The following is a 112,715-nucleotide window of genomic DNA, read 5'->3' on the forward strand; positions in this document are numbered from 1 at the left end:
CCGTATTCCCATGCCATCTGGCATGTTTTTGTCGTGGCCGGCAGTGTCAGTCATTTTGTGGCAATATATGGATATGTCCTTTGATGGACATATATCCCGCCAGCCGTGCGTGAGTTGGAGCTGAGGCTGGGCCTCGTCTGTTTCGGCGGCGTTTCGCTTGCCGTTTACATGAGCGGCGTTTCAAACGAAATCCTCAAGCTGATCAAAGCCTCCCGGCGTTTCCATGCGCCGGGAGGCGCTGCAGAGACTCCTTTGCGTGACGGCTGCAACGGCACGGAAGAGCTGTACGTGTCCCTTTTGCAGGCCCTGGCACCGCGTGTGCGGCTGCGTGTTATTCTCGATGCCATATCGGGTGCGTCCGCCGGGGGGATCAACGGTATTTTCCTGGCCCGCGCCGTGGCGCATGACCTCAGCCTTGAGCCGCTGCGCCGGATGTGGTTCGAACTGGGCGATATCGAACAGTTGATGAACGAGGAAACGCACGCCCGGCGTTTCAGCAAGGCGTATCTCTATCCCCTTTTTTGGGCATTCCGCAAAAGCCTGTATCCCGAAATACCGGAAGGGTCGGAAACACGGCGCAAATTGAACCGCTTCCTGCGGTCCCGCTGGTTCAATCCGCCCTTCTCGGGGGACCGCATGCTGTCGTGGATGTTCGATGCGGGTGCCGCCATGGGAAAGGCACCCGACCATATGTCCGACTGGAAGCAAAGTCTTCTCCCCCCTGGGCACAGGCTGGACCTGTTCGTCAGCCTGACCAATTTCCACGGTCAGCACAGGCGCCTCAGCCTGCATGACCCGGCGGAGATTATCGAAACCCAGCATCAGGTCACTCTTGGGTTTTCCCATATGCAGCCGGTCTCTGCGGTCGGCATGAGTGATTTTACCGATGCTAATCTGGCGGGTCTTGCTTTTGCGGCGCGGGCGACATCGTCCTTTCCCGGAGCCTTTCCCGCTGTGACGTTGAACGATGTTGAAAGGCTGCTGCGTGAACGGGGGGCCGGATGGTCGCATAAGAATGCTTTTCTGAAGCGTAATTTCTCCATCTTTCTGGAGGACCGAACGCGCCTGGAAGCGTTGCATGCCATGTCCTTTATCGACGGCAGTGTTACAAACAACAAACCGTTTCAGGCGGTGATGCAGGCAATCCACGACCGTCCCGCCCACCGTGAGGTCGATCGCAGAATCATATATGTCGACCCCAATCCCGCTGAGCCCGCGCATTTTCTGAAGGGCAGTGTCCCTCCGCCACCCGGTTTTTTCCGCAACATCCTGTCGTCAATCGCGGAAATTCCCAGAATGGAGCCGATTTACGAAAACCTTCGTGGTATCGCCAGGATGAACAGGGACAATCGTCGGCTGGAGACAGTGTTACATGCCGTAGAGGCGGACGTCGCAGCCCATGTGGATGAAATGGTGGCGCCACTATCCCTGTCCACCATGCAGCCGGACCGTCTCGCCGATTGGCGTATGCGGGCATACAGGTTGGCGCGTATGCAGGCTGGTTACAGCTATGGCACATATCGCGAGGCCAAGCGTGTCCGGCTTGTGGAACGGTTGTCCAAACTGCTGGATGCACTGGCCCGTGAATATGGGCATGACAAGCGTGCAGGGGACTGGCATGGACCGCTGTATCGCTGGACTTCGGTGCCCTTATCGGAAAAGCCGGCTTCCGCATCATCGCTGGAAGAGACGGCTGATGACGGGTTTGCGGACATGATGCGGGCCTTCGATGTGGATTTTCGTATCCGGCGTATCCGGTTCGTGATCCGACGGTTGAATGCATTTCTGCCCCGTTATCGCCACCAGGATGGCGCACAGGCGATCCTGTCGGTGAAGCAACGGCTTTATGAGCATTTAGAGGCCTACAAGACCCTGTGGCAGCCTGATGTCTACAGGGATGATCCCGGCATGGCCGGTGCGTTTGAAAAAGCCTGTACGTACGATGGCCCCGAGGACCTTCTGGCAATGCTGGGTCGCTGCATGGGGTTAGCGGAAAGAGATGCCGGTGTGGACGGGATCATGGCGGAGTGCATGCGCACTCTACCCGGCGATTCCCTTGGGCTCGGTTTGTTCAGGGCGTATGTGGGATTCGGTTTTTTCGATGTGGCCATATTGCCCCTTAAGGCTCAGCCAGACCTTCTGGAGCTGGACGAAGTGCGTGTGGACCGTATCAGCCCGCAGGACTGTAGCGGCTTCGATCTGCCGGTCCTGACTGCCGATAGCGATCATCCGCTTATGGGAACGCGGCTCCAGAATTTCGGCGCCTTTTTCAGCCGCAGAGCGCGTGAAAATGATTATCTTTGGGGACGCCTGCATGCGGCGTCGCGGCTTCTGGACTTTCTTCTGGATGCGGCCGGCCCGGACGCGTTGCCGGACGGGTTTGACGCCCGGCACTTCAGACAGCGGCTTTTCCGCAGTATCGTCGAGGCCGAAGCCGCTGATATGACGCAGGCACAGGATTTGGTCCGGCGCCTGCGTCGGGAACTGGGCGGCTGAAAATCGCATACAGTGAAACGGTTTCAGGCCGCGTAACGGTCTCAAACAGTTTTAGAGAAGCTCAAGATTTCCGGCGGAGCTGCGGCCTTTGCGATCTTCCTGAAGCTCGTAAGAGATCTTCTGGTTGTCCTGCAGTCCGTTCAGACCGGCCTGCTCAACAGCGGAAACATGGACGAAAACGTCCTTGCCGCCTTCGTCAGGCTGAATAAAACCGTAACCTTTGGTGGCGTTGAACCATTTGACGGTACCTGTAGCCATGGGGGGTCTCCTTTTCGTATCGTGCGAAGTCCCATTGGCGAACGGTAGACGGAAAATCTGTCGGTAAACCAAGAGGGCAGTCGCGTGTGTGGTGATTTAGGGTCCCGTTCGACCGGTTGCAACCGACCTCCGGGGCAAATAACCCTTCTTGGTTAGCATAATCCACATGCCCTGCCGAACCCCGGCATCAGGCACACTTAAGCCAATAACATGACAATTCCTGTCCAGTTATCAAGCTTCTGCTCGCTATCATTGTTTCGACCCGGCAGTCAAGAGCGTTTGCGGAAGAGACCGGCAGACGGCCTTTACATGGTGCGGACCTGTTGCAGAAATTCGCTGGTATCGCGTGACATGGTTTCCCCAAGGCGACTCAGGTCATCGGCGGCGGTGCGCACACTGCCCGAGACTTCGCGGGTTTTGGACACATTGCTGTTTACGTCGGAAATCTCTGCGGAGACCTGGCGGGCGCTTTCCGTGGACACGGAGACATTGCGGCGGATTTCGCTGGTGGTGCTTTCCTGTTCCTCGCTGGCGGAGGCGATGCCGGTCATGATGCTGTTTAACTGATCGATGATATCCTTCACATTCTGCATGGCCCCCACCACGATCTCGACGCTTGTCTGCATGCCCTTGATCTGGGTGCCGACTCTGTCGGTGGCGCTGGCGGTCTGGTTGGCCAGCGACTTCACTTCCGACGCCACAACCGCAAAGCCTTTGCCGGCTTCGCCGGCGCGTGCCGCCTCGATCGTTGCGTTGAGGGCCAGCAGGTTGGTCTGAGCGGCTATATCCTCGATAAGCTGCATGACTTCATCCACCTGTTTGGCACTTTCAGCGAGGCTGGTGATGGAGTCCGTGCCTTCCGATGTGGCCGAGACCGCATTGTCGCAAAGCGTATTGGCGGACCGGACCTGGGCGTTCACCTCGGCGATAGAGGCGGAAAACTCTTCAATCGCGGTACTCATGACCGAGACGCTGTCATCCATCGCGCTTGCTGCATTTGTGACCGATGTGGCGCTTGTGCCCGTTTTTTCAGCCACATCGAACATGGTTTGCGCGCTTTCCTGCATATCGTAGGAGGCATCGCTCAGGCGCAGCATGTTCTTGCTGATCTGTTCCTCAAACCCGGCGACAAGACGGCGCAGCGCGTCCGCGCGTTCTTCCCGTTCCTGGGCGAGGTGTGCCTCTTCCTCGAAACGGGCCCGTTCCTGCGCGACCTTGTTTTCGCTTTCTTCCCGTTCACGCCGGGCTTCGCGGGCCTGAAACTCCTTGGCTTCCTGTTCAAGCCGCAGACGCTCCGACGCATTGTCTCTCAGTGTTTCGATGGCCTGCGCCACGCCGCCCAGCTCATCGCGGTACTCCGTGCCCGGAACATGCGTATCGAATTGCCCGTCAGCAATCTGGCTGACAGCGGCCTGAAGCCGCCTGACCGGCCCGACAGTGGTTGAGACCACGATTGCCGATCCAAGACCGGCTGCGAGAATGGCCACGATACTGATGCCCCAGGTCAGGATGCTGGCGGTTTCCGTTGTCCGGGCCGCATCGGCCTGTGCCCTGGCATAGCCCGCAGACGCAAAATCCCGGATACCCTCATACCCTTCCAGGGTTTGTTCGTAGATTGTCTCCAGCTCGGTGATTTCGCGGATCAGTTCCTGGCGTTTGGCGGCATAGTTGTTGAACGCCTGCACATACAAGCCCAGTTTTTCCCTGATCAGGGCCTTCACCTCATCGGGAAAGGCGGCGTTATCGAGGGCTGTGCGGAATTCCTGGTCACGTGTGGCGATGCGGGTGATGTATTTCGGATCCAGCCGGGCAATGAAATCCTTTTCATGCCGGCGCATCATCAGCATCAGGATGCTCAGATCCTTGTTGCTGTGATTCTTTAGTGCTTCTTCGATCGTATGCACGGCCTCACGGAGGGCTCCCTGCAGACCGGATTCTTCGTTGAGGCCGACCTCTTCCTGCAGATTGGCGACGATGTTGAATTGGCCGCGGTGGCGTTGCAGAACCTGCTGCAACCGCACCGCGGCAGAGCGTCCCTCGCCGCTCAGATCATCATAAAGTGCTGAAATCTGGTTGGCGATGGCGTCCGCCGTGCGGACATAGGCGGTGCGGAACTGCACGTCTTTTTCCAGCAGGAAATTCTTTTCATGCTGGCGTAACTGCAGCCCTTGCAACTCAACAAAGCGGGCATTGGACAGGAGGTCGCTGTATTTGACCGCCATGCCTTCCGCGAAACTGCGATTCTCCGTCGTCCAGAAATTGACGGCCAGCACGCAGACCAATGCGACAATGGCGATGACAGCCAGTCCACCGACACGTGCCAGGATCGAGATGTGACGGATATTGTGGATAATCTGTTTCATTGCAAGACCGTTTGGCTTGACCATCGGGTGCGGACGATACGCAGCCGACAGTACTCTGAACGTGGGATGCGGGTAGGTCGCGAAAACAACCACACATACACGGCTGCACCTGAATTGTGATGACTGTATTAAATTTACGAAAAATCCTCATGGATTCTTAGACCATATTACCGGTTTTTAAGATAAAATTTAATAATATCAGATAGATAGATGATGATGCAGTGCCGTATTATCCGCACGCCGTTATATCCTTATCAAAGGAACTGGCTTACGCTGCCCATGTTCCGCCAGAAAAACCGACAGTGGCGCATGCCGCCATGATACGCGCTGATTGTTTTTGTTTGAGTCATGCCATCCTCTTGTCGCGCAGGCATATGTTGCGGCTGCGGAACAGGTTGCTTTAATCTACGGACAGCACTGGACGCACTTGGGGGAAACACATGCCGTCACGCCGAACGCTATTGCAAATGTCCCTGGGTGCCATGCTGATGCCGGCAGCGGCCGGACCCGCAGCGGCATGGCGCAGTCAGGCCCGTGCGGGAACGCCGCATGATCAGGACCGCCCCGCACGGCAGTCCATTCTCAGGCTGGACAGTAATGAGAACAGTCTGGGCATGTCCCCGGAAGCCCGGAAGGTTTTCGCCCGGTCCCTGGATGTCGCCAATCGGTACCCCGACGGTCATGCGCAGGCCCTGTGCGACGCATTGGCGGCTGACCTGACCGTATCGCCGGATCAGATCCTGCTGACCAACGGTTCCACGGCGTCCATTCGTGCCATTGTGCAGAGCTTCCGCCAGAACAGGCCATCCACCGCCGAGGGCAGGGTGGTCGCACAGGACCCGACTTTTGGCATTGTCGAACGGCTGTGCCGTGATCTGGGGCTGGCTTATCATGGGGTGCCTACAGGCAAGGATTTCGCCCCTGATATGGTCGCCATGGAAAAAGCCGCACGCAAGGACGGCGGCCCCGTGCTTGTCTATATGGTCACGCCGAACAACCCGACCGGTGTTGTTGCCCCCACGCCCGCGCTTTTCGACTGGATCCGCCGCGCGGACGAGGAAACCATCTTTCTCATTGATGAGGCGTACCATGACTATGTGGATGCGCCGTCTTACGAAAGTGCTGTTCGCCTGATCCGCGACGGGCACCGAAATGTCATTGTCACGCGGACCTTTTCCAAGCTTCACGGTATGGCCGGTCTGCGTGTGGGGTATGCGGTCGCGCACAAGGATACCATGGCGGATCTATCCCGTTTCAGTGACGGGTGGAACATCAACAGTACGGGCCTGATGGTGGCAAAAGCCTCTCTGGCCGATACGTCCTGGCGGGCCCATTGTCTTCGCCAGAACACCGAAGCCAGGACCATTCTGACCGACACGCTTGATACGCTCGGCCTTGGTCATATTCCGGGCCACACCAATTTCGTTTTGCACCGCATTGCCGCTGACCACGCGGACTATAAACGCCGTATGGCTGATCATGGTGTGCTGGTGGGGCGCTATATGCGGACAGGGCCGGGCTGGAACCGGCTGTCACTGGGAACGCCTGACGAAATGCGCCGTTTTGTCGACATTCTGACCGACTTCCGTCGCCGTGGCTGGGCATAAAGCTTTTGATCCCTTACGAAGAGATTTTTGGATCTGTTCCAATGGGCAGGTCTCCCCGCCGATATGACAAACGCAGGGACTGAACCATGATCATCACCAATATTGAAACCGTGCCCGGATACGATGTGGTCGACCATCTTGGCCTGGTCCAGGGCAGCACGGTGCGTGCCAAGCATGTCGGACGCGACATCATGGCGGGCCTGAAGAATATCGTTAGCGGAGAGCTCGCCGGCTACACCGAACTGTTGGAAGAAGCCCGCTTCGAAGCCATAGACCGTATGAAAAGCGAGGCAAAAGCCAAGGGCGCCGACGCCGTCGTCAATGTCCGTTTGTCCACATCCGCGGTGACGCATGGGGCCGCTGAAATTCTGGCTTATGGAACGGCTGTCCGGCTGGCGGGGAAAGACCGCTAGATGGAATTTCTGTTTTTCCTTGGCGGATTTTTCGTCTTGATACCCGTCGGATATGTGGCGGGCCGCGCCTCTGAAAGACGGCATCTGGCATCCCTTGCCGAGAGGGAACGGGCTTTGCGCGGTATCAGCGTTGCCGCGGGCAGAGGCACATCTGAAACCGCTTTTCGCACCCTTGGACTGGTGCAGGGGTCTGTCGTCATAGGACAGGATTACTTTCTGGCAGTTGCGACGGGTTTTGCCAAACTGCTGGGCGGCCGGCTCAGGCCCTATGAAGGACTGTATGTCCGTGCCCGGCGCGAAGCGGTCTTGCGTCTGAAAGCCGACGCGGCGGCCAGGGGGGCGGATGCGGTCCTCAACATTCGCTTTGTCACCATGGACATTGCCTCACTGGCGTCCGGTAGCGGCATCACCGGCGTTGAAATCGTGGCCTATGGAACGGCGGTGCAATCGCCGGCGCCATAAATGGGGCGCTGTCCGGGCAGGTATGTCAGGCGTCCGCCGCCTTGCTGACTGTGCGGATCAGTTTACGGATATAGGTGTTGGCGGAACGGTAATGACTGGGCCCGGATGCCTCGGCGTATCGGCCAAGGGTCCATTTCCCGGTCCAGGCGTATGGCTTTTCCGTGTACAGTTCGGAATTGTCCGCTGCCGCGATAAACGCGCTGAGCCTGTTATGGGCGTCGGCAAAGTCTGCCAGAACGGCCTGCCACGACTTGCCCTGCGAGGCGGCGCGGACCTTGGCATTGTATTCCTTTAACTGGTTCCATTTATACCCCGGGGCGGGCAGGTGTACCGTCCTGCCTGCCTTGCCGTCGGCATACCAGTTGAAAAACAGGCCGATCCAGTGTGTCCGGTGATCAATGGTGTCTTTGATGGTGATACCGTCTTCCGGCATCGGCGTGACAGCCAGTGCGTCATCGACCGTATCCAGGGTCTTCATCAGCCTGGCATGGTCTTTTTGCATCAAAGCCTGCAGGTCGTCCTTGTTTTCAGCCGCCATCGCAATGCCCACCTGATCAGTCAGTCATTCAGCACACTATCGGACAGTCCATAAACCGACCGGTTGATAGCATCTTTCACATCGGTAGGACACCCTTGCCGAAAGCGCCGCCTTACCTGCGGGCGTTGTTGTTTTCTACATGTCGTCTGCAATATCGAGCAGGAAATCATATTATACGATGTGGTTTGGACAGACTATATTCACGAACATAAAAGGTATTGTGATACAAAGATTTGGACTGTTGCGGATGCGTATGAAGGGGAAAGTGGTGCCCAGGGGCGGATTCGAACCACCGACACGCGGATTTTCAGTCCGCTGCTCTACCAACTGAGCTACCTGGGCACATAGGGCGGCGCCTGTCCGGAACGGTGTTCCGCTGGCGGCGTCAGGCTGTTTAGCCAATCGCCGCCGTCCTGTCCAGCGCCGGGTGCAAAAAAATCATGCCGGGGGCTATACGGTTCCCCCGGCCGGGGGATCAAAGGCCGTTGTCATCGTCTTCCGGGGCGCGGGCGTTCGTGTTTCCCGGCAGGACATAATCCTCGCTGAGCCAGCGGCCCAGATCGATATCGGCACAGCGTTTTGAACAGAAGGGGCGATACCGTGCGGTGGCAGGCTTGCCGCACTGGGGGCATGGTTTTGCCGGTGCCGGCTTTTCAGGGGTGCGGGATGTCATGTCTGTGCTTCTGTCAGGGGTGATCGCTTATGCGGTGACGGTTCCGGTGCGCCCGGTCTCCTGTATGGTGACGGAGACAGTATCGGCGGTTTTCACGACAACCTGGCGCAGGCTGTCCTGTTCAAGGGCCCTGATCAGTTCGGGGCGCGCGTCCAGCCAGGCGGTGACAGCCTCGGGGGCGGCCATGGTCAGCGTGCCGGGCTGTGCCTGCCGGCCAAGCCGCTGCGCCTGTTGCAGCAGGGACAGGGCCTGTGCGGCCGCGTTGGGGCCGCCCGGTGTGGCCGGGCGCGTCAGTAGGCGCTGCCGCAGCGACAGGCCGCTGCGGGCCCGGCGCAGTTCCATCAGGCCGAACCGTGACAGGCCGGTACGCTCGACCGGGGTCTTGTGCTCACCCAGGGCGGCATCCAGCGTCGCGGTTAAGTCCGCCACCGCGTCTTTTGCCCGCATATCGATAAAGTCCGTGACGATCAAACCGCCGATATCCTGAAAGTCCAGATGGTGGGCAATGGCCAGGGCCGCTTCCAGATTGACCCGCCGAATGGCTTCCTGCGGCCCGTGGGCGGCCAGTGCCGCGCCCATATTCACATCAATGGCCGTCAGCGCCGGTGTCTCATGGATGGACAGCCAGCCACCGGATGGCAGGACAATCCGGTCTGCCAGCGCTTCCTGCAAGGCGTCCTCGACACCGTCTTCCTCAAAAGCGGCCATGCCCGCAGGATGGATATCCAGCCGTGCGGACAGGTCCGGGTAGCGGTCCGCGGTCACTGTGCGGGCCTGCGTCAGACTGGCACGGTCGGCAAACTGCACGGGGACATCGCCGTCTTCCACAGCGGTGAGGGCCAGATCAATCAGCGCGGGACTGTACAGTGTGCCCGTTTCCAGGGGCGCGGAAAGGGGTTTTGTTAAACGTTCCGCTTCCATAATAACAAAGGCATCGTCGACACTGGCCGCCCGGCTGCGGACGATCAGGTTGACCCCCGCCTGTGCCGTCAGGGGGCTGAGCGCGGCGTCCAGGGCGCGGGCCCGTTTGGGCGGCAGATCATTGGACAGGCTGAGTTTGCCGGTGCTGTTCCCGTCGCGCGCGCTCAGACATTCGGCCACCACGTATCGGCCCACCAGGCGGGCGCGGGGCGTGACCGACAGCGCCTTGCCGGTTTCCAGAACACCGGGGTCCGACAGGACCTGTACGCGCAGGCATTCCCCTTCATGGGCGCAGTCCGACAGCCGTTTCACCGCCCCCTTGACGCGCTGGCGCGCACGGCGGCGGTTCATGACGCCCTCGCCAAGGGGTCCTAAGTCCAGGAAAACCATATCCAGCCGGGCGTTCACCTGGCGCACGCGGGCATCCACAATGCTGCCGATGGGGCTGACAGTGTTACTGTCATGAAATGTCAGCCGGGCCGGAAATCCGTCCTGATCGATGACGGCGCTGCGCCACCGGCCAATGCCGGCCTCGATAATGGTGCGCATCAGGGTATCTCCGGGGGTGTGGCGCCAGCCGGGCGGTTTGGACGCCAGTGTGTTTCCAGCCATCCGCCAACCTCGAAAAGCGGCAGGCCGACAATCGCCGAATATGATCCCGATACCTGGCGTATAAACCGCGCCGCCAGGCCCTGTATCGCATATCCCCCGGCTTTGCCGTGCCATTCCCCGCATGCCAGATACGCCGTGACCTCGGCAGCCGACAGGCGTTTGAAGACGACTGTGCTGGTGACCGACTTTACCCGACTGTTTCCGTCCGGTGTGGTCAATGCGATACCGGTGATGACCCTGTGCCGCCGTCCGCTCAACAGGGCCAGACAGCTTTTTGCGCTGTGTTCATCCTCGGCCTTGGGCAGGATGCGCCGGCCCACCGCGACAACGGTGTCTGCCCCCAGAATAACGGCCCCTGAATGCCGCGCGGCAACGGTGCCGGTTTTTTCCCGGGCCATACGTTCGGCATAGATTTTGGGTGTTTCACCGGTGTGCGGTGTTTCGTCAATATCCGCCGGATCCACCAGGTCCGGTGTAATGCCGATCTGCGCCAGCAGGTCATGGCGGCGGGGCGATGCCGATGCCAGCACAAGCGGAACCGGCGGCACGGCGGGCGTGTGCGAAGACGCGGTGTTTTGCGGATACAGGTCGGGCGCGCTTTGAGGGCCGGGCATGGGCGCGCGCGATCCTATTTGAAGCGGTAGGTGATCCGCCCCTTTGTCAGATCATAGGGCGTCAATTCAACAAGCACATCGTCCCCGGCCAGCACGCGGATGCGATTCTTGCGCATTTTTCCGGCGGTGTGACCCAGCACTTCGTGCCCGTTTTCCAGTTTTACGCGAAACATTGCGTTGGGCAGCAGTTCTGTCACCGTGCCCCGCATTTCCAGTACTTCTTCCTTAGCCATTCTGTCTCCATACAAGGCCGCTTCGCCAAATGCGGTCATACATGGCGTCGATGACCTGAAAATGCAAGCGATTTGGCCATTATTCATCGTGGTGGTTTTGCCCGGGCGATATCAGCTGCTGTATGGCGCCGTTCCCGCCATCAAGGCATTGATGCGGGATTTCAGGCTGTCGCGCACTGTGCGGTAGCCGGCCAGGCGCTGGTCGCGATTGCCTTCCCCGGCTGCCGGGTCCGCAACCGGCCAGTAATGCAGCCTGTCGGCCAGTTCGGGGTATCGTTCCCGCAGATAGGCGTTGGCAGCGCTGGTCAGGGCGATCACGACATCATAATCGGCAAGGGATACGGTGGTGATGGGCTCGGGCGTATGATCGGCGATATCCAGCCCCATTTCGGCCATGGCGGCCACGGAAAACCCGTCCAGAAGCCCTGGCGCCAGACCGACGGAGGCGATTTTTAAGCCCCGGCGCCCATGGAGACGCGCAGACGCATCCGCCAAGCCCTCGGCCATGGGACTGCGGACGGCATTCTGATTGCAGACAAACAGGACGCCGCGCTTGGGCGGTGGCGCGGCCCCGGTGGGTTCCGCGTGTTCGGTTGCCGCATGATCCGCCGCCGTGTTCATCGCGGTCCCCGTCCCCCTTTGAGATGCAGCACGCACACAAGGGTGAACAAACGGCGGGCCGTATCCATGTCCACCCTTATCTTGCCTTCCAGCCTTTCCATCAGCAGTTCACTGCCCTGGTTGTGAAGGCCGCGCCGTCCCATGTCGATGGCCTCGATCTGGCCGGGGCTGGCGGATTTGATGGCTTCATAATAACTGTCGCAGATGGCGTAATATTCACGCACGATGCGGCGAAACGGGCTCATCGCCAGACGGAAGCTCATCAGCGGTCTGGCATCTTCGCTGTGTACATCGAATACCAGCCGGCCTTCGGCCACTTTCAGAATCAGACGGTACGGCCCAGGATACCCGCTATCCGCCGATTTCAGCAGGTCAAAACTGTTTTCTTCCAAAAGATCGTAGACCGCGACACGCCTTTCATGCTCGATCTCCGCGCTCCAGCGCGTGATGGTGGATTCGTCAAGCTGCACGTCAATAAGGCGCGCGCAGGTTTTCTGGCCGGTATCATCCGCCATGGCATGCCCTTGTCACAAGATCTCGGGTCACTTGCCGTTCCTCACTCGCGCCTCTCACTTCCTGTTCTTCACTCTCTGTCTTCGAGGCGCAGGGCCACTGACAGGGCGTGTGCGGGCAGGCCCTCGGCACGGGCCAGGGTTATGGCCGCGGGGCCGATCGCCTGCAGGCTGTCCGATGTGCAGGCGACAAAACTGGTGCGTTTCATGAAATCATAAACGCTGAGCCCGCCGGAGAACCGCGCGGCCCGTCCCGTCGGCAGCACATGATTAGGGCCGGCCACATAATCGCCGATGGCTTCCGGCGTATGGCGGCCGAGAAAAACGGCACCGGCATTGCGGATGTCGGCAAACAGATCGTCGGGCTGTGCGACAGCCAGCTCCAGATGCTCCGGCGCCAGACGATTGATCAGGTCCGCGGCGTCACGCAGGTCCGGCAAAACAATACTGTATCCGAAATCGTCCCAGGACGCCCTGGCCACCGCTTCACTGGACAGGGTGGACAGATGTGTTTCCACAGCCGCTTCGACAGCAGTGGCAAAAGCGGGATCGTCCGTGATCAGAATGCTTTGGGCGACCGGATCGTGTTCCGCCTGTGACAACAGGTCCGCAGCGATCCATGCCGGATCGTTGGCGCCGTCCGCCACGACCAGTATTTCGGACGGGCCAGCGATGGTGTCGATACCAACCGTGCCGAACACCTGGCGTTTTGCTTCCGCCACATAGGCATTGCCGGGACCGACAATCATGTCCACAGGCCGGATTGTTTCCGTACCAAAGGCCAGGGCCCCGACGGCCTGTGCCCCGCCGACGCGATAGATTTCCGTGACACCCGCAAGGCGCGCGGCGGTGACAACCGCCGGATTGATGACGCCGTCAGGTGTCGGGACCGTCATCACCACACGCTCGACACCTGCCACGCTGGCGGGAATGGCATTCATCAGCACGCTGGACGGATAGCTTGCCCGGCCACCCGGCACATACAGGCCGGCGGCATCCACCGGGCGCCAGCGCTGGCCCAGACGCGTGCCGGTGTCATCGACATAATCCAGAGTGTCCGGTTGCTGCCGGGTGTGGAAAGCACGGATCCGGTCCGCTGCCTGTGCCAGGGCCTCGCGGACCTTGCTGTCCAGCGTGCCTTCGGCTGCGGCTATGTCGGCACTGCTCAGGGCAAGGCCGCTTTGGCCTGTGTCGAAACGATCGAAACGGTGTGTCAGATCGTGCAGCGCACGGTCGCCTTCGGTGCGGATACGGGACAGGATTTCAGACACGCTGTCCGCCACATCGGCTGTTGTATCGCGCCGCTCGGCCAGCAGGTCGGCGAACTGGGTCTCGAAGTCGTCCGCTTTCGCGTCAAGCCGCCTGGCCATGGGACACTGCCTCCTTGAAGCGATCGATCCAGTATGTCAGCTCCGCCGGGCGCACCTTGAAGGCGGGACGGTTGACCACAAGCCGGCTGGTGATGCGGGCCAGAACCGCGACTTCCTTCAGTTTATTGGCTTTCAGGGTGCCGCCTGTGGATACCAGATCCACTATTCTTTTGGACAGTCCAAGGGACGGGGCCAGCTCCATGGCGCCGTTCAGCTTGACGCATTCCGCCTGAATGCCCCGTTCGGCAAAGTAGCGGCAGGTCAGATTGGGGTATTTTGTCGCGACCCGGATATGCGACCAGCCTTGCGGATCTTCGTCAGCCGCTGTTTCCGGCATGGCCAGTGACAGGCGGCAGTGACCAATGTCGAGATCGATCGGAGAATAAAGATCGCTGTACCCGAATTCCATCAGGACATCATTACCGACCACACCCATATGGGCACCGCCGAAAGCGACAAAAGTCGCGGCATCAAAGGCCCGCACGCGGATAATGCTCAGGTTGGGCACATTGGTGGCGAATTGCAGTTGCCGGCTGGCCGGGTCGTCAAAGGCCGGTTCGGGCTCGATCCCGGCAAGCCGGACCAGCGGCATCACTTCCTTGAGAATCCGCCCCTTCGGCAAGGCCAGAACCAGTTTTTCGCTCAATTCCATGAGGCGTCTCCGTCCTGCACTGTTTCAGGTCGTTCCTCTTCCGACCGGTCGTCATTTTCATGCGCGGGCCTGGCGCGTGCCGGCCATGCCGACGACAAATCGTTTAATACGGCGTCGATACATTCTACCGCAACTCTTACGCTGGCGCCGCCGGCAAAGATCAGCGTCACATTCCCCGTGCCGTCGGCGCCGGCCTGCCAGGTTATGGCCAGCAGATCAAGCATGGCATCCGGCTGTCCGCGATCGACCCCTTTCAAGGCCACGCTGTCGACACTGTTGAAGTGAAGGCCGGTCCGGACCCGTTCGCCTGGCTGGCGCTTTCGCCCTGCGTCGGCCTGTTCCCAGCGGAAGCGGTTCGCCACCATGGCAAAGCGCCGCACTGCCGGATCATAGGCCATGTCGCCGACCCGGACCGCGGCATCCTGCATCAGGCCGGACAGCACGGTCAGGTCATCTTCGGTCTGACCATAGAGTTTCAGTGATTTGGACATGCACGACTAACTGATTGGGGTGTTTGGAACATTTCGAAATATGGCGTCTGCGGGTTACAGGCGGCTTATGAACGCACCGGATAGGCCCGCGCTTTTTAAGCAGATAAGGACACTAGCTTCAAGCAGGCACCCGTTCAACATCCGCGCCGACGCCGCGCAGCTTTTCCTCCAGCCGTTCATATCCCCGGTCCAGATGATACAGGCGATTGATTTCGGTTGTACCCTCGGCGGCCAGCCCCGCCAGTGCCAGTCCCATACTCGCCCGCAGGTCCGTCGCCATGACGGGGGCGCCGCGCAATCGTCCCACCCCGCGTATCGTCGCACTGGCGCCTGTAACAGTGATGTCCGCACCAAGACGGCACAGTTCCGAGACATGCATATAGCGGTTTTCGAAGATGGTCTCCGTAATCACACTGGCGCCATCGGCCAGTGCGGCAAGGGCCATGAACTGCGCCTGACAGTCCGTCGGGAATCCCGGAAACGGTTGTGTGATCAGTGTCAGGGGGTGCGCTCTGCCGTTGGAACGCACATGCAGACTGTCATCATCGGCAGCAATGGTTCCGCCGGCAGCCCGCAGAGCATCGATGACGGCGCTCATATCCTCTATGCCGGCGCCGTTCAGGCGCAGGTCGCCGCCGGTGATCAGCGCGGCGACGGCATAGGAGCCGGCTTCAACCCTGTCCGGCATCACCCGGTGGGTGGCACCGTGCAAACGGTCAACCCCCTGAATGCGGATGGTTTCCGTGCCTGCCCCTTCGATAATGGCGCCCATGGCACTGAGGCAGCTGGCAAGATCGCTGATTTCCGGTTCGCGGGCGGCGTTCTCGATGACCGTTTCGCCGTGGGCCAGGGTTGCGGCCATCAGCGCGTTCTCGGTCGCACCGACACTGACGAAAGGAAAGCGGATTACCGCGCCTTTCAGGCCGCGCGGCGCACTGGCGCGGACATAGCCGGATTCCAGATCAATATCGGCGCCCAGTGTTTGCAGCGCTTTCAGGTGCAGGTCGATGGGACGTGTGCCGATCGCACAGCCCCCCGGCAGGGAAACGATGGCCTCGCCCGCACGGCTCACAAGCGGCCCAAGCACCAGGATGGAGGCCCGCATTTTGCGCACGATGTCATACGGTGCGACGGTGTCTGAAATCGTACTCGCGTCGAAGGTCATGGTCCGGCCTTTCAGCCGCCCTCCGGTGCCGCCCCGTACCGTGATTGTCACGCCCAGATGGTTCAACAGGTCGCTCAGTGTCGTGATGTCGGCCAGGCGGGGCAGATTATCCAGTGTCAGTGCATCATCCGTCAGCAGACTGGCGCACATCAGCTTTAAAGCGGAGTTTTTCGCGCCGCTGATTTCAACACATCCGGCCAGGGGTTTGCCCCCGCGAATAACCAGCTTTTCCATTGTGGCTCCCGGTGCCTCGCCTGCGCTCCCACGCGCTGGCCTGTGATCCCATTAGCGACAGGCATAGAGTGCTGTAAAGGCGGAAATTGGGCAATGGCGCCGGCCATAGGCACATGGGCGGCGGTGTTTGGTCCCGGAGGTCGTCTTGTCCGGCTGTTTAGGCTGTTTTTTGCGGCAGGCGTGTCCAGCCGGGTGGTTGCCGTCCCGACAGACGGATAAGCCAGTTGCGTATTCCGTCGGTCACGGTCGGCTCCGCAGCCAGAAAAGCGGGTTCGAGGAAACGCGCCGCTTCTTCTGCATCGGCCGTCAATCCGCGTTCCACCCACATCTGGACGGCTTTCTCGCGCAGAGTATCCGCCAGATTTTCAAGGCATTTGCGGTGTACGGCAAAGGCATAGGTGTTTTCACTGAAGGCCCGTTCTATGAGAGTCTCAAAATGCCGCCCCTGCGTTGGGGACATCTTGAAAAAAGTAACGCAGTAAACCCGGCCGATGAAATATAAATCCTCAACAGCAATATTCTTCTTTCTCAAGAAGTTATAGTATAAGTAATATTCGTTAACCGGTTTTTCCTTCATGAAGAATGCGTCAAAGACATCATCGAAACGTTCTTCAATGAAGCTGATCATGTCCCTCACCAGATCCGTCTTGAGCATGTAGGGCGTGATGGTTGGCAGGACACGTGTCCCGCGTTCTTCACACGGCAAATCCATAAGCACCTGGCACCGGTCGAAGCGTTCATACATGCTGCCGTCCACGGGGCTCAGATAGTTTCTGGGCCGGCCGTCAGGGGCGAACAGCGTGTCGGCGGTGACGGAGCGCACCAGATGATTCTTGGTGTCAAGGGTCAGGTACCAGTCGGTTGTCACATGTTTCGCGACAACCAGTTTCATGACCTGTTGGCTTTTCCAGTTACGGGCTTTGACCGGGCTGATATCGTCTGCGGATATGATGCGTACATATTTTGCCAGCCTGCCGTAGGCCGGCAAAATATAGCGCCGGCACAGACGGGACAGCGATTTGGGCCGCGTATCATGGACAATGACAATGATGTCTTTGACCAGTACGGGATCGAGAAAGCGCGCGAGCGATCTGGCCTGAAGCAGCATCAGATTGATCTCGGCCGTGTAGACAACCGTTACAACTGTCAACGGTTGTGTGGATGCGGCGGGGGGCGTCATTGCTGCGGATGTGTCCGGTGTCACACTTTCGGAATGGTAACGCCGCGCTGGCCCTGATATTTGCCGGCGCGGTCCTTATAGCTGACCTCGCATCGTTCATTGCCCTGCAGAAACAGGAACTGGCAGGCGCCTTCATTGGCATAGATCTTGGCCGGCAGCGGGGTGGTGTTGGAAAATTCCAGGGTCACATGCCCCTCCCAGCCCGGCTCCAGCGGGGTCACATTGACGATGATACCACACCGCGCATAGGTCGACTTGCCAAGACAGATAACCAGGACATCTTCGGGAATGCGGAAATATTCCACCGTGCGGGCGAGGGCGAAACTGTTCGGCGGGATGATGCAGACATCTGCTTCGCGGTCGACAAAGCTTTTCGGCGAGAAATCTTTCGGATCCACCACCGCTGAGTCAACATTGGTGAAGATTTTGAATTCGGGTGCCACGCGGGCATCGTATCCGTAGGAAGACAGGCCGTAGGAAATGCAGTTGTCCCGCACCTGGCCGTCCACGAAAGGCTCTATCATGCCTGCTTGCTGCGATTGGGCGCGTATCCATTTGTCGGACATGATGGCCACGAACCGTTCCTCCCTATCCTTGCCTTGGTAAAACCGGCCCGGTCATTATTCGCCGGGCCGTCGGCATATCGGTCATGGGTGACCGAAGACGCCGCTTCTCTCCTTAAGGCAAGATATGGGTCAGTACAAGCAGGCGCCCGCAGTTAGGGCGCAGGGCTTATTTGGTGTCTTCCGTCCGGTTCTGCGGTGGCGATACGCCGGGTTCATGCGGTTCTAAGGCCTGACTGTTGCGTTGGCGGATTTTACGCCGCCTAAGATTATCGCGAAGTGCGTTAGCCAGTCTTTGCTCACGGCGCTTTCTTTGTGTTTGATTAGAGTTATGAGTTTCTGGGGATTTTTTTTTCTTCCTGTCCATGAGTTTTTCTCACACTTTTGGCTTGGAGATATTAAAAAGTATTTTACTTTATATAATCTTCTTTAAATAAGTCTATATAATTAAAAATATATTCATCTAGTATTTTCTCATTGTTATGATTTGAAAGTTTAACGGTTTTGCTATTATTTTTTAAATATTTAATTTTATTCCTAAATCATTTAAAATCGTGCCAATATATTCTTTAGGGTTATTACGGTAATCTTCATAGTTAATTCTTAAAGGCGTTATTTTATTTTTTTCGAAAAAAATTTCTATTATCAGATTTTCTTGATTAATTTTTTCGGTGGCTTTTTTTATAAATTGATGCCTTACTTCAATATTGTCATTGTAATCCTTTTTATAGGTGGAAAAATTTGTTCCTGGAAAGGGTTGGTCTTTGTCTGATTGAACAGCATGGTAGATACCGGTTTGTCCAGCCATGGCTCTTGATATTGCTTGTCTTAAGGTATTATTTCTCTTCAAATAAATCCAATATGCGTCTTTAAATTTATTGTAAAAAGAATTAAAAACACTATAATCCTTTTGATGTTCTGCCGATTTATTCAAGCATTCATCCACATTCATTATTTGAGATGACATAACTTTAACAGAAAAAACTTCTTTTTTGTTTGATTTTTAATTGTAGTGTTTAGTCTCTCCTTCCAGTCAATATCCTGTCGGCTGGGGGCCCAATTTATGAAATGTTCGCGAGGATTGCCCAAGACACCAGTGGCAGCCATGTCGGCACATATCATTGTCGATCCACTGCGGGGTGTTGCACACAATACAATTTTTTTTACCAATGTTCCGTTCCCGATAAGTGGCTTAGGTTTGTATTGGGTTTGCCGTTTTCTCTGAGACACATTTCTTGTTACACATCTGAATGTGAAACTACAGTTGCCTCTGTAAGCTTTTTTACATCCGCTTCCTTGGTGGTGTGGATGCCGTATTATATCCTCTGCATTAAGATGATGATTTTCAGTTGACGCCAACTGCAACCACGTTTAAGTGTCTCGCCGGTTCGTTGATAAGGTCCAAGCGACACCTGTTTAACTAATTGACTGGCTTGGCGTTGTCACGCACCATTGCTGATACGTTTCGTTAGATAATCTGCTCTTCTGTATTGTTCAGACGGGCCGCTGTAGCTCAGTGGTAGAGCGCACCCTTGGTAAGGGTGAGGTCGAGAGTTCAATTCTCTCCAGCGGCACCATCTAACAAACCAGCCGAAAAACCATCGAAATTCCCGCCTAAGACATTGAAAGGCAACGATGTCTTGGGAGTTCTATATCCCTCATGCCGCGTGTAGTGCAAAGGCTCGGGAAACACCAGTTTCAGCACCAATCTGCGCAGGGTGAACTTGCCGGAAGCCCATATTTTATAGGGGTTTGCAAGGACGCGGAGGGAGAGTTCTAGCACCTCATCGAAGGCGGGTTGCGGGGCGGCGGTATTTTGGGCTTTTTCCGCCAATATCAGCTTCCTTTTTTCAAGTTCGCTGATGCGGTTTTCAAGGGCGGTGATCACCCTTTCGTTGGTAGCGTCTACAATGCGGTCAACCAGCTTGCGGATTTGCGATTCTGCATCACGCATATCTCTTTCAATGGTTGTTATGCTGGCGGCGGCGCGCTCAAGCTTTGTGTTCCAGTATGTGCGGAACATGGCAACCGTAACCTTGAACAGGCTTTCCTTTGGCGGCAAAGAGGCAAGGAGCGTTTCAAACTCCCCTTCGATTTCAGCGCGGGGGATCGACTTCCCGTACATCTCGCAGCCTTTAGTTTGGCACAGATAGTATGCGAATCTTTTGGTCTTGCCCGTGCTCCAACTGCTTCGCAGAGGCTTGCCGCAGCAGCCACAGGCAACGGCCCCGCGCAGGATGAAGTCTTTGTTCAGGTCCTTGCGTGCCGGGGCGTATACGCCGCCCTCTAGCCGTTTCTGTATCTTCTCAAAGGTTGCCTTGCTGATCAGCGCTTCGTGCTTGCCCTCACGGTAGACATTGATCTGATAGTCTCGCAATCGATCCAAATAGTCGCGTAGGACAATATCCCGCTCGCGGTTGCGCAAATAGTCCTCATGACTCGGATTATCATCTCTCCAGACGATTGAGTCACTTTCCGGCGGCAGAACTTGTTCGCCATCTTCTTTGAACACATTGCCGTCGGCATCGCGATAAACGCGCGCGCCATCTGATAGGGTGCTGGCCCGGCTCTGGATGTCGTCCAGCTCTTGATCGTTTTGATGAAGGTCGTTTTCGGTTTTGTCGATGGCGGGTTGGGTACGCTGCTCAGCCTCAATCAGCATCTCCATTATACGGCTATAGTCTTGCGCATAATTTGGCTGTGTAAGAAGTAACTGCAATCGTGTTTGTTCGGCCTGTTTGGCGTTGGCGCGTCCGGTTCGGCGTTCGCGTTCCTCGTCGCTTGTAAAACGGTAGGCTCTGCCAGTTTCACGCCCGGCCAATTCATTCTGGAGGTCGCCGAAATCTTCCCGCGTCCTCTCTAAAGCGCGCTCATTCCTGTATTCACGTGAATAATAGTCATTCGTGTCCACGGTCCCTCACAACTCTTAAGGTAATCATATCGGAAAAAGTTTAAATAGTGCTTAAAGTATAAGTAGTTACTAATATTTTCAGCAACCAGAATGCGGGGCGAGACCACAGTAAATCAATAGTCACAATAGGGGGTAAAATAGTACCAAAAGACGGAGCATTGGGGCGTCATATAGCGTCACGTAACCCGTTTTAAGGTAAAGCTATTGTAGTCAAATTTCATTTTCCGGCTTACGCAAGCTGTGCGCATAATATGCGCGCTTGGGTCGGGCAGGCCCGACCTGCTCACCTTCGGTTCGGCAAGGGGAACCCAGCAAGCTCGGTTCCCCGTTGCATCCCCTCCGACTTTCGATCTGCCTTACTGCTGCATGGTTATTTCGGAGATAATCCCATGTGCTCGGTTGCGGATTTGTTGATGAGGGTCACCCTCAAATAACGTCTGACATATGCTAACTATTTCATCCCGCGCCATATATTTGGAATCCAACAAATTCATGGCAGCAAAACGTTTCTTGGCATCTTGGTCATAGAGAAGGCACTTCAGTGTTTCGACCTGATCAGGCGTGAGGTCTACGTTGCTCCTTAGCACATCAGACAATAGATGGGTCGGAGTTTTTCCCTGAGTTGCATCTTGTACAAGCTGTTGGCAAGCCGCCATGTCGTTCTTGATTCTCTCAATGAAAATTGGCTGGGCGACTCCTCTGACATCTGGTCTTGCGTCGGCCATATAGCTTAACAACTCTGGATACGTTGGAGGCTCCATGGCTGTCATAGCCTGCAAAATTACATCTCTGGGGCTTTTAGGGACCACACCACCATTTGATGGATAGGGTTTTTCGGTTTTTTGCCAATGATTGTACGCTTTTTGCAGCAAGGCGTATAAATCTGGGCTTTCTTGCGACGCATATTTCTGTGCCAATTTAGCTGCACTAGAAGCAATATATGGATTTGAACATAATAGACCCAGATTCAGTATCTGGAATGTCTCTTTGTCCCATCGTGGAGGTGCCGAGCAGAAGAACTCGAATAGATATTCATAGCCGCTTTCCGGAGATGTTTGCAGCCGCTTGAAAGCCGATGCTGCAATTTGATCATTGTCAGCTTGTTCCGCTAGAGTAGCGGCAATGAATAGCGTTTCTCTTTTCCCTTTTGTTATCAAATCTTTAGAGAGCTGCAGAAGCTCATTTTGGTCTAGAGTGTTTGCTAAGATGTAAGCGGCAATCTTCGCTATCCATGTAGAGCGATGAAAACATGCTTTTCTTAGAATGCTTTTGTCAAATTTGAACGTTTTGCCTGTCCAGTCTGGGAGGGGTACATCTACATGGGGGGCCCGGTCCGAAAGTGAGGAAAAAAGAAAACTTTCACTTCCTTCTAGGTCGTTCAAATAGGCTTTGGCTTCATGGCCTATTTCGCTTCTAGGGATGCTGGAAACTTCAATTAGAGCCTCAAAAACTTCCTGTATTAAGGGTAGGTCTTGCGGTTTAGACCACAGTCGTGTTTCGCTAGGGGTTGTTTCCCAGAAGTTTGATTGCTCCAAAAGCGCCGCAAGATTAAACAAGTAGCCAGCTCGTTTGCCATTGCCCTCAAATGAGTGGGCAGCAATTAGTTCGAGCCATTGTTTTATGTCGGCTTCCATTGCATTGCTTGTTCGTTTAAATCTTTCCAGCACTTTGCCGTCGCCAAACGATTTTTGTTTCCATGGCGACGGTAAGATATGTTCTCTGTCGTAGTCTTCCGAGAGTTCTTCAAGTTTTTGGAACTCGCCAACACTTATGCGCATACCATCGCCAAATATCTTTTCGAGCGCGTCGCTAGCTTGTTGATCGGAGGCTCTGGCGAAAAGTTGTTTTGCTGTTTGGAGGCGAAATGAACGAAAAAGATCAGGACCTTCTATATTAAGCGCTACACCTCCGCCCAAGCTAGGTCTGAGTGGCTCGAACTCTTGGTCGAGGCTTGTTGCAGCCTCAACAAGAGCATCGAGAGTATAAAATTGTTCACCTGCACGTACTGCGCAGTACCACGCCACTAAACGTGTCCATGCGTGGACATGCTGAAACAGTGGTTCGAGTTCTGAGCCGAACAGCTCCGGAAAACGCCCCGCCACCTGACCTAGCATTTTACCCACGGCAAGTGCATCAGATTTTCTGTCGCTTTGAACCTGAATTAAGCCATCATCTATTAAGTTTAGTAAAAGCTCTTTTCTGATTGGGGGCTCAGATAGCGTAGCGATTTTTAAGCAGGAAATTATGGTATCGTGATCATTTAATACTTTTGAGTCACTACTGCGCAGAGAAATAAAAATTTGTTCCGCTTTATGCGTTTCGGAAGCGAAGCTTATGGCTTCGATAAAACCGGGGGAGTCTAAAAGGAGTGGCAGGGTCGCAGATAATTCATTGTCGGGCAGCGCACAGATGTATCGGGCGGCGGCGTATTCCGCAAAAGTAAGATGAACGAAAGTTACAATACTTTCTTGAAGATAATGCAATTTTTCTAACACGCCTATCTTCTCCCAATAGGCTACGCAACGTGTGACTTCTTTCAAAGCACACAACTGGGTACAATTCAGCTCTGCAGCAAGTTTTTGTGCACATTGCTCGTAGAGTTCAGAGGTTGGGACCGTTGGCTTTTGGATCAGAGTAAAAGCTAAAATATCGAGAACTCTATGCACTGTAGGGCCATCTATATTTTCGGACTCCAATTTGTCGTTCGGTTCGGCATCAAATAGCTTGAAAATTTCGGCATATAATCGAGATTTCCTCTGTTCAAATGGCACGCCGTTGATCGATAGCGATGCGATCAGTGAAAGCAGTAGCGGACTGCGGGCGATTAAGTCCCCCACGGGGTTATTGTTAAAATATGATTTGGCGTATTTTTGGGCCGGAACGGCGCGAATATCGTCGTTCCCCACGATATTTTCTATCATGGTTGATAGCTCTTTAGAGATTGTATCCTTTGGGAGAGGCAGTATTTCGTAATGCCTCCAACCCTCAAGCATTGCACTTCGATAGCCAATAGGTCGGGTGGTTACGATGATGCGATATTCAGGATGACCCAACGCCAGTTGTGTTAGTTCCTCTGCGATATGTGCTCGGTCATGTCCGCATTCATCTAAGCCATCGCAAAGGAAGACGAGATCGCTATATGCGGCTGCAGTGAGATCGCTGGAGCTGATGCCTGAGTTTGCTAGGCCAAGCTTCAAGGCGCTTTCTTTGAAGCCTTCGCCGTGAGTGCGCATACGTTGTGCTATCAGCCGCAAATTCACTTTTACCGTTGGAAGTCCTTCACTCGCATACTGTATTGCCAATTTTTTAAGTAGAGTAGACTTGCCCATTCCGGGGCCTGAAACGACAACGACGTGCCGATAAAATCGCCCTAGAGTAATCGGTGAGATCAAGGACGTGTGAGTATCAAGTTTGCGTTTGGCCCAGTCATGATATTTCAAAAGGGCATCAGAAATATCGGCGTCTGCGCCCTCCGTATTTTCATCTGCAGAAACCACAATTGGGATATCTATCCAATGCTCGTTCAGGGATAGTTTGCGTTTAATTCCCCAAATCGAGAAAAATTCGTTGGCTTTGATTGTCCAATCAGCAAGCCTTGAGAGGATAGGTAAAGGACGTGAAGACTGGGCAGATCGAACTTGAATCCCGAGACTTTCTAAGAGCCTAAGTATGCTCGATGTGGTCCTAGCAGAACGGTCTTCGATAATGCGATGTGCGTCTTCATATAGGTGGCCCCATGTTGCCTGAATTTGTTTCTTTTGAGCACATATATTTTCAAGCATTGCCATGGCAGTTTCGATTGAAGCTTGGTCTGCGACTAGGGCATGAACGGTGACTATCCGAAGTTTTTGGCAAACATCTGACGTGGAGAGTCCTAACTTTTGCAGCGTCTGGAAGAATTCTTGGCTGATAGGCTTAAGATTGTCGGTACGGCCACCACCGAGCCTGCGAATATCTGTGGCCAGTTCAAGGCGAATAGTCTGGCTGCTTTCTGGGCAAACGATCAATACACCGAAATTGATCTCGTTTTTGCTAATAGCCAGGGCTAACTTTGTGAGCGTTTCCCACAATTTTTGACCTTTCCGGAGCCCCTTTTTGATCTGAATTTCAGCAGTCAGTTCATTCTGAAAATTGATCTTTAGATCATCGCCGGCGCCTCCGGTCTCGGCGAAAACTTCGATGGGTGTATCGTCGGTCACCCCATCAAGCCATTTTAGTGGGCTCCCGCAAGACATATGAATTGAGGCAATAGTTGTTACAGCCGCCTGAAAATTCATACCGCCACCAGTGGCACTTCCCCCCGCTCTATTGGTTTTCTTTTTTGCCATTGTATTCCTTCGGGATTACCACCTCGAATGACTATTCGTTGAAGCTATATATTTAGCCATCGTTGCGAAACTACCAGCCCCGGACCATGCTCCTTGGGAACCGACGACATATAGATTTTTCTTCGCCCGCGACACGGCTACATTGAGTAGATTTTCGGGGGAACCAGCCCAGCGCCGCGCGCCATTTTGTGATGCTTTGGGCGCGCCGAGCAGAAAGACGACTGTGTCCGCTTCGCGCCCTTGAACGGTATGAACTGTCCCAACGCATTTTTTTGTAAACTGGTCGACATCCATTTGCATCGCCTCGAACAGTGAGCGCTCTTGGCGCAGCCTGCGTCTTATTTCCTGAGCAACAATTCGGAACGGAGTGACGATAAAAATATCGGGTCTTTTGATGCTGCAAGCGTTCAGTTTCTGGAAAAGCTCGACAACTTTTTCGCCCTCTTCAGGGCACCATTTTGATGAGGCATCACCATCTACAGAGAACCAGCCGGATGGCCCTAGTGCAGCGCGGATTGCGCCGCCATCTGACGGTTTGACTTGTGTAACCATCTTGTTGTTGTAGGCGACATCATTCGAAATCGTGAACATGGGGTTTTCACAGCGGCGGTGGACCAAAAGCGGGATTCCGACATGCCTGTCGCCCGTGTCGGAAGAGAAGCTGGATTGATATTTAGAGGCTTGATCCGCGAGTGTCTGGGCTGATGCTTTGGGGCCAGCCCAGATATCAGGGTCCACGCCGAAGTGGCGACTTATTTCAATAACCAGGCGTTCTGGAAGAGTTACGACCGGGACAATTTGAATCGGATCGCCAACAACAACAGCGCGCTTTGCGCGTAAGATTGCCCCCACGGCAGCCTGCGGCACCGCTTGCCCTGCTTCGTCGATCATAACCCAGCCCAGACTTTCGATAGGCAAATTACCCAGCATCCGCCGGACGGACGCAAATGCCGTTGAAACAACGGGCACTGCCAAAAACAGCGTAGACCAAAGTTCGTTCATCAACGCCTGTTTCTTGGGGTCAGCAAAGCCACCTGCTGAGAAGGTGTTCATCAAGACGGACAGGTTGTGCAGCATTTTTTGTGCGGAAGCATCGATGAAAGCCTTATGCACATCAAGCGCCGCAACGAACAGGTCTTCCCGTTTCTTTTGAAGGTGTTCGGGCAACCATGGTGCCACAATCTGTTTGGCCTCATGTGTCTTCTGGAAAAAGCCGAGGTCCATCATGCCGTCGCCGCATAGGTGACGTTTTTCATCAATTTTCTTTTGAAGGGCGCGGAGCCGATTGGCCTGATGCATATAGGCTGAATAAGACTTTTTCAGACTTTGCCAAAGCTTACCTTTGGCAAAGAAAGGCAAGCGTTGGAACCATGAAGGACGAGCCCTTTTGTTCGACATCAACGCGGTGAGGTTCTGTTGAAAATCGCGCTCCACATCCAGCCACAAATCCACGAACAGATGCTCTGGCGGCATGATGCGAGAAAGTTGGTCTCCGACGCTTGCCGTTTGATCTTTCAATCTCAGCAGGAACGTGCGTTCTTTCAGCATCTGTAAGCACAATTGCCGTACCTGCTCTATTTCCTCAAGGTCGTACTCTATTTCGTTTTTGAGGTCGATGAACTGTTTGCGCGCTTGTAGCCATTGTTGTTTGGCAACTGCCGGGCTGACAGGAGGGGTTTCGTTCATGACGATAGCAGGTGTTTTGCGTTCTATGACCTTGCCCGTGTCGTCATCTTTTATCTCTGTAACAACATTATCGCCTTTTGCTGCTTTCAAATACAATCGTATCGCCGCATCATCGTCCCACCAAAAAACCTGCTGGAATTTTGAACGATTTTTCATGTTGCCGAGTGCGGCCGCGACTAAGCCCCAGCTCTGGATCGGAGGCTCAACATCATCGCCCTCTCTGTTTTCTTTCAATGACCGGAATATGGCATCACTGACGGTCTTAAAATACTGGGCTTGATCACTGCTAATGGCGCGTTGGTCGGGCAGTTCATGACTGATGTTTTCGACCGCGCTGTTATTGCTGGAAGCAACGAGGATTTCGTGACCTTTGATATGCTTGTCCAACTCGTATATGTGCCAGAACCCCTTGCCGCCAGAGCGCGTTTTCTCACCGGAAGCGGTAAAAGCGTTTTCGGGGTCGCGAAATTTGCACATGGCAGTTGCGCGGTCAGTTATTGCGTGCGCGATAATATCCCTGAGTAGCGTGGTCTTTCCTGTGCCCGGAGGACCGTTGACAGATACAATGCCCGTGTCAGGTAGTTCCTGTTTGGTAATATTTACCGCAGCCTGCTGGAGCAGTACCAGTGCTCTTTTTTCTCCCACGGGCCAGCGAGATGGGGGAATTTTTTGGGGCGCTACGGCGGCCTCCAGCGCGCTTGGGTCATTCAAAAGGTCATAGGTTTCTGCAGGTGGTTTCACACCTAGATATCGCTCCAAAGCTTCGCCAGTTTCACCCTTTCGATATTTCTCTATGGTGTCCGCCAAGTCCTCAATGAAGAAAGAGTTGAGCAAAGACCCTTCCGGCAAAGTCTGTGCCTTGAAGGAGTGATAAATGCGGACAGCGAATTCGGGGGCACTTACCATTCTGAGTGGCAGAGAGAATTGTTCTATAAAATAAGAATGCGCTTTGGAGATTATATCGTGAGTCAGAGGGATAGGGTTACCTTCGTGATCCATTCGGCATAGGAATTTCTCTAGGTGCCCTTTCAGGAGGGTTTCGATTTGGGGCCAAGTGCTGAGCTTTTCAAACTCCTTGTTTAGGGACAGAGGGAGTGCCCACGCAAAGCTCGATATGGATACAGCATCCTCTTCGACGGGGCAGCCCGTCTTATCCACCAACACTGACGCAATAACAGCATAGCTTTGGGCGTTGAAATCTTTCTCTTCATCCTGTCCAAAAGTCTTGACCAATTCGCCCGTCGCCATATTCAGATCAACGGCCCCAAGGATGACTTCATAATAAAGTTTGCAGTTTTTGCGGGAGCGTTCATTCAGGGTCCAAGGCAGGGCTGGCCCCAGTTTTGCTATGCGGCTTTTATCCCCGGAAGTCAGGTCATCAATGCGTTTATAGCTTTGTGGAGACAATGCTTCCGCTGCAATCCAGTTTGCCAGCCGGGCAATGATCGGGTCGCTTAAGTCGAGGCTGGACTTGGAGTAGTAATGGCTCAAGTCCAAAGGCTTGAGAGTATCTGTGGTAGTGCCGGAAGGCTGCGGTTGAGTTGCTGTGGCTTTCTTGGGTGCATCACCAATTTGTTTATCAAGTACTTGAGCGAGTTTCCGGGCGCGAAGGGTCTTTCGATGGGACAGCTCTTCAGCTATTTTCTGTAGGTCGTCGGGGTCGCTGAGTTCGTGAGCCAGTTTCTCTAGCTCTGAAATGCTTGTCTGAAAATAAGGTCTGGTCACGACTCACTCGTTGGTAACATCAAAAATAAATACCTATAATATTGATATTAAAACTATGAATTGTCCTTCTCTGCAAGGAAAGTCTTAGGGCGCTGCCCTCAGCGCACTTCATAAAAAATAGGCGGTCTCCCGAGGCTCGGCACTCTCTTGCTGAGGCCATGGAGCCTTGCGCCCGCCGCCGATTTTTCCTTCCGTTTGCACACCCGTTCTCGGCGAAGGCCAAGGGTTGCATGTGCAACCCCTCAACCATTCGGGAGGACAAGAAAATGACGACCTTTTACGCTCAACCCTACAGCCTGTGTGCAAGCGGCTTTTACTTTGAATGCGCGGATACCTATGAAGCCAAGATCGGCAAGGTTCGGGATGATTACGGCCAGCCTGTCGAGGAATTTGAAATCCAGTTCATCGACGGTGAAACCATCGACGCGCAGCTCTTCAAGGCACTGTGTGTGCATCAGAGCAATGTCAACACCTTCATAGAAAAACTGGAAGAATGGGACGATAAAGAGAAAGCAATGCTGATCATTGCCATTGGTGAATGCAGCTATGACTTCGATATAGAGCGGGACGATCCGCAGAATTTTGATGTTGATCTCTATGAGATCGATAGCCTCAAAGACCTAGCTTACCAGTTTGTTGATGACGGCTTGTTCGGAGATATTCCGGAGCGCTTCGCTCATTATCTGGATTATGATGCTATCGCCCGCGATTTAGGCATGGACTACGCCGAGATTTCCATTGATGGGATCAATTACGTATATCGCTGCGGCTAGGGCTAAAATTGACAATCTTTGCTAATTTATGTCATAATGACCTATGAACGATGGAGGTAAAGACATGGCAACAATGAACGTTTCTCTGCCCGATGAAATGAAAAACTGGGTTGAAAGCCAAACCCGCACTGGCCGCTACAGTAACGCCAGTGACTATGTGCGTGACCTCATTCGCGAAGATCAGGAACGCAGGGACAAGATAGCCCATATGCAGGCTCTGGTGTCCGAAGGGTTGGAAAGTGGTATCAGCGAGAAGTCTATGGATGACATTCTCAAAGAAGCACGTGCACGAACCAAAAAAGTTTGAGCCTGAATGTCCTATAAACTCACCCGTAAAGCCGAAGATGATATCATAGATATCTACCTGCAAGGACATACGCTGTTTGGCGAAAATCAGGCTGAGCGCTACCATCGCGGAATGGAAGAGGCGTTCAGGTTTTTGTCTGACGAGCCACGGGCTGCGCGAGAGCGCACCGAAATCAATCCGCCCGTCAGGGTTCACCCTTACGGCTCTCACATCATCATTTACATGATTGACCCGGCTGATGACATTCTGATCCTGCGGGTCCGTCATTCGCGGGAAGACTGGCACAACAGCCCGCTCTAACTTATCGCTCCGGCCCCCCGATCACGAGGCGGTGCGCGGCGGCGGTTGGCCTGACGGCTACGCTTGAACTCTTCCAGCTTGCTTTGCCGGTTGCCTTGGGCGAGTTCATTGAAACGCGATAGATCGGTTTGAACCTCTCTTTTCTGCTGTTCCAGTGATTGCCGCTGCTCTGCGGCCCGCTCTTTCAGTATGCGGCGCTGCGCAAGCTGCTGCGTGATCAGCCTGTCTTTTTCGATGCGATCCCGCTTTTGTGCCTTTGCAGCCTCGAACTCGTTTCGCTGTTGCGTTTGTTTGTGCTGTCCGTTTAGGCGGTCCCAAAGCCCCTTAAAGCCTTTGCGGAACCGGGCTTGGCGTTCCAGCGCTTCAGTCTGTTCCCGCTGTCTGAGCTTTTGGGCAAGCGCCGTTCTCTCGCTGCGCTGGCGTTCAACAAGACGGTCTTTCTCTGTTTGCGCCTCTTCCCGGCGCTTTTTGTCCTGTTCGGCCAGTTCATCCCTGAACCGCTGCATGGTGGCGCTCATGCCGTGCCCGATCTGGATTTTGGCTTCATCCACGCTTGGCAGGTCTGCGCCATCGCCAAGCCGCTGCCGAACCAGCTTTGTGTTAACGCCGTGCAGTTGACGGGGGATGGAATAGGGTTCGCCAAATATATCAACCGCCACGAAGCGGCCTCTATCGCCTCTGGCAAGCTTATAGCCGCGTTCTTCCAGTGCATGTGAGAAAGCGGCTTTACCGTCAGATATGGCCCATGCGTCCTGTATGGCGGTCTTTATCTCGCGCGGGTCTTTGTGATTGCGTTTGGCCTGTTGCCATTCAGCAAGAGTGAAGTTTTTAGGGTTACGTTCGGAGCGCTTGGCAAACCCTTCCGGCATGTCCCAACCGCGCTCAATGAATATCTCCCGCGAAAGGCTTTCCAGTTTCCGGTGATCGTGGGACATCTGGACTGCTTTCATCTGGTCTATGTCGATCCTGCTCCATACCGCATGCGCATGCCGCCGTCCTTCCTTCTCGTGGAAGACAATGGCGCGGGGTTGTCCGTTCAGGCCCAATCTCGCTTCGGCCCGGTTTATGACCTCCTCAAACTCCGCTGTGGAGACAGTTTCTTTCGGTGGCGGGTTGAGGGACAGGGAATAGAGGAACTGTTTGCATTTGGTGCCACGGCTCACCGCATAGGCTTCATTGAAAGCACCCATGATATTGTCTGAGGCAAAGCCGCGTATCTCATGCACGTCCACATGATCGTTTTCTTCCTTCACCAGATGAAGGGCCAAATCCTTTGCGCCGCCGCGCTGGTTGCCTTGCAGGATCACAGCCTACCCCTCCACCTTGAGGCCGAGGGCGGCAATCAGGATACAGCGCATTTCACGCACATCATCACAGGCCGCAATAAGCTTGTCTGTAAGTTCCTTATCGACAGGCAGCGCACCCGACTGTGCGGCCAGTGACAGAGCCAGAAGGCTACGGAATACCTCCGATTGCCCGAAGGTGCCGAGCAACTTCGCAAGGGCAACATGATCCACTGTAGGGCGGTGGCTGCGCCGAACAGGGCGATTCAGCTCGGACCCATCCAGCAGCTTGCCACGGATATAAACACCAAGCGGCAGTGTTCCGGCATCGTGCTCTATCTGCGCCCGTTCTTCATCATACAGGCCAAGAGAGAAGGGCTTGCGTACGCGGCGGGATTTCCGGGAAGGGCCACTCATGGCCGTGGCCCCTCGAATTCATCAAGACCGGATAAATCCGCATGTTTAAGCTGATGCTCCCAGTCTTGCAGCTCCTCAAAAAGTTGCTCTAACTTTTTCTCGTCCGGGGCACCATTCAAATTTCAACGGAATACTGAACAGCGGCGCTGCGAGAAATCTTCGCCGGCGTTCCCGCCACGCTTTTGATGCTGTGGTCTACATGCCACCAGCGCGAGCTTTATAAAAAGCGGCCACATCAACGATCAGGCCCGCTCTGCACAATCCTTGAAGCATTCGCCCCGCAACGACGATTCCATTCTGCAAAAATCACCGCCATTTCTGTTGCAGTATGCAAGATTATTGCAATATGCAAGAATCAATGTCTTGAAAATCGCAAATTACAAGAGGTGTATTGTCTGAAAATTTTACGCGTATTTCTGGTAAAGTCTTACATATAAAACAATTTTCTATTTTCGCGAAAACTGGCACGCCCGTTGCCATTCATCAGATGCCGCCAAGGGTCTCAGAGGTCTGGCGAGCCGGTTCCAAAAGGGAACCGTGAGCAACTGACGGAAACGCAAAGGGTCGCACCATGACGGACAAACAGATCAAAAACGTCTGCAACCGTAGCACCGAACAGGCTGAACCCAACACAATCTGGCTTGCGGAACAGTCGCCTACGCTGAAGGGTGTATATGCCACACATCTCCGGGCAGGTGGCCACTATGTTGTGGAAATTGACGAGCCTGAAACGCTTTGTGACCAGCTTTGCGAAGAGCAGCCCGACCTTTTGATCCTTGACATGGGACTGCCGGAAGCCTTGGCGTGCAAGGTATTAAGTCATGTGCAGGCTCTTGACATGGATATTCCCATACTGGCGCTTGCCAATGAGCGCACGGCGCATCTGGCGGCGCGGTCGCTGGAACGCGGTGCGGATGATTATCTGATGAAGCCGTTCGACGAAACCCGTCTGTTGGCCAGCATCCGCCGTATTCTGGAAACAGTTCAGATGCGGGAACAGCTGCGCGCCCTGCTGAATGTGGGCGGCCGTGAAGGGTTGGGCGATATGGTCGGGTCCACGCCCGCGATGAGGGCGATTTACCGTGGTATCGATGCGTTGTCCGAAACCACGGCGCCGGTACTGTTGAGCGGTGCGCCCGGTACGGGTAAGCGGCTTGCCGCCAGGACCATTCATCAGACAGGCCCACGCCGGTCCGGTCCCTTTATCATGGTGGATTGCACATCCCTCACAAGTACACAGTTGGACCATGAAATTTTCGGCGATGCACGCGCCGGCCTGATGATGGAGCCGTCTGCCCGCTCGGCGTCCGGGTTGCGTGCCAACCTTTCCGCCACCGGCGCGCTGCGTCGTGCCCATGGCGGCAGTCTCTATCTGCGCGGCGTGGATGCGTTGGATATCGCCTTGCAGACAAAATTGCTGCGTTTTCTCCAGACCGGCACGGTATCCGCCGGACGTGCCGATCGTCTGCAAAGCCTGGATGTTCGCTTGATGTGCAGCATGGATGCGGACCCACTCGCCAGTATTTCAAGCGGTCGGTTCCGCGAGGATCTTTTCTATCGCTTGAATATCGCCAACCTGTCCTTGCCTGCCCTGGCTGAACGCAAAACCGATATCGCCCGTTTGGCCCGGCACTTCCTTGCCCGTGAGGCATCCGAAACCCATTCCGGTTTCCGCGATCTGTCCGACGATGCCGTTGCGGCTCTTGAGGCATGGGAGTGGAACGAGAATGTGCGTGAACTTGAGGCGCTCGTTTCGTGGATCTGTCAGAGCCATCGCGGTGTGACCGTTGAAGCCTACATGCTGCCGTCCGATGGCGACAGGCGTTACCGGCGTGTGGCCGCCAGACGGATGGAAAGCGAGCCGTCCTCGGCTTATGGCAAGGAGGAAGAGGTGCCCGGCCTCGTTCTGGGTGAGTTGGCCGAGGCCTCGCTTGCCGACATTGAGCGGATGATTATTGAAAATCGCATTGCCGCATACGGCAACAGTATTCCCAAAGCGGCCCACTCGCTGGGCATCAGCCCGTCGACCATCTACCGGAAAAAGGAAGGCTGGGACGATGGCGCTGTGGTGGCGGATCAGGCGGGCCCTGTGGGGTCAAGGCACTTCGACCTTCCCAAAACCGCCGATGGGGCGGTGCTGGTCGGGTAATCGAGTGAGAATTTAGGACCGGATGATCGTTTTGAGTGGTGTGTGAAAACAGCTGTTCCGAGTGCCATATTCCTGACCGGGCATAAATGACAAATGAAAAGCCTGGGCAACGGTCAGCAATGTGAATGATCCGGTACGTTACGGCCCGCGGAGTCTCTCCTGTCCGCGGGCCGCTTTTTATTGAAAAACCGAATTTTACAGAAAGGCGGGGGACTGTCTGCCCGTCGTGTGGCCATTATCGTATTATTTCAACGGATCCGTTCTACCGTCCGTGACAGTTTGTTTTCAAAAAACACCAGAAGGCGGCCCAGGTCATGGCCGCGCTTGTAGATCCGGCCGTCCATTCCGACAATCCGCCACATGCCCTGTCGGTCCCTTTTGGTCGGTTCCTTTATAATACGGTAGATCGGCATCTCGCTCGCGCGGCGGAAGATTGAGAAAACCGCCATATCGGCAAGCTGGTCAATAGCATAATCCCTGCAGAAACCCGCTGCCACCATACGGCCGTAGATATTGAGAATGAAACCCAGCTCCCGGCGGGAAAAATACACCGTCGATGCCCTGGCATCGGCCACCGGCAGAGGCGCGGTGGTACTGGTCTGGAGGGTGCCGGACGGGGGCAGATATATAAGCCCGGATTGATCGATACCATCGTCCACGACAGTCAGTGTGGTCCAAGCACTCTGTCTTGGCAAGGGCGAAGACAAACATGCCACCAGACGACCGCTTTTTGCGGTAGTTGTGTATTGACCCTCATGGGCGTGTAATATATATCAGATTGATATAAAAATACGGTTGGCCTTTGAGAATAACATTACTGCGTACAACGATGTGCTCAAAAGGAACGGCCTCAATAAGGAACGACAACGAGGAGAAACATCATGGACCAGGACTCTTTTCGCCGGCATGCCATTTTTGGCGCGGCTGTTGTCGCTCTTGTCGGCGCGGCAGCGCTGACGGCCTCTGAAACCCCTTCCGGTAGCCGCTTCAGTCCCGATATCCGCGTTGACGTGGATATGGACGAAGATGACGATAATGACCGTCGTCGCGGCTCTTTTGTAACAGAAACACGCGACCTTCCTCCTTTCGAGCGTCTGCAGGTGCGCGGTGCGATCGAGCTTGAGCTGACGATGGGGGGTGAACAGACCGTACGTGTGCGGGCACGTGAGAGAGATCTCGCAGTGATAGATACCGAAGTTGAGGACGGGACCCTCATCATCGGCAATCTGGAAGAAAAGGGCGGCAATGACTGGGACGTGAATGGAGCGGAAATGACGATTTCCGTACCGCGCCTGACCGGCCTTGAGATTCTCGGTGCCATGGACGGTGATTTGCGTGGCCTGGATGTGGATGCTTTCGAACTTGTGCTCAAAGGGGCCGGTAATGTGGAATTGTCGGGCTCCTGCGGCGCGCTGGAGGTCGATATCCGCGGTGCCGGTAATGTGGAGGCGGATGATTTTCGCTGCAAAAGTGTCGAGGTCCATGTGCGCGGCGCCGGCAATGCCGATGTTTATGCTTCCGAGAGCGTCGAAGCCAATCTGAGCGGGATCGGTGCCATTACTGTTCACGGCAACCCGAGAAATGTCGATAAATCCGTTGGCGGTCTCGGTGAAATCACCGTCCGCTGATACGCCTGCCGTCAGGCGATTGATAACCGCGGTGTTGGATGCCGCCCTGTTTTAAGTCTGAAACCACGGACTCTACCGAATGGGAGACAGGACTATGAAAGCAACGGGCTTTGCTCTTGCGGTCGCTACCTGCCTGGGGGCGACGGCGTTTGTCATTGCTGATGACGTGGCCGAACAGGAGCGCGATGTTGGTGCCTTTGAACGGATCAAGGTCAAGGGGTCCATGGATGTCAGTGTATCCGTCGGGAATGAGCGGTCGGTTAAGGTTATTGCCGACAGCGATGTCATCGATCATGTGCGTACCGATGTTACGGATGGCGAGTTGGTCATTGGTCTCAAAGACAAGGGGCATCACTGGTCGCGGATTGACCGGTTGCAAGTGGTCGTCAGCGTTCCAAAACTGACGGCAGCCAATCTGACCGGATCCGGTGATCTGACCATTGATGATATTGCCGCTGAAACTTTTGATCTGGTGCTGAAAGGCTCCGGCGATGCCATTATCGAGGATGCTGACGTTGTGACCATGAGGACAAGGCTTCAGGGGTCCGGTGACATTGAACTGGCAGGCAGCTGTAAGACCCTGTCGGTGACATTGCAGGGCTCCGGCGATGTTGAGGCCGAAGATTTCAAGTGTGAAATCGCACAGATCGAACTGCGCGGGTCCGGTGACGTCGAGGCTTATGCCAGTGAGACGGCCGATGTTGAGATCAGAGGGTCCGGCGATGTATATGTCCGCGGTAATCCAAGTATGAACAGCCGTGTGCGTGGCTCAGGCGAGGTGCATGCGCGCTGAGTCCGGCGGCCCGCATTCATTGGTTTAGGGGCGCCACCGTATCGCCATATTTAAGCCGTGGACCTGCCTCAATGGACGTCTAGAACATAATTGTTGGCCTCGACTGGCCCAGCCACCGGCAACGTGGTGAACCCCCAAGCCCCCTCGTTCTTGCCGGATCAATGGCTGGGCCAGTTTCCTTCCGCTTCTTCATATATCCAGGCCTTTTGCTGCGATTGTCCGGCGGATTTTTCCATATGTGATGAATTTAAGCCCGCTCGTCATGATCGTGCCCGGAAGCGTGCGGACTTACTCTAATCGGCATTATGCATTGCGTGGAAAGAGCGCGCCGTGCATTGATGGCAGCATCGCGGGCGGTTTTACTGAAAAGGGTGTGGGCAAATGATTGAGCTTTATGAGCTGGCGGGCAGCGATGCGGAAGTGCGTTTCAGTCCCTATGTCTGGCGGGTGCGCATGGCCCTTCTGCATAAGGGGCTGGCTTTCAACGGCCTTGCCTGGCGATTTTGCGAAAAGACTCGGCTAGAGACTGCGTGCGGCGGAGACCGTGTGCCGGTCATTCGCGATGGTGATGCATGGGTCAAGGACAGCCACGATATTGCCGTTTATCTTGACGAAACATATGACGGTCCCCGACTGTTTGGCGGTAAGGGGGCGGCCGAACAGGCCCGCCTGATGGAGGCTTTTGTCACGACCACGGTATTGATGCCGGTTTTTCCGATGATTGCCGCGGATGTGTGTGCCTGTCTTGATGCCGACAGTGCCGCGTATTTTCGGAAAACCCGGGAACAGGTACTGGGCCGCACTCTGGAGGAGGCGCGCGCCGACCGTGAAAGCCGCCTGGATTCCTTTCGCGCCGGGCTCGCACCCTTGCGCATGACGTTGAAAGGGCGTTCCTATTTTTCCGGCGATACGCCAGCCTGGGCCGATTATGTGGTGTTCGGTTGCTTCATGTGGTCGCGTATCGTCAGTCCTTTTGAATTGCTCGATAGTGACGATGTCTTGCATGCGTGGCGGGAGCGTATGCTGGATGCTTTTGGCGGCCATGCGCGCTCTGCCAGGCTCGGATATACTAATTTGCCCTCTTGAACCGGCAAAAAGGATTTTTTATTTAGCGCATCTGGTACACGCCTGCCGCATGTGTGCGGCATGGACTGGAGCATCAGTTTTTGAAAGATAACCGGGGGGATGTGTGGCCTCATGACGGCACTTGTTGAAGCCAGAAATCTGGTGAAACGTTTTGGGCCTTTTACGGCGGTTGATGGTATTTCCCTGACTGTCGCCAAGGGAGAGGTCTTGGGATTTCTGGGGCCGAATGGTGCCGGTAAGACGACAACCATGAAAATGCTGACCGGTTATCTGACGCCTTCCGCGGGTGAGGCGCGCATAGCCGGTATCCCTGTCAATGGCGGCGCGGTGGCGGCACGTCGGCGTGTTGGGTATCTGCCGGAAGGCGCGCCTCTTTACGGCGATATGACAGTGCGGGCCTTTCTGCGGTTTATTGCGTCCGCTCATGGTATGGACCGGGACGCCGCCGTCAATGTGGTCGAAAGCGCGGGCGGTGCCGTTCACCTGGACGGCGTGATGGAACAGCGTATTGAAACGCTGTCCAAGGGATACAAACGGCGTGTCGGCCTGGCGGCTGCAATTCTGCATGCGCCCGAAGTGCTGATCCTGGATGAACCCACGGATGGTCTCGACCCGAACCAGAAGCATGATGTACGCAGCCTGATCAATACGATGGCGGCCGAGCGTGCCATCATCATCTCGACCCACATTCTGGAAGAGGTTGAGGCCCTCTGCACGCGGGCTGTCATTATTGACCGGGGACGGTTGGTGGCAGACGGAACACCCAGCGAGTTGAAGGCACGATCCCGATACAGGAACGCGGTGACAATGCTGGTGCCGGCGGGCGAGACGGCGGCCGTAGAAGAAGCGTTGCGCGCCGTACCCGGTGTGTCTGCCGTTGAACAGGCGCGCGAGGGCGCGCAAACCCGTCTCACCGTGCTTTCGGTGGATCAGGCTGATGTGAGCAGTGCGGTTGCGGCCATGACGGCGGAAAAGGGGTGGTCGGTCGGTGAATTCAGTGTGGAAGGCGGCCGTCTCGACGATGTGTTTCGCTTTTTGACAGCGGGAGGCGCTTCATGAGTCGCGTGGATGGACAGGATGCAACCCCGTACAGCGCGACTTTAAGGGCCACCGGCACGATTTTCGCCAGGGAGTTTACCGCCTATTTCGCGACGCCGCTGGCTTATGTCTTTCTGATTATTTTTCTGACGCTCCAGGGGCTGTTCACCTTTTATCTCGGGCAGTTTTATGAGCGGGAGCAGGCCGATCTCAGTGCGTTCTTTGCCTATCACCCGTGGTTGTACCTGTTCCTGATACCGGCTGTCGCCATGCGCCTTTGGGCCGAAGATCGCAAGGCCGGTACGCTGGAGCTGCTTTTGACCCTGCCCCTGCCTGCCGGCAGTGTCGTGCTCGGGAAATATCTGGCGGCTCTGGCGTTCACCGGATTGGCGCTGGTGCTGACATTTCCCGTCTGGATCACGGTGAACTGGCTCGGCGATCCCGATAATGGTGTTATTTTGACAGCGTATATGGGCTCTTTCCTCATGGCGGCGGCATATCTGGCCATCGGGTCGGCCATGTCTGCGGTCACCCGCAACCAGGTCGTGGCCTTTATCCTGTCTGTCGCTGTCTGCTTCCTGTTTGTCGTGTCGGGTCTGTCGATGGTGCTGGACGTTTTCAGCGGTTGGGCACCCGATGCCTTGGTGCTGGCGGTGGCCAATCTGTCTTTCCTCAGTCATTTTGACAATCTGCAGCGTGGGGTTCTGGGTTTGAATGACATTGTCTATTTCCTGGCGGTGATCGCGCTTTGGCTCTGGATCACGCGGGTGATCGTCGACGCGAAGAGGGAGGTGGGATAATGGCCGGGACAAACCGTTTTCTGAACCGCCCCGCAAGCCTCATAGCAATGGGCGTTCTTCTGTTTCTGTCGCTTACGATTCTGTCCGACCGTTTTCTGCGTGGTATCGATCTGGATCTGACGGCAGACGGTCTTTACAGCCTGTCGGACGGAACCCGAACCGTACTTGGCGATTTGGAAGAACCGGTCCGGCTTGATCTCTATTTTTCCAAAGGGCAGGCAGCGCCTTTCCCTCAGCTTCTGACATATGGCAAGCGGATCGAGGATTTGCTGAGGACCCTTGAAAGCGCTGCCCGTGGCAAGGTTGAATTAACCGTTATTGATCCGGAACCATTTTCCGAGGATGAAGACGCCGCTGTTGCCGCCGGTTTGCGCGGTATTCCCCTCGGCGACGGATCGATGCTGTATCTCGGGCTTGTCGCGCGGGATACCGTGGACGGCGAGGCGATCATTCCCTTTTTCGCCGAGGAGCGGGCGCGGTTTCTTGAATATGATTTGATCAAGTTGATTACGACACTTGATCAGCCCGTCCTGCCGAAACTGACACTGCTGACGCGTCTACCCATGCAGTTCGGCCCTGGTGGACCGCAGGCTATGATGCAGGGCCGTGCTCGTCCCTATGTCATTTATGAGCAGTTGCGCGAATTTTTTGATGTATCGGAGATCGCCGGCGATTTCGCTGAGATCCCTGACGATACGGATTTGCTGATGGTCGTTCATCCCCCTGCCTTGGGTGAAGATCAGCTGTTCGCCATTGATCAGTTTGTCCTGACCGGAAAGCCGGCGCTGGTTTTTCTGGACCCTCATAATGAAAGCAGTAATCCGGCGTCGTACGAACCGGATGCCAGTGATCTGGGACCACTGCTGACGGCCTGGGGAATCGATATATCCAGTGACCATCTCGTTGCCGATCTCGGACAGGCGCAGCGGGTTTCCATGGGGGGATACGGGCCTGATGCCATAAAAGACTATGTGCTGTGGATCGGTACACGCGGCTCCGCGCTTGCCGAAGATGATGTGGTAACCGCCATGCTGGACAGTGTGACCTTGGCAAGCACTGGCCATGTCGAACTGCTAGACGGGGCGTCGACAACCCTGAGTCCGCTGATTTCGTCCAGCGACCAGGCAATGCTTGTGGATGTCGCATCTGCTGTCGGCACACCTGATCCGGATTCGCTTTTGCGCGGTTTTGAGCCGTCCGGAAAACCCTATGTCCTGCTGGGGCGGGTCAGCGGTCAGGCGAATACGGCCTATCCCGAAAGAATGACGGTCGATACCCCGGCCGCAGGGGCGGGGATCAACGCCGGCCGGATTAATCTGGTGGTCGGTGCCGATACGGACATGTTTGATGATCGTTTCTGGGTGCAGGTGCAGGATCTTTTCGGGCAGCGGATCAGTGTTCCCATCGCCGGCAATGGCAGTCTGATTTTGAATCTTGCGGACCAGATGGCCGGCTCGGAAGCTCTTTTGGATCTAAGGGCGCGGGGCATTGCACGCCGTCCGTTCGAGGTGGTCGACCGCCTGCGCCGTGAGGCCGAGGCCAGATATCTGGATGAAGAACAGCGCTTGCAGCGTCGTTTGCAGGAAACCGAGGCCCGGCTTGCCGAGATGGAATCCGAGCGTCCTGAAGACGGCGCCATTTTCTCGCCGGAACAGGAACAGGCAGTGGACCGCTTCCGGGCCGAGCTTGTGGAAACCCGCAAGGCGCTCAGGGATGTTAAACGCAATCTGCGCCGTGACATCGAACGGCTTGGAGCATGGCTGGCCGGTCTGAACATCCTGTTAATGCCGGTTCTGGTGATTTTTGGCGCGTTCGTCCATTTCTGGAGGGCGCGACGACGGCGCTTGGCCGAAATCGGCGAAAGAGGATGATGTTTATGTTCCGGGGGATCGTATGTCGGAAAGACTGACGACCATACTTGGCTACGCCACATTGGTGGCGATTCTGGCGGCGGTTTGGGTGTTGTTCGGTGAGGACCCGTCCCTGCGGCAGGGGGGCCGGGGGGAGCGGTTGTTTGACGGGCTGCAAACCCGTGTGAACACTGCGGCCCGCCTGATTTTATCCCAATCGGATCGGCATGTGACACTTGTCCGTGATGGCACGCACTGGACCGTGGCGGAACGGGATGGATATGAAGCGGATCCTGTCCGTGTGCGCGATCTTTTGCGTGGTTTGGCCTTGTCGGAGCGCCGTGAGCCGATGACGGCGAACCGGGACCGTTTCGATGCCCTCGGCCTGGATAACGCATCGGCCATTGCTCTGACCCTGGCCGATGATGCTGACGCACCGCTGGCTGATCTCAGCGTCGGGACCCGAAAGGAAGGTGGGGCGGGCCGTTCTCTGACCTATGTGTACCGGGACGGCGACAGCCGTGCTTGGCTTGTTTCCAGCTTGCCGGAAATATCGGCTGATCCGGTGAACTGGCTGGACACTACCCTTCTGTCCCTTGACGCCGATCGTATCGCCAGTGTCCGGCTGGGCAATGTAACGCTGGACCGCGATGCGGACGCCGGCGAATACAACCTGACCGATCTGGGCGATGATGAAACACAGGCGCCGGCCTGGAAACGCCGCGATCCCGCCCGTGTCCTAGCCCGGCTTACGTTGACGGATGCAAGACGTCTGGCCAATCCGATCACCGATCCGGTGCGGACGGTGATCGTGACGGTTGACGCGCCCCAAAGCAGCCAGCAGGCCGAAACCGCGCAGGCGGGCGGTTCAGCCGCGGACGGCGTGATCGCCGGGGCGGAGGATGCTTCTGGTGCCGTTACGTTGTCCTTGACCCTGAAACTGTTCGATATGGAAGAGGGACACTGGGCGCAATTGGCGGCCGCGGGGGCATCGGCTGAAGCCGGACTGATCTCCGCGCGTACGGATGGCTGGCTTTACAAATTGTCGGAAGGGGATGCGGCAGTGCTCATGCGCGCACGGTCCGATTTTCTTGAGGCGGTCCAGGGTACGGATGAATCGGATCAGAATTAAATCTGTTGGCGGGATGGGACCTCTTGACGGCGGATTATCATTTCTTAAATCAAACGCAACTGTCGGTACACAATATGGCGGCCTGTCTGCCCCGGTCAGATATGCGGACGGTATGAACGATATGTACCGGCTTTGGCGGTGGACGGTTTTCGTGTGGAGTGAATGAGAATGGCGGATCAGAGCATGGCGGATACGACTAAAGAGAACACGGCGGATACGAAGGCAAAGGCGGAACAGCATGGTTTCGAAGCAGAGGTCGCCCGATTGCTGCACCTGATGGTGCACTCGGTTTATTCCGAACGTGAGATTTTCCTGCGTGAACTGATTTCGAATGCGTCCGATGCCTGTGACAAGCTGCGGTATGAAGCGCTGACCAAGCCCGATCTAACAAAAGACGATCCCGAATTTCATATCGAAATCGTCGCCGATGCAAAGGCGAAAACACTTGTCATCCGCGATAACGGTGTTGGGATGAACAAGGATGACCTGAAAGCCAATCTGGGTACGATTGCGCGGTCCGGTACCGCCGGTTTCATGGACAGGCTGACAGGCGATGCCAAGCGGGATGTACAGTTGATCGGTCAGTTCGGCGTCGGGTTTTATTCCGTGTTCATGGTGGCCGACAAAGTCAGCGTTCTGACATGCCGTGCCGGTGAAGATGCGGCCTATCTCTGGGAGAGCGACGGCAGTGGGACCTATTCCATCGCCGACGGCGACAAGGCTGGGCGCGGAACCGAAATCACCCTTCATATGAAAGACGACGCCGGAGAATTCCTGGAACGGTTCCGTTTGGAGCGGATCGTGAAAACCTACAGCGATCACATTGCCGTACCGATCCGGCTGGCTGTTTCAGGCGCGGATGAACAGGAAAAGACCGCAAGCGGCGATGAGGAAAAAGACGATGCTCCGGTCAATCAGGGGTCTGCGCTCTGGACCCGTGCGAAAGCCGATATTACCGACGATCAATACACCGAATTCTACCGGCATGTGAGTCACGCCTTCGATGAACCCGCTTTTCGCCTGCATTACACCGCCGAGGGCATGCAGCAATACAGCGTGTTGTTATTCATTCCGGAAACCCGTCCGATGGACCTGTTCGACCCCGCGCGTAAAAGCCGGGTGAAGCTGTATGTCAAACGGGTTTTCATCACCGATGATACGAGCGGCATGCTGCCGGGCTGGCTGCGGTTTCTGCGTGGTGTGGTCGACAGTCAGGATCTGCCGCTGAATATCAGCCGCGAGATGTTGCAGAACAACCCCGTCCTGAAGCGCATGTCTTCGGCGATCACCAAAAAGGTACTGGGCGAACTGGAAAAGCTTGCCGCGAAGGATGCGGAAAAGTTCGAAGCCATCTGGTCCACCTTTGGCGCGGTGATCAAGGAAGGCCTGTATGAGGATTTAGAACGCCGCGAGGCGTTGTTGAAACTGGTCCGGTTCCGCACAACGGATGGTGATGGATGGGTCAGTCTGGCGGACTATGTCGGTCGTATGAAGGACAAACAGTCCGCCATCTATTATGTGACCGGACCGGACGAAGCCGCAGTCAAACGCAGTCCGCAGCTTGAAGGTTTCAAGGCCAAGGGGGTCGAGGTCTTGTTGCTCAGCGATCCCGTGGACGATTTTTGGCTTCAGATGGTCAGCGATTACGAAGGCAAGCCCTTCAAGTCCATTACACGCGGCGCGAGCGATCTGTCGGATATCGCCGATGGAGTGGCAAAAGACGATAAAGATAAGGCCCCGGAAGGGGAGCTGACCGTACTGGCGACCTTGATGAAGGATGTGTTGGGCGATGCCGTGTCTGACGTTCGTGCATCCGACCGTCTGACCGAAACGGCAGCCTGCCTCGTGGCGGATGACAGTGCCATGGACATGCATCTGGAAAGAATGCTGAAGGCCAACAATCAGATTGATATGGCAACGCCGAAAATTCTGGAAATCAATCCGTCACACGGCCTGATCAAGAAACTTGCGGCCTTGTCAGGAGACAAAGGCGCGCGCGATGCCTGCGACGATGCCGTCCATCTGCTGTTGGATCAGGCCAAAATTCTGGAAGGCGACCCGCTGGATGATCCGTCAGCCTTTGCCGGGCGGCTTGCAAAAGCCGTGGAAAATGGCTTGGCATGAAACTTTTGAATTTAAAGCTGTCCTGAAGGGCTGTCCGGTTATACCCGCCGGATTTTCAGGCCCGTGATCTGATTGCGGCGTCGGCGGGTTACCTCGAACCGGAAATCCTTATAGGCGACAATCTGGCCCACGATCGGGATGGTTTCCGCCTGATGGATGACGAGGCCGGCAATAGTCGTAGCCTCGTCATCCGGCAGTTGCCAGTCAAACATCCGGTTCAGATCGCGGATGGTGACCGTCCCGTCTGCAAGCACCGACCCTTCTGCCGTGGTGCGCACACCCGGTATTTCGAAGTCGAATTCGTCCGTGATGTCACCGACGATTTCCTCCAGAATATCCTCAAGCGTCACCAGACCAAGCAGAGTGCCGTATTCATCCACCACAAGAGCGAAGTGTGATTTGCGTTCAAGAAAGGCATTCAGCTGTTCGCGCAAGGTTGTCGTCTCGGGCACGAACCAGGGTTTTGTCATGACACGCCGTGCCTGAAACCGCTGCATCTGACCGCTGGCGCGGCGTAAAGCCCGCAGCACATCCTTGGCGTGAAGAACACCGACGATATTTTCAATATCACCGTCATAAACGGGAAGCCGTGTATATGGGCTTTTGACAACGGCGGCGACGATTTCGTCAGCCGGGCCGTTCAAATTGATCGCCTGCATCGATTTGCGATGAACCATCACGTCGGCAACCGTCACGGCATCAAGATCAAGGATGGAGCCCAGCATGTCCTTGGCATGTTTTTCGATACCGCCTTCACTGCGGTGCAGGTCGATGGCGCCGCGAATTTCCTCATGCGGTGACAGCGGGTTGTTGATGGCCGAGATGTCCACGCCGATCAGCCGTAAAGTCAGACGGACAATTTGTTGCACAAGCGAAACAATAGGTGCGAATACAGTGACAACCAGCTGTATAAGGCCCGCAACACCCAATGCCATACGGTCGGGGTTGGCAATGGCATAGGATTTCGGCAGGACCTCGGCGAAGATCAGTACAAGAGCTGTCATCACCAGTGTGGCATAATACACGCCTTCCTCGCCCACCAGGGTCAGGAACAGGCTGGTTGCCAGTGCCGATGCCAGAATATTGACCAGATTGTTGCCCAGAAGAATGGCGCCGATCAGGCGTTCCTTATCCTCGATCAGAGTGAGGACGCGTTTTGCCCTGCGATTGCCGTTTTGGGCCAATTGATGCAGACGCGCCTTGGATGCGGCCGTCAGTGCGGTTTCCGAGCCCGAGAAAAAACCGGACAGGGCCAGAAGTCCCAATATCAGTCCGGCGGTCATCCAGATCGTGCCAGTCACAGGTCAAAAGGTCCCTTCGTCAATACAGCTTCGCGGGTATGTCCGCATATGTATGTGTCACGCTGCGGGATGTTTTAGCGAATCTTCCAGCACAGCAGCCACGATGTCGGTTTCAACCCCGCGCAGGATACGTGCATCGCCAATCGGTCCCGAGATCAGAACCAACCGGTCGTTTTCCACTTTCTTGTCTTGTGCCATATGGGCCAGCAGATCCCCGGCGGAGAGGGTGTCGGCCAGTTGATGGGCGCGTGTTTTCATGCCGGCTGCCGCGAACAGCCGCTCCACCCGAATGCATTCGTCATGGTGTGCCAGGCCCAGTCTCGCCGCCAGGCTGGATGCCATGACACAGCCCACGGCGACGGCTTCACCATGTAGAAGTCTGCCGTCGTAACCAAGCGCGGCTTCGAGGGCATGGCCGAACGTATGTCCCAGATTCAGGAGTGCACGCCGTCCGTTTTCCCGCTCGTCCTCGGCGACGATACGGGCTTTTGCGCGGCAGCTGACGGCAACGGCATGTCTTTGTGCTGCGCGGTCCCCGCCCAGCACAGGACCGGCATTCTGTTCCAGCCATGCAAAAAAGGCAGGATCACCGATCAGACCATATTTCACCACTTCCGCAAACCCGGCCTGAAGCTCTCGCGAGGGCAGTGTGTCCAATACGGCAAGGTCGCTGACGACGAGACGCGGTTGATGAAAGCTGCCGATCAGATTTTTGCCGTGCCTTGTATTGATGCCGGTTTTGCCACCGACCGAACTGTCGACTTGCGCCAGCAGTGTTGTCGGCACCTGTATGAACCCCATGCCGCGCAGCACTATGCTGGAGGCAAACCCGGCCAGATCGCCGATGACGCCGCCGCCGAGAGCCACGATACAGTCGCGCCGCTCTACCTTGTGGTCCAGCAGGGTATCTGTCAGTTGCTCCAGTTGTGCGAAGGATTTGCTGGCTTCGCCGGGGGGCAGAATGATGTGTCCGCAGGCAATACCGGCTTTCTCAAGGCTATTGACGGCCCGTTCCATGTAAAGGTCCGCGACCGTTGCATCGCTGACAATAACGGTTTTTGCCCTGGCCAGATGCGGCCTGACAAGGGCTCCGAGACGGTCGATCAGTCCTTCCCCGATGACGATGTCGTACGGATGCCCCCCCACCGGGACATGAACCGTTTCAGCCATATCTTGCGGCAGGTCGCCGGTGCCATGGTCCGAGGTCAAGGGATCAGTCATTACGCGTTGTATCCGTCTTGTATTTTTCAAGGCCGGCCAGAATGTCCCTGACAACGGTATCATGCGGCCCGTTTTCCGAGATGACGTGTATGTCCGCCTGGCTGTAGGATGGTGTACGCTCTCTGTTGAGCCTTGTCAGGGTTTCCTGTGGATTGCCTGTTTCCAACAGGGGACGCCCACCGCGCCGTGCAGTGCGCTCCAGTAAAATCGTCACATCCGCATCCAGCCAGATGCTGATGGCGTTCTGCTTGATCAGCTCTCGTGTTTCTCTCTCGGCGAAGGCGCCGCCGCCGGCAGCGATCACTTTCGGTCTGTCGTCCAGAAGGCGTGCAAATACACGACGTTCTCCGGCACGGAACTCGGCCTCGCCGAACCGCTCGAAGATTTCGCTGACGGTCATGCCTGCGGCTTTTTCAATTTCTTGGTCGGAATCCGCGAACGCAATGCCCAGCCGGCGTGCGAGGCGGCGACCGACAGTGGTTTTGCCGACCCCCATCATGCCGACCAACACGATAGGACGGTCAGGCCATCCGTCTTCCGGCCGGTTGCCGGTGTCCGGCTTTTTGATATGTGCCGATTGCCTCACCCGTTTGCCCCAGCCCGTTGCTGGGCTGCATAGCTATTATACACCGCATACCGTCCAAAGAATTATCATTGCCATAGATTTGCCCTGAAAGTCATAGCTTTGTAGAGACAGGGCGCCAAGGGCTTTCGCGTGTGCATGGCTTGGCTGCCGGCCTGCGCTGCACCCTGTCCTGCTGTCATGGTACCCTCGGCTGGACTTGTGGTCCTTGAAACGCCTATAAACGTGCTGAAGATATTCAGCTTCTCGGGCTCCTGTCTATTCGCCAGCCCTTGAATGCGGTCAAACAGTCAACGGATGAACATCATGTCGCGTATGACGCAGATTATCATTGCCCTCGCCGCTGTTGTTGTGCTCGGCGGCCTGATTTTTTTGATGACCTGGGATATTCCCGCCCCTTCCGAACCGGTCACAAAGACCCTGAACAATGACCGCTTCCCGTCCTGATCGGCAATTTGTGATACCCGGTCGGGTTTTTCGGACACGCCGGTCGTTGGGCATGCTCGGCACGGCTGTCGTGTTGGGGATGATGACATTTGCGTCCGGGATAGGCAATTCGGCTTTATCCCAGGACGCGGCTGCGGACAATATTACGGCTCCGCAACAAAAACGACCGGCCTTGCAACCGGACGCCGGGTTTCATCTTGGCGGCCGCCCATCCTCCACCGCACAGGTGGGCCCACCGGTTGGGGCACCGTTGGTGATATTGCCCCAGCCTTTCGTGCCGCCCGGCAGCATCGCCCTGCCGGGTGCGGACCAGAAACCGACAGATGATCCGGATACCGCCGCTGACATGGCTGCTGAGGGCGGCGGTGGCGCGGATACTGATGATGTGCCTCGGGAAACACCCTTTGTTTCCGGTCAACTTGCAGAACCTGATCCGGCTGGCGTTGCCGTGCTGGACTCCGACGCGGCGCTGCCGGCCACTTTGTGGCAGAATCGTTCGCGGCAGGATATTGCCGCCCGTTTGCGGGGGCTGGGCATGTCGGCCAATACCCCCGTTCTTGCCGGTCTGGCGGAACGCATCTTGCTGTCTGGCTTTGCATTGTTTCGCCAGTCAGAGTTTGGCGACGTTCCTCGCAGTGATCCTGTCTTATCGGCAAGGCTGCAGGAATTGTCGGCTTTGGGCCGTGCGCCCGCCATCTCGGCTCTGCTGCGCCGTTTGCCGGCCAATCTGTCCGAGGACTTTAACGGCACGGGCGTCGCACCGCGTGTGCTGGTGACGGCCTATCTTGCTGCCGGTCGGCCGGGAGACGCCTGCGAACTGGCAGTGACCAGTCAGCGGTATAATGTTGACGGTGATATTTTCTGGCCGCGTTTGTCCGCTTTTTGCGAGGCTGTGGCCGGCCGTCGTGCGGCAGTCGATTTCCAGCTTGGTGTTCTGGAGGAATTGACAACGGTCAGCCCTGATTTCTATCGCCTGATTGACCTGATCCTGATCGAGGCTGAACAAACAGCGCGTGGTGCGGACGATGTGCTGCCTCCCGGTTCTCTGGACCTGCCGCTTCATCCGGACGTGCTGGAGGTAACCATGGCACAACTGGCCCGCGTTGAGGTGGCCGACTGGACAATGGCGGGCAAAGATGACCTTGTGGCTATGGGACAGGAGACCCGGGAATATGCTGGTGTACAGGAGAGCCGTTTGGCGCTGGCCCTTGGCGCGGCGCTACCCTCTCTAGGCATCGATGCGCAGGCCAACATAATGAACGCGGCCATACAGGCTGCGGTTCTGGCGCCTGAAACATCGGCGAATACGATTCGAATCGCCGCGTCGAAATTGATGGCACCCATCAATAGTGACAATCTGGTAATCGATCAAACTTCCGTTGAAACGGATGCAGCGGAATCCGGGACTGCGGCTGACCGGTCTTTTTTTGAACAAGCACAGCGCATTGTTTTGAAAAAAGAAAATCGTGATTTGCATAGTGCCGAAAGCACTGAAAACGAATCGAAAACCGAATCAGAAAGTGATTCGGTTTTTTCGATGCAAGCAGCGACGGTCCAACGTGCGGATGGTCAAAATGGACACACCCGGCATTTTGTATCCCTGGAACAGCTTTGGCGGGATGCCAGGACCGGGCAAAATCTGGCTCAAGTGGGGCCGGTGATCGGTCATTTGGTGCGTGACTGGTCGCCAAATCTGACAGCCGAAGCAAGCGTTATAGTCAGGGCTTTGATGCTGACCGGCGATCTCCAACCCCTGACTGTTTGGTCGCGGGCTTTGAGGGCGCAGTCATCAGGCCGCGATGTCGACCTCGATACAATGCTTGCCGATATGGGACCGCTGCTGGCGTTGTCTTTACCCGACCTGGACGATACTGCCGCATTCAACGACGGACTGCTTCGTCGCTGGTGGCAGGTCCAGGCCGGACGGCCGGATGCCGCACAGCGTGGCGAAGTGCTTTTCTCGGTGATGGAAGCACTGGGTCTGTCGGTACCGGAAGATCTTTGGGCGGCCCTGGAGGAGGTGCCTGTTTTGCGGGCAGGTCTCAGCCCTAGTGTCCGTCAGTGGCGACAGTTTCTGCGGGACGGTGTGGCAGGAGACCGTGCCGCTGTCATAACCGGGGCCGTCAGATTGATGGGTGCCGCCGGTGGCAGGCCGGTTCCGGCCAGTCTTGCGGGCTCCGTGATCGGTATGTTGCGGGCAAGCGGCTTTGAGGGCGATGCCCGGGCAATTGCTCTTGAGTACCTGATTGCGCAAGGACTATAGCCGCCACGGTGCCCGTAAATAAACTTCGGTGGTTTCATGTCGGATCATGACCTGATCGATCAGTTTCTGGAAATGCAGGCTGCCGAAAAGGCGGGTGCGATGAACAGTCTGGTTGCGTATCGGCGTGATTTGGAAGATTTCGGTTCAGCGTTGGATGGGTCTCTGGCTACGGCGCATGCCGAGGATATCCGTGCCTATCTCCATACTTTGCAACGTAAGGGATTGAGTGCCCGCACGGCCGCGCGACGCTTGTCGGCCATACGTCAATTTTTTTTGTTTCTTTACCGTGACGGTTTGCGTGCCGACAATCCGGCACAAGGGATCGACAGCCCCCGGCAGACAGCCCGTTTGCCGGCGGTGCTGGATGAGGCGGATGTGGACAGATTGCTGGAAACAGCCACTTCCCTTGCAGCAGGCGGAGGCATGAAGGGGTTACGGTTGCTGGCTATTGTTGAAACCCTTTATGCCACCGGCTTAAGGATCAGCGAATTGGTCTCTCTACCACGTCGGGCCGTTGGGCCGGATACGGATATGATCCTGGTCGCAGGCAAGGGGGGGCGGGAACGCCTTGTGCCGCTCGGCAGCCGGGCGCGCGAGGCTCTGGCCGCATATCTTGTCGTTGTGGACGGGACAAAGGCGGGCCGTGTTGGGAAAGAGGGAGACGGGTATCTTTTTCCGTCGGGGCGTGCGCATCTGACCCGACGGCGGGTCGGGCAGCTCCTCAAGGAGTTGGCTGTCGTTGCCGGGCTGCCGACCGCCTCGGTCAGTCCGCACAAATTGCGCCATGCTTTTGCGACACATCTGCTGGCCCATGGGGCTGATCTGCGTGCCGTTCAGCAGATGCTGGGGCATGCCGACATTTCCACGACGCAGATTTACACCCACGTTCTGGATGAACGTCTCAAAACCCTTGTATTGAAGCAGCACCCTTTAGCGACAGAGTAAGCTGTTTCGGGACATTCCGTATTTATGACATTTGTTTGACAGTATGCTTGACACGGAGCGGCCCTTTTTCGATGGTGCGCCAAGGGCTGGTATGCCGGAATGGGCCGCTGCTGTTTCCCGGTTGCTTTACTGCACAAAGCCTGCTGCCGGACGATCAAGTCTGCTTTCATGAGGGCCTGCTGAGCCATGATGACCTTTCTGGAATTTGAAAAGCCTATCGCCGAACTGGAAGGCAAAATCCGCGAGCTGCGCAGTTTTTCAAGCAGCGGTGGCTCCACGGTCCGTGATGTGGACATTTCAGCAGAGGTCGGACAGCTGGAAAGCAAGCTGGGCAAACTGTTGAAAGATACATATGCTCACCTGACACCCTGGCAGAAAACCCAGGTGGCCCGCCATCCGGAACGTCCGCATTTCAAAGATATCGTCGCTCATCTGTGTGAGGATTTCACACCGCTTGCCGGTGACCGTGCCTTTGGCGATGATCTGGCCGTTATCGGTGGTCTTGCCCGGTTTCGCGGTGAGCCCGTCGTCATCATGGGGCATGAAAAAGGTGCCGATACGGAAAGCCGCATTCGGCACAACTTCGGTATGGCCCGTCCTGAAGGGTACCGCAAGGCCGTCCGTCTGATGGATTTGGCAGACCGTTTTGGTCTGCCTGTCCTCACGCTTGTCGATACACCCGGTGCGTATCCCGGTATTGGTGCCGAGGAACGCGGACAGGCGGAGGCCATCGCCCGGTCAACCGACAAAGCGCTTGAGATTGAAGTGCCGATGGTTGCCTGCATTGTCGGCGAAGGCGGATCGGGTGGTGCCGTGGCGTTGGGGGCGGCCAGCCGTGTGTTGATGATGGAACATGCGGTCTATTCGGTAATTTCTCCTGAAGGATGCGCCTCTATTCTCTGGCGCACGGCGGAAAAGGCTGAGGATGCCGCGACGGCTCTGAAAATCACCGCACAGGACTTGTATAAGTTGGGGGTGATCGATGCCATCGTTGAAGAACCTCTGGGCGGTGCCCACCGTGATGCCGAACGTGCCATGACCCTTCTGGGCGATGCCTTGGAACAGGCTCTGCGGGATATGGATGGTATTGACGGTGCCCGTCTTAAATCGCTGAAACGGGAAAAATTTCTTTCCATGGGCGATAAAGGTCTCCATTGACACCGTCCGCATTCGTGGGCCGGGTTGGCAAAACCCCCCCATTCCGGTCGCTGAACTTCAATCCGGATGTCTGTATTTCCCGGCACGATATCGTTGTTTTTTGCCATTGCAGCCTGATGATGAAGCTGGCATGTCTCCCCTTATCCACAGCTTTTCCACAGACTTTTCCACAATATGTGCGTGGTGCGTCACGATTTTACACAACATGTTGACCACCTCCGTTTATCCGGCATAGGATGCGCATGCGGCAAGCATGTGAGGGGAATGTATATGCCCGCGATGCCGTTTCCCGGATAGGGAAATGTCTTTCTCCTGCTTGAAACTCGCGAAATTTATGCCTGTGTTCGACTTTTGTTCGCTAATCGGGCAGGATATATTGTCCTGTGCGTACGTTTGGGGAGTCGCTGCGGGCCCATATATGTCACACGACGCTGCTAGGGTATTGGATATGCTCTCGTAGCCATGACGGAGAACAGGCGAGCATGTTTGAGGTTACACAATTTCATCAGGGTGGGGCGGTCCAGGTGGACCGCAGCCGCGACAGCCTTTTGACTGCATTTGGAAAGGCGACGTTGAGCGACCGTTATCTTCTGCCCGGTGAAAGTTATCAGGATTTGTTTGCCCGTGTCGCCAGTTTCTATGGGGATGACAGGGCCCATAGCCAGCGGCTCTATGATTATATCTCCAAACTCTGGTTCATGCCGGCAACGCCTGTCCTGTCCAATGGCGGTACGAACCGGGGGCTGCCGATTTCCTGTTTCCTGAACGAGGCCCAGGACAATCTGCGGTCCATTGTCAATTTGTGGACCGAAAATGTCTGGCTGGCTGCCCGCGGCGGCGGCATTGGGAGCTATTGGGGCAATCTTCGTTCCATAGGCGAAACGGTTGGAGGAGTCGGTAAAACCAGCGGGATTGTGCCTTTCGTACGGGTCATGGACAGTTTGACGCTGGCGATTTCCCAAGGGTCGCTCAGACGCGGATCCGCCGCGGTGTATTTGCCGGTCAGCCATCCCGAAATCGAGGAATTCATCGAATTGCGCCGCCCCACCGGCGGCGACCCCAACCGCAAGACCCCCAATCTGCATCACGGTGTTCTGGTCACAGACGCCTTTATGCGAGCGGTGGAAAATGATGAGGATTGGACCCTGACCAGCCCCAAGGACGGCCATGCGGTGAAAGCCGTGTCGGCACGGGCGTTATGGATCCGGCTGCTGACCGCCCGGATTGAAACCGGCGAACCTTATCTGATTTTCTCGGACACGGTGAACAGGGCCATGCCCGAACAGCAGAAGCTGGCTGGTCTGACCGTGAAGACATCAAATCTGTGTGCGGAAATCACCCTGCCTACCGGCATCGATCATCTGGGCAATGAACGGACGGCTGTGTGCTGTTTATCGTCCCTCAATCTGGAGCATTTCGAAACCTGGGTGCAGGAACCCGACTTTATTCCCGATATTATGCGGTTCCTGGACAATGTGCTGCAGGATTTCATCGACCGCGCACCGGACAGTATGGCGAAAGCCCGCTATTCCGCCATGCGGGAGCGGTCCGTCGGCCTTGGCGTCATGGGCTTCCACAGTTTCCTGCAAAATCAGGGAGTGCCGTTTGAAAGTGCGATGGCGAAATCGTGGAACTTCCGGATTTTTCGCCATATCGAGGCAGGTGTGAACAGGGCATCCGCTGAACTGGCCCGCGAACGCGGGGCATGTCCCGATGCCGCCGACTACGGTATTGAAGAGCGTTTCTCAAACAAGACGGCCATTGCGCCCACGGCATCCATTTCGACAATTTGCGGTGGGGCCAGCCCGGGCATTGAGCCGATTGCCGCCAATTCCTTTACCCATAAAACGCTCAGCGGCAATTTCAATGTCTGCAGCCAGGCGCTGACCGCCCTGCTTGAGGAAAAGGGCAGGGACACCGAGGATGTTTGGACATCCATCACGGCCCATGAGGGCTCTGTGCAGCATCTGGACTTTTTGACCGATGATGAAAAAGCCGTCTTCAAGACCGCGTTCGAAATCGACCAGCGCTGGGTGGTGGAACTGGCGGCCGACCGCGCGCCTCATGTCAGTCAGGCGCAATCGGTGAATATTTTCCTGCCGGCCGATGTGCACAAGCGCGATCTGCACCAGATTCATTACCAGGCGTGGAAAAAGGGCCTCAAAAGCCTCTATTATTGCCGCTCGAAATCAATCCAGCGGGCGGAGCTGGTCGCGGCTGAAGACGGCGAGCTGTCACCGGACGCGGAAAAACATGTCATGGGCAAGCCTGCCCAGATGTCCCTCGGCGACGGTGTGGGTCATGTTGACTATGAGGAATGTCTGGCGTGCCAATGACGTTAGATAACGCCTCCGCCGTGAATTTGAGATCAGCCCTCAATCTGTTTGGGAAAGTGTAGCCGATGTCGCTGACCGAAGACCGTCTGGTTTACAAGCCTTTTCGCTATCCTTGGGCCTATGAGGCATGGTTGACGCAGCAGCGTATCCACTGGCTGCCCGAGGAAGTGCCTCTGGCGGAAGATGTCAGGGATTGGGCCAATACCCTGACGGACTCGGAAAAAAACCTGCTGACGCAGATTTTCCGTTTTTTCACCCAAAGCGATATTGAGGTGAATAACTGCTACATGAAGCATTATTCCCAGGTCTTCAAACCGACCGAAGTGCAGATGATGCTGTCGGCCTTTTCCAATATGGAAACAATACATATTGCCGCCTATAGCCACCTGCTCGATACCATCGGTATGCCCGAGACCGAATATTCCGCTTTTCTCCACTACAAGGAGATGAAGGACAAATATGACTATATGCAGCAGTTCACGGTGGATGACCCGCGCTCCATCGCTCTGACGTTGGCGGTCTTCGGTGCCTTTACCGAAGGACTGCAATTATTTGCGAGCTTTGCCATGCTGCTGAATTTTCCCCGCTTCAACAAGATGAAGGGCATGGGGCAGATCGTCAGCTGGTCGGTACGCGACGAATCCCTGCACTGTGATTCCATCATCACGCTTTTCCGCACCTATGTCGCCGAACATGCCGATATCTGGGATGAGGCCCTGAAGGCTGAAATCACCCAGTCCTGCCGGACCATTGTCGACCACGAAGATGCCTTTATTGATCTCGCATTCGGGCTGGGGCCGATCGACGGGCTGACGGCGGGGGAAGTCAAGGCGTATATCCGCTACATTGCCGACCGGCGTTTGCGCCAGTTGGACCTGCGGCCTGTCTATGGCGTATCCAAAAATCCGCTTCCCTGGCTGGAGGCCATGTTGAACGGCGTTGAACACGCCAATTTCTTTGAAAACAGGGCAACGGAATATTCCCGTGCCGCAACCCGCGGGTCCTGGGAAGAAGCGTTCGTTTAGGCCAATCCGGGTTCTCCTGTAACAGACCGACCTTGTCCTGGCAACAGGTGTGACCGCTGCCAGGTTTTTGTCTGTTTTGCATGTAATCCGACTCTTTCGTCTTGGGCATGCCATTCATATGGAAAGGGGGCTCCGATAGACCGGCGGAGACAGCGAGGAGAGCTGGCCTCATGTGAATCCGCCGGACATCACGGAGCCCCCTTATCGCGCCACGCCTAGGGCTGACTGGATTCCCGCGGGTTCTTTGTCCCATTGGGTCGGGGTTGGGACACGGGAAGGGCAGCGCGGCGACGATTTGGAGATCGTCTTTCAAGGAAAGCGGTGAGGCGGAACACTATACGATTGCCCCACCGCGATCCTCATTGAGTGCCACTCTATTACAGCCGGGCTGAGCGTTTCCTGATAAGCTTATTCAGCTTGCGTTAACCTTGATGGACACAAGACAGGGTTGAGGGGCCGCAAAACCGGTGGCAGCGGCAGATTTGTGTTTGTGTCCTGAAGTGGAAATAACGCCAATGGGTATCAAGCCTGCATTCTGTATGGCGTTAATGGCGGGGACGGTTTTGGTTCCGCCCTTTTTGTATCCGGCCGTTTTCTTAGCCAAATGCACCGTGGCAATGCTTGTATTTCCGGCCCGATCCACAAGGGCAGGGGGCATTGCGCGATACGCGCCCCCAGGTTGAAGGATCGTTCGGGTCTATCGTATTCGCACCGGCGCGGGCGATCCGTGTCTGCTCTCCGACGGACCCGGGGGGCGGGCCGGCGACAATGGGGCCAGGTGCCATTTCATTTTCGCCCGTCATGGGGTCGATATGCTGTTCCTCCAGGCTTGACGGTGCTTGCGGGGCAAGCATCGCGGGATCAACCTGCGGGGCGATTTCCAGTCGAGCCAGAAGCTGCGTAACCTCTTCCCGTGTCTGGTACAGCATGCTTTCAAACAGGGAAAAACCTTCCGTCTTGTATTCGTTCAGAGGGTCACGCTGCCCGTATGCACGCAAGCCCACCCCCTGACGCAGATGATCAAGATTTTGCAGATGGTCTTTCCACTCCTGATCCACCATTTGAAGCAGCATGCTTTTTTCGACATGACGCCAGAAATCGGGGCCGTATTTGGCGGCTTTGGCGGCCAAGTGTTTGTCGGCGACATCCTCCAGGCGTTCAGTGATAATGGTGTCGTCGACGCCTTCCTCCGCGCCCCACTCCTCGACAGGCGCATCGAGACCCAGCAACCGGTCAGCGTCTTCCTTCAATCCGGTCAGATCCCATTGTTCAGCGAAGGATTTCGGTGGAATCCGTGTTTCCACTATGTGATGCACCACATCGGAACGCATATCCTTGATGGTCTCCGACACATCGTCCGAATCCATGATATCCCGCCGCTGCTCATAGATCACCCGGCGCTGGTCATTCATCACATCATCGAATTTAACCAGATTTTTGCGGACGTCGTAATTGCGCGCTTCGACCTTTTGCTGGGCTTTTTCAATCGCTTTGTTGATCCAGGGATGGATAATGGCTTCGCCTTCCTCGATACCCAGGCGGACCAGCATGCTGTCCATGCGTTCAGGCCCAAAGATACGCATCAGGTCGTCCTGAAGTGACAGGAAGAATTTTGACCGGCCCGGGTCGCCCTGCCGTCCGGAACGGCCGCGTAGCTGGTTGTCGATCCGCCGGCTTTCATGCCGTTCGGTACCGATAACGTACAATCCCCCCGCTTCGATCACTTTTTGCTTTTCCGCGGCAACTTCACCGTGGATGCGGTCAGTGATCTTCTGAAGCCGGGCTTCCTCGTCAACCTCGGCCGTTTCCTGGGCGATGCGCATGTCCGCGTTGCCACCCAACTGGATATCGGTGCCGCGGCCCGCCATATTCGTGGCAATAGTTACTGATCCGTATCGACCGGCCTGGGCGACAATCTGGGCTTCCTGCTCATGATAGCGGGCATTCAGAACCTGGTGTTTGATCTTCTTTTTCTTCAGAAAGGCCGAGAGAAGTTCTGATTTTTCGATCGATACGGTGCCGACGAGAACGGGTTGTCCCTTTTCCTGCGCATCCGCGATTTCGCTGACAAGGGCCTCGTATTTTTCATCGGCCGTACGGTAAAATTCATCATGTTCATCGATGCGGGCGATATCCACATTGGTGGGGATCTCAATCACGCCAAGACCATATATCTCGCCGAATTCTTCCGCCTCGGTGGCGGCTGTACCCGTCATACCGGCCAGTTTTGGATACATGCGGAAATAATTCTGGAATGTGATCGATGCCAGCGTCTGGTTTTCCGGCTGGATGGCGACCCCTTCCTTGGCTTCCAGTGCCTGGTGCAGGCCGCCTGAATAGCGCCTGCCGTCCATCATGCGCCCGGTAAATTCATCGATGATGATGACCTTGCCGCCTTTGACGATGTAATCCGTATCCCGCTCAAACATGGTCCGGGCCCGCAGGGCCTGATCCACATGATGGACAAGACCGATATTTTCATAATCATACAGGCTGCCCGCTTTCAACAGGCCATGTTCGCTGAGAATGGTCTCCATCTTTTCCGTGCCGTCTTCGGTCATCGAGACGGTTTTTGACTTCTCGTCCCGTTCGTAATCTTCGTCTGCCATGTTGGCGACAATCTTATCGATGGAAACATACAGTTCGGATTTGTCTTCCGTCGGGCCGGAAATGATCAAGGGTGTTCGGGCCTCGTCGATCAGGATGCTGTCGACCTCGTCGACAATGGCATACTGAAAAGGCCGCTGGACCATTTCCGAGCGGTGAAATTTCATATTGTCCCGCAGATAGTCGAAGCCGAATTCATTATTGGTGCCATAGGTGATATCGCAGGCGTAGGCGTCACGCCTTTCGGCATCCGTTTTGCCGGGGATAATCACCCCTGTGGTCATGCCAAGAAAACCGTAGACCTTGCCCATCCATTCGGCATCGCGTTCGGCCAGATAATCGTTCACGGTGATGACGTGAACACCCTTGCCGGGCAGGGCATTCAGATAAGCCGCCAGCGTCGCCACCAGCGTTTTACCCTCGCCGGTTTTCATCTCGGCTATGGAATTGTCATGCAGGACCATGCCGCCGATGAGCTGTACATCATAATGTCTGAGGCCAAGGGCGCGCTTTGCGGCTTCGCGTACGACGGCAAAGGATTCGATCAGCAGATCATCCAACTTTGCACCTTCATCAAGGCGCTTGCGGAAATCGTCGGTCTTTGCTTTCAGCGCTGTATCGCTCAGCGCGGCCATGTCGCTTTCAAGGGCGTTGATGGCATCCACCTTCGGCCGCAGGCCGGACAGGTAGCGATCGTTTGCCGATCCGAATAGTTTCTTGGCGAATGCGCCCAGTCCCAGCATGATGATGTCTTGGTCCGTTTGAAAGAAAACACTGGTTGAAAGACGATGCCGGCACAGAACCGGCCTCCCGCGCCGGTACGCTTACGGCAGCACCATATCCCCCGGCCCTTAGAACCTTCGGACAGATAAGGAGCGTGCCGTGTCCTGTCAACCAGCGACCTCTTGCATTGACCTGTGCGGAGGCATTGTTATGAAACTGTGATCTCGCTTGCGCCCATGCTTTTGCCCCGTCAGAATAAGACGCATTTAACGGAGCGCCAATAATGTCAAGAAGGGGTTGGTCATGTCTGCACCATTGCGCTCGCCGTTTGCGCCTAAATTCGTTCCCAATCTTTATCCCGTGCCCGGGGTGGAGCTTGGCACTGCTGCGGCCAATGTGAAATATAAGGGGCGCCGCGATCTGCTGATGGCTTTTTTTCAGCCCAATACAGCTGCTGCCGGGGTTTTTACCGTTAACGAGGCCACCGCCGCACCGGTCTTATGGTCGCGCCGTGTGATCGAGACAACGCCATCGGATGTCCGTGCTCTCGTGGTCAATGCCGGCAACGCCAATGCCTTTACCGGCATGCGTGGCCATAAAATCTGCGCGGATGTTGCGGCGGAAGCCGCGCGTCTGGCTGGTGCGGACCCCGCCAAGGTCCTTCTGGCATCCACCGGTGTCATAGGTGAGCCGATGGCTCTTGCGCCTTTCAAGACCTATCTGCCGCGTATTTCCGAGGGTCTGTCCGCAAGCCTTTACAAGGATGCGGCCGAGGCCATCATGACAACCGATACCTATCCGAAGATGGTCAGCCGCCTGACCAAGCTTGATGGTCATGTGACCCCGATAACCGGGATTGCCAAGGGGTCGGGCATGATTGCCCCCAATATGGCAACCATGCTTGCCTTTGTTTTCACCAGTGCGGCAATCGCGCCGGTCTGTCTGGATGCTCTGCTGCGCGAAGCGGTGGACAGCAGTTTTCACGCCATTACGGTTGATAGCGATACGTCCACCAATGATACGGTGCTCCTGTTCGCCACTGGGGCCAATGGTCAGGAAACGCCCATAGACGACCCGTCCGACAGGCGCCTCGACGAGTTTCGCAAGGCTCTCGGGGAAATCATGATCGATCTGGCGCAACAGGTCATCAAGGATGGCGAAGGCGCGCGCAAGTTTGTCACCGTTATGGTTGAGGCGGCCCGCGATACCGCCACGGCGCGGGCCGTCGGTTTCAGTATTGCCAACAGTCCGCTGGTCAAAACAGCCATTGCCGGTGAGGATCCGAACTGGGGCAGGATCATCATGGCGGCGGGAAAGGCCGGTGCCGGTATCGACCCGGATGCCCTCAAGCTTTGGATCGGCCCCAACCTTGTGGCCAAGGGTGGCGCTGTCCACAGCCGCTATTCCGAAGAAAAAGCCGCCGAACATATGAAAGGACAGGATATTCTCCTGCGGCTTGATCTGGGACAGGGGGACGCTGCCACCACTGTATGGACCACCGATTTGACTCACGGCTATATCGATATCAATGCCGATTACCGCAGTTGACGGTGCATCTGAAAACGTGCCGTGCCGGCAATGTCTGACCATATATGCCCCGCCCGGCATGTCCTGCCGGGTGGGGTGTTTTCTTTCGGTCAATTCTGCCTAAATAACTTAAGCCCTCAAAAAAATTATTTAAAATCAAATATTTGAGGCTGGCATTTTTCTTGAATAGCTCTCTCCGCAAAACTTTGAAAAAGCCCACAGGGTGCCGGAGAGAAGGCTATGACAGTAAATCTGGAATTACAGTTGAAGTTCCTGAGCGACCTTGAAGAAGCGTTGGCCGATGCGTTGACGCGTTATGCCGAGGAAAGCCCGGAGAAAAAGGCTGAGCTGGAATATATGAAACGCGAAGTCGACCGCGCCCGCCGGATCGTTGCCGACCGTATGGACAGCAAGCCGGCACCTGTGCAACGTCGTCGTGGCCGGTTTGGTGATGATATGAGAGAAGCCGCTGTCAGCTGAGTTTTGAGTATGGCTGCGTTTCTCGCTTCTGTCTCTTATGTGGTGTAATCGGTCGGCCTGCTCAAGGTGTCTTGGCACCGCTGCGACATTCTTGTGATCCCTGCAGGCAGCCCTTGCAATTTCAGGGGCGAGACTGTAGCCCTTGGCCGCATGATCGATGCCTCCGATAATCACCCTTACACCGATGAGGACTGCCCTCCGCCAAATGTGGATCCGGAGGCAGGTCTGCCCACTGTTCTCGTGGCGGCCATCGCTTTGATAGACATAGACGGTCGTGTTCTGCTTGCTGAACGGCCTGCCGGCAAATCCATGGCGGGCCTATGGGAATTTCCCGGCGGTAAGGTGGAGACAGGCGAAATCCCCGAAGCGGCGCTGATTCGTGAAGTTCGTGAAGAACTGGCGATCGACATATCGGCGGCATGTCTGGCCCCTTTTGCCTTTGCCTCACACAGCTATGAAAAATTCCATCTGTTGATGCCGTTATTCCTGTGCCGCAAATGGCATGGGCTTGTTGATCCGCAGGAAGGCCAGCGCGTCAAATGGGTACGTATTTCTGGTTTGTCCGATTATCCGATGCCGCCCGCCGACGAGCCGCTTGTTGCCATGTTGAGGGACTTTCTTTAACCGCTGCGAATGGCGGGTTTACGTCTTTTCCTCTTTGCCGATGGCCGATTTCAGCGCCGAAGACAAGCTGACCTTGCCACTGCCCGGTTTAAGCGGTTGCGGCTGGCTCTCATCAGGATGCCACCCCGTGAGATAAACGATCTGAAAGGTGGCCGGTATACGGCCATTCGCCCCGCCATGGCGATCAGAATACAGGGCGCAGGCCCGCATCAGAACGTCCCGGCGCATAAAGCGGTGGCTGCGGTCCGTCAGGCAGTTGGCTTCTCCCATGGCACGCAGATCGTGCATCAGCTTGACGGGATGATCATATGTGACGGTAATGGTATCCATGTCGGCGACAGGCAGTGCAAACCCGGCCCGTTGTAAAAGGCTGCCCAGGTCACGGACGTCTGCCATGGGGGCGATACGCGGATGGGCGCCTCCGGTGATTTCACTTTCCGCCGCCAGAAGTGCGTGCCGGAGTTCGTGCAGCGTTTCCCCACCGAACAGGCTAGCCATAAACAGACCGTCCGGTTTCAGGGCACGATTGATTTGGATCAGCAGTCCCGGGAGGTCATTGATTGCGTGCAGGGACAGATTGCTGACGACGAGATCGGAGTTTCCGCTTTCAACGGGCAGACTTTCATTGTCTGTCAGGCGCTTGCAGGCCGTTTCATTCCCCTGACTATCGTGGAAGGGGACTGTGGTCACAGTGCCATTGGCGGGGAAACCGCTCCCGGATGTATGCATACGTCCGCCCACATCCAGAATGGTGGTGAAGTCACGGGCCACATCGGCCAGACGGTCGGCCAGACGGCTGGCAACCTCGTCAATCAGGAAAGCGGCACCGGTGCCGTACTGCTCCGCCCGTACGAGGTTGCGCCGGCGCGCTGGTCCGTCGAACAGGCGTGGCTGGTCAGTATGTGTCATCGGATGTTCCATAAGCGGATATGGTAAATTTACGCATGTGCCGCTGATTACCGTTAGCGGAACCGTCAGGGCAAGCCTTTTGGGCCAGTTGCCAAGAGATATGCGTCGGTGACTTGGCACGCGTGTTTGCGGCGCTCAGGTTGTCTTTATGGATTTGCGAGCCGGGAACACAGGGGACCAGATGTTGCGAATGGGAAATGTCGTTGGCCGATTTCTGGATTTTCTGTTGCCGCCGCGCTGTACGGCCTGCGGTGTGCGGGTGGAGGGGCATGGTCTGTATTGCGCGGACTGTTGGGCCGGTTTTGACCCCATAGGCACGCCGGCTTGCGTGCGGTGCGGCTTTCCTTTTCCTGTCGATGTCGCTGCGGGCGAGGATACGTTGTGCATGACATGCCTTGCCCGGCCGCCCCATTACGACTGGGCCTGTGCCGGTGCGGTCTATGGCGGCATGGTGCGCGGCCAGATCCTCAGACTGAAATATGGGCGTGGCCAGGGTGGTGTCGCATTGGCGCGCCTGATGGCAATGGCGCTACGACCGAAATTGTCGTCCGTTACGTATCCGGTCCGCCTTGTACCGGTGCCCCTGCATTATCGCCGCTTGCGCATGCGGCGGTTTAACCAGGCCCATATACTGGCCCGGCATCTGGGACATTTGACGGGTGTGGAGGTCACGCCCCATCTTCTGATGAGACGCCGGTCCACACCCAGCCAGGGCCAGTTCGGTCGCAAAGGCCGGTTGCGCAATGTCAGGGGGGCGTTTGGCGTGCGTCCCGGTGCCCTGTCGCATGGGCTTTCCGGTCAGTGTGTCATTCTGGTCGATGATGTTTACACGACCGGTGCAACCGTGGGCGAATGTGCAAGGGTTTTGAGACGGTCGGGCGCGGCGCAGATTGGCGTTGTCACGGCCGCCCGTGTGGTGGAGGCGGCCGGCGTTGAAGGCCGGTGAACCGACAGGGCTGGAAACATGTTACGGATGGTGCACACATAAGTGTACGCTGCCCACGCTTTGCAAAAGCCATTGTCCGCCTTACATCATCCGTCAATTATGGTGTGGCATGCATGGTGTGATCAGCCTCTGGCATGTCGGACAAGACGTATAAAAGTGGAGAACCTCATGGCCAACATCGTTATTTACAGCTCTGATCTCTGTCCCTATTGCCACCGTGCCAAGGCATTGCTGCAGCGGAAAAAGGCTGCTTTCACTGAAATCAAGGTGGATTTCGATCCTGCAAAGCGTGCGGAAATGCGCCAGAAGGCCGGAGGTGCCGGCAGCGTGCCGCAAATCTGGATCAATGACGAACATATCGGCGGCAGCGATGAACTTTACGCCCTGGAGGCTGCCGGCACGCTTGATGAAAAGCTTGCTGTGTCGGCCTGATGCGGCCGGAGTATGCAGGCTTGTGACCGGGTCCGTAGCGGAGAGCCTGCTTTGACATATGTCCCGGACGATCATGTCTCCTGCAAGGATTGATGATGAGTATTACAGCAGCCCTACTGCAAATGACTTCGGGCCGGGACATTGGCCCCAATGTGGACTGGATCGAGCATCATGCCCGTGCCGCGGCCGGTGAAGGGGCACGGTTTATCCTGACACCCGAGACATGTCATTTGATGGAAACCCGGCGCAAGGATGTTTTGACCAAGGCGCGGTGCCAGAACGAGGACGAAGGTCTCGACCGCCTGTCCTCGCTGGCGGCGGAACTTGGCGTTTTTCTCCTTGTGGGGTCACTGGTTGTCAGGGTTGCGGAAGACCGTCTGGCAAACCGAAGTTTTCTGATTGACGGTACGGGCCGTATTGTTGCCTGCTACGATAAAATCCATCTTTTTGATGTTGAGCTGGGTGGCGGGGAACGATATCGGGAGTCCGCGCTTTATGACGCCGGTGATAAGGCCGTGGTTGCCGATACGCCCTTTGGCCGGATCGGACTGACCGTTTGCTACGATGTGCGTTTCCCGTACCTGTATCGGGCTCTTGCAAAAGCGGGCGCTGATATCATATGCGTCCCATCCGCTTTTACCAGGCCCACCGGTGCGGCGCATTGGCATGCCTTGCTGCGGGCACGGGCCATTGAAACCGGCTGTTATATACTGGCGCCGGCCCAGTGCGGTATCCATGCCTGCGGCCGTGAGACATATGGGCATTCTCTGGCGGTCAGCCCCTGGGGCGAGGTGCTGGCGGATGGCGGCCCCGACACGCCGGGCGTTGTGTATGCGACACTGGACAGAAGCAAGATCGCTGACGCCAGGGCGAAGATACCTTCTTTGATGCTGAATCCGGCGTTCGAAGTTGAAGTGAAGGAAATGGCTGAGCCATGATTGTTTTTGATCTGATCTGCGACCGGCAACACAGATTTGAGGTCTGGTTCCGGTCCAGCGATGATTTTGTCAGTCAGCGGGACGGCGGGGTTCTGTCCTGCCCTATCTGTGGCACCGCACAGGTGGATAAAGCGGTCATGGCTCCCCGTCTTGCCCGCAAGGGTAACCAGTGCGATGCTTCTGCCGGCGGTGCGGGTCATGCCCATGTGGAGGAGCGGGATGCGGTACCCGCCCCGTCGCCGGAGACATCCGGTTCAACCGCCAAGGTACCTGACAATCCCCTTGGGGAAAAGGCGGCCCAGTTTTTACGTGCCGTACGTGACCATGTTGAGAAAAACTGTGACTATGTCGGTCCCGGCTTTGCCGAGGAAGCCCGCAAGATTCATTACGGTGAAACGGAAGAGCGGGGTATCTACGGTCAGGCCAGCGAGCGTGATGTATCGGAACTGTTGGAAGAGGGGATTGATATCCTGCCGCTGCCGGTCGTGCGCCGGACGGATAATTGATCGACCGGTATCCTTCAGATGCCGTGATCCGTTTCTGCCTCCTATTGTCCGGTATTATCCATTGACCGCGGCGTCGCGGCGATGGCGTAATTGACGGCGGTATCCCGGCTGCTTAAGGCCCATCTCCATGTCAGCGGATTGAATATGAAACCCTGCGGGGATGCGGTATCAAACCCGGCCTGTTCCAGATGATCCGACAGTTCAGCCGGCGTGATGAATTTGGTCCAATCATGGGTGCCGCGCGGCAGCCAGCGCATGACATATTCCGCCCCGACAATAGCCATGGCGAAGGATTTTGCCGTCCGGTTCAGGGTGCTGACCAGCATAATACCGTCGGGCTTTATCAGTTGCCGGCAGGCCTTGAGATAGGCGGTCACATCGGCCACATGCTCCACCACTTCCAGATTGATGACAATGTCAAAATGCTCGCCATTCTCGGCCAGACTTTCTGCCGTTGTGGCGCGGTAATCGATCGTGAGGCCGGATCTTTCGGCGTGAACGCTGGCTGTGCCGATATTTTTTTCCGACGCGTCGACACCGGTGACGGACGCGCCCAGCCGGGCCATCGGTTCTGAAACAAGGCCGCCGCCGCATCCGATATCAAGCAGGCGCAACCCTTGAAGAGGCTGGGCCGCCGCCGGGTTCAGGGTAAAATGGGAGTCCAGCGCCTCGCGGATAAAGGCCAGCCGTGTCGGGTTCAACTGGTGCAACGGCTTGAAAGGGCCGTTCGGATCCCACCAGTGATCCGCCATTTTTTCAAAATTGGCAATTTCGTCTGCATCGACGGTGGAAATTTTCCCCTCGCGGCCGGCGGGCGTATGGTCTGTTCGGGAAGAATGTGTACCGCTGTCGGATGTCATATGTTTTCTTTCCTGTGCGGGCGTTTCGGTCGCATTGCGCTTTTGTCACGGTGTGCGACCTTGCGTGTTGGGCACCCAGCCGATAAACATCTGTCACGTCTTTAATACGCTTATGTCCCTGCATCGGGTCAAGCTACATCGCGTCACATGGCTGTCGCCGGCCGGTCGGACGCAAATTGTCAAATGAATATGAAAGGCTGTCCGTCCCATAAACACAGCGCCCGTAAAAGGGCGGACAGGATTGGCGGGGATTTATGGCACTGGTCGTCAAAAAATTCGGTGGGACATCGGTTGGGGATATAGATCGTATCCGCAACGTGGCCTCCCGTGTCAAAACCGCCGTCGACAATGGGGACGATGTGGTTGTCGTGGTATCCGCCATGTCGGGCACCACCAATCGTCTGGTTGAATACTGCCGCAGCGCCGCACCGCTGCACGATGCCCGAGAATATGACACCGTTGTTGCCGCTGGTGAGCAGATTACGGTCGGCCTTCTGTCGATCTGCCTCCAGGAACTGGGTGTTCCGGCCCGGTCTTTCCTGGGGTGGCAGGTGCCGATCCACACCAATGAGGTCCACGGTGCCGCCCGGATCGAGGAAATCGAAACCGGCAATCTCAGGGCCTGTATTGACGGCGGCAGGGTCGCTGTCGTCGCCGGTTTTCAAGGGTTGGCGGAAGACGGACGGATCGCCACGCTCGGGCGCGGGGGCAGTGATACGTCGGCAGTGGCGCTGGCCGCGGCACTCGGGGCGGAGCGGTGTGATATTTACACGGATGTGGATGGTGTTTACACAACCGATCCGCGCATCGTGCCGCGTGCCCGCAAGCTTGACCGCATCACATATGAGGAAATGCTGGAAATGGCTTCTCTCGGAGCGAAGGTTTTGCAAACCCGTTCCGTGGCATTGGCAATGAAATACGGTGTGAGAACCCAGGTTTTATCTTCTTTCGAAAACAAACCCGGCACCCTGGTGGTAAGCGAGGATGAGATTGTGGAACAGGAAGTGGTCAGCGGCATCGCCTATTCGCGCGGTGAGGCAAAGGTAACGGTTGTCGCCCTGAAGGACCGTCCCGGCATGGTGGCGCATCTTTTTGGTCCGTTGGCCGATGCCAACGTCAATGTGGACATGATCGTGCAAAGCGCGTCCGAGGATGGGCGCTCCACCGACGTTACATTCACGGTACCGGAAGATGACCTGAAGCGGGCCGTCAAGGTGCTGGAGGATGCGCGCGGTGATCTTGGCTACCGCGATCTGGTCTATACCGGTAATGTCGTCAAACTGTCCGTTGTCGGTGTCGGCATGCGAAGTCATGCCGGTGTTGCTCGCAGGATGTTCGACGCTCTCGCGGAAAAAGGTATAAATATTCAGGTGATTTCCACGTCCGAAATCAAAGTCAGCGTATTGATCGATGATGAATATACCGAACTTGCCCTCAGGGCTTTGCACACGGTCTATGGTTTGGACGCGGTTAATGAACCGGTGGCCGAATAAATCGACCGTATACCGATTATCGACAGGCCCATTCAGCGGTAAACAGGGAGACAGGTCATGGCAGAGCAGGTGAGCGAAAGCGGCGCGGCAAGACTGCGGGCCCTTTGGCAGCGCGGTACCGACTTTCTCGGTAGCCGCTATGCAATTCTGGGCGGGGCCATGACCTGGGTTTCCGAGCGTAACCTCGTATCCGCCATTTCCAACGCCGGTGGATTTGGCGTCATCGCCTGCGGCGGTATGACGCCTGACCTTCTGGCGGAGGAAATCGCCGCGACACGGGCGCTGACGGACAAGCCTTTCGGGGTCAATCTGATTACCCTGCATCCGCAAATGATGGAACATATCGAAATCTGCCGCCAGGCCGCGGTCAGCCATGTTGTGCTGGCGGGTGGCCTGCCGCCAGGGCCGGCCATTGCCGCGATCAAGGATTTTGGCGCCAAATTGATGTGTTTCGCCCCCACGGCCGCTTTGGCGAAAAAGCTGATCAGGTCGGGCGTCGATGCCATTATTATTGAGGGTATGGAAGCGGGCGGGCACATCGGCCCGGTTTCAACCAATGTTTTGGCCCAGGAGATCCTGCCGTCCATCCGCGATGTTCCGGTTTTCGTGGCCGGCGGCATCGGGCGCGGCGAAGCCATGGCCGGATATCTTGAAATGGGCGCGTCCGGTGCCCAATTGGGTACAAGGTTCGTTGTCGCGCACGAATGCGTGGCGCATGAGAAATTCAAAAAAGCCTTTATTCGGGCAAGCGCCCGGGACGCTGTGGCGAGTGTTCAGCTTGATCACCGTTTTCCGGTCATCCCGGTACGTGCGCTTAAAAATGAAGGGACAGAGGCATTCATGGTGCTGCAGCGTGAAGTGGTTGAGGAATTTCACAGCGGCGCTTTGGACCAGCATGATGCCCAGATGAAGATAGAGCATTTCTGGGGCGGCGCGCTCCGCCGGGCTGTTGTTGACGGCGATATCGAGCAGGGCTCCGTCATGGCCGGTCAGAGCGTTGGCATGGTCAAGCGCGAAGCCAGCACCAGTGAGATTGTTGAAGAACTCGTTACGCAGGCTGTGGCGCATTTGTCCACGCAATCGGTGGCCCCGGTGGCAGCTGATGTGCCCGTTCTGAGCCAGGCGACCGCCTGAAAAGGGCTTTTCAGTCGGGAACCGCCGGTCCCTCGCGGGGGCGGACAGCAAGATGGAAAAGACGCATCCATGGTGGAGGGCCACGGATGCGGATTGAACACTGGACACCGGGAGGAGACGGGGAGCGTGCCTGATACGGTCAGTCAGCCGAGACAGCTGTTGCGCCGTCTCCGTCAGGTCATGGCGACCGGCAACGGCGGCCAGGGGCGGCTGGACCTGATCGTACGCCTCATCGCTCAGAACATGGTGGCGGAAGTGTGCTCGATCTATGTGGCACGCGCGGGCGGTATTCTGGAACTGTTCGCAACCGAGGGCCTGAAGCCGGAAGCGGTTCACAATACCCGGCTGCGGGTGGGTGAGGGCCTGGTGGGTCTGGTGGCGGAACGGGCGCTTCCCCTCAATCTGTCGGAAGCGCCGCAACACCCCCGCTTTGTCTATCGCCCCGAAACGGGTGAGGAAATCTACCACAGTTTCCTGGGCGTGCCGGTCTTGCGCTCTGGCGAGGTGTTTGGTGTTCTGGTTGTGCAGAATGTTACCGCCAGACGGTATTCATCTGAGGAAATTGAAGCCCTGCAAACGATTGCGATGGTGATTGCCGAGGTGATCGCCACCGGCAAGGTCGTTGATCCGGGCGAATTAAGCGAGGACACGCGGACAGCCGGCAATCCTGTCACGTTGGACGGACGGGCGCTGGCTGACGGTGTCGGCTCCGGTGTTGCCGCGTTCCATCAGCCGCGCATCAAGATCACGCGCACCATTGCCGAAGATATCGAGCAGGAGCGTCTCAGGCTGGAAAACGCAATCGCCGAAATGCGCCTGCAGCTCGAAGACATGATTGAACACCCTGATCTGGCACATGGCGGCGAGCACCGCGAGGTTCTCGAAACGTACCGCATGTTCGCCTATGACCGCGGCTGGCAGCAGAAGATCCGGGAGGCCGTCAATTCCGGCCTGACCGCTGAAGCCGCCGCTGACCGCGTCCAACAGGAAAACAGGGCCCGCCTGCTGAAAATCAGCGACCCGTATCTGCGTGAGCGCGTTTCCGATTTTGAAGATCTGACAACGCGCCTGATCCGGATCATCCAGGGGACCACCATGGATGTGCGCACCAAACTGACCGAGCCGTCGGTTCTGGTGGCCCGTTCCCTGGGGCCTGCGGAGCTGATGGATTATGATCGTGATCTTCTGAAGGCTGTCGTGCTGGAGGAAGGGTCCGCCACCGAGCATGTGACCATTATAGCGCGTGCCATGGAAATCCCCGTTCTGGGGCGTGTATCCGGTGTGGCGCACCATATTCAGCCAGGCGACCATGTCATTGTCGACACGGAAAATGCCCATGCCTACATTCGCCCGGCTGATGATGTCATTGAAACCTACCGCGCCACGATTGTAGCGCGCGAACGTCTGGCCGCCCAATATGCCGCCGAACGGGATGAGCCCGCGATCACCCGTGACGGGACCCGGATTGCGCTTTTCATGAATGCCGGCCTTCTGGTTGATTTACCCAACGTTGACCGGATGGGCGCTGAAGGGATCGGTCTTTTCCGGACGGAATTTCAGTTTATGGTCAGTCCTGCTTTGCCCAAGGTGGAAGAGCAGACCAAAATATACAATGCGGCCCTGGACGCGGCCGGTGACAGACCCGTGGTGTTCCGAACCCTGGATATCGGCGGCGACAAGTCAGTTCCGTTCCTGCCCCGTGACAATGAAGAAAACCCGGCCATGGGATGGCGCGCCATCCGCATCGCGCTCGACCGGCCGGCATTGCTGCGGTACCAGCTCAGGGCGCTTTTGTATGCGGCTGCCGGGCGCTCGCTTCATGTGATGTTTCCCATGATCGCCGAGGTCGCCGAGCTGAGGCGATGCAAGAAAATCCTGCAAAAGGAAGTGGATCGGCTCGCACGCTATGGCAGGACGGCACCAAAGGAAATCAAAATCGGCTGCATGCTGGAGGTTCCCGCTCTTTCCTGGCAACTGCCCGCACTGTTCAAGGAAATCGACTTTCTGTCCGTTGGCACAAACGATCTGATGCAGTTCTTTTTTGCCTGTGACAGATCCAATCCCCGGCTGGCTGATCGCTACGACTTGTTGGCCCCGTCCGTCCTGGCGTTTTTGCGCAGTATCATTCTTGCCGGTGCCAAAGCCGGTGTGCCTGTCACACTTTGTGGAGAAATGGGCGGCCGCCCGCTTGAAGCGATGGCCTTGATTGCTTTGGGTCTGACGCGTCTTTCCGTGTCACCGGCTGCGATCGGCCCTGTAAAACGTATGGTACGCAGTGTCGATCTTGCACAATTACAGCGTTTTCTGAATGCCAATATCACATCCGCTGATCATTCGATTCGCGATTCCCTTCTCCACTTTGCCAGGGATCATCATATACAATTATAAAATTATCGATAAGAGTGTATGAAATGGGATCATATGCTTCGAATGATTGCTGCCTGTATTATAAATTTAGAAATATAATTCCATTTGAAAGGAAATATTAATCCTTTTTTGACTTATTCAACCTAGGCTGATTAACTGAACTTATGGGGTTGTGCGTGACACCTTCGCTGAGCGCACAGCCGGGATTGATGCAAAAGGGGTCGAATAAAAAGCATTTCCCACATACGGGCACATGGTTAAGCGCGGACAGTCGTAAGCTGCCATAAGAAAGCGCACCATCTTGGAGAGCGGACATTCCATCTATAAGGCGGGTATCACCATTCAATGGGGTCCATTTCAAGCCGGAAAGCGCGATCCATTCATTACAGGGGACGGGATTTGCTGAATGTACAGTCCAACACACTGTCTTCGGACCATGAACGGTTTGGCGGCCAAAAGAATGGTCCGCGATATGTTCCGGGCAACTGTGAAAGCTATGGGACATGAACGGTCTCAGTTGAGAAAGGCAGCCGTGTCTGTGCCGACCGGGTAACGGTTTTGAGGATCGCGCCAAGGCGGTTGAAACTCAGGCGATGTTAACTGGTACATGCGCAAAGAGTGGTGAAATCAAATGGCAGTCATGGACAGAAAAGCACTGAATGCGGCATATGTGGCCGGCGCCGGAAGGGGCGTGACTGGCCTGGCCGGAAATAATGCGGGTGAAGAGACGGGACGCGGCCACATTGGATGTGCGTTGCCCCGTATGCTTCGGGAAGCGCGCGAGCACAAAGGCGTTTCCATCGTCACTATCGCCAAGGATACATGCATAAGACGCTGTTTCCTGGAGGCATTGGAGGCCGGTGCTTACGAGCGCCTGCCCGAGCGGGCGTTCGCTCTTGGTTTCGTCCGGTCCTACGCTCAGGCCCTTGGTGTGAATGTCGAGCGCGCCGTTGCGGCCTACAAGGCGGAAACGGCCGATATGGTCCCCGAGGAAACATCCGCTGTCGCACAGGCGGTCCTGAGTGAACGATCATCCCGCAGGCGCTGGTCATTTTGGCTGTCTTCGGTCATCGGGGTGTTTGCCGTGACGGCAGCTTGGCTTGCCTCGCCCATGGAATCCGGACCATCACCCCTCAGCGATGTGTTGGAAGACATGGCAATGCTTGCCGCCGTACAGCAGCAGACCGGTGATGTTTCCGCCGCCGGCAAGGCGCCGGCCCTGTTTCCCGCCGCGCATGCCAGTGCCGACATCAGCGCCAGTGAGGCGCTTTTCCATCTTTCCCTGACGGCAATCGATGATACCTGGTTGCGTCTGACCCGGGAGGACGGCTCCGAATTGTGGTCCGGTATTTTGCCGGCTGGCGACAGTTTTGCTCCCCATGTGGAAGAGCTGCTGTTTCTGTCCACAACAAATGCCGGACAACTGCACGTCAGTGTTGATGGCGTCTCCACCGGCCCGCTTGGCCTTGAAGGTGCCATTGTGACCGATATGCGTCTTGACGGGCAGGGTTTGGTCGGACGGCTTGGGAACTGACCATCTGCCTGTTATTCGGTCATTGTCGGCTGTTCAGGTTGATGCATGTGACCAACGCCTGCCCCACCTTTCTTATCAGATGGCTCCTCATAACGTCCGTATGTGCCTGACGTGGTGTGTTTCTATCGCTCTTCGCCTTGCCGCCGCTTGACCTCTGACATATGTTGTCTATAAGCGCACTGACCGTTTTGACGGGCGGGTCCGTTTGTCTTCGAGCGGCAAGTAAACTGCGAGAGTTCTCATGAGTCTGCGACCCTGGAGGGATATATACCGCCGCAAATGCCGCCAGATCATGGTCGGCAACGTGCCGGTTGGCGGCAATGCGCCGATTACCGTGCAGACCATGACCAACACATTGACATCGGATGTAAGCGGCACGATCGCTCAGATTCGCCAGGCGGAAGAAGCCGGTGCCGATATTGTGCGGGTTTCCTGCCCGGATGAAGCCTCGACCGCTGCCCTTAAACAGATTACACGGGCAGCCCAGGTTCCTATCGTTGCGGATATTCATTTCCATTACAAACGTGCCCTTGAAGCAGCGGATGCAGGCGCGGCTTGCCTGCGTATCAATCCCGGAAACATCGGTTCTGCCGAACGGGTCCGCGAGGTTGTGCGCGCGGCCAAGGACAACGGGTGTGCCATTCGTATCGGGGTCAATGGCGGGTCGCTGGAAAAACATCTTCTGGAAAAATACGGTGAACCCTGTCCCGAGGCGCTTGTTGAAAGCGCGCTGGAGCACGCCAGAATCCTTGAGGATAACGATTTCCGGGAATTCAAGATCAGCGTCAAGGCATCCGATGTCTTTCTGGCTGTTGCCGCTTATCAGGGCTTGGCGGATGCCTGTGAATATCCCTTGCATCTGGGCATCACCGAGGCCGGCGCGCTGCGTGGGGGCACGGTAAAATCCTCAATCGGGATCGGGGCGCTGCTGTGGGCCGGTATCGGCGATACCATCCGTGTGTCATTATCTGCCGATCCGGTCGAAGAAATCAAAGTCGGCTTTGACATATTGAAATCGCTCGGTCTTCGCCATCGGGGCGTGCGTATCGTATCCTGTCCATCCTGTGCACGGCAGGCATTTCCTGTCATCAAGACCGTGGAAATTCTGGAAGAACGCCTGGCCCATATCTCCGTGCCGCTCAGCCTGTCAATCATCGGCTGTGTCGTTAACGGTCCCGGTGAAGCCCGGGAAACCGATATTGGTCTGACAGGTGGCGGTAATGGCAACCATATGGTTTATCTGTCTGGTGTGACTGACCATAAGATCACCGATGACACCCTTGTCGATCATATCGTTGACCTGGTCGAGCAAAAGGCTGCCGAGATCGAGGCGGCGGAACGGGCTGGCGCGCACGCCGCCCAATAGCATGCATCAGCGGAAGGATTGAACGACGTGGGCAAATTGCAGCCGGCGCGCGGCACGCGCGATATTTTTGGCGAAGATGCGCGCCGTATGGAAGCCGTGACGGCGGCCTTCGAGGCGACGGCCCGGACGTATGGATTTCAGCTTCTGGCCACGCCGATTTTCGAGTTCACGGAAGTATTCGCCAGACCACTTGGTGAAAGTTCCGATATCGTAACAAAAGAAATGTACAGCTTCAGCGATCGGGGAGGCGAGGCCATAACCCTGCGCCCCGAGTTTACCGCCGGGGTTGCGCGCGCTTTTATTTCGGCCGGAATGCAGCAGTCGCTGCCGGTGCGCCTGATGAGCCATGGGCCGGTTTTCCGCTATGAGCGTCCGCAAAAGGGTCGGTACCGTCAATTCCATCAGATCAATGCTGAATTCATCGGCTCCGAGACGCCTGAAACCGATGTGGAAATGATCACCATGGCTTGGCGTGTTCTGGAAAGCCTTGATATTGTCGACAAGGTCACGCTGCATCTGAACACTTTGGGTGACAGGGAAAGCCGCACCGTTTACCGGGACCGGTTGGTGACCTATTTCGGGGCTCATAAGGCCGCTTTGTCGCAGGATAGCCAGCGGCGACTGGATACGAATCCTATGCGCATCCTGGATTCGAAAGATGAAGGGGACCGAGTCGTTGTCGAGAAGGCGCCTCCCCTTGATGAAAGCCTGACCCAGGCCAGTCTGGATTTTTATGCCCGCGTTGAAGACGGCCTGAGGGCCTGCGATGTACCGTTCACCCGTGATACAAGACTGGTGCGCGGTCTCGATTATTATACCCATACGGCCTTTGAATTTATCACCGATGCGCTCGGCGCGCAGGGCACCGTAATCGGCGGCGGGCGTTATGATGGCCTGATCGAACAGCTTGGCGGTCCGTCTGTGCCCGGAATGGGGTGGGCCGGCGGTCTGGAACGGCTCGCCCTTCTTCTTGATGCTGCTCCTTCCGTTCAGCGTCCCGTTGTGATCATGCCCATGGGCGACGCGGCCGTAAGAGCTGCTTTGTCATTGGCGGAAGACTTGCGTGCCGCCGGACACACGGTAATCGCCGACCGCTCCGGCAATCTCAAAAAGCGCCTGACCCGTGCGGCAAAGGCGGGTGCAAACCATGCTGTCATCCTGGGTGAAGATGAACTGGCGGCGGATAGGGTCACCCTCAGGAACCTGGATGCCGGGGATCAAGAAAGTTTGCCGCGTAAGGCTCTTACAGACCGTCTGGCGGCTTGGTCATGATCAGTGACGATCGGCTGAAACAGCTTTTCGAGCGGCATGATTATCTGACTCATGCGCTGGCCAATCCTGACGGGATATCCAGCGATGATTTTGTAAAATTGAGCCGTGAGTTCGCAGAGCTTGGCCCCGTGGTCGAGGCGGCCAGTGCCTTGACCGATGCCCGTCTTGAACTGGTGGAACTGGAAGAGATGGCAGCCGATGGTGCGGACACCGACATGAAAGCGCTTGCCGAGGAGGAGCTTTCCACCCTGAAGGCCCGGCTGCCTGCGATGGAACGCAGCCTGTCCCTACAGCTTTTGCCGAAGGATGCGGCTGACGAGCGTTCGGCGATCCTGGAAATCCGGGCCGGCACCGGCGGTGACGAAGCGGCGCTTTTTGCCGGCGATCTCTACCGCATGTATGAAAAATACGCGGAACGCCAGGGCTGGAAACTGGATCTGGCCGAAGCGTCGCCTGCCGACGTTGGCGGTTTCAAGGAAGTGGTCGCGACCATTTCCGGCAAGGGTGTTTTTGCCCGTCTGAAATTTGAATCAGGCGTGCACCGTGTGCAGCGTGTTCCGGTAACCGAGTCAGGCGGCCGTATTCACACAAGTGCCGCGACAGTTGCCGTCCTGCCAGAGGCTGAGAATGTGGATATCGATATTCAAGACAGCGATATCCGCATCGATACCATGCGGTCTTCGGGGGCCGGTGGCCAGCATGTGAACACCACCGATTCTGCCGTGCGTATCACGCACCTGCCGACAGGGATTGTCGTGACACAAAGTGAAAAATCACAGCACCGCAACCGCGAAAAAGCCATGCAGATCCTACGGGCACGACTTTATGATCTTGAGCGTGAAAAAGCCGCGTCTGATCGTGCGGCGGACCGTAAGGCCCAAGTGGGGTCCGGTGACCGTTCGGAGCGGATTCGCACCTATAATTTCCCACAGGCACGCGTGACCGACCACCGTATCGGTCTGACGCTGCACAAACTTGAGCAGATTCTGGCTGGTGATGCCCTGGATGAAATCATCGATGCCCTGATAACCGAGGATCAGGCCCGCCGCCTGGCCGCGATGGAAACGGCTGTTTGAAGTCTGATGCAGATAGGGTGCCCGCAACCGAGTGGTTGCGTGAGGCGGCCGCGCAGCTGGCTCAAACCGACAGCGATACCCCGCGCCTGGATGCCGAGCTGCTTTTGGCTCACAGTCTCGGGGTTGAGCGCGGGCATCTTCTTTTGGATATGCAGCGGTCTCTCACCCCGCCACAGTGTGTTGTTGCCGACCGCCTGCTTCTGCGGCGCGCAACCGGAGAACCCGTGGCCCATATTCTGGAAACACGGGCGTTCTGGGCCCATGATTTCAAGGTCGGTCCCGCCAGCCTGATCCCACGGGCGGATACGGAAACCCTTGTGGAAACGGGACTGCGTCATTGTTCCGAAAGCCGGTCTGTTCGTATCCTTGATCTTGGCACGGGGACAGGGTGTGTTCTGATCAGCCTTCTGTCAGAACGGCCGCATGCCTTAGGGATAGGTCTCGACGTGGTTCAGGGAGCCGTCGATCTTGCAACAGAGAATGCGCGAAAACTGGGTGTGCGCAATCGCGCCACTTTCCGGTGCGGCGACTGGTTCTCCGCCTTGGAACCGCAGGACGGACCTTTTGATCTGATTGTGTCGAACCCGCCTTACATTCCAAGCGCCGACATTGAGGGCCTCATGTCCGAGGTCAGAAATTATGAACCGCGTCTTGCTCTGGATGGCGGACCTGATGGTCTGGATGCCGTAAGGCATATTCTGAAGACGGCGCCGTCCAGGTTGGTGCCGGGCGGTAGCCTTGCCCTTGAGGTCGGCGTTGCACAGGCAGCCAAAGTGGCCTCTCTTGCCGCATGCGAAGGGTATCAGTGTGTTGAAATTGCCAAGGATTTGTGCGGGATTGAACGTGTCGTTTCGGCCCGCTGGGACACTTCTTAGGATTTTCTACTTGGAATGCCCGGCCCGAGCGGCTAGGCTGCACCAGCCTTATTTGGTCAAGACACCTTGTTTGACAGGGTTTCTACCAGAAAACCTTTCCGCCAGACTTATGGGTGCCAGTTATCGGAGCCCTGAAGAATTATCGGAAAGATAAGCGGTCTGAAACCGCTGTTGGCTTAATTTCTGAACATTGCTGGTAATATTTTCGTATGAAACAGGGACAAAATGCACGCAAACCGCGTGCGCGTACGGCGTCGCGCCGCTCTAGCAAGGGCACTGACGGCAACAGGACTGAAATGAAAGTCCGCGGCAATCCTAAGCAGTTACTTGAAAAATATAAAAACCAGGCGCGTGAGGCGACACAGGCCGGTGACCGGGTCATGACTGAATACTATCTTCAGTTTGCCGATCATTATCAGCGTGTGATCAATGAAATGCGCGGTGTATCCAGCGGTGTTTATCGGGACCGGGATGAAACCGCCGATACCGGAGAAAAATCCAAGCAGGTCGAGGCGGATGAGCGTGCGGGCCAGCGTGACCGGCGCCGGCGCAATGGACGCCGTGACTCTGCGGCTGGTGGTCAGCCGGATGCTGCTGTCACATCCGATAACGCGCGTCAGGAAAAGCCGCCCGCAGATGGTGTCGTCGTGACCAATGGGGCCACCGATCCGGCCACACAGGAACAACCCGCCGAAATTCACCCGGAACTCAACCTTGGCCCTGCGGAAGAAACGCCTGTAACGAAACCCCGCAGACGAGCGGCAACCACGCGTCGTCGCAAAGCACCCGCCAAGTCGGCTGCGGAGACCACTGCGGATGTACCATCAGCCGAGGCTGTGCCTGAACCCGGCCCGGCTCAGGGTGGCGAAGCCGCCTGAAACACGCTTTCTGCCGTGCTGTTTTAAGTTCGCGATATTCTGGTGCGGTAAACGTATTTCCATCAATGGCGGCCCGTTCAGGCCGCCATTTTCATATTGACCGCATCATGCACTTTTCAACGTGTGTTTTGGCTATGACCGGCCCTTGCAGCCGGGCTTTTATGTCCCCACATAACATCCGTATGGCGTGCTTTCATCGTGAGGCGCCGTAATTGTTCAGTTTATGTCCGTTGCCGGCCAGGGGCGGATACATGCATGGGGTTAATGACACATGGATATTGAACGTTATACGGACCGTTGCCGCGGTTTCATCCAAACTGCGCAATCTCTTGCCCTTAGGGAAAATCATCAAAGACTGACACCCGAACACCTGCTCAAGGTTTTGCTGGATGACAGGGAAGGTTTGGCGGCCAACCTTATCAGAACGGCTGGTGGGCGGCCCGAGCAGGCGTTGCAGGGCACGGAAGCAGCGCTTGCCAAACTGCCGCAGGTTGAAGGGGCCGGCGCCGGACAATTGCATCTTGATCCGGCAATGGCCCAGGTCTTTGCCAAGGCTGAGGAAGTGGCCGACAAGGCCGGTGATAAATTCGTTACGGCCGAACGCCTGTTGCTGGCGCTGCTGTTGACACCGAAAGCGGCCACGGCCGACATTCTGGGCCAGGCCGGTTTGCGTGCACAGGCATTGAACACCGCCATCAATCAGGTCCGGCAGGGCCGCAGTGCGAATACAGCCAGTGCCGAAGACAGTTATGATGCCTTGAAACGCTTTGCCCAGGATCTGACCGAGCGGGCCCGAGATGGCAAGCTTGACCCTGTCATCGGCCGCGACGATGAGATCCGCCGTACCATTCAGGTGCTCTCACGGCGCACCAAAAACAACCCCGTCCTGATTGGCGAACCCGGTGTCGGGAAAACGGCCATCGCCGAGGGTCTGGCGCTGCGCATCGCGAATGGTGATGTGCCGGACAGTCTCAGGGACAAGCGTATCATGGCGCTGGATATGGGCGCTCTTATCGCTGGGGCAAAATACCGCGGCGAATTTGAAGAACGTCTAAAGGGCGTTCTACAGGAAGTGGCTCATTCCGAAGGGGATATCGTCCTTTTCATCGACGAGATGCATACACTTGTCGGTGCGGGAAAAGCCGATGGTGCAATGGATGCTTCCAACCTTTTGAAGCCGGCTCTGGCGCGTGGTGAACTGCACTGCATCGGTGCCACCACGCTTGATGAATACCGCAAACATGTTGAAAAAGACGCTGCGCTGGAGCGTCGTTTCCAACCCGTCATGGTTCAGGAACCGACCGTGGAGGACACCATCTCCATTCTGCGGGGCCTGAAGGAGAAATACGAATTGCACCACGGGGTCCGGATCACCGATGGCGCTATCGTTGCCTCGGCGACCCTGTCCAATCGTTATATTACCGAGCGCTTTCTGCCCGATAAGGCGATTGACCTGATGGATGAAGCCGCCAGCCGTTTGAGAATGGAAGCCGAATCAAAGCCTGAGGAAGTGGACGAACTGGACCGCAGGATCATCCAGCTCAAAATCGAGCAGGCAGCGCTTAAAAACGAAAAGGATGAGGGGTCGAAGGTCCGGTTGACCGATCTGGAAAAAGAGTTGTCCGATCTGGAGCAGCGCTCTGCCGAGATAACGGCACGCTGGCAGGCGGAAAAGGATCGCCTGGCCTGCGACAAAGCTATCAAGGAGAAACTGGAACAGGCCCGAATTCGTCTTGAGCAGGCCGAGCGGGCCGGGGATTTTGCCGGTGCCGGGGAATTGAAACATGGTGTGATCCCCAATCTGGAACGGCGTTTGGCTCAGGCGGAATCCCCGACCGAAGAAGAACACCTGCTGCGCGAGGAAGTGACCGATCAGGATATCGCCGCTGTTGTCTCTCGCTGGACCGGGGTGCCGGTGGAAAAGATGCTTGAAGGTGAACGCGACAAATTGCTGCGCATGGAAGAAGAGCTTGGCAAGCGCGTCATAGGCCAGGAAGAAGCACTGACAGCGGTTTCTCATTCCGTGAGACGGGCCCGGGCCGGTCTGCAGGACCCGAACCGGCCGCTCGGCAGTTTCCTGTTTCTGGGCCCTACCGGTGTCGGCAAGACGGAGTTGACCAAGTCATTGGCCGCGTTTCTGTTCAATGATGATACGGCAATGGTGCGTATCGATATGTCTGAATTCATGGAGAAGCACTCTGTCGCCCGTCTGATCGGCGCCCCGCCTGGTTATGTCGGTTATGAGGAAGGCGGTAAACTGACCGAGGCGGTGCGCCGCCGACCCTTTCAGGTCGTGTTGTTCGATGAGGTGGAAAAAGCCCATCCGGACGTGTTTAACGTACTCTTACAGGTGCTGGATGATGGCCGTCTGACGGATGGACAGGGCCGGACTGTGGACTTTACCAATACCCTGATCATCCTGACCTCCAATCTGGGCAGTCATCTGATCGCGGATCTGAAGGAAGGGGAAGCGGTGGAAAGTGTACGCGACCCGGTCATGGAGGTGGTCAAGGGTGCCTTCCGTCCCGAATTCCTCAACCGGTTGGATGAAATCATTCTGTTCCACCGTCTGGAACGTATCCACATGGCGTCCATTGTCGATATTCAGGTCGCTCGGCTTGGCGAACTTTTGCAGGACCGCAAGATCAGCCTGGAGTTGGACGCATCGGCCCGCGGCTGGTTGGGCGACACGGGTTATGATCCTGTCTATGGCGCCCGGCCTTTGAAACGAACGGTCCAGAAATATCTGCAGGACCCATTGGCGGAACTGATTCTTAAAGGGGATGTGAAAGCGGGTGACTGTGTAAGGATATCCGCAGGTGACGGGGCACTGGCGCTTAAAGTCTCCACCGATGAAAGTGTCGCGGCCTGAATGTGAGTCTCCGGCCCTTGTTCTTCACGCCTTCTTCTGCCTTTGTTCTAGAAGCGTGTGTTGATGCCGAGGAACAGTGTCCGTCCCAGCGGATTGGTGGGGTAGGTGGACGATGTTGAAACCGGGTCCCTGTCGGCGATGTTGTTGATCCCGCCATAGAAGCTGACGGTTTCATTCATGTCATAGTTGAACGATATATCATGAATGAAGATATCGCCGGCCCACGGATTGACGAACCCGTCCAGGAGTTCGAATTCGACGTCATCCTTAAGTTGATCGCCGATATACCGCAAATCGTAACCCACGGTCAGCCGTTCATACCGCCAACGGACCTGGGCGTTGCCCGACCATTCCGGACGGCGGATTTCTTCCAGTTCCGGGTTGATGAAGGTCGGGTCGAGCTGGTTCGGGGTTTCGTTCAGCTTGTCATACCATGTGCCGAAAATCCGGAAATCCAGTGATCCCAGGTCCTTCAGGCCAAGCGTATAGTTGATGTCGAAATCGATACCGGCCACTTCCACGCCGCCGATATTCACACTGGACTGCTGCAGGAAATTCAAACCGAGAAACGTTGTTGAACTGGAATCGCGGTTCCTGCCGATCAAGTCGCAGAAGGCATTATTGATGCCGTTCGGATCATCATAGCAGTTGTTGACGATATCCTGAGAGCCCACAAATTCGATGGCGTCCTCGATTTCGATATTGAAATAGTCGATCGTGATCGACAGCCCCGGTGCGAAACGCGGCTGGATGACGGCGCCGATGGTCCAGGTCGTCGCTTCTTCCTCATTCAGACCCAGATTCCCGGATTGTGTGCCGGCGAAACGTCCGGTCAATGGATCGGTAAAGTCCGCGGGGATACCATCGGCGGCACAATTGGCGGCACGAACGGACGGGTCCGGCGCATTGGGAATTTCGATCGCCTCACACGGATCGATGGGCCGGAAGAAAGCAGCCGTTGGCGTCTGGAACAATTCGGAAATATTGGGGGCCCGGACCGCGACCGAATAGCCGCCGCGCAGGCGGATATCCTGTATGGGTGTCCAGGTGCCGCCCACCTGCCATGTCCATGTGGTACCCACGGTGGAATAATCCGAATACCGGACAGCGGCGTTCAGGGTCAGTTCCTCGGCGAACGGTTTCCCCACCAGCAGGGGGGCCGATATTTCGGCAAAAGCTTCCCATACATCATAACCGCCTGTCAGGCCGGCAATGGGATTGCCGTCAAAGACAAGGCCGTTTTCTTCAAGCCCGTCAGGCTCGAAACTGCTGTCTTCCTCGCGGTATTCGCCCCCAGCGACAAAGCTGATAGGACCGGCGGGCAGTTGAAAGCCCAGCGAGCTGCTGTCGCCGGACAGATATCCAAACACCACATTCTGCTCGATCACCTGGCGCTGGTTGACTGTTGTCATCACAAAGTCAATCGCTTCCTGGCTGGGGGCGCCGATACCGAAAATATTCAGCGGCTGACATTGCCCGTCCCCGGGTGAGAACGTTCTGAAGCCGGGCTCGATAAAGGGAAAGGGCGATGTGGGTGGCGGTGGTGCGCTTGGGTCCAGTTCCGAGCGGCAAACGGCCTCGCCCGTCGCCGGGTCGACCACAACGTCAAGCGCTGCGAAAAAGCGGTCCTCGATCCGGATTGTGTTTGAAAAACTTTCCGATGTGCGGCCGTAATTATAGCTCAGCTCGAACAGGATGCCGTTGTCGAAGGCCCCTTCCAGACCGCCGACAATCCGGAATGTTTCCCGGTCATTCGTCGAAAGATTCGGGCCCAGGTCGATATTGTCACGGGTGACAAACAGGGTCGTTGTATCCGCGAGGCCCGGGTCCGTGGCGATGGCACTGTCAAGGGCCGTGCGCAGTTCCGTCGGAATGAACGGGTTTTCCAGTGTGACCGTCAGCAAGTCGTTAAAACCGTTCACCTGATCGAACTGCTGAATTTCCGAGTAGACATATTTGGCGTCGACGAAGAAGTCGACGGTGTCCGCCACCTTATAGGTGATAAAGGTGTTGGCGTTGATGGTTTCCTGTTGCGGTATGATTGTCTGGAAATTGAAGCCGCTGCTGGCAATGCCGTCGCCGCCGAATTGGTTGCCTCTGCTCGCGATCAGGCCGGTGTCGAACAGCCGCAGTTGTCCGCCATCGACGACAAAATCGCCAAACCCGTTACGGCCCAGGAATGTTTGTCCGACATCGTTGACGCCGTTGCCGTCGGTGTCGATGAAGAATGCACTGGGTGCCGCACCGTCAACACCACCGTCACCGTCAAAATCGATGCCGATTCGTCCGAAGGGACTGGAAATGGCAAAAGTCGAATGCGGCAGGAAAATCCGTGACGGTGTGCCGGCTGGTACAAGATCAGCCGGTTTCAGATCGCCGACCTGAAATCCGTCGGGAATGGTTTCTCCAGCCTGAAAGCGCAGGGCCGGATTGCTTTGGTCGTCTTCTATGCCGAAATCGCGGCAGAACGGGGTTTCGCCACACCGCAGAATCCGTTGATTGCGATATTCGACGGAAAAGGCCACATTGCCCCTGTCATCGGCGAAGTTGGAACCCATGGTCAGGGCGCCGTAATATTGCATGCCGTCCAGCCCGTCACCGCCGGTTATCTGCGCATTGGCTTCGATGCCTTCGAAATCGTCCCGCATGATGAAGTTGACAACACCGGAGACCGCATCGGCGCCGTAAATGGCCGAGGCACCGCCGGTCAGCACCTCGACCCGTTCAATCAGCGCTGCCGGGATGGTGCCGACATCAACCGCCGTGTCATCGGCACGCCCACCAACATGGCGTCTGCCGTCCACCAGCGTCAATGTCCGGTTTGTGCCGAGAGCCCTCAGATTCAGAACGGCGACACCGGGGTTCGGCGCATTGGCTCCAGATCCTTCGATTGCCTGATCGTCCACCCCTTGCGATGCGGTGACGGAAGACAGCAGGGCGGGAACTTCCTGCACGATGCTGGCAACATCCGTGCTGCCGGAAAGTTTTATGTCTTCTGCGCCAAGTGCGGTGACCGGGACGGGGGCCGATAAACTGGATCGTTTGATCCGCGTTCCCGTAATGGTGACTTCTTCTACTTCTTCGCCTTGTATGTCTTCGGTCCCGTCCTGAGCATAGGCGCTTGTGGCCGAAAGACATAGACCAAGCGAGGCTGTTCCAAGAAGGGCACGGCGAAGCCCCCGTTTTTTATGGATCATCATGTTTCTCCGGTGTCCCTTCACGCCCTTCGTTTTTGAACCGCAGGGCTAATCTTTTTCGTTAAATGTATCTTGTTCTGCTGCGGCGCAGCATACCAATGCTTAAATGACTAACGGGAAGCAATATTTCAAAATAGTCATTAAACTGATGGAAAAATGTCACACATTTTGAGGGTGTGAAGTATTATTACACACAGCCATTTGGTGCGTACCAAGTGTTTGGCTGTATGGTCCACTGCCGGGAAACTCTTTTGATTGGAACGGGTTAATCGCAAGGGGAGACAATCGGATAAGCCCATACCGTGAACCGTACACTTTGCCAAGTGCTTATACTGCCTTGCGCTGCGCGCCGCTTAGCAACAGTATAAGGGGGATGTAAAATAAACCTACACGACAAGTTGTGTGACATCAGGTTGAGGGCGGCATCCTGTTTCAAACCCTGGGGATTGTTTCAAATAGTTTTGCGGGCAGTTGAAACCCCAGGCGGTATGCATCCGGTTTATATTCCGGGCCTGTTAAGATCTATTGCCCGTGCTTAAACGTCGCGCTAAGCCTATGATGGCTCTATAATATGTTTATGAATTTCGCGATGCCGCCAGGGGTTACCACATCATCCGCATCCCTTCAGGCCAGCCTTTCGGCGGGTGCGGATGCACTGCGCCGCGGTGACCTGTTGCAGGCGGAACGTCATTTCCGGAACATTCTCTCCCATATTCCGGGTGAGCCCAATGCCAATCACCTGTTGGCGTTGGTGCACCGCCGTCAGGGCCGGCTTTCCATGGCGGAAACCCTGATGCGCCGTGCCCTCGAGACGTCCGGGAAACCGGCGGAAATACACAATAATCTGGGCAATCTGCTGAAGGATACGGACCGCCTGGATGAGGCCCTGATATCCTATGGCAATGCACTTGAGGCAGATCCCTCTTTCGCAGATGCATGGTTCAACAAGGGTCTGACGCTTCAACGTCTGGGAGACGGGACAGAAGCCTGTGTGGCCCTGCAACAGGCGCTTGCGTTGAAACCGGCAGAGGCCCGGTATGCCAACGCACTGGGTGTCTGCCTGAAGGATGAAGGACGGCTGCATGATGCCGAGCGTGCGTATCGGCAGGCACTGGATGGCAATCCCGATTATATCAAGGCACTGAACAATCTGGGGGCTTTACTCCGCCAGATGAATCGTCAGAGCGAGGCTCGCACGATTTATGAAAAGGCGGTGGCGCTGGCACCGCGACTGCCGGAACTGCGGTATAATCTGGGCAATGTCCTTTACGAATTGGGCCAGCAGGACAAGGCCGATGAAGCCTACCGGACGGCCATCGCCCTGAAGCCCGATTATCTTGAGGTGCATGAAACCCTTAATCGTATCTATTGGGAAAGTGGTCGCCACAATCTGTTCGGCCGGTCCTATACCGTGGCCATCGAGATGGCACCGCAGGTCCCGACTCTGTATGAGACAGCGGCCAGATCGCATGAGCTTGCTGATCAGGCTGATACAGCACTCAATATGGTTGATCGTGGGCTGTATGCGTGCGGTCCGGTGCCGGGTTTGCTCAGACGCAAGGCTCGGCTTATCGCCAATCGCGGCGATGTTGAGGCTGCCTTCGCTCTTTTTCGCCAGGCTTTGCAGGCCGCGCCTGACGATACCGGTCTTCGCATGGATACCGCCCGCCTGCTGATTCAGAAAGGTGAATACAGCGACGCACTGCACCATCTGGATTATGTCGAGCGTATCAAGCCATATGATCAGGAAATGTGGGCTTTTCGGGGTTTGTGCTGGCGGCTGTCCGGAGATGAGCGGGATGCTTGGCTGAACGATTATGAACGTTTTGTCCAACCGCAGTGTATTGACGTGCCTGATGGATACGGATCGTTGGAGGATTTTCTCGCCGACCTGGAAGAAACGTTGCTGTCACTGCACAGGACGACGACCCGCCCCCTGGATCAGACGTTGCGCGGCGGGACCCAGACCCATGGTCACCTGTTCAAACGGGACGAACCGGTTATTCAGGCCCTGCGTCAGATGCTGGAACGTGCTGTGTTGCGTTATATCCACGATCTGCCGGATGATGATACGCATCCGCTTTTGTCCAGAAAAACGGACAGAATACGTTTTGCCGGGGCTTGGTCCGTGTGTTTGTCCGGCAGTGGATTTCATGTCAATCATGTTCACTCCGCCGGTTGGATCAGTTCGGCTTTTTATGTGGCGCTTCCCCCGTCGGATGACGGGACGGATGCCGCGTGTGAAGGGTGGATCAAATTCGGCGAAAGCGGTCTGGACCTTGGTCCGGAACGGGAGCATATCGGTCGTGTCATCCGGCCCGAGGCCGGGTTGCTGGCATTGTTTCCGTCCTATGTCTGGCATGGGACCTATCCTTTTGCCGATGCCCCCGATGTTTACCGTCTAACAGCGCCGTTTGATGCCGTGCCGCTTGGATAACCGGACTGCGATCAAAGAAATGGTGACAGGAAACGGGCACGCTGTCCGGCCCGAAGCTTGAAGGTTTGCCTGGGCGGTATTCTGCAGAATGGTGTGCAGTATGCCAAAAGTCGATCGGAACGCATGGGTATGGCGCATTTTTCTCAATATCCGAACCTGGCATATTGGCCGGCAGTCGGTCCGGACGTGGAGACCACCGGTATGCCTCCGGTATTAATGTTTGGATATGATTTTTATGCGTCTGTCTTGGTACGACTGAACGTTTTGCAAAAGTGGGTTTTCCATGAACGAGTTGCTTGATCCCGGACGGTATCAGGCCTGTTTGCGGCAGGCCGCCATATTGTTGCGCCAGCAGAGCTATGTCGATGCAAGGCGTATTTTAATGCGCCTTCTTTACGCGGCTCCGGATGAAATGAACGCCTGTCATCTGATGGCCCTGGTCCTGAAAGGCGAGGGTGAGACCGAAGGCGCTTTGGATTATTTCAGGCGTGCTGAACAGGCGTCTCTGACAGGCCGGCAACCGTCCATCCGGGCCGAAATCCTGAATAATAAGGGCAATATGCTCAAAAACGCCGGTCGCTTAGAGGAAGCGCTGGAGTGTTACCGGTTGGCCTTGACGATAGTTCCGGATTTTAGCGAGGCATTATTTAATCAGGCATTGCTGCAGCAGCAGATGAACAATCATCGGTCCGCCCTCGAGCTGTTGGATAAACTGATTTCCATATCATCCGATGAGGCCCGTTTTTGGACTGCACGAGCTTTATCCCGGAAAGCCATGGGCGATGTCGATGATGCGCGGAACGCTCTGGAACAGGCCTTGCGTATATCTCCCGGCTATACCAACGCCCTGCATATGCTGGCTGTGCTGAAGCGGGACCAGGGTCTTCTGGATGAGGCGGAAGCCCTGCTCGAAAAAAAGCTTTCCACTGATCCCCACGCCCATGAAAGCCGCTATATCCTTGCCAGTATTCACCATGCCCGGGGCGATTTCGGGCAAGCCGACATTGAATACCGTCGTGTCTTGTCCGGTGATCCCCTGTCCCTTGACACGCATAAGGCTTTAAACCAACTGTACTGGCAGACAGGCGACGTTGACAAGGTTGGCCGGTCTTTCCGCTGGGCATTGAAACAAGCGCCGGAAAGGTCGGATCTCTGGTTTGCCTATCTGGGCGATTTGGCGCGGATGGGCGACACGGAAAAGGGGCTGTCCGAAACGGCCAAAGCTCGGGACAGTCTTGGCGAAACCCCGGATGTTTTATACTTTCAGGCGCGTTTTTTATCCTTGGCCGAGGATATGCCCCGGGCAATGCCCATAATTCAAAAGGGATTGTCCGAAAAAGATGATCACCCGGGTCTGAACCATATGCAGGCGCGGCTCAATCTTGCTGAAGGCCGGTTCCATGAGGCCGATATGGCGCTTGAACGATGGCGCGGCGTCGAACCCTTTAATCAGGAAATGTGGGCGTTGCAGGGGATATCGTGGGATCTTGCAGGGGATCGCCGCAGTCAGTGGTTAAACAACTATGACCTTTTCGTGCATGTGGCGGATATAAGCCCGCCTTCGGGTTTTGCCGATACGGCCGATTATCTTTCCGCCCTGTCGGAAATGCTGGAGAACGAACATCAAAGCCGGCGCGAGCCGTTCGATCAAACCCTGCGCAACGGGACCCAGACCCTTGGCCGCTTGTTCAACAATCCACATCCTTTGATCGGCGCTTTGAAAGACCAGGTTAACTCTATTGTGGACGCATATCTCGCCACCCTGCCCGGAGATAAGGCACATCCTTACCTGTCTCGTAATACCGGTCGTTTCCGTTACAGCCATTCCTGGTCCGTTCGGCTGAAGAATAGCGGCCACCATGTTAACCACGTTCATCCGATGGGCTGGATCAGTTCCGCCTTTTACATTCATGTCCCGGACAGCATATCCGACACAGGCCAAAGCCATGATGGTTGGCTGAAATTTGGCGAGAACGATTTGAGCGGATATGGAAAAGCTCAGGGCTGTGCATTGCACATCGCGCCGAAAGCCGGGCGGTTGGTTTTGTTCCCATCCTACTTTTGGCATGGCACTTACCCCTTTTTCGATCAGGACAGGCGGTTGAGTGTTGCGTTCGATATTTTGCCTGATTGAGCGGCCGGCTTATCCATACTGAGCCATAAAGGCTTTTATAAAATGAAAAAGGGGCGCTGATGCGCCCCTTGATCGTTTGATTCCAATCCCGGTGATCAGTAGGTCAGCGTGATTTGTGTGAAGAAGAAACGGCCAATCGGGTCATACACCCCTGGGAAAGTATTGGCGTTGTTGTCAATCGTGGGGCCGGCATCTGATCCGACAATCGGCGGCTGGTTATCAAGCAGGTTGTTCACACCGAACCGCAGATTGATGTTGTCCTTGATCAGGTAGCTCCCCGTCAGATCGAAGTAATTTTCCGCATCGATTTCCGAGAAGATGATCGGCGTTTCAGGATTGTCGAACTCCACGCCGCCAATGTAACGCCACAGAACGGACAGTGAGAAGTCGTTGTCCTCGCTGACCCATGTCGTGCGCAGATTGTGACGGTATTCCGGTATCGGATTTTCGCAGTTGTTACCGAAACGACCTTCACAATCGATCACGGGGGACAAAACCGAAGGCTGGAAAGTATCCGATGTGACGATGGCGCCGTTGTAGTTGAAATCCAGGCTGCCGCCGAAGAAGGCCTCTTCCCAGATATAATTCGCGCCAATGTCGACACCTTCCACGCCAATCAGGGCGGTATTCGCATTACCACGGAAAATTCCGACCCCTGGGCCGGCATTCAGGCTGCCGGTGGCAGGATCGCGGATAATAGCCTGACAGAACTGATTGTCCGGATCGCGGAAGACATTGTAGCAGCCATCTATGACTTGTTGGGATGACCCCCCGAAGCCGTCAATGGCGTCTTCGATTTCAATGTCGTAATAATCGACCGTAACGGAAAGGCCGGGAATGGCGCGGGGTGTGACCACGGCGCCTATGGTGATCGTATCGGCGGTTTCTTCCTGAAGGTCCATATTGCCACCGAATATGCCTCCGACCTGGCCGGATACAATACTGTTGACAAAGCCGATATTGGCTGCGGGAACGCCTGTGGCGATACACAGATCGGTCAGTTCCTGATTGCCGACGGGGTTTGAGCCTTCGCATGGATCGTTGCTGAGACCGGTTACACCACTGTCGTTAACGGGTGCGGCCAGTTCAAAGATGTTTGGCGCGCGGACCGCCCGTTGGAATTCCCCGCGGAAACGAATGTCGCTGATCGGCGCCCATTCACCGCCGAAGAGGAAAGTCTCGACACTGCCGATTGTCGAATAATCCGAGAAGCGGAAAGCGGCTTTAACCGCCAGGGATTCGGCAAAAGGTTTGTTTTCCACGATTGGGGCGTACAGTTCGCCATACAGTTCCCAGACATCGAAACCGAAGTCGATCGGGACAGTCGCGCCGAATCCGGTGCCATTGCCGTCAATCAGGTTTTGGTCGGGACGTGTCCGGCTTTCTTCGTCGCGGTATTCAAATCCGAAAGCCACGGCGAAGGCATTGTCAGCAAACGGCGATTTAATGCCTGCCGATTCAAGGTCGCCTGTAATCGTACCGCCCAAAATCCGTTGGCTCGTCCGTTCCGTATTCACCAGATTCAGGCGTATGAAATCGGCCGCCTCTGCGCTCAGATTACCGGGGCCGAACAGATTGACCGGCACACAGCCATCGCTTTGATCAACGCAGACGACATTGCCGTTGGCGTCGACTTCGGTCAGGAGACCCTGTTGGATTCTCGTTCCGTTGATGTCGTTGCGCTGTGATTGCGTCCGGTTGACAATGGCAAGCTGGCCGAACACATCGTAGTCCCAGCCTTCCGCGAACTCGCCCCGGATACCGGCGACGGCCTGGAAAGTGGTATTGTCAAAGGTGCTGTCGCGCGTGCCGACTTCTATGGTACGGCGTCTCACGCTTATATTGCGAACCGCGCCGGCATCGACGACACCATCCCCGTCCACGTCAAATTGTCCGTCGATCAGCCCGTCGGGGGCGCCGACGCCCGTGGCATTGTTGGTGACATCCGCCAGAACGCGCTGCGCTTGCGGTGAAAAGAAACCGCTGTCCCCGATATTGGTGTCGAAACGAATGCCGAATGTACCGGACGGTGCCAGGATTGTATCAACGGTACTGTTGACGAACGTGGTCCGCCCATACAGTTCGGCACTATCATTCAGGTCGTAGCTTAACAGCCCCGTGACCGTCCAACGATCATTGGGCACCTGAAGATAGTTGAACGGGTTGAAGTTGAACGGGTCCTGGTATGGGGAAATATTGCCGTTCGCGTCGAATTGGGCATCCTGGACCAGATTTCCGTTAATGTTGAACAGTCCTGAAACGACCCCGTCGGTCGTGGTGTTCGAGCCATCTTCCACCAGGCCGAAAGGATTGTTCGGGTCGGCAGCGAAAGAGTCCAGCGCCGCGACTGAAAATGGGCGCTCTGACTGGAACAGGCCGTTCCGGTTCGTATAGTCGATATTGATGACGGCATTACCGCGACCGTCAGCGAAGTTACCGCCCACGGTCAGGTTGGCATTGTATTCCAGTGCATCTCCACCCTCGGATGAGCCGAAGCGCGCGCTGAATTCCATGCCTTCAAAATCATCTTTCAGGATGAAATTGACAACACCGCTGACGGCGTCCGAGCCATAAACGGCCGATGCGCCGCCCGTGACAATCTCCTGCCGTTCGATCAGGGCCACCGGAATACTGTTCAGGTCGACGATGCCGCTACTGTCGAAGGCCACCATACGCTTGCCGTCAACGAGGACCAGGGTACGCTGGGCGCCAAGGCCGCGCAGATCAACCGATGCAATGCCGGCATTGCCATTGTTGGCAACCGACGTGGTGGCAGGCTGTGTTTGCGGCAGATCACGCAACAGGTTTTCAGCACTGTTGAAGCCGCGCAAGGCAAATTCTTCGCCGCTGACGACCGTGACCGGATTCGTCGCCGTCAGGTCGGCCCGGCGGATACGTGTGCCCGTAACAAGGACTTCTTCAAGGGTTTCGTCGGCTTCGGAGCCTTGGCTGTCTTGTGCGCTTGCACCAGTGCCGGCGGCAAAACCGGCCAGCAATGTCGCCGCACTGCCCAGAAGGGCTGTGCGGCGCAATTTTGTTAAGGGGTGATATGCCACTTTAATGTTTCCTCTCAAGGTTGTTTCTTTCGCAAATGTCGTAACTGCGGAAAGGTAACCGCATTCAACCTGTAGCTATTTTGGATCGAGGAGTGACAGAAAAGTTTAATAATTCCAAAGGTGCTGCAATTTGGATTAAACCGAAGTGTAGTATTATTGCCACATTTCTAAACCATATTATGGTTTATCCCTATGCTGGTAATCATGTTATATGACAGAATGCTCAAAAAGCTTAATAATATCAATTAATTATAATGTGATCGATTAAGTCTTGATTGATTGTGTCGTGTGGCACGGTTTGATTTAATCAGGCACATTTTTGCAACATATGGGCCATGGCGTATCTTCCAAAGGCTGCCCGGGGCGATGATTTCTAGCAGTCTCCAGGAAAAATGCGGTTAATTTTAAGTTGAAATATTTGGTGTTTTTCTCAGAATGAACTTCAAGTATTGGGACAGGATAAATTTGATATATTCTTCAGATTGTATTTGTCGTGCATCAAGTCTGGGGAACCCGAATACCGGGTAGATGTGGTCGCTGACGTGACCGCCGAGGGTTTTTGTCTGTCAGGCTGACGGCACATGCTTGACGCGATAATAAAAATCAATGCTTTGCAGCTTTCCATACGTTTGCAGTCGGTATGATAGACAAATCAGAGATATGGCACCGTATCTATGGTCATACCCATGGTATGCTTACAGTCGGCGGTATGCGGAAAGACACCTGAAGCTTTTTCAATAAACGCCCTTTTATGCTCTGGCGTATCGGGATAAAGCAGGATATTCGGTGCGCAAAACAAAAGGGACACTGCGAGGCCATGACCGAAATGCACGCCTCAAATTCGGAACTCTGGACAGGATACTGGCAATCAGGCCGTATCGATACCGGGATGGGTGCGCCCACGGATAATGGTAAGGATGGCTTTTCCGCCTTTTGGCAGATGCTGGTCGGTGAATTGCCTGACGATGCCCGTATCATCGACCTTGGCACCGGCAATGGCGCGGTGCCGCGCCATTTGAACCGGGCGGCAAAGTGTCTTGGTAAGACGATATCCATTATCGGGATTGATGCTGCATCCATCGACCCCACACGGACCTTGGGGATGGATGCTGATGGTTTGGCAGGCGTGACATTCATTGGCGACACTGACCTGACGAAAACCGGGTTTGGAGACGGCAGTTTCCAAGGGGCGACATCACAGTTCGCGATTGAGCATGCCGAGGCCGGAAAAGCAGTGCCGGAACTGTTGCGTATTCTCGACAGCGGTGCTCCTTTTCAATTGCTCCTGTTGCATGCAAGCAGTCCTCTTGTCTTGTCTTTCGTACGCCAGATCGGCGAAATTGATACCCTGATGGCCGATGACGGACTTGTACCAGCCATGCGGCATGTGCTTGAAGAGCCCTCGACCCGGGCAACGGATGCTCTGGAGAAAGCGGGTCGTATGCATATGGAGCGGTACGGCGAAAATCTGTCTCCGATCGCCGAGGAGATCTTTGCCGCGGTTGCCATTCTCATAAACAGTGCCGATGTACCCTTGCCTGTACGCCGTCAGGCGGCATCCCGTATGGATATGCGCCTGAAGGATGAACAGGCACGTTTGCATCAACTGGCCCGCGCCGCCATGGATGAAAATGCGGCACATGATTTGCGCGATTTGTTTCAGACGGCCGGGGCCGCCAGCCTGGCGCTGGAACGCATGTATGATGAAGATGAACGCGCTGTTCTGGGCTGGGCACTGACCGGGCAGTGCGCGCCTTGACCGCTACACTATATGATATGGATATGACAAGGTCAGCGCCGCAATGCACACAGAGATCAAAAGGCGATGAGTGGGGCCTGCTTTCAGCAGGTTTTCGTGCGGGCGTAAAATATCCTGCGGACAGGCCGGTCTGGCTGGATGACGCCCTTTCCCTACTGGCCGATGTTCTGACTAGCAGCCCGGTAAACACCTCTGTTTGGTGCGGGCCTCGGCGATGTCGATGTGTAAAAACCGATCTGATAGGTTTTGAGCTCCTTCTTTGGCTCGGCTTCCCCCTTATATCCTGCAGGCGCGAGATACCATGGCGGCGATAGGACCGGTGCTGACTGGCGTGGTTCAGATGGGGAATATGCGTAGAAACAGTCGTCAAGCGACAGTAGCGTATGGTGTCGGAAGACAACGCGCATAGCTTTCTCATCTCCACTGAGAAGGGTTGAGCGCGGGTGCTGTTACCCTGCCTTTCGGTATTCTACCTTTTGGCTCTTCCATGGTTTTGCGATTGTCTGGGGGTGATGTCGAGTTCTCAGCGAAGCTCCGCGATCAAAGCTTGCAATCACTGTATTACTGCTTCGGAGGCGTGCGTCGCAGTGATGCACCCCATGACAGACTTGTCATGTAACGCTTTCTTCCATCCTTAGGGAAGGGCTGATCTACTAAATCTTTAGGATAAAAATCTACTTTAGGGGGTGTCTATCTTCAATACACCCCCTTTGAGCGTTATTACTGCAAACTCAATAACTTCCGTTGAGGCGCCACTCGTTTCGACAAGTTCTCCAGAAACTTCTCTCGCCACCGTGGCAATCCCGTGACTCTGGGGCAGAAGTTACGAGGCTGCAACCTAAGCCGGAGAGATGATTTGCGCTCATGAGGTGTATTTTATACAATCAAATATTAGTAATTTTAAGGGCCGCTCCGTAACATTGAAAGGAGGAAAAAGAAAATGAAGTACTTGCCGCAGCTGTTGTTTATTTTCAGCATCACTATGATACTGGCTGGCCTTGCTCAGGCACAGCCAGCTACGCGTATTTATGTAGCAACAACCCAGCAATGATCCGAATGTACCGCTGGCGGGTCCGAGAGTGCCGGGCTCCAGTGGACTTGGTGTATCAACCGCAGATATCGACCCATTGCTTGCCGGGCGCCCGAAACCGCTTAGCAATGGTAACTTTCCGGCAAATTATACACGCGATCTGGCAAATGGTGCTTTTGCCGAACTGGATCGGCTTCAAGCTGTTCTGAGAACCGAGCTGATTGCAGCAATTGAAAGCGACAGTCGTGTGCAACGCGTTCAACAATTGACGCTGGTAGTAAACCCATTACAGGTACGACTCAGCCAAATGCAAACCAGCGTAAATCTTGATATATCTGGTATTTCCGCAAGTGCGCGTCTGCGTCTCGCTATAAGCGTTCCTTTCTGTTCACCAGTTTTTGGGGAGGTGGATTTAAGCAATATTCGTGCCTCAGGTAGCTACAATTTGTTCACCGGAAAAATCCAGAACGTCGATATCAACTATCGCGTCGATAACGAGGATATTTCCTGCTCAAATCCAATTGGTGAGGCATTAGCTGTACTGGTTAGGATTTTCACAGATATTGACGGCCTGCTTTCAGACGGGATTGATAACGCCATCAGGGATATAGAGGGTTCTGCTAATATGCAGACTCTGTTTTCTATCCGTGACTTTGCGGAAAGTCTGACAAAAATGCTCTCCAATGAAGTGCTTGGATCAGGCCTGCCCCTGCAACTGCGCAATAGGCTGCAAAATATAGTCGACGCGGGTGGCCGCGAAGGACTGCGGGCACTGAACGAAGTAATTAACACAAATAATCTAAGTACTGGCTTGCTTGCTCAGCTTACTATTGATCGAGGGCCAACAGAAAATGCGATTGGCCTTGTTGGTGCGCATCAGCAGGTTGACATCATAGAAGTGGATCAAATCAATCAGGGTACGCTCATATCAATGCGTGTTCCTCCCAATACAGCTTCCATTGATGTTTATTTCCGTGAACCTGGCAAAAGCTTGTGGACTTATGGTGGGACATCAACCTTTGGAGCAATTACCATTGGTGGGGCGCCATTCAATACAGAATTGAAAGCCGTTGGTAACAGTGCTTTGATCCCAGGCTTGAGAAGTATAGATGGACAAATGCTGAAAGTACGGACTAACCCTTGTACTATAGGCTGTCCACCGTTGCCGTAAGGTTATTTCTAAATAAATCATTCGAATAATCAAAATGGGCGCCCACTTGGGCGCCCATTTTGATGTGTAATTTATGATTTTAATTTCTGTAAAAGAGAATGTCATGTATTGTCAGTATTGCGAGAGAATGTTTTCTGATTATTCATATGTTATATATAATAATAAATTTATTGAATATCATCAAGGTGATGTCCGTTTTGATCTGGTTTTATTTAGTGATACTAGGTTCTGTTGACAAAACTGGTTAGCCATATTTTAGCGGCGGCGATGTTGAGGAAGGCGAGGAAAGATTTTGCGGTTTTGTCATATCGGGTTGCGATGCGTCGGAACTGCTTGAGGCGTCGGAATAGGCGCTCGATGCGGTTGCGGTCGCGATAGGCGACACAGTCATAGCCGATGGCGTCCCGTCGGTTTTCCGGAGCGGGATCACTGGCAGGATACCATGCATCAAGAGGCCGGAACGCACCGCATCACCGTCATAGCCTTTGTCGGCGATCATCAGTCTGGGGCGGGTCGCCGGCATGGCCATCAACTGTGGCACGGCGGTATAGTCGGAGACCTCGCCGCCGGTCAGGACGAAACCGAGAGGGCGTCCCTGACCGTCCGCGCGGGCGTGCACCTTGCTCGTAAAGCCGCCGCGGCTTCGACCAAAGCCCTCCTGATCAGTCCCCCTTTTGCGCCTGCGGCATGGGCATGGCCGCGCACCATGGTGCTGTCGATCATGTGCTGCCAGTCGTCGGTCAGCCCCAGATCGACCAGCGTTTGCAGTAAAGCATCCCAGACACCCTGTTCAGCCCAGCGACGCAAGCGCACATAAACCGAGTTCCACTTGCCGTAGCGTTCATGCATGTCACGCCAGGGGCGCCGGTACGCAGCACATAGAGCATACCGTTGAGATAGCGCCGATTGTCCTGCGCCGGTCGGGAGTGCCGGCCCCGCTCCGGAGGCAACAACGCCCCGATGATCTCTCATTCCGCGTCCGTCGGGTCCCCGCGATGACACTCTTCGAACAAAGCTGCCTCCCAAAAGACAGCCTTGAATCACAAAATAACCAAAACGGAAACCCCTTTTGTCAACAGTGCCTAGACTATGAGGTATGAAGAACAGACAGATCGTCCAGGGCGGATTTGACATCATGAGATTCTACAAGATGCGCCGGGATCTAATGCAACGCGATATCTTTGCCCTCCCCGAAAAGGCCAAGGTATAGAATCCTCATGAGCGTCCAGTTCGTAACCCATCGGACAGTCCATTAAAGCAGCCTTAATGTTGTTGGTGAGCCCATTTAATCGCTGTCGAGGACGCAACGCCAAAAAGCCTCACAGGCACGGTTCTCTACGTTACCATCCATCGCCGACACCGGCCACCCATACACTGTGACTTAACTCGTCTCAGATATTTCTACGATACAGGCTGATCATCACGACATATAATTACTGAGGCCGGTGATTGGGTTTGATTTTATTTCACTCTTTTCACCCGACCTGTGCCGGCCATACCTTCGACAATCATGCGATATCCGCCGATTGCCCCTTTCTTGATGCGTATGTTCGCCTGTTTTCTGGTGAACTGCAGGGTTGAGCCGCTGGTCTCCCGCCAGACCTGGCCATTGTCCAGATAAAAGGTATAGTTGCCGTTTTGGTTGCGGTTGAAGCGGATGATCCTTGCTGACAGCTCCTGTTCGTCGTCACTATCGGTGGATCGCTGCGGTTTTCTGGGCAAACCGAACTGGCCGTCCATATCCTTCTGAACTGCGGGTGTTTGTTGCCTTTCTTGGGGCGGGAGAGGCGGTGGTGTGACATCTGGTCCAGTAGTGGCGTCCTGCTCTCCGGGTTTGGAGGAGCCGGCTGACTGCGGAACCGTTTTCTGACCGGATTGTTCGGGCGTGGCCCTCTGGTTCTGTCCTGCCTGCTGTGCGAGTGCCTTGAAGCAGGCCAGGCTGGCCGCTTCATTCTTAATATTGCCACAGGCTTTCAGGTCAGAATAGTCAACCGGTTGAGGCGTCCCTTGCGCGATCGCCGGCACTGTTAGGGTACAATAGCTTATCAGGAGCAATGCTTTAGCGGTCCGGCTGTGGCGGCGGAAAATATACATGGCTGTCTGGGGGCCTCTGCCTTGGGATATCTGGTGACGCACGATACGATCATTCGGTCGGGCGGTCATCCATATATGGGCCTTTTCAAACAATCGGGGCTGTTTGAAGTCCATTCCGAAGTAGCACCGGGCGCCGTGGCGCCCGGTCTGTCATTCGTAAGACCGTTTAGAATTGCAGGCGTGCGCCGGCAAAGAAGAAACGGCCGATATTGTCAAAGATGGCACTGTCGGTCCCGGCACCGTTCAACCCGAAGCGCGGGAAGACCTGTGTCAGGTTGTTGACGCCGCCGAAAAGCTGAACCTCATCGGTCATCTGATAGAACAGCGCGATATCGTGATAGAAAATCGACCCTGTCGATACGATATCCTGCAAATCGGGATCGGCTTCCAACTCGTCCCGTTCCACAATCAGCATGCTGTCGATGAAGCGCAGTTCGTAGTTCAGCGAAAACTTGCCGATATTCCATGTGGCATTGAAGTTCACGGCCCACTCGGGCGTACCCAGTTCGCCATGTTCCTCATCGAAGAAATCCGGGTCCACCTGGAAGGGGAACTCGGTGTTTTCATTCAGCCAGGTGCCGACGGCGCGGAAATTCACGGTCCCCAGATTTCCGAGACCGGCGCTTTCCGTATCCAGCAGGTAGTTGATTTCAAAGTCGATACCGGAAGCCTCCAGGGCCGCCAGATTCTGGTTGGTCAGCTCGAAACCGGTGATCTGCTGGTTGACTGGATCGCGTGTGATCAGCGGGCAGAACTGGTTATCAATCGTGCTGCCATCCACGCAGTTGTCCAGGACATTCTGCAACAGCGGCGTGTCAATGGCGTCGGTGATTTCAATATCCCAATAATCAACGGTCAAAGACAGACCGCGCGCCCAGCTGGGCGTATAGACCATACCGATGGAAAAGGATGTCGATTCTTCCTCGCCCACATTCGGGTTGCCACCGATCGTACCCGGTATGTTGCCCCGGGTTTCGTCCTGATCAAACCCTTCCGGAACACCGAGCGCCCGACAGTTGGCTTCCCTGTCCGGTGATCCCAGGTCCAGATTTTCCGTATCGCAGGGGTCCTCGAAGAACTGGAATGTCTGGCTTTGCGGACCGAACAGTTCGCCGATGTTCGGTGCCCGCACGGACTCCGAATATGTGCCGCGGAACCGAACATCCCGAACCGGTGCCCAGGTCATGCCGACTTTCCAGGTGTTCGCACTGCCGATGGTGGAATAGTCCGAGATGCGGACAGCGGCATCAAGCGTCAACTCTTCGGCGAAACGCACGCCTTTCAGGACTGGCAGCACCACTTCCGCAAAGCCTTCCCATACATCGAAACCGCCGGTTGTCGGCGGGATGATGTTCAGGAAGGTGATGCCCAACTGGTCCACTTCGCTCGGGAAGGATTCGGCCTGTTCGTCGCGATATTCGCCGCCGACAGCCCACTGGATGGGCCCGCCCGGCAGTTCGATATTAAGCTCGGATGTATCGCCGGTGAGGGTGCCCATGATCACATTCTGTTCAACCGTTTCGTTGACGAACGCATTCACATAGGCAAAATCAATCGCTTCCTGGCTCATGGCGTTTTCCCCCAGAATATTGATGGGGACGCAGCCGTTGCGGGCGAAGTCGGGCACACCTTGTGCCGCATCGGGATCGATCGTCGAACGGCATACCGCTTGACCGGTTGCCGGGTCGATCACCGCATCTATACCCGCCAGAAAGCGGTCATTGATACGGTTGTTGCCCTGCTGGATCGCATTTGTGGCGCGGCCGTGGATGTATGCCAGGTCGAACGAAATCGTCTCGGTGATGTTGCCTTCGAAGCCGGCGACACCGCGAAACAGTTCCCGTTCCGCTCTTGAGTTCCGTTCCGCTTCCTGGTGACTCCGGCTGACGGAAAAGGACGTGATGTTGTTATCCTGCATGAACTGTCGTTGGGCATCCGTCAGGAACGCATTGTCGTCCTGAATGCCGATTGAGAAAATATCGAAGGCACCGGTCCCGTTCAGGGCAAAGGACGTGGCGTTCATATATTTCGTGTCCATGAAGAATCTCAGGTCTTCAGTCAGGTCGTACCGAATGTTGCCTGTGACGAGGACCCGCTGCAGATCCCCCTGAATGGACCCTGCGATATCCTGCTCCGGAATCCCGTCGCCGCCGATGGCACTGCCGTCGGGGAATGTTTGATCGCCCAGGTTAAAGGGCAGAAACTGACCGTTTTCCGCCTTGAACCGGTTGCCGGTGTTGGGATCGAGGAAGATGCCGCCCGCCGTGATGAAATTCAGGCGGCGGTTTTCGATCAGGATTTCATCCGGAATGCCGTCATTGGTGTTTTGCGGCGTGTCGCCATCGTTCGGGTTATCGACGAATTGCTCGCCCCGCCGTGTGAAGGACCTGTCCAGCCCGGTGTATCCTTGGGTGTCGGCAAATTCAAAGGTGAAGACGGCATTACCGCGACCGTCGGCGAAATTGCTGCCGACAATGCCGCGCGCGGTGTAGCTGAAGGCATCGCCTTCGTCCGCATCGCCCGCCTGTACGATCAGGGAGGCCCCTTCATAATCGTCCTTCATGACGAAGTTGACCACGCCGGTGACGGCGTCCGCACCGTAAATAGCCGAAGCGCCGCCTGTCAGCACCTCGACCCTTTCAATCAGTTCCTGCGGAATGGTGTTGATATCCACAGCCGCACTGGCCGGCCGGCTGGCCACATGCCGCCTGCCATTGACGAGAACAAGCGTCCGGTCCGTGCCCAGACGCCTTAGGTCAAGCGGGCTGATACCGACGGTGCCGATAAATCCGGTGGATGAGGCGTTGGTCAAGGTGGAGCCCAGGGCCGGCAGCTGATTCAGAACGTTTGCCAGATTGACCTCGCTTTGCAGGCCAAGGGCTTCTGCGTCCAGAACCGTGACAGGTTGCGGTGCGGTGATGCCGGTACGTTTAATACGCGACCCTGTGACGGTCACTTCCTCAAGCGAGTCGTCTTCTTCTGTGTCGGCGTCCTGAGCGTATGTGCTGTTGCCGGCTGCCACGACAGCCATGGCGATTGCCGCGCTGCCCAGTAGGGTCGCGCGTCGCAGTTTTCGGGTGTTATGAGTAGCCACTCTGCGTTTCCTCTTCGGTATTATATTGGAAAGCTCTAGGTTGCGGAGTTCTATCCGCAGTCTAGATTTAGACCCTTGTGTTTAGGCCTCAGTAGAGGAAACATACAATTAATGACACACATGACGACGAGAGTTTATATCTGTGGTTTATAAGCCACAGATATAAACCCATATGAGTTATAATCCATAAAGTCGTATGCGATCATGTGTAATAATTGTGCTTCTGGAATATTAAATTCAAAAAAGTGAATATATTACAGATACTTTCAGGATTTGCCTGCTCGCAGCCATTTTGACAGGATCCATTTCTCGCCCTGCGATGGTGATAAACCTTCGTGTAGGCTTGCTTTGTCAGGGCGGTCATTTTCATCCACATTGACAAAAATCAGGCTTCCTCCAACAGCACCACGCCAGGATAGGCCCCTATTTCCCTGCATGGTTTTTTCATTGCTATCAATATCTGCTTTTGCGTGTGGAAAATGGGTGTCGCCACCTGTATAGCCGGTGTTCAGGCTGACCAGGACGGTGACACGGCGTTGCCCGTTTTGTTGCAGATGCGGTCGGTGAGCTGGAAATTCGGGATCAAAAAAGTCGAAATGCGGTCTGTAGCGCTGGCCCGGCTGATAGTAGAGCATGGACAGAATGTCGCCGGTTTCGCAGGTGGGCCGTTCGGAAACGCTGTTGCCGGCCTGCATCAGCCGCCAGTCTATGGATTGCAGGACGGCATCCGCCTCAAGCGGGTAAAAATTGGCGAAAGCATTGGTCCGCGTGGGATCTTGGATCTCTCCGGCTTCTGCGTCATGGACGGTGGCCGGGGCCAGAAAGGGACGGCCCAGCGCCGCGGCATGAGCGCACAGAACCGGTGTCAGCAGCTTGGGCATGGAAATGGCCCTGGGATTGTCGCTGAGTGTTTTGAAAGGAGGCAGCGGCTGTTCATGTGGCCACTGGAGCAGGTCGGGGTCGAGCCGCTCCAGCACGGGCAGAGTATCGGATACTGTGTCCAGGCTGTGCAGGTCTGCCGGGCACCAGCTTTGTCCCCGGTACTTCTCCAGCAGATCGCGTGCAACCGGGTTGCCCAACCGCAGGGCCTGAACCAGAAGGCCCAGGCCCAGCTGGTTCATATCCGCCGTGTCATGATCCAGGTACTGAACAGCCAGGGCGATATGGGCCGCGCTAAGATCGGCAAGGGCGGCATGAGCCAACAGCCCCTGTATCATGGGCCGCCACTCATTGCTTTTGGGCAGAAGCAGACCCAATTGCAGGCAGGCACGGGGGTCGCGGGCGCATGCTGCTTCAATCAGCCAGTGCCCTGCCGCGGACCAGTCGCGGGGCGTGCCGATGCCGCCTGCCGTCAATGTGGCCGCCAGCAGTTTGGCTAATATGTGGCCGTTGCCTGCGGCCTGGAATACAAGGTGTGCCCCTTCTACCGGTGCCGGCTTTCCGCCGTGACCGGTCACATACCAAAGACCAAGCTCGGCCATGGCCTCGGCGGCCCCGGTAGCAGCCGCCTGGCGCAATATGTCCAGTGCCGCTTCCGGTTCTCCTGAAGCGTCCAGGGCGCGAGCGCGGTCCAGTAAACGGTTGCCATCGGATATGGAGGATATCATCGGATGACTGTGTCCTGACAGTGTGTCCAAGGGAAGACGATAAAAAAACGGCCGGGCCTAGCCCGGCCGAGACGACACGCCTATAGGGTCAGCAAGCTGCATGACAGCGAGGTCGCGCCATTCTTTAAGGAACCAGGGTCCATAATCCATACAGACCCCGGTTTCCGTGGTTTAGAAGTTGGCGCGGACGCCGAACGTAAAGCGACGGCCCAGCACGTCATAGGTGCCTGCGTCCGTGTTGAACTGGCCGGCGGCACCGCGGCCGAACACCGGCGGATCATTGTCGAGCATGTTGTCGATCGTGGTGAACAGCATCAGACCATCGTTCAAACGGTAGTTCAGGGTCAGGTCGAAATACTGCTCACTGCCGATTTCCGGCACCAGGAGTGTTGCCGGCGTGGCCGCGCCCGTCACGATACGCTCGTCCGTGACACCGTCCAGATACCGGTGCCGCAGGGACGCCGTGAACTCGTTCAGACGGTAGGTGACGCGGGTTGTGAAACGCCATTTCGGATCGGCCCGGCCACAGGTCAGGCGGACACCGACGACACCGGCGCAATCGATCGGGTCAAGCAGGGGGCTGCCCTGAACTTCACGCTCGATCACACGCACACCGTTGACGATGATGTCAAGCGATCCTTCGCCGATGTCAAAGCCATAACCGGCCTGGAAGTCGACACCCTTGGTGGACAGGTTGGCGATGTTCTGGTTGAACAACGGCACCATTTCAAGCTGCCCGTCGGCCCGGCGTGCGGTCAGCGCCTGACAGAAGACATCATTGATGTCCAGTGCAATGTTACACGCATCGATGGTCGATTGCAGACCGCCGCCGAAGGTGGCGATGGCGTCTTCCACGTCGATCGAGTAGAAGTCAGCTGACACCATCAGACCCGGCACGGCTTCCGGTGTGTAGACAAAGCCCAAGGACCATGTGTCCGACGTTTCCTCGAACAGTTCGGGGTTACCGCCAAGCAGCACTTCCACCTGTGCATCTTCCTGCTGGAAGCCGGCGATCCGGTCAGCCGGAACACCCATCTGGACGCAGAAATCAGCCTCGGCTTGGGTCCGGTCCGCCGTATCGTTACAGAAGTCCGTCGCACCGGGGAAGCTGTTGGACTGGCCAAGGAACAGCTCGTTGATGTTCGGTGCGCGAACCGCGCGCTGATACAGACCGCGGATCTTCAGGTCTTCGATCGGACGCCATTCACCGCCGATCTTGTAGCTGGTAACACCACCTGCGGTCGAATAGTCCGAGAAACGGACACCCGCTTCAAGGCCCAGATACTCCGCACCGGCCACGTTAGCCAGAATGGGTACGATGGCTTCGGCATAGATTTCAGCCACATCGAAGCTGCCGGTTGTCGGCAGGCCTGCGTTGAAGCCGTCGATGTCACCGGTTGCCAGGAAGGTGTCAGGCTGGTTTTCAGCGGTTTCCTTACGGTATTCCACACCGACAGCGACACCAAGCGGCCCGGCCGGCAGCTCGATCAGATCCCCGGCCAGGTTACCGGCGACCTGCTGTTGCTGAACGGTCGTGATGTTGGTGGCGGCCACCCGAGTGAAATCGACCATTTCCTGGGTGAAATTGCCGGCGCCGAACGGGTTCAGAACCACGCAGCCACCGGCCGTGTTGGCACACTGTGTCGGATTGTCGGGATCGACAAGCAGGCCCTGCTGGAAGCGGGAAATAACGATATTGCCCTGTTGTCGCTGGGTTTCCTCGGACCGGCCGAAGTTATAGAACACTTCCCAGTTCATGCCGTTGTCAAGCTCGCCCCGCAGACCGCCGACGAAGCGGTACAGGTTGCGGGTGTCGGCACTGACACGCGGACCGGCTTCCGTCATACGGCGGAAGATACTGCCGCTGACGATACCGTCGCCGTCGGTGTCGTTGGCGGCATAAAGCGCGCGCAACTCATCCGGCATGAAGGGGTTGTTCAGGTCGAACTCGAAACCCGACTCGGCAAAGGGTGTCGGCGCAAGCTGGCGTTCGACCCGGTTGTTCGCATAGTTCATTTCGGCGAACAGCTCGATATCTTCATTCAGCTGATAGTTGCCGATGGCACCGATCGTCCAGCGCTCCAGCGGAAGCAGCAGGTTGTTGTCCGGTGCAAAGTTGTATTCGTCAGCCGGGGCTGTGTAGGGACGGACCGAGCCGTCATCCTGGACCAGCACGTTAAAACCGCTGCCGGTGAAACGGCCCTGCGGAATCCGCGAACTGCCACCCGGTGCGAAAATGGGGTTGCCGTCCGCATCCGTGGTTTCCGACAGCTGCACGGCCGAGAATTCACGGGCGCCGGCGGTCAGCTGCTCACGATCGAAATACGATCCGTGGATGACCACGTTACCCTTGCCGTCGGCGAAATTGGTGCCGAGGGTGAAGTCGATGCTGTAGCGTTCGCCGTCGCCTTCCTGCGTCAGGCCATACTGGGCGGCGATTTGGGCGCCTTCAAAATCATCTTTCAGGATGAAGTTGACGACACCGGCCATGGCGTCCGACCCGTACACTGCCGAGGCACCGCCGGTCACCACTTCGATCCGCTCGATCAGGGCGGCGGGGATGTTGTTCAGGTCGACAACACCGGTGCTGCTTTCGCCGACGAACCGGCGGCTGTTGACCAGAACCAGGGTCCGGACCGGTGCATTCGTGCCCGTTGTCAGGTTCCGTAGGTTGACGTTGGCCGTACCGTTACCGGGGTTGTTGGTGCTGGGGCCGTTGGTTGATACGGTTTGCGGCAGGGCATCCAGAACCCGGTCAATCTCGACCGTGGACTGGAGGGCGATTTCTTCCGCACCGACCACATTGACCGGGCTGTTCGCCACAAGGTCACGACGCGGAATCCGCGAGCCGGTCACCACCACTTCCTCAAGACGGTCGCCTTCGTCGTCCTGAGCACTTGTGTCCTGTGCCAGAAGAGGCACGCTGCCAGTGGCAATCTGTACCGCCAGCAGGCAGGCGGTACCACCCAGTAGCCGCCTGCGCAGGACGTTTTGATCGCTGTTTTTCACAGTTGTTCTCCTCCCAATATAGGGCATTTGCCGTGCCGCCCTTCGGCACGGGTGGAGGAAGTTGACAGCAGGAATGGCCCTCATTACAGAGCAAATCATCACATGACGGCCTGATAAGTGACATAAAAGTTGAACAATGTGGCACAAAAGGCACGGCCTGATCTTGTGTTCGTATGAATATAGATTGGGAAAAACCCACTTATGGAGAGGTCTGTAATCTAAAGTGCAAAGGGTATTTTGGGCAATGATGCTACGTAACTTGCCGGTGTGGCGATTCTGATAAATCACATGAGGAAGGTGGGTGTGTTCTTTTCAACACATTCACTTTTGGAGCCTGTTTGGGATTTACTCTTAAGACCCTGAGAGGATAGCGATATATGCCGGTATCGCCGGCTTATATCGTCCGTAGGCGGTGTTTGGCATCGCCCGCCGGGGATCCGATTGACCGGATGGCTGTGATCATATCAAACCCCGTGTTTGGCTTGTGACCGGCGGCATTCGGGTCCGGATTTGGCCCGCAGAGCAGGGGCTTGCTGCCCCGGTTTTCATGGCACAAACGAAAACGATGGGGCCCTGGGGCCCCATCGTCACATGATTGCGTTGTCGCGTGGTCTTAGAATTCCAGACCGGCCCCGAAGATGAACCGGCGACCGAGCGGATCGTCAAAGATATTATCGTTACTGCCCACGGATGCCTGGCGCAGCGGGTTTTCCGAATTGTCGAGCACATTGTCGACATTCAGACGAACATGGAAGTTGTCCGTCATCTGGTACCGGAAGCCCATATTGAACAGGTTCACGCTCGGGAAGCGCTGGATGTCCCGTTGTTCGATCGGATCGTCTTTATTGAATGTGCCGCCGCTCTCATGGCGCCACTGGACGAACATCGAGAAGGCATCGATGTCATACATGACGTTGGTCTGGACCCGCCATGTCTGGTTCGCGCGTTCCCCGTTGAAGGTGTTCAGGTCGCCTGATCCCACCTGCTGGGTGTCTTCGTCCACATAGAACCAGTTGCTGTTGATGGTCATGACACCGCCAAGAGCATCGTCGATGGCGGCCATGTCGAACGAGTAGGCCCCCTGGATCGTCATGCCGGCAAAGTTACGCGACGCGGCGTTGGTGAAGCCGGTTATGAAGTTTCGCGGCTGGAACGTGCCTGCTTCCCGTTCGAACCGGTCACAGGCTGGAACATTCGGGAAGTTGGCATCGTCAAAACAGGCCGCCATGATATTGGTGGCGCTGAGGTTCACGATTGCGTCGCTGATCTCGATATCGGTCCAGTCAACCGTGAGTGACAGGCCCGGAATCTGCTCGGGCCGAATGATGACGCCGACGCTCCAGGCTTTCGACTGTTCGTTCAGCAGATCCAGGTTGCCGCCGGTGAGCGCGGCCTGAGATGCGTTTGCAGAAATGGCGCGGAATTCATCCAGGTTGAAGTCCGACGGCAGCAGGCCCTGATCGATCAGGTCCCGAACCTGGGCCTCACAGTTGGCGCGGCGGACATCCGGGTTATTGCCTGATCGGATATCACGATTGTCACAAGGATCGGTCGCGAAGGTGCCGATCTGCTGCTGCGGTGAAAACAGTTCGACGATCGATGGCGACCGGATGGCTTCCGTATAGTTGGCGCGGAAAGTAAAGGCACCGCCCAGAATGTTCGGCGTCAAACGACCGCCCAAAGTCCAGGTGGGATCGCCGCCGGCAACATTATTGTCGACATAGCGCACGGCACCCTCGATCTCAAAGTCCAGAATAACGCTGCCGATGGCGCTGCCCAGGCCTTCGCCGTTGCGGACAATCGGGATCAGCATTTCGGCGTAAGCCTCATAGGTGTTGAAGCCGCCATCCACGGGCAGTTGCGGCGGGTTCGGCGCAACGCCCCGCTGCGACCCCTGGCCGACGCGGAATTCACCGCGTTCGCGGCGGTGTGTCAGACCGGCGGCGAAACCGATCGCACCTGCCGGAAGGTCGAAAAGCTCGCCGGCGATGTTGGCTTCAAAGACCGACTGCTGGATTTGGCTGGACTGTGTCTGCCGTTGCAGCAGAAAAGCCTGCTGTTCCGGTGTGGCCGAACCGAACACAAGGATATTCAGCGGCGTACAGCTTGCCGTGTTGGAATCGCTGCCATTGCCGGGCAGGCCGCCATTATCGGCCGGGTTTTCGACGCCTTCCACATTGATCCGGCAATCGGGCAGCCCGGTTGCCGGATTGACGACAACGTCGGTGGCAAAGCTCAGCCGCTCCCCGTCGATGACGGTTTGTTCCGTCGTCGCATTGGTCTGACCGAAATTGTAGCTGACATCCCAGTTCCATGTCCGGCCGCCAAGTTCAAAGTCGCCTTCGAGGCCGCCGACGATCCGGAACACATCCTGATCCCGGAAGTTTGGTGAGTCCCCAATGAGATCAATATTGGACCGTGACACCCAGAAGAACTGGTCTTCGGGATTGGTCGGATCAAAGGCACCGTTGGTCTGGAGAAGATCGCGAACTTGCGACGTCACATAAGGGTTCTCGGCGATATTGATCCGGTAGTTGCCAAGCGACCCATTGTCCGCATTGTTAAAAAAGATCGTCGACCAGGCCGGCTGGTTGTTGGTATCGACAGCCTCTGTGCGTGAATACAGGCCTTCGTAAAAGACCCGCACATTGTCAGTGACGTCATAATGCCCTTTGGAGAACATGTTATACCGCTCAAGCGGGCTGATCAGTGTATTGGTTTCATCCAGTTCTGTGACATACGGGTTGTTAACGCCGTCGGCACCCGCGCTGAAGAAGGAAACGGACGTTGGTGACGGGATGCCGAGATTGGCTTGGTCCAGTGTGATCAGGCTGCCGTTGAAGTCCAGCATGACCGGATTGCCGGCGGCATCCACCGGCAAAATCTGCGGACAGATAGTGTTTCCTCCGATAGTTTCACATCCCGTTCTGTCCCGCAGGAAAGTTTGATCCCCTGGCAGGCGATTGGGAATTCCTGAGGGCGCACTATTATTAAGCAGGATAAAACCCGTATTCGGTACCTGCCAGACATTTAGCGAATCCGGTGTGAAGAAGTTGTCGACGATGCCGTCATCTGGTCCCCTGTCCGCGGGGTTGGGAAAGAAGCTCGGGCTGTTGACGAGTTCGGGGCGGTCCAGCGCGTTGACCTGGCTCACATCGGCGTATTCGAAGGCGACAACCGCGTTGCCTCGGCCTTCGGCGAAGTTACCGCCGAATGTGGCACGCGTGCGCCAGTTCTGGCCGTCGCCTTCTTCGGTCACGCCATATTGGCCGTCGACGACGAAGCCTTCGAAATCATCTTTCAGGATGATATTGATGGTACCGGCGATAGCGTCCGAACCATAGATCGGCGCGCCGCCCGTCTCGATCGTTTCCACACGGTCGATGACCGCCGTGGGAATGATGTTCAAATCCACCTGTAGGCCGGGCCCGCCGGTGTTGTTAAGCCCGTCATTGACGCCGATTGTCGGTGTGTTCTGGCCGACGGTCCGGCGACCGTTGATCACCGTCAGCGTCCGCTGCGCACCAAGGCCGAAGAGGTTGACGATATTCTGCCCCACATTGAGGGCGGCCTGTCCGCCGGCATTGGACTGGTCCGGAATGCCGAACTGCGGCACTTGGTTGATTGCGTCGGCCACATTGGCGAACGCCCGTTGATCTATAAACTCACCGCTGACGACCGTGGCGGGTTGCAGCGTGTCCAGCCCGGCGCGTCTGATACGCGACCCGGTGACCACCACTTCCTCCAGGGTTTCGTCGGCCATGGTTTCAGCACCATCCTGCGCGTTGGCAGCGATCGGTCCCATATGCCCAAGACCTGCGATCAAGACAGTGGCAGCGCCAAAACGCAGCCGTGATTTCCACTGCTGATGTTTCATGTCATCTCCTCCCGTGCCATTTTTTCAAAGAGTGCCGACCGGTAACCCATACCGGCAGCAGTCCTCATAACTATTGGCATATTCTGCGGAGTCTTCAGCTTATGATTAAAGTTGGATCGTATCTTCGAGCGGCTTAAAGTTGAAAGCTGTGGCAAATATGTGACGTGTTGCGGGCAGTATTGTTGCTTTCGCGCGCGGCATGAATGATTGATCGGGGTTCTCTTGCCCAGCATCAACAAGAAAGCCCCCTGCCATGTGTTTAGAGCAAAAGCAGGAGGCTGTGTTTTGGTCTAATCTTTGGATGGTACGGGCGGGAGATTGGCGTATGGCGCCTGATAGTCTTAACAGACGCATCTAGTGAAGTCGTTTGACGCGCCCGGGCTTTGATGCGCCTTTGATGAAGATCCTGTAGCCGCCGACGGCGCCTTTTTTGATGCGGACCTGCTTGATATCGCTGGGCAGGCGCAGGAAGGATCTGGATGTCTCGGTCCATATCTGGCCGTTTGCCAATTGAAAGACATAGCGATTGTTGGCGGCCCGCCAGAATCGGGTGACTTCTGCGATAAGCTCCTGTGGCGCCTCTTTCTCGACCTTGGGCGGTTTTCCGAAACTGTCATCGACAGACGGGGGCGGCACGGCGACAGCCTCGCCGGATGATGTCCTTGGCTGTGATGATGCGGCCGGCGAATCCGTCGATTGACGTTCCGGATTCGCTTTCAAGGCTTCGACAACGGCGTTGAAACACTTCAGGCGATCAGCCTCGTTTTTGATCTTGTCGCAGGCAAGCAGATCGCTCAGTGACGCTTCCTGGGCTGTCGCGTCAACAGTAAGACCTGATGCGAGAATGCAGGCTGTCGCCACAATATGCGCGCTACGCAAGACGGTGTTCATTGCCTCAGTCTCTCATCCAAAGTTTCACTGTCTTTTATAAGGTTTTGACGTTTAGACCGGACGGGTCAAGCGCAAAACACTGTATATAGGGTTGGTCTATCGGCGGTTCGCCACACCAGCCGGACCTGCGCACCGGACTTTGCTCGTGTTTCTTCTGTTTCAGTGTCTCTTGTCTGACACACGTGTTAACCGGGTGGTCGGGCATCGCCGTTTTTGTTTTCTGACCGCGCCCTGTTGGTTCGGCGTTTTCCTCTGCTTCCCCTGCCTGTGCCATCACCGCCCGGCAAGGGCAATGACGGTTTGCTCGGTTTCGGCTGTCAGGGTGTCGCGTCCCTTGATGGTTGCGATGTCGGCGATGATCCGGTGCCGCCCCTCCCGGTAAAGATCCAGGCTGGCGTCCCGCAGCGTGCGTCCGGGCGGCAGTTTCAGGGTCAGCGGGTTGACCTGCCGGCTCCCTTTCAACACCTCATAATGCAAATGGGGTCCCGTGGACCGGCCTGTGCTGCCGACGAAGCCGATGATCTCGCCTTGGCGCACCCGTTTGCCCCGGCGGATTCCCTTGGCGAACCGTGTCAGGTGCGCATACGCCGTTTTCAGTTCGCTGTTGTGTCGCAGCCTGATGTAATTGCCGTATCCGCCATTGCGGCCCGCGGTTTCCACCACACCGTCGCCTGCCGCCATGATGGGCGTGCCGCGCGGTGCGGCGAAATCCAGTCCCTTGTGCATCCGGGTATATCCCAGAATGGGATGACGCCGTTTTCCAAAGCGCGAGCTTAGCCTCGCGCCGTCGACCGGTGTGCGCATCAGGGCCTTGCGGATGCTGGTGCCGTTTTCATCATAATATCCCGCCATGCCGTCGTGATCGACAAAATGCGTTGCCTCCAGCCGCCGTTTGCCTAAATCCAGACCGGCCCAGAGAATGCGGCCTTCGGCCACGTCGCCGAAATCCGGTGCATACTGCCGCTCGAAATAGATTTCGAAATGATCGCCGACGCGGATGTCCCGCTGGAAATCGACCGAATAACTCATCAGCCGAATCATTTCCGCCAGAACCGGTTCCGGCAGGCCCGCTTTTGTGGCGGAAAGATACAGGCTGTCATTGATCGTGCCTTCTATATAACGGGTCACGGGCAGCGACGCGATGGTGGAGCGTTCGCCGGCAAAGCCGTCGCCTGACCGGCGTACGACGGCTTCCGCATCGAATTTATCCCGCAGGCGCAGTTCATTCAGGCGGCTGTCGGCCACGGTGCGCCACACGCGCACATCCTGGCCGGGGCGCAGGCGTCGCAGGTCGACAATGTCCCGCAGGGCTGCAACCGCACCGTGCGCGTCGCCGTTCGCGATTTTGGCGCGGGCCAGAAGACGGATCAGGGTTTCGCCCGACTTTAATGTGAAGGTTTCCCCGGCTCCGCTCGCGGTCCCGTTCGCCATCATTGCCGCTGGTGTGTTCGATGATTGCGGCGCTGTCGCTGCCGATTGCGGGGCATCCGCCGGGATATCTTCCGATTCTGGTGCGCTTGTGGTCTCGCTGCCCTGGGTTGGCGCAGTTTCACCCGGGGTGGAAACCATGCCGTATAGCAGAATGGCGACGATGCCGGCGCCGAACAATGCGGCGAATCCGGCCGGATGCTCACTGTGTCGCAGCAGAAAGCCTGAAACATGGCGAATCCCTTTGAGGGATCGCCAGCCCAGCCGCAGCCCTGCGGCGTAAGCGGATGATGCTTGAGTCTCTTCATGTGCCGGCCGCCTTCTGTCTAGAAGACGTGCGGCATTGGACCACTGAAGGCCTCGCATGCGTTTCCTTTCCCTGTCATCAACAGGCCACCTCGTATGGCGGGAGCTTGGTTGATTTTTATTTAAAAAATACAGATCCCGAGTCGCGATTGCAAGACCTTGAGACTCAAACAGGAATCCGGGCCCGGATATGACCCTTGCATACGGGTGCCGGCATGTCTTTTGACCGGGCGATCGGAAAAAAGCGATTGCATGAAAAAAACCGCTTGCATTTACCGGCACGGGTCAATAGAAACCCCTTCACCGCAGCGGCGGGCCGGTTCGCGGCGCTTCAGACGAAAGCGTTTCAAACCAAGGTCTTAAAGCAGGCGGTTCCGATGATCGTTATGACGATCCATGGGCTTGACAGCCTGGGGGTAATCGCCATATACAGGTCAGCCGCGTCGCACTTTGGCGAAAAGCCGGTCCGACGATAAACCAGACAAGGAAACAGACTTCAGGTCGGTTTAACCGGTCAGGTACTTTTTTGTTCTTTGACATAGTTTGATGGGAAGGGAGATGAGGACGGTGGTCTGTTTATGATCATTGTTTTCGGATCTCTTAAGAGAAGCAAGCAGAC

General features: G+C 56.1%; 81 protein-coding genes, 2 tRNA genes and 3 pseudogenes (1 of these 86 only partly in view). 46 read left to right on the forward strand and 40 right to left on the reverse strand.

Translation table 11 applies throughout. The features are described from left to right. On the forward strand, positions 1-84 hold the final stretch of the coding sequence (gene trhA / locus BXY39_RS17980) for a PAQR family membrane homeostasis protein TrhA (RefSeq protein ID WP_211332331.1). Its footprint begins 630 nt before the window's first position; 84 of the gene's 714 nt are visible here — the last part of the coding sequence; the start codon falls outside the window, past its left edge; its stop codon occupies positions 82-84. A gap of 21 nt (positions 85-105) precedes the next feature. Next, positions 106-2,496: a patatin-like protein gene (locus BXY39_RS17985; RefSeq protein ID WP_121940291.1), complete on the forward strand. Its 2,391-nt coding sequence runs from the start codon at positions 106-108 to the stop codon at positions 2,494-2,496. Positions 2,497-2,547: 51 nt separating this feature from the next. Here the strand turns inward: BXY39_RS17985 and BXY39_RS17990 are convergent, their stop codons facing one another. Together BXY39_RS17990 and BXY39_RS17995 are read right to left on the reverse strand one after the other, a co-directional pair. Beyond that, positions 2,548-2,754 carry a cold-shock protein gene (locus tag BXY39_RS17990; RefSeq protein ID WP_121940292.1) on the reverse strand — a complete coding sequence of 69 codons (207 nt, stop codon included), beginning with the start codon at positions 2,752-2,754 and terminating at the stop codon, positions 2,548-2,550. 305 nt (positions 2,755-3,059) lie between these two features. Continuing rightward, positions 3,060-5,117 carry a methyl-accepting chemotaxis protein gene (locus tag BXY39_RS17995; RefSeq protein ID WP_170163950.1) on the reverse strand — a complete coding sequence of 686 codons (2,058 nt, stop codon included), beginning with the start codon at positions 5,115-5,117 and terminating at the stop codon, positions 3,060-3,062. 440 nt (positions 5,118-5,557) lie between these two features. On the opposite strand from BXY39_RS17995, the gene BXY39_RS18000 reads away from it, so the two are divergent. The 3 genes from BXY39_RS18000 (at position 5,558) to BXY39_RS18010 (ending at position 7,599) form a co-directional block, all read left to right on the forward strand. Then, positions 5,558-6,724, forward strand: a complete 1,167-nt coding sequence (locus BXY39_RS18000) for a pyridoxal phosphate-dependent aminotransferase (protein ID WP_121940294.1) — start codon at positions 5,558-5,560, stop codon at positions 6,722-6,724. An 86-nt stretch (positions 6,725-6,810) separates the two neighbouring features. Continuing rightward, entirely contained in the window at positions 6,811-7,137 is a 327-nt protein-coding gene (locus BXY39_RS18005) for a YbjQ family protein (protein WP_121940295.1), read from the forward strand. Then, positions 7,138-7,599 (forward strand): YbjQ family protein, encoded by a 462-nt coding sequence (locus BXY39_RS18010; RefSeq protein WP_121940296.1) that lies wholly within the window; start codon positions 7,138-7,140, stop codon positions 7,597-7,599. A 25-nt stretch (positions 7,600-7,624) separates the two neighbouring features. Here the strand turns inward: BXY39_RS18010 and BXY39_RS18015 are convergent, their stop codons facing one another. The 16 genes and pseudogenes from BXY39_RS18015 to BXY39_RS20140 form a co-directional block, all read right to left on the reverse strand. Beyond that, positions 7,625-8,137, reverse strand: coding sequence for a ClbS/DfsB family four-helix bundle protein (locus tag BXY39_RS18015; protein ID WP_121940297.1), 513 nt, complete (start codon positions 8,135-8,137; stop codon positions 7,625-7,627). Between the two features lie 266 nt (positions 8,138-8,403). Continuing rightward, positions 8,404-8,479 (reverse strand) — tRNA-Phe (locus tag BXY39_RS18020). 133 nt (positions 8,480-8,612) lie between these two features. Continuing rightward, positions 8,613-8,810, reverse strand: coding sequence for a DNA gyrase inhibitor YacG (locus tag BXY39_RS18025; RefSeq protein WP_121940298.1), 198 nt, complete (start codon positions 8,808-8,810; stop codon positions 8,613-8,615). A gap of 27 nt (positions 8,811-8,837) precedes the next feature. Continuing rightward, the gene (locus BXY39_RS18030; protein ID WP_121940299.1) at positions 8,838-10,343 is read right to left on the reverse strand and encodes a ribonuclease E/G; all 1,506 of its coding nucleotides are present in this window, start codon (positions 10,341-10,343) and stop codon (positions 8,838-8,840) included. After that, complete coding sequence (locus tag BXY39_RS18035; RefSeq protein ID WP_121940300.1) at positions 10,280-10,957, reverse strand: Maf family protein; 678 nt, start codon at positions 10,955-10,957, stop codon at positions 10,280-10,282. Before BXY39_RS18035 ends, BXY39_RS18030 begins: the two co-directional genes overlap by 64 nt. A 14-nt stretch (positions 10,958-10,971) precedes the next feature. After that, a complete protein-coding gene (gene infA, locus BXY39_RS18040; RefSeq protein WP_121940301.1) occupies positions 10,972-11,190 on the reverse strand; it encodes a translation initiation factor IF-1 in 219 nt (72 codons plus the stop codon). 111 nt (positions 11,191-11,301) lie between these two features. Further along, a complete protein-coding gene (locus BXY39_RS18045; RefSeq protein WP_121940302.1) occupies positions 11,302-11,811 on the reverse strand; it encodes an arsenate-mycothiol transferase ArsC in 510 nt (169 codons plus the stop codon). Continuing rightward, the gene (locus BXY39_RS18050; RefSeq protein ID WP_121940303.1) at positions 11,808-12,326 is read right to left on the reverse strand and encodes a UPF0262 family protein; all 519 of its coding nucleotides are present in this window, start codon (positions 12,324-12,326) and stop codon (positions 11,808-11,810) included. The genes BXY39_RS18045 and BXY39_RS18050 overlap by 4 nt, the downstream gene beginning before the upstream one ends. A gap of 68 nt (positions 12,327-12,394) precedes the next feature. Beyond that, positions 12,395-13,693 (reverse strand): histidinol dehydrogenase, encoded by a 1,299-nt coding sequence (hisD, locus tag BXY39_RS18055; RefSeq protein WP_121940304.1) that lies wholly within the window; start codon positions 13,691-13,693, stop codon positions 12,395-12,397. After that, positions 13,677-14,345, reverse strand: a complete 669-nt coding sequence (hisG, locus tag BXY39_RS18060) for an ATP phosphoribosyltransferase (RefSeq protein WP_121940305.1) — start codon at positions 14,343-14,345, stop codon at positions 13,677-13,679. The genes hisD and hisG overlap by 17 nt, the downstream gene beginning before the upstream one ends. Beyond that, positions 14,336-14,836 (reverse strand): DUF2948 family protein, encoded by a 501-nt coding sequence (locus BXY39_RS18065; RefSeq protein ID WP_121940306.1) that lies wholly within the window; start codon positions 14,834-14,836, stop codon positions 14,336-14,338. The genes hisG and BXY39_RS18065 overlap by 10 nt, the downstream gene beginning before the upstream one ends. Before the next feature lie 118 nt (positions 14,837-14,954). After that, a complete protein-coding gene (gene murA, locus BXY39_RS18070; protein ID WP_121940307.1) occupies positions 14,955-16,235 on the reverse strand; it encodes a UDP-N-acetylglucosamine 1-carboxyvinyltransferase in 1,281 nt (426 codons plus the stop codon). Positions 16,236-16,392: 157 nt separating this feature from the next. Next, complete coding sequence (locus BXY39_RS18075) at positions 16,393-17,415, reverse strand: DUF6492 family protein (protein WP_121940308.1); 1,023 nt, start codon at positions 17,413-17,415, stop codon at positions 16,393-16,395. A 20-nt stretch (positions 17,416-17,435) separates the two neighbouring features. Continuing rightward, positions 17,436-17,990, reverse strand: a complete 555-nt coding sequence (dcd, locus tag BXY39_RS18080) for a dCTP deaminase (protein WP_121940309.1) — start codon at positions 17,988-17,990, stop codon at positions 17,436-17,438. A 505-nt stretch (positions 17,991-18,495) separates the two neighbouring features. After that, positions 18,496-18,960 (reverse strand): annotated as a pseudogene (locus BXY39_RS18090) (Stf0 family sulfotransferase); the annotation flags it as partial. Beyond that, positions 18,930-19,208, reverse strand: coding sequence for a Stf0 family sulfotransferase (locus BXY39_RS20140; RefSeq protein WP_425458917.1), 279 nt, complete (start codon positions 19,206-19,208; stop codon positions 18,930-18,932). The pseudogene BXY39_RS18090 and the gene BXY39_RS20140, both read right to left, overlap by 31 nt. 272 nt (positions 19,209-19,480) lie before the next feature. Here BXY39_RS20140 and BXY39_RS18100 point away from each other — a divergent pair. After that, a tRNA-Thr gene (locus tag BXY39_RS18100) sits at positions 19,481-19,555 on the forward strand. On the opposite strand, the gene BXY39_RS18105 is transcribed toward BXY39_RS18100, so the two are convergent. The 3 genes from BXY39_RS18105 to BXY39_RS18115 all read right to left on the reverse strand — a co-directional run bounded on the left by BXY39_RS18105 (position 19,534) and on the right by BXY39_RS18115 (position 28,628). After that, positions 19,534-20,889: a recombinase zinc ribbon domain-containing protein gene (locus tag BXY39_RS18105; protein ID WP_121940313.1), complete on the reverse strand. Its 1,356-nt coding sequence runs from the start codon at positions 20,887-20,889 to the stop codon at positions 19,534-19,536. The two genes, BXY39_RS18100 and BXY39_RS18105, sit on opposite strands and share 22 nt — an antisense overlap. Positions 20,890-21,245: 356 nt before the next feature. Beyond that, entirely contained in the window at positions 21,246-25,217 is a 3,972-nt protein-coding gene (locus tag BXY39_RS18110; RefSeq protein ID WP_121940314.1) for an NACHT domain-containing protein, read from the reverse strand. Positions 25,218-25,232: 15 nt separating this feature from the next. After that, the gene (locus BXY39_RS18115) at positions 25,233-28,628 is read right to left on the reverse strand and encodes a DEAD/DEAH box helicase (protein WP_121940315.1); all 3,396 of its coding nucleotides are present in this window, start codon (positions 28,626-28,628) and stop codon (positions 25,233-25,235) included. A gap of 266 nt (positions 28,629-28,894) precedes the next feature. On the opposite strand from BXY39_RS18115, the gene BXY39_RS18120 reads away from it, so the two are divergent. From BXY39_RS18120 to BXY39_RS18130, 3 genes are all read left to right on the forward strand, one after another. After that, a complete protein-coding gene (locus BXY39_RS18120; protein ID WP_121940316.1) occupies positions 28,895-29,401 on the forward strand; it encodes an antirestriction protein ArdA in 507 nt (168 codons plus the stop codon). A 64-nt stretch (positions 29,402-29,465) separates the two neighbouring features. Beyond that, positions 29,466-29,708, forward strand: coding sequence for a type II toxin-antitoxin system ParD family antitoxin (locus BXY39_RS18125; protein WP_121940375.1), 243 nt, complete (start codon positions 29,466-29,468; stop codon positions 29,706-29,708). 6 nt (positions 29,709-29,714) lie between these two features. After that, on the forward strand, positions 29,715-30,008 hold the full coding sequence (locus BXY39_RS18130; protein ID WP_121940317.1) for a type II toxin-antitoxin system RelE/ParE family toxin: 294 nt from the start codon (positions 29,715-29,717) through the stop codon (positions 30,006-30,008). On the opposite strand, the gene BXY39_RS18135 is transcribed toward BXY39_RS18130, so the two are convergent. Together BXY39_RS18135 and BXY39_RS18140 are read right to left on the reverse strand one after the other, a co-directional pair. After that, on the reverse strand, positions 30,005-31,315 hold the full coding sequence (locus BXY39_RS18135; protein ID WP_121940318.1) for a relaxase/mobilization nuclease domain-containing protein: 1,311 nt from the start codon (positions 31,313-31,315) through the stop codon (positions 30,005-30,007). The two genes, BXY39_RS18130 and BXY39_RS18135, sit on opposite strands and share 4 nt — an antisense overlap. A 3-nt stretch (positions 31,316-31,318) precedes the next feature. Further along, a complete protein-coding gene (locus BXY39_RS18140) occupies positions 31,319-31,708 on the reverse strand; it encodes a hypothetical protein (protein ID WP_121940319.1) in 390 nt (129 codons plus the stop codon). Positions 31,709-32,279: 571 nt separating this feature from the next. Here BXY39_RS18140 and BXY39_RS18145 point away from each other — a divergent pair. Further along, complete coding sequence (locus BXY39_RS18145) at positions 32,280-33,857, forward strand: sigma-54-dependent transcriptional regulator (RefSeq protein ID WP_121940320.1); 1,578 nt, start codon at positions 32,280-32,282, stop codon at positions 33,855-33,857. Between the two features lie 248 nt (positions 33,858-34,105). Here the strand turns inward: BXY39_RS18145 and BXY39_RS18150 are convergent, their stop codons facing one another. After that, on the reverse strand, positions 34,106-34,516 hold the full coding sequence (locus tag BXY39_RS18150) for a DUF2794 domain-containing protein (RefSeq protein ID WP_245999459.1): 411 nt from the start codon (positions 34,514-34,516) through the stop codon (positions 34,106-34,108). Between the two features lie 222 nt (positions 34,517-34,738). Between BXY39_RS18150 and BXY39_RS18155 the strand changes: the two genes are divergently transcribed. The 8 genes from BXY39_RS18155 (at position 34,739) to htpG (ending at position 44,308) form a co-directional block, all read left to right on the forward strand. After that, positions 34,739-35,485, forward strand: coding sequence for a head GIN domain-containing protein (locus BXY39_RS18155; protein ID WP_121940321.1), 747 nt, complete (start codon positions 34,739-34,741; stop codon positions 35,483-35,485). Between the two features lie 94 nt (positions 35,486-35,579). Continuing rightward, a complete protein-coding gene (locus BXY39_RS18160; RefSeq protein ID WP_170163951.1) occupies positions 35,580-36,278 on the forward strand; it encodes a head GIN domain-containing protein in 699 nt (232 codons plus the stop codon). Between the two features lie 381 nt (positions 36,279-36,659). After that, positions 36,660-37,364: a glutathione S-transferase N-terminal domain-containing protein gene (locus tag BXY39_RS18165; RefSeq protein ID WP_121940323.1), complete on the forward strand. Its 705-nt coding sequence runs from the start codon at positions 36,660-36,662 to the stop codon at positions 37,362-37,364. Between the two features lie 111 nt (positions 37,365-37,475). Then, positions 37,476-38,423: an ABC transporter ATP-binding protein gene (locus BXY39_RS18170; protein WP_121940324.1), complete on the forward strand. Its 948-nt coding sequence runs from the start codon at positions 37,476-37,478 to the stop codon at positions 38,421-38,423. Then, positions 38,420-39,202, forward strand: coding sequence for an ABC transporter permease subunit (locus BXY39_RS18175; RefSeq protein WP_121940325.1), 783 nt, complete (start codon positions 38,420-38,422; stop codon positions 39,200-39,202). Before BXY39_RS18170 ends, BXY39_RS18175 begins: the two co-directional genes overlap by 4 nt. Then, positions 39,202-41,073: a Gldg family protein gene (locus BXY39_RS18180; protein ID WP_121940326.1), complete on the forward strand. Its 1,872-nt coding sequence runs from the start codon at positions 39,202-39,204 to the stop codon at positions 41,071-41,073. Before BXY39_RS18175 ends, BXY39_RS18180 begins: the two co-directional genes overlap by 1 nt. A gap of 22 nt (positions 41,074-41,095) precedes the next feature. Beyond that, positions 41,096-42,184, forward strand: a complete 1,089-nt coding sequence (locus BXY39_RS18185; RefSeq protein ID WP_121940327.1) for a DUF4340 domain-containing protein — start codon at positions 41,096-41,098, stop codon at positions 42,182-42,184. A gap of 168 nt (positions 42,185-42,352) precedes the next feature. Beyond that, positions 42,353-44,308: a molecular chaperone HtpG gene (gene htpG, locus BXY39_RS18190; protein ID WP_245999465.1), complete on the forward strand. Its 1,956-nt coding sequence runs from the start codon at positions 42,353-42,355 to the stop codon at positions 44,306-44,308. Positions 44,309-44,346: 38 nt separating this feature from the next. Here htpG and BXY39_RS18195 read toward each other — a convergent pair whose 3' ends face one another. The 3 genes from BXY39_RS18195 to BXY39_RS18205 all read right to left on the reverse strand — a co-directional run bounded on the left by BXY39_RS18195 (position 44,347) and on the right by BXY39_RS18205 (position 47,416). Then, positions 44,347-45,591, reverse strand: a complete 1,245-nt coding sequence (locus tag BXY39_RS18195; RefSeq protein ID WP_121940328.1) for an HlyC/CorC family transporter — start codon at positions 45,589-45,591, stop codon at positions 44,347-44,349. Positions 45,592-45,666: 75 nt separating this feature from the next. Next, positions 45,667-46,830, reverse strand: a complete 1,164-nt coding sequence (aroB, locus tag BXY39_RS18200; protein WP_245999473.1) for a 3-dehydroquinate synthase — start codon at positions 46,828-46,830, stop codon at positions 45,667-45,669. Then, on the reverse strand, positions 46,823-47,416 hold the full coding sequence (locus BXY39_RS18205) for a shikimate kinase (RefSeq protein WP_245999476.1): 594 nt from the start codon (positions 47,414-47,416) through the stop codon (positions 46,823-46,825). The genes aroB and BXY39_RS18205 overlap by 8 nt, the downstream gene beginning before the upstream one ends. Before the next feature lie 303 nt (positions 47,417-47,719). On the opposite strand from BXY39_RS18205, the gene BXY39_RS19430 reads away from it, so the two are divergent. The 6 genes from BXY39_RS19430 to BXY39_RS18230 all read left to right on the forward strand — a co-directional run bounded on the left by BXY39_RS19430 (position 47,720) and on the right by BXY39_RS18230 (position 55,587). Next, complete coding sequence (locus BXY39_RS19430; protein WP_170163952.1) at positions 47,720-47,860, forward strand: hypothetical protein; 141 nt, start codon at positions 47,720-47,722, stop codon at positions 47,858-47,860. Between the two features lie 253 nt (positions 47,861-48,113). Continuing rightward, a complete protein-coding gene (locus BXY39_RS18210; protein WP_147453636.1) occupies positions 48,114-50,123 on the forward strand; it encodes a hypothetical protein in 2,010 nt (669 codons plus the stop codon). A 36-nt stretch (positions 50,124-50,159) separates the two neighbouring features. After that, positions 50,160-51,068 carry a site-specific tyrosine recombinase XerD gene (locus BXY39_RS18215; RefSeq protein WP_121940330.1) on the forward strand — a complete coding sequence of 303 codons (909 nt, stop codon included), beginning with the start codon at positions 50,160-50,162 and terminating at the stop codon, positions 51,066-51,068. Between the two features lie 189 nt (positions 51,069-51,257). After that, positions 51,258-52,226, forward strand: a complete 969-nt coding sequence (locus tag BXY39_RS18220; RefSeq protein ID WP_342779494.1) for an acetyl-CoA carboxylase carboxyltransferase subunit alpha — start codon at positions 51,258-51,260, stop codon at positions 52,224-52,226. 482 nt (positions 52,227-52,708) lie between these two features. Then, positions 52,709-54,562 (forward strand): ribonucleoside-diphosphate reductase subunit alpha, encoded by a 1,854-nt coding sequence (locus BXY39_RS18225; protein ID WP_121940332.1) that lies wholly within the window; start codon positions 52,709-52,711, stop codon positions 54,560-54,562. A gap of 65 nt (positions 54,563-54,627) precedes the next feature. Continuing rightward, positions 54,628-55,587 (forward strand): ribonucleotide-diphosphate reductase subunit beta, encoded by a 960-nt coding sequence (locus BXY39_RS18230; RefSeq protein ID WP_121940333.1) that lies wholly within the window; start codon positions 54,628-54,630, stop codon positions 55,585-55,587. A gap of 596 nt (positions 55,588-56,183) precedes the next feature. On the opposite strand, the gene secA is transcribed toward BXY39_RS18230, so the two are convergent. Next, complete coding sequence (gene secA, locus BXY39_RS18235) at positions 56,184-58,937, reverse strand: preprotein translocase subunit SecA (RefSeq protein WP_121940334.1); 2,754 nt, start codon at positions 58,935-58,937, stop codon at positions 56,184-56,186. A gap of 283 nt (positions 58,938-59,220) precedes the next feature. Between secA and argJ the strand changes: the two genes are divergently transcribed. From argJ to BXY39_RS18250, 3 genes are all read left to right on the forward strand, one after another. Next, positions 59,221-60,465 (forward strand): bifunctional glutamate N-acetyltransferase/amino-acid acetyltransferase ArgJ, encoded by a 1,245-nt coding sequence (argJ, locus tag BXY39_RS18240; protein ID WP_121940335.1) that lies wholly within the window; start codon positions 59,221-59,223, stop codon positions 60,463-60,465. 219 nt (positions 60,466-60,684) lie between these two features. Then, a complete protein-coding gene (locus BXY39_RS18245) occupies positions 60,685-60,924 on the forward strand; it encodes a hypothetical protein (protein WP_121940336.1) in 240 nt (79 codons plus the stop codon). Positions 60,925-61,149: 225 nt separating this feature from the next. Further along, a complete protein-coding gene (locus BXY39_RS18250) occupies positions 61,150-61,548 on the forward strand; it encodes an NUDIX domain-containing protein (protein ID WP_121940380.1) in 399 nt (132 codons plus the stop codon). Positions 61,549-61,566: 18 nt separating this feature from the next. Here BXY39_RS18250 and BXY39_RS18255 read toward each other — a convergent pair whose 3' ends face one another. Continuing rightward, positions 61,567-62,457, reverse strand: a complete 891-nt coding sequence (locus BXY39_RS18255) for a methyltransferase domain-containing protein (protein WP_121940337.1) — start codon at positions 62,455-62,457, stop codon at positions 61,567-61,569. Between the two features lie 181 nt (positions 62,458-62,638). On the opposite strand from BXY39_RS18255, the gene BXY39_RS18260 reads away from it, so the two are divergent. The 4 genes from BXY39_RS18260 to BXY39_RS18275 all read left to right on the forward strand — a co-directional run bounded on the left by BXY39_RS18260 (position 62,639) and on the right by BXY39_RS18275 (position 65,279). Beyond that, positions 62,639-63,403, forward strand: a complete 765-nt coding sequence (locus BXY39_RS18260) for a ComF family protein (protein WP_121940338.1) — start codon at positions 62,639-62,641, stop codon at positions 63,401-63,403. Positions 63,404-63,571: 168 nt separating this feature from the next. After that, on the forward strand, positions 63,572-63,835 hold the full coding sequence (grxC, locus tag BXY39_RS18265; RefSeq protein ID WP_121940339.1) for a glutaredoxin 3: 264 nt from the start codon (positions 63,572-63,574) through the stop codon (positions 63,833-63,835). 95 nt (positions 63,836-63,930) lie between these two features. Next, complete coding sequence (locus BXY39_RS18270; protein WP_245999478.1) at positions 63,931-64,773, forward strand: carbon-nitrogen hydrolase family protein; 843 nt, start codon at positions 63,931-63,933, stop codon at positions 64,771-64,773. Next, a complete protein-coding gene (locus BXY39_RS18275; RefSeq protein WP_121940341.1) occupies positions 64,770-65,279 on the forward strand; it encodes a DUF1178 family protein in 510 nt (169 codons plus the stop codon). The genes BXY39_RS18270 and BXY39_RS18275 overlap by 4 nt, the downstream gene beginning before the upstream one ends. A gap of 41 nt (positions 65,280-65,320) precedes the next feature. Here the strand turns inward: BXY39_RS18275 and ubiG are convergent, their stop codons facing one another. Then, positions 65,321-66,139, reverse strand: coding sequence for a bifunctional 2-polyprenyl-6-hydroxyphenol methylase/3-demethylubiquinol 3-O-methyltransferase UbiG (gene ubiG / locus BXY39_RS18280; protein ID WP_121940342.1), 819 nt, complete (start codon positions 66,137-66,139; stop codon positions 65,321-65,323). 254 nt (positions 66,140-66,393) lie between these two features. Here ubiG and BXY39_RS18285 point away from each other — a divergent pair, with 254 nt between their 5' ends. From BXY39_RS18285 to clpB, 11 genes and pseudogenes are all read left to right on the forward strand, one after another. Continuing rightward, the gene (locus BXY39_RS18285) at positions 66,394-67,632 is read left to right on the forward strand and encodes an aspartate kinase (protein ID WP_121940343.1); all 1,239 of its coding nucleotides are present in this window, start codon (positions 66,394-66,396) and stop codon (positions 67,630-67,632) included. 57 nt (positions 67,633-67,689) lie between these two features. Then, positions 67,690-68,766 (forward strand): NAD(P)H-dependent flavin oxidoreductase, encoded by a 1,077-nt coding sequence (locus BXY39_RS18290; protein ID WP_121940344.1) that lies wholly within the window; start codon positions 67,690-67,692, stop codon positions 68,764-68,766. 126 nt (positions 68,767-68,892) lie between these two features. Continuing rightward, positions 68,893-71,154, forward strand: coding sequence for a phosphoenolpyruvate--protein phosphotransferase (ptsP, locus tag BXY39_RS18295; RefSeq protein ID WP_121940381.1), 2,262 nt, complete (start codon positions 68,893-68,895; stop codon positions 71,152-71,154). Between the two features lie 742 nt (positions 71,155-71,896). Then, positions 71,897-72,667 carry a helix-turn-helix domain-containing protein gene (locus BXY39_RS18300; RefSeq protein ID WP_245999503.1) on the forward strand — a complete coding sequence of 257 codons (771 nt, stop codon included), beginning with the start codon at positions 71,897-71,899 and terminating at the stop codon, positions 72,665-72,667. A 241-nt stretch (positions 72,668-72,908) separates the two neighbouring features. After that, a complete protein-coding gene (gene ispG, locus BXY39_RS18305) occupies positions 72,909-74,033 on the forward strand; it encodes a flavodoxin-dependent (E)-4-hydroxy-3-methylbut-2-enyl-diphosphate synthase (protein WP_121940346.1) in 1,125 nt (374 codons plus the stop codon). Between the two features lie 27 nt (positions 74,034-74,060). Further along, complete coding sequence (hisS, locus tag BXY39_RS18310; RefSeq protein ID WP_121940347.1) at positions 74,061-75,305, forward strand: histidine--tRNA ligase; 1,245 nt, start codon at positions 74,061-74,063, stop codon at positions 75,303-75,305. Beyond that, on the forward strand, positions 75,302-76,381 hold the full coding sequence (gene prfA, locus BXY39_RS18315) for a peptide chain release factor 1 (protein ID WP_121940348.1): 1,080 nt from the start codon (positions 75,302-75,304) through the stop codon (positions 76,379-76,381). The genes hisS and prfA overlap by 4 nt, the downstream gene beginning before the upstream one ends. After that, a complete protein-coding gene (gene prmC / locus BXY39_RS18320) occupies positions 76,378-77,256 on the forward strand; it encodes a peptide chain release factor N(5)-glutamine methyltransferase (protein ID WP_121940349.1) in 879 nt (292 codons plus the stop codon). The genes prfA and prmC overlap by 4 nt, the downstream gene beginning before the upstream one ends. Positions 77,257-77,465: 209 nt before the next feature. After that, positions 77,466-77,636 (forward strand): annotated as a pseudogene (locus tag BXY39_RS20145) (DUF4167 domain-containing protein); the annotation flags it as partial. Then, entirely contained in the window at positions 77,637-78,134 is a 498-nt protein-coding gene (locus BXY39_RS18325; protein WP_245999479.1) for a DUF4167 domain-containing protein, read from the forward strand. A gap of 271 nt (positions 78,135-78,405) precedes the next feature. Next, entirely contained in the window at positions 78,406-81,006 is a 2,601-nt protein-coding gene (gene clpB / locus BXY39_RS18330) for an ATP-dependent chaperone ClpB (RefSeq protein ID WP_121940351.1), read from the forward strand. A gap of 47 nt (positions 81,007-81,053) precedes the next feature. Here clpB and BXY39_RS18335 read toward each other — a convergent pair whose 3' ends face one another. After that, positions 81,054-84,206, reverse strand: coding sequence for a TonB-dependent receptor domain-containing protein (locus tag BXY39_RS18335; RefSeq protein ID WP_121940352.1), 3,153 nt, complete (start codon positions 84,204-84,206; stop codon positions 81,054-81,056). Between the two features lie 586 nt (positions 84,207-84,792). On the opposite strand from BXY39_RS18335, the gene BXY39_RS18340 reads away from it, so the two are divergent. Next, positions 84,793-86,640: a tetratricopeptide repeat protein gene (locus BXY39_RS18340; RefSeq protein WP_170163954.1), complete on the forward strand. Its 1,848-nt coding sequence runs from the start codon at positions 84,793-84,795 to the stop codon at positions 86,638-86,640. Positions 86,641-86,962: 322 nt separating this feature from the next. Beyond that, entirely contained in the window at positions 86,963-88,774 is a 1,812-nt protein-coding gene (locus tag BXY39_RS18345) for a putative 2OG-Fe(II) oxygenase (protein WP_170163955.1), read from the forward strand. Between the two features lie 95 nt (positions 88,775-88,869). Here BXY39_RS18345 and BXY39_RS18350 read toward each other — a convergent pair whose 3' ends face one another. Continuing rightward, a complete protein-coding gene (locus tag BXY39_RS18350) occupies positions 88,870-91,830 on the reverse strand; it encodes a TonB-dependent receptor domain-containing protein (protein WP_170163956.1) in 2,961 nt (986 codons plus the stop codon). An 817-nt stretch (positions 91,831-92,647) separates the two neighbouring features. Here BXY39_RS18350 and BXY39_RS20150 point away from each other — a divergent pair. Beyond that, complete coding sequence (locus BXY39_RS20150) at positions 92,648-93,589, forward strand: class I SAM-dependent methyltransferase (RefSeq protein ID WP_170163957.1); 942 nt, start codon at positions 92,648-92,650, stop codon at positions 93,587-93,589. A gap of 1,079 nt (positions 93,590-94,668) precedes the next feature. Continuing rightward, positions 94,669-95,790 carry a hypothetical protein gene (locus BXY39_RS19220; RefSeq protein WP_147453637.1) on the forward strand — a complete coding sequence of 374 codons (1,122 nt, stop codon included), beginning with the start codon at positions 94,669-94,671 and terminating at the stop codon, positions 95,788-95,790. 221 nt (positions 95,791-96,011) lie between these two features. Here the strand turns inward: BXY39_RS19220 and BXY39_RS20155 are convergent. From BXY39_RS20155 to BXY39_RS18400, 8 genes and pseudogenes are all read right to left on the reverse strand, one after another. Continuing rightward, positions 96,012-96,755, reverse strand: a pseudogene (locus BXY39_RS20155) (IS5 family transposase). Between the two features lie 496 nt (positions 96,756-97,251). Next, complete coding sequence (locus tag BXY39_RS19225) at positions 97,252-97,998, reverse strand: hypothetical protein (protein ID WP_147453638.1); 747 nt, start codon at positions 97,996-97,998, stop codon at positions 97,252-97,254. Between the two features lie 52 nt (positions 97,999-98,050). Continuing rightward, on the reverse strand, positions 98,051-100,978 hold the full coding sequence (locus BXY39_RS18375; RefSeq protein ID WP_147453639.1) for a TonB-dependent receptor plug domain-containing protein: 2,928 nt from the start codon (positions 100,976-100,978) through the stop codon (positions 98,051-98,053). Between the two features lie 266 nt (positions 100,979-101,244). Next, positions 101,245-102,585, reverse strand: coding sequence for a 2OG-Fe(II) oxygenase (locus BXY39_RS18380; RefSeq protein WP_121940360.1), 1,341 nt, complete (start codon positions 102,583-102,585; stop codon positions 101,245-101,247). A 171-nt stretch (positions 102,586-102,756) separates the two neighbouring features. Continuing rightward, positions 102,757-105,594, reverse strand: coding sequence for a TonB-dependent receptor plug domain-containing protein (locus BXY39_RS18385; protein WP_170163958.1), 2,838 nt, complete (start codon positions 105,592-105,594; stop codon positions 102,757-102,759). Positions 105,595-106,207: 613 nt separating this feature from the next. Then, complete coding sequence (locus tag BXY39_RS18390; protein ID WP_121940362.1) at positions 106,208-109,471, reverse strand: TonB-dependent receptor domain-containing protein; 3,264 nt, start codon at positions 109,469-109,471, stop codon at positions 106,208-106,210. Between the two features lie 354 nt (positions 109,472-109,825). Further along, on the reverse strand, positions 109,826-110,362 hold the full coding sequence (locus BXY39_RS18395; protein ID WP_121940363.1) for a hypothetical protein: 537 nt from the start codon (positions 110,360-110,362) through the stop codon (positions 109,826-109,828). Positions 110,363-110,635: 273 nt separating this feature from the next. Next, entirely contained in the window at positions 110,636-112,156 is a 1,521-nt protein-coding gene (locus BXY39_RS18400; RefSeq protein ID WP_121940364.1) for a M23 family metallopeptidase, read from the reverse strand. Between the last annotated feature and the right edge of the window lie 559 nt (positions 112,157-112,715).

Origin of the sequence: Eilatimonas milleporae, from assembly GCF_003688555.1 — a bacterium.
Taxonomy (GTDB): Bacteria; Pseudomonadota; Alphaproteobacteria; order Sphingomonadales; family Kordiimonadaceae; genus Eilatimonas; species Eilatimonas milleporae.

Coding starts and splice junctions, on each gene's coding strand:
- BXY39_RS17990 (WP_121940292.1), bottom strand. CDS start 2,754: ATGGCTACAGGTACCGTCAAATGGTTCAACGCCACCAAAGGTTACGGT.
- BXY39_RS17995 (WP_170163950.1), bottom strand. CDS start 5,117: ATGAAACAGATTATCCACAATATCCGTCACATCTCGATCCTGGCACGT.
- BXY39_RS18000 (WP_121940294.1), top strand. CDS start 5,558: ATGCCGTCACGCCGAACGCTATTGCAAATGTCCCTGGGTGCCATGCTG.
- BXY39_RS18005 (WP_121940295.1), top strand. CDS start 6,811: ATGATCATCACCAATATTGAAACCGTGCCCGGATACGATGTGGTCGAC.
- BXY39_RS18010 (WP_121940296.1), top strand. CDS start 7,138: ATGGAATTTCTGTTTTTCCTTGGCGGATTTTTCGTCTTGATACCCGTC.
- BXY39_RS18015 (WP_121940297.1), bottom strand. CDS start 8,137: ATGGCGGCTGAAAACAAGGACGACCTGCAGGCTTTGATGCAAAAAGAC.
- BXY39_RS18025 (WP_121940298.1), bottom strand. CDS start 8,810: ATGACATCCCGCACCCCTGAAAAGCCGGCACCGGCAAAACCATGCCCC.
- BXY39_RS18030 (WP_121940299.1), bottom strand. CDS start 10,343: ATGGCTGGAAACACACTGGCGTCCAAACCGCCCGGCTGGCGCCACACC.
- BXY39_RS18035 (WP_121940300.1), bottom strand. CDS start 10,957: ATGCCCGGCCCTCAAAGCGCGCCCGACCTGTATCCGCAAAACACCGCG.
- infA (WP_121940301.1), bottom strand. CDS start 11,190: ATGGCTAAGGAAGAAGTACTGGAAATGCGGGGCACGGTGACAGAACTG.
- BXY39_RS18045 (WP_121940302.1), bottom strand. CDS start 11,811: ATGAACACGGCGGCGGATCATGCGGCAACCGAACACGCGGAACCCACC.
- BXY39_RS18050 (WP_121940303.1), bottom strand. CDS start 12,326: ATGGCGGATGATACCGGCCAGAAAACCTGCGCGCGCCTTATTGACGTG.
- hisD (WP_121940304.1), bottom strand. CDS start 13,693: ATGGCCAGGCGGCTTGACGCGAAAGCGGACGACTTCGAGACCCAGTTC.
- hisG (WP_121940305.1), bottom strand. CDS start 14,345: ATGGAATTGAGCGAAAAACTGGTTCTGGCCTTGCCGAAGGGGCGGATT.
- BXY39_RS18065 (WP_121940306.1), bottom strand. CDS start 14,836: ATGTCCAAATCACTGAAACTCTATGGTCAGACCGAAGATGACCTGACC.
- murA (WP_121940307.1), bottom strand. CDS start 16,235: ATGGAAAAGCTGGTTATTCGCGGGGGCAAACCCCTGGCCGGATGTGTT.
- BXY39_RS18075 (WP_121940308.1), bottom strand. CDS start 17,415: ATGACGCCCCCCGCCGCATCCACACAACCGTTGACAGTTGTAACGGTT.
- BXY39_RS18110 (WP_121940314.1), bottom strand. CDS start 25,217: ATGGCAAAAAAGAAAACCAATAGAGCGGGGGGAAGTGCCACTGGTGGC.
- BXY39_RS18120 (WP_121940316.1), top strand. CDS start 28,895: ATGACGACCTTTTACGCTCAACCCTACAGCCTGTGTGCAAGCGGCTTT.
- BXY39_RS18125 (WP_121940375.1), top strand. CDS start 29,466: ATGGCAACAATGAACGTTTCTCTGCCCGATGAAATGAAAAACTGGGTT.
- BXY39_RS18130 (WP_121940317.1), top strand. CDS start 29,715: ATGTCCTATAAACTCACCCGTAAAGCCGAAGATGATATCATAGATATC.
- BXY39_RS18140 (WP_121940319.1), bottom strand. CDS start 31,708: ATGAGTGGCCCTTCCCGGAAATCCCGCCGCGTACGCAAGCCCTTCTCT.
- BXY39_RS18145 (WP_121940320.1), top strand. CDS start 32,280: ATGACGGACAAACAGATCAAAAACGTCTGCAACCGTAGCACCGAACAG.
- BXY39_RS18155 (WP_121940321.1), top strand. CDS start 34,739: ATGGACCAGGACTCTTTTCGCCGGCATGCCATTTTTGGCGCGGCTGTT.
- BXY39_RS18160 (WP_170163951.1), top strand. CDS start 35,580: ATGAAAGCAACGGGCTTTGCTCTTGCGGTCGCTACCTGCCTGGGGGCG.
- BXY39_RS18165 (WP_121940323.1), top strand. CDS start 36,660: ATGATTGAGCTTTATGAGCTGGCGGGCAGCGATGCGGAAGTGCGTTTC.
- BXY39_RS18170 (WP_121940324.1), top strand. CDS start 37,476: ATGACGGCACTTGTTGAAGCCAGAAATCTGGTGAAACGTTTTGGGCCT.
- BXY39_RS18175 (WP_121940325.1), top strand. CDS start 38,420: ATGAGTCGCGTGGATGGACAGGATGCAACCCCGTACAGCGCGACTTTA.
- BXY39_RS18180 (WP_121940326.1), top strand. CDS start 39,202: ATGGCCGGGACAAACCGTTTTCTGAACCGCCCCGCAAGCCTCATAGCA.
- BXY39_RS18185 (WP_121940327.1), top strand. CDS start 41,096: ATGTCGGAAAGACTGACGACCATACTTGGCTACGCCACATTGGTGGCG.
- htpG (WP_245999465.1), top strand. CDS start 42,353: ATGGCGGATCAGAGCATGGCGGATACGACTAAAGAGAACACGGCGGAT.
- BXY39_RS18195 (WP_121940328.1), bottom strand. CDS start 45,591: ATGACCGCCGGACTGATATTGGGACTTCTGGCCCTGTCCGGTTTTTTC.
- aroB (WP_245999473.1), bottom strand. CDS start 46,830: ATGACTGATCCCTTGACCTCGGACCATGGCACCGGCGACCTGCCGCAA.
- BXY39_RS19430 (WP_170163952.1), top strand. CDS start 47,720: ATGTCGCGTATGACGCAGATTATCATTGCCCTCGCCGCTGTTGTTGTG.
- BXY39_RS18215 (WP_121940330.1), top strand. CDS start 50,160: ATGTCGGATCATGACCTGATCGATCAGTTTCTGGAAATGCAGGCTGCC.
- BXY39_RS18220 (WP_342779494.1), top strand. CDS start 51,258: ATGACCTTTCTGGAATTTGAAAAGCCTATCGCCGAACTGGAAGGCAAA.
- BXY39_RS18225 (WP_121940332.1), top strand. CDS start 52,709: ATGTTTGAGGTTACACAATTTCATCAGGGTGGGGCGGTCCAGGTGGAC.
- BXY39_RS18230 (WP_121940333.1), top strand. CDS start 54,628: ATGTCGCTGACCGAAGACCGTCTGGTTTACAAGCCTTTTCGCTATCCT.
- secA (WP_121940334.1), bottom strand. CDS start 58,937: ATGCTGGGACTGGGCGCATTCGCCAAGAAACTATTCGGATCGGCAAAC.
- argJ (WP_121940335.1), top strand. CDS start 59,221: ATGTCTGCACCATTGCGCTCGCCGTTTGCGCCTAAATTCGTTCCCAAT.
- BXY39_RS18245 (WP_121940336.1), top strand. CDS start 60,685: ATGACAGTAAATCTGGAATTACAGTTGAAGTTCCTGAGCGACCTTGAA.
- BXY39_RS18255 (WP_121940337.1), bottom strand. CDS start 62,457: ATGACACATACTGACCAGCCACGCCTGTTCGACGGACCAGCGCGCCGG.
- BXY39_RS18260 (WP_121940338.1), top strand. CDS start 62,639: ATGTTGCGAATGGGAAATGTCGTTGGCCGATTTCTGGATTTTCTGTTG.
- grxC (WP_121940339.1), top strand. CDS start 63,572: ATGGCCAACATCGTTATTTACAGCTCTGATCTCTGTCCCTATTGCCAC.
- BXY39_RS18270 (WP_245999478.1), top strand. CDS start 63,931: ATGAGTATTACAGCAGCCCTACTGCAAATGACTTCGGGCCGGGACATT.
- BXY39_RS18275 (WP_121940341.1), top strand. CDS start 64,770: ATGATTGTTTTTGATCTGATCTGCGACCGGCAACACAGATTTGAGGTC.
- ubiG (WP_121940342.1), bottom strand. CDS start 66,139: ATGACATCCGACAGCGGTACACATTCTTCCCGAACAGACCATACGCCC.
- BXY39_RS18285 (WP_121940343.1), top strand. CDS start 66,394: ATGGCACTGGTCGTCAAAAAATTCGGTGGGACATCGGTTGGGGATATA.
- BXY39_RS18290 (WP_121940344.1), top strand. CDS start 67,690: ATGGCAGAGCAGGTGAGCGAAAGCGGCGCGGCAAGACTGCGGGCCCTT.
- BXY39_RS18300 (WP_245999503.1), top strand. CDS start 71,897: ATGCTTCGGGAAGCGCGCGAGCACAAAGGCGTTTCCATCGTCACTATC.
- ispG (WP_121940346.1), top strand. CDS start 72,909: ATGAGTCTGCGACCCTGGAGGGATATATACCGCCGCAAATGCCGCCAG.
- prfA (WP_121940348.1), top strand. CDS start 75,302: ATGATCAGTGACGATCGGCTGAAACAGCTTTTCGAGCGGCATGATTAT.
- BXY39_RS18325 (WP_245999479.1), top strand. CDS start 77,637: ATGACTGAATACTATCTTCAGTTTGCCGATCATTATCAGCGTGTGATC.
- clpB (WP_121940351.1), top strand. CDS start 78,406: ATGGATATTGAACGTTATACGGACCGTTGCCGCGGTTTCATCCAAACT.
- BXY39_RS18335 (WP_121940352.1), bottom strand. CDS start 84,206: ATGATGATCCATAAAAAACGGGGGCTTCGCCGTGCCCTTCTTGGAACA.
- BXY39_RS18340 (WP_170163954.1), top strand. CDS start 84,793: ATGCCGCCAGGGGTTACCACATCATCCGCATCCCTTCAGGCCAGCCTT.
- BXY39_RS20150 (WP_170163957.1), top strand. CDS start 92,648: ATGACCGAAATGCACGCCTCAAATTCGGAACTCTGGACAGGATACTGG.
- BXY39_RS19225 (WP_147453638.1), bottom strand. CDS start 97,998: ATGGACTTCAAACAGCCCCGATTGTTTGAAAAGGCCCATATATGGATG.
- BXY39_RS18380 (WP_121940360.1), bottom strand. CDS start 102,585: ATGATATCCTCCATATCCGATGGCAACCGTTTACTGGACCGCGCTCGC.
- BXY39_RS18390 (WP_121940362.1), bottom strand. CDS start 109,471: ATGAAACATCAGCAGTGGAAATCACGGCTGCGTTTTGGCGCTGCCACT.
- BXY39_RS18395 (WP_121940363.1), bottom strand. CDS start 110,362: ATGAACACCGTCTTGCGTAGCGCGCATATTGTGGCGACAGCCTGCATT.
- BXY39_RS18400 (WP_121940364.1), bottom strand. CDS start 112,156: ATGCGAGGCCTTCAGTGGTCCAATGCCGCACGTCTTCTAGACAGAAGG.